105 protein-coding genes, 8 tRNA genes, 1 rRNA gene and 1 riboswitch (1 of these 115 running past the window's edge) are annotated in these 115,343 nt (G+C 46.7%); of the genes, 48 read left to right on the top strand and 66 right to left on the bottom strand.

The genetic code is table 11. The features are described 5' to 3' along the window. Nucleotides 1-747 carry the 5' portion of a hypothetical protein gene (locus tag ACTRXF_RS05485; RefSeq protein ID WP_474278229.1) on the bottom strand. Its footprint begins 249 nt before the window's first position, so 747 of the gene's 996 nt are visible here — the first part of the coding sequence; it begins with the start codon at nucleotides 745-747; the stop codon falls past the left edge of the window. Nucleotides 748-1,375: 628 nt separating this feature from the next. On the opposite strand from ACTRXF_RS05485, the gene cobA reads away from it, so the two are divergent. From cobA to ACTRXF_RS05465, 4 genes are all read left to right on the top strand, one after another. After that, nucleotides 1,376-2,551 (top strand): uroporphyrinogen-III C-methyltransferase, encoded by a 1,176-nt coding sequence (cobA, locus tag ACTRXF_RS05480; protein ID WP_474278227.1) that lies wholly within the window; start codon nucleotides 1,376-1,378, stop codon nucleotides 2,549-2,551. A gap of 49 nt (nucleotides 2,552-2,600) precedes the next feature. Next, nucleotides 2,601-5,030 (top strand): nitrite reductase large subunit NirB, encoded by a 2,430-nt coding sequence (nirB, locus tag ACTRXF_RS05475; RefSeq protein ID WP_474278225.1) that lies wholly within the window; start codon nucleotides 2,601-2,603, stop codon nucleotides 5,028-5,030. Nucleotides 5,031-5,048: 18 nt separating this feature from the next. Then, nucleotides 5,049-5,375, top strand: a complete 327-nt coding sequence (gene nirD / locus ACTRXF_RS05470; protein WP_474278223.1) for a nitrite reductase small subunit NirD — start codon at nucleotides 5,049-5,051, stop codon at nucleotides 5,373-5,375. 113 nt (nucleotides 5,376-5,488) lie between these two features. After that, complete coding sequence (locus ACTRXF_RS05465; RefSeq protein WP_474260939.1) at nucleotides 5,489-7,030, top strand: MFS transporter; 1,542 nt, start codon at nucleotides 5,489-5,491, stop codon at nucleotides 7,028-7,030. A gap of 227 nt (nucleotides 7,031-7,257) precedes the next feature. On the opposite strand, the gene nasC is transcribed toward ACTRXF_RS05465, so the two are convergent. Together nasC and nirB (ACTRXF_RS05455) are read right to left on the bottom strand one after the other, a co-directional pair. Continuing rightward, a complete protein-coding gene (gene nasC, locus ACTRXF_RS05460) occupies nucleotides 7,258-9,411 on the bottom strand; it encodes an assimilatory nitrate reductase catalytic subunit NasC (protein WP_474278221.1) in 2,154 nt (717 codons plus the stop codon). Continuing rightward, nucleotides 9,404-11,764 carry a nitrite reductase large subunit NirB gene (nirB, locus tag ACTRXF_RS05455; protein WP_474278219.1) on the bottom strand — a complete coding sequence of 787 codons (2,361 nt, stop codon included), beginning with the start codon at nucleotides 11,762-11,764 and terminating at the stop codon, nucleotides 9,404-9,406. The genes nasC and nirB (ACTRXF_RS05455) overlap by 8 nt, the downstream gene beginning before the upstream one ends. 239 nt (nucleotides 11,765-12,003) lie before the next feature. Between nirB (ACTRXF_RS05455) and ACTRXF_RS05450 the strand changes: the two genes are divergently transcribed. The 8 genes from ACTRXF_RS05450 to ACTRXF_RS05415 all read left to right on the top strand — a co-directional run bounded on the left by ACTRXF_RS05450 (nucleotide 12,004) and on the right by ACTRXF_RS05415 (nucleotide 19,460). Then, the gene (locus tag ACTRXF_RS05450; RefSeq protein WP_474278217.1) at nucleotides 12,004-12,879 is read left to right on the top strand and encodes a Cof-type HAD-IIB family hydrolase; all 876 of its coding nucleotides are present in this window, start codon (nucleotides 12,004-12,006) and stop codon (nucleotides 12,877-12,879) included. Nucleotides 12,880-13,178: 299 nt separating this feature from the next. Next, nucleotides 13,179-14,117, top strand: coding sequence for a heme o synthase (gene cyoE, locus ACTRXF_RS05445; RefSeq protein WP_474260935.1), 939 nt, complete (start codon nucleotides 13,179-13,181; stop codon nucleotides 14,115-14,117). A 163-nt stretch (nucleotides 14,118-14,280) separates the two neighbouring features. Next, entirely contained in the window at nucleotides 14,281-15,129 is an 849-nt protein-coding gene (locus ACTRXF_RS05440; protein WP_474278215.1) for a DegV family protein, read from the top strand. A gap of 77 nt (nucleotides 15,130-15,206) precedes the next feature. Then, nucleotides 15,207-16,043 carry an STAS domain-containing protein gene (locus ACTRXF_RS05435; RefSeq protein ID WP_474260933.1) on the top strand — a complete coding sequence of 279 codons (837 nt, stop codon included), beginning with the start codon at nucleotides 15,207-15,209 and terminating at the stop codon, nucleotides 16,041-16,043. 242 nt (nucleotides 16,044-16,285) lie between these two features. Next, nucleotides 16,286-17,335 carry a Delta(5) desaturase DesA gene (gene desA / locus ACTRXF_RS05430; protein ID WP_474278213.1) on the top strand — a complete coding sequence of 350 codons (1,050 nt, stop codon included), beginning with the start codon at nucleotides 16,286-16,288 and terminating at the stop codon, nucleotides 17,333-17,335. Between the two features lie 84 nt (nucleotides 17,336-17,419). Further along, nucleotides 17,420-18,541, top strand: coding sequence for a sensor histidine kinase (locus ACTRXF_RS05425; RefSeq protein WP_474278211.1), 1,122 nt, complete (start codon nucleotides 17,420-17,422; stop codon nucleotides 18,539-18,541). Between the two features lie 14 nt (nucleotides 18,542-18,555). Further along, nucleotides 18,556-19,149 carry a response regulator gene (locus ACTRXF_RS05420; RefSeq protein ID WP_474260930.1) on the top strand — a complete coding sequence of 198 codons (594 nt, stop codon included), beginning with the start codon at nucleotides 18,556-18,558 and terminating at the stop codon, nucleotides 19,147-19,149. Nucleotides 19,150-19,247: 98 nt separating this feature from the next. Then, a complete protein-coding gene (locus ACTRXF_RS05415) occupies nucleotides 19,248-19,460 on the top strand; it encodes a DUF896 domain-containing protein (RefSeq protein ID WP_322526655.1) in 213 nt (70 codons plus the stop codon). A 55-nt stretch (nucleotides 19,461-19,515) separates the two neighbouring features. On the opposite strand, the gene ACTRXF_RS05410 is transcribed toward ACTRXF_RS05415, so the two are convergent. Together ACTRXF_RS05410 and ACTRXF_RS05405 are read right to left on the bottom strand one after the other, a co-directional pair. Continuing rightward, nucleotides 19,516-20,718: a Bcr/CflA family efflux MFS transporter gene (locus tag ACTRXF_RS05410; RefSeq protein ID WP_474260929.1), complete on the bottom strand. Its 1,203-nt coding sequence runs from the start codon at nucleotides 20,716-20,718 to the stop codon at nucleotides 19,516-19,518. A 158-nt stretch (nucleotides 20,719-20,876) separates the two neighbouring features. Then, complete coding sequence (locus ACTRXF_RS05405) at nucleotides 20,877-21,257, bottom strand: DUF1516 family protein (protein ID WP_474260928.1); 381 nt, start codon at nucleotides 21,255-21,257, stop codon at nucleotides 20,877-20,879. A gap of 177 nt (nucleotides 21,258-21,434) precedes the next feature. Here ACTRXF_RS05405 and ACTRXF_RS05400 point away from each other — a divergent pair, with 177 nt between their 5' ends. Further along, the gene (locus tag ACTRXF_RS05400; RefSeq protein ID WP_474278209.1) at nucleotides 21,435-23,615 is read left to right on the top strand and encodes a malate synthase G; all 2,181 of its coding nucleotides are present in this window, start codon (nucleotides 21,435-21,437) and stop codon (nucleotides 23,613-23,615) included. A gap of 147 nt (nucleotides 23,616-23,762) precedes the next feature. On the opposite strand, the gene ACTRXF_RS05395 is transcribed toward ACTRXF_RS05400, so the two are convergent. Continuing rightward, nucleotides 23,763-23,897, bottom strand: a complete 135-nt coding sequence (locus ACTRXF_RS05395; protein ID WP_474260926.1) for a protein YhfH — start codon at nucleotides 23,895-23,897, stop codon at nucleotides 23,763-23,765. A 30-nt stretch (nucleotides 23,898-23,927) separates the two neighbouring features. Continuing rightward, nucleotides 23,928-25,211: an isocitrate lyase gene (gene aceA / locus ACTRXF_RS05390; RefSeq protein WP_298784703.1), complete on the bottom strand. Its 1,284-nt coding sequence runs from the start codon at nucleotides 25,209-25,211 to the stop codon at nucleotides 23,928-23,930. Between the two features lie 441 nt (nucleotides 25,212-25,652). Between aceA and ACTRXF_RS05385 the strand changes: the two genes are divergently transcribed. After that, nucleotides 25,653-27,227 carry a BCCT family transporter gene (locus ACTRXF_RS05385; RefSeq protein WP_474278207.1) on the top strand — a complete coding sequence of 525 codons (1,575 nt, stop codon included), beginning with the start codon at nucleotides 25,653-25,655 and terminating at the stop codon, nucleotides 27,225-27,227. A 134-nt stretch (nucleotides 27,228-27,361) separates the two neighbouring features. Further along, nucleotides 27,362-28,411 (top strand): EAL domain-containing protein, encoded by a 1,050-nt coding sequence (locus ACTRXF_RS05380; RefSeq protein ID WP_474278205.1) that lies wholly within the window; start codon nucleotides 27,362-27,364, stop codon nucleotides 28,409-28,411. Between the two features lie 94 nt (nucleotides 28,412-28,505). Here ACTRXF_RS05380 and ACTRXF_RS05375 read toward each other — a convergent pair whose 3' ends face one another. Then, nucleotides 28,506-30,110, bottom strand: coding sequence for an L-lactate permease (locus tag ACTRXF_RS05375; RefSeq protein ID WP_474278203.1), 1,605 nt, complete (start codon nucleotides 30,108-30,110; stop codon nucleotides 28,506-28,508). 330 nt (nucleotides 30,111-30,440) lie between these two features. Here ACTRXF_RS05375 and ACTRXF_RS05370 point away from each other — a divergent pair, with 330 nt between their 5' ends. The 3 genes from ACTRXF_RS05370 to ACTRXF_RS05360 all read left to right on the top strand — a co-directional run bounded on the left by ACTRXF_RS05370 (nucleotide 30,441) and on the right by ACTRXF_RS05360 (nucleotide 34,624). Next, entirely contained in the window at nucleotides 30,441-31,646 is a 1,206-nt protein-coding gene (locus ACTRXF_RS05370; RefSeq protein WP_474278201.1) for an ornithine--oxo-acid transaminase, read from the top strand. A 17-nt stretch (nucleotides 31,647-31,663) separates the two neighbouring features. Beyond that, a complete protein-coding gene (pruA, locus tag ACTRXF_RS05365; protein WP_474278199.1) occupies nucleotides 31,664-33,211 on the top strand; it encodes an L-glutamate gamma-semialdehyde dehydrogenase in 1,548 nt (515 codons plus the stop codon). 183 nt (nucleotides 33,212-33,394) lie between these two features. Beyond that, the gene (locus tag ACTRXF_RS05360) at nucleotides 33,395-34,624 is read left to right on the top strand and encodes a dicarboxylate/amino acid:cation symporter (RefSeq protein ID WP_474278197.1); all 1,230 of its coding nucleotides are present in this window, start codon (nucleotides 33,395-33,397) and stop codon (nucleotides 34,622-34,624) included. 39 nt (nucleotides 34,625-34,663) lie between these two features. Here the strand turns inward: ACTRXF_RS05360 and ACTRXF_RS05355 are convergent, their stop codons facing one another. Together ACTRXF_RS05355 and ACTRXF_RS05350 are read right to left on the bottom strand one after the other, a co-directional pair. Then, nucleotides 34,664-34,987 carry a 2Fe-2S iron-sulfur cluster-binding protein gene (locus ACTRXF_RS05355; protein WP_474260918.1) on the bottom strand — a complete coding sequence of 108 codons (324 nt, stop codon included), beginning with the start codon at nucleotides 34,985-34,987 and terminating at the stop codon, nucleotides 34,664-34,666. Nucleotides 34,988-35,094: 107 nt separating this feature from the next. Continuing rightward, complete coding sequence (locus tag ACTRXF_RS05350; RefSeq protein ID WP_474278195.1) at nucleotides 35,095-35,685, bottom strand: protein-L-isoaspartate(D-aspartate) O-methyltransferase; 591 nt, start codon at nucleotides 35,683-35,685, stop codon at nucleotides 35,095-35,097. 201 nt (nucleotides 35,686-35,886) lie between these two features. Between ACTRXF_RS05350 and trxA the strand changes: the two genes are divergently transcribed. After that, complete coding sequence (trxA, locus tag ACTRXF_RS05345; protein ID WP_322526643.1) at nucleotides 35,887-36,201, top strand: thioredoxin; 315 nt, start codon at nucleotides 35,887-35,889, stop codon at nucleotides 36,199-36,201. A 51-nt stretch (nucleotides 36,202-36,252) separates the two neighbouring features. Here trxA and ACTRXF_RS05340 read toward each other — a convergent pair whose 3' ends face one another. Continuing rightward, on the bottom strand, nucleotides 36,253-37,215 hold the full coding sequence (locus tag ACTRXF_RS05340) for a bile acid:sodium symporter family protein (RefSeq protein ID WP_474278193.1): 963 nt from the start codon (nucleotides 37,213-37,215) through the stop codon (nucleotides 36,253-36,255). Between the two features lie 237 nt (nucleotides 37,216-37,452). Between ACTRXF_RS05340 and ACTRXF_RS05335 the strand changes: the two genes are divergently transcribed. Next, nucleotides 37,453-38,181, top strand: coding sequence for a YwaF family protein (locus ACTRXF_RS05335; protein ID WP_474278191.1), 729 nt, complete (start codon nucleotides 37,453-37,455; stop codon nucleotides 38,179-38,181). 11 nt (nucleotides 38,182-38,192) lie between these two features. On the opposite strand, the gene ACTRXF_RS05330 is transcribed toward ACTRXF_RS05335, so the two are convergent. Then, nucleotides 38,193-39,665 carry a phospholipase D family protein gene (locus tag ACTRXF_RS05330; RefSeq protein WP_474278189.1) on the bottom strand — a complete coding sequence of 491 codons (1,473 nt, stop codon included), beginning with the start codon at nucleotides 39,663-39,665 and terminating at the stop codon, nucleotides 38,193-38,195. 719 nt (nucleotides 39,666-40,384) lie between these two features. Here ACTRXF_RS05330 and ACTRXF_RS05325 point away from each other — a divergent pair. Further along, nucleotides 40,385-41,377, top strand: a complete 993-nt coding sequence (locus ACTRXF_RS05325; RefSeq protein WP_474278187.1) for a C40 family peptidase — start codon at nucleotides 40,385-40,387, stop codon at nucleotides 41,375-41,377. 73 nt (nucleotides 41,378-41,450) lie between these two features. On the opposite strand, the gene ACTRXF_RS05320 is transcribed toward ACTRXF_RS05325, so the two are convergent. Then, nucleotides 41,451-42,299 (bottom strand): Cof-type HAD-IIB family hydrolase, encoded by an 849-nt coding sequence (locus ACTRXF_RS05320; protein ID WP_474278185.1) that lies wholly within the window; start codon nucleotides 42,297-42,299, stop codon nucleotides 41,451-41,453. 181 nt (nucleotides 42,300-42,480) lie between these two features. Here ACTRXF_RS05320 and ACTRXF_RS05315 point away from each other — a divergent pair, with 181 nt between their 5' ends. Continuing rightward, on the top strand, nucleotides 42,481-42,924 hold the full coding sequence (locus ACTRXF_RS05315; RefSeq protein WP_474261137.1) for an ASCH domain-containing protein: 444 nt from the start codon (nucleotides 42,481-42,483) through the stop codon (nucleotides 42,922-42,924). A 48-nt stretch (nucleotides 42,925-42,972) separates the two neighbouring features. On the opposite strand, the gene ACTRXF_RS05310 is transcribed toward ACTRXF_RS05315, so the two are convergent. Beyond that, on the bottom strand, nucleotides 42,973-43,260 hold the full coding sequence (locus ACTRXF_RS05310; RefSeq protein ID WP_474278183.1) for a putative quinol monooxygenase: 288 nt from the start codon (nucleotides 43,258-43,260) through the stop codon (nucleotides 42,973-42,975). Between the two features lie 173 nt (nucleotides 43,261-43,433). Here ACTRXF_RS05310 and ACTRXF_RS05305 point away from each other — a divergent pair, with 173 nt between their 5' ends. After that, the gene (locus ACTRXF_RS05305; RefSeq protein WP_474278181.1) at nucleotides 43,434-45,107 is read left to right on the top strand and encodes a M20/M25/M40 family metallo-hydrolase; all 1,674 of its coding nucleotides are present in this window, start codon (nucleotides 43,434-43,436) and stop codon (nucleotides 45,105-45,107) included. 42 nt (nucleotides 45,108-45,149) lie between these two features. Here ACTRXF_RS05305 and ACTRXF_RS05300 read toward each other — a convergent pair whose 3' ends face one another. Next, nucleotides 45,150-45,620, bottom strand: coding sequence for an N-acetyltransferase family protein (locus ACTRXF_RS05300; protein ID WP_474278179.1), 471 nt, complete (start codon nucleotides 45,618-45,620; stop codon nucleotides 45,150-45,152). Nucleotides 45,621-45,644: 24 nt separating this feature from the next. After that, complete coding sequence (gene ade / locus ACTRXF_RS05295; protein WP_474278177.1) at nucleotides 45,645-47,384, bottom strand: adenine deaminase; 1,740 nt, start codon at nucleotides 47,382-47,384, stop codon at nucleotides 45,645-45,647. Between the two features lie 74 nt (nucleotides 47,385-47,458). Further along, nucleotides 47,459-47,558, bottom strand: a riboswitch (purine riboswitch). A gap of 141 nt (nucleotides 47,559-47,699) precedes the next feature. Here ade and ACTRXF_RS05290 point away from each other — a divergent pair. Beyond that, complete coding sequence (locus tag ACTRXF_RS05290) at nucleotides 47,700-48,203, top strand: VOC family protein (protein WP_474278175.1); 504 nt, start codon at nucleotides 47,700-47,702, stop codon at nucleotides 48,201-48,203. A 42-nt stretch (nucleotides 48,204-48,245) separates the two neighbouring features. Here ACTRXF_RS05290 and ACTRXF_RS05285 read toward each other — a convergent pair whose 3' ends face one another. From ACTRXF_RS05285 to sigW, 11 genes are all read right to left on the bottom strand, one after another. Then, a complete protein-coding gene (locus tag ACTRXF_RS05285; protein ID WP_474278173.1) occupies nucleotides 48,246-49,949 on the bottom strand; it encodes a methyl-accepting chemotaxis protein in 1,704 nt (567 codons plus the stop codon). A 131-nt stretch (nucleotides 49,950-50,080) separates the two neighbouring features. Continuing rightward, nucleotides 50,081-50,608 carry a D-lyxose/D-mannose family sugar isomerase gene (locus tag ACTRXF_RS05280; protein ID WP_474278171.1) on the bottom strand — a complete coding sequence of 176 codons (528 nt, stop codon included), beginning with the start codon at nucleotides 50,606-50,608 and terminating at the stop codon, nucleotides 50,081-50,083. A 19-nt stretch (nucleotides 50,609-50,627) separates the two neighbouring features. Continuing rightward, entirely contained in the window at nucleotides 50,628-51,497 is an 870-nt protein-coding gene (locus ACTRXF_RS05275; RefSeq protein ID WP_474278169.1) for an SDR family oxidoreductase, read from the bottom strand. 145 nt (nucleotides 51,498-51,642) lie between these two features. Further along, on the bottom strand, nucleotides 51,643-52,599 hold the full coding sequence (locus tag ACTRXF_RS05270; protein ID WP_474278167.1) for a calcium/sodium antiporter: 957 nt from the start codon (nucleotides 52,597-52,599) through the stop codon (nucleotides 51,643-51,645). 79 nt (nucleotides 52,600-52,678) lie between these two features. Then, a complete protein-coding gene (locus ACTRXF_RS05265; protein ID WP_474278165.1) occupies nucleotides 52,679-53,431 on the bottom strand; it encodes a hypothetical protein in 753 nt (250 codons plus the stop codon). 277 nt (nucleotides 53,432-53,708) lie between these two features. Further along, nucleotides 53,709-55,511: a glutamine--fructose-6-phosphate transaminase (isomerizing) gene (gene glmS / locus ACTRXF_RS05260; protein ID WP_474278163.1), complete on the bottom strand. Its 1,803-nt coding sequence runs from the start codon at nucleotides 55,509-55,511 to the stop codon at nucleotides 53,709-53,711. A 542-nt stretch (nucleotides 55,512-56,053) separates the two neighbouring features. Next, a complete protein-coding gene (gene glmM / locus ACTRXF_RS05255) occupies nucleotides 56,054-57,400 on the bottom strand; it encodes a phosphoglucosamine mutase (protein WP_474278161.1) in 1,347 nt (448 codons plus the stop codon). A 43-nt stretch (nucleotides 57,401-57,443) separates the two neighbouring features. Beyond that, entirely contained in the window at nucleotides 57,444-58,994 is a 1,551-nt protein-coding gene (locus ACTRXF_RS05250) for a CdaR family protein (protein WP_474278159.1), read from the bottom strand. Then, a complete protein-coding gene (gene cdaA / locus ACTRXF_RS05245) occupies nucleotides 58,987-59,805 on the bottom strand; it encodes a diadenylate cyclase CdaA (protein ID WP_022794289.1) in 819 nt (272 codons plus the stop codon). Before cdaA ends, ACTRXF_RS05250 begins: the two co-directional genes overlap by 8 nt. A 187-nt stretch (nucleotides 59,806-59,992) precedes the next feature. After that, nucleotides 59,993-60,631 carry an anti-sigma factor gene (locus ACTRXF_RS05240; RefSeq protein ID WP_474278157.1) on the bottom strand — a complete coding sequence of 213 codons (639 nt, stop codon included), beginning with the start codon at nucleotides 60,629-60,631 and terminating at the stop codon, nucleotides 59,993-59,995. A gap of 16 nt (nucleotides 60,632-60,647) precedes the next feature. Beyond that, nucleotides 60,648-61,214, bottom strand: a complete 567-nt coding sequence (gene sigW / locus ACTRXF_RS05235) for an RNA polymerase sigma factor SigW (protein ID WP_474278155.1) — start codon at nucleotides 61,212-61,214, stop codon at nucleotides 60,648-60,650. A 233-nt stretch (nucleotides 61,215-61,447) separates the two neighbouring features. On the opposite strand from sigW, the gene ACTRXF_RS05230 reads away from it, so the two are divergent. After that, nucleotides 61,448-61,672 carry an aspartyl-phosphate phosphatase Spo0E family protein gene (locus ACTRXF_RS05230; protein WP_474260896.1) on the top strand — a complete coding sequence of 75 codons (225 nt, stop codon included), beginning with the start codon at nucleotides 61,448-61,450 and terminating at the stop codon, nucleotides 61,670-61,672. Nucleotides 61,673-61,801: 129 nt separating this feature from the next. Here ACTRXF_RS05230 and ACTRXF_RS05225 read toward each other — a convergent pair. From ACTRXF_RS05225 to ACTRXF_RS05180, 10 genes are all read right to left on the bottom strand, one after another. Beyond that, nucleotides 61,802-61,877, bottom strand: a tRNA-Ala gene (locus tag ACTRXF_RS05225). 25 nt (nucleotides 61,878-61,902) lie between these two features. Continuing rightward, nucleotides 61,903-61,976: transfer RNA gene (locus tag ACTRXF_RS05220), tRNA-Gly, on the bottom strand. 61 nt (nucleotides 61,977-62,037) lie between these two features. Continuing rightward, a tRNA-Gly gene (locus tag ACTRXF_RS05215) sits at nucleotides 62,038-62,112 on the bottom strand. 24 nt (nucleotides 62,113-62,136) lie between these two features. After that, nucleotides 62,137-62,212, bottom strand: a tRNA-Lys gene (locus tag ACTRXF_RS05210). Between the two features lie 7 nt (nucleotides 62,213-62,219). Further along, a tRNA-Tyr gene (locus ACTRXF_RS05205) sits at nucleotides 62,220-62,304 on the bottom strand. A 3-nt stretch (nucleotides 62,305-62,307) separates the two neighbouring features. Then, nucleotides 62,308-62,383 (bottom strand) — tRNA-Thr (locus ACTRXF_RS05200). A 47-nt stretch (nucleotides 62,384-62,430) separates the two neighbouring features. Continuing rightward, nucleotides 62,431-62,505, bottom strand: a tRNA-Glu gene (locus ACTRXF_RS05195). Nucleotides 62,506-62,668: 163 nt separating this feature from the next. After that, complete coding sequence (locus ACTRXF_RS05190; RefSeq protein ID WP_474278153.1) at nucleotides 62,669-63,880, bottom strand: D-alanine--D-alanine ligase family protein; 1,212 nt, start codon at nucleotides 63,878-63,880, stop codon at nucleotides 62,669-62,671. A gap of 21 nt (nucleotides 63,881-63,901) precedes the next feature. Further along, nucleotides 63,902-65,494 (bottom strand): UDP-N-acetylmuramoyl-tripeptide--D-alanyl-D-alanine ligase, encoded by a 1,593-nt coding sequence (locus tag ACTRXF_RS05185; RefSeq protein WP_474278151.1) that lies wholly within the window; start codon nucleotides 65,492-65,494, stop codon nucleotides 63,902-63,904. After that, nucleotides 65,487-66,272, bottom strand: a complete 786-nt coding sequence (locus tag ACTRXF_RS05180; protein WP_474260892.1) for an alpha/beta fold hydrolase — start codon at nucleotides 66,270-66,272, stop codon at nucleotides 65,487-65,489. The genes ACTRXF_RS05185 and ACTRXF_RS05180 overlap by 8 nt, the downstream gene beginning before the upstream one ends. 320 nt (nucleotides 66,273-66,592) lie before the next feature. Here ACTRXF_RS05180 and ACTRXF_RS05175 point away from each other — a divergent pair, with 320 nt between their 5' ends. From ACTRXF_RS05175 to prpB, 5 genes are all read left to right on the top strand, one after another. Then, nucleotides 66,593-67,984 (top strand): MFS transporter, encoded by a 1,392-nt coding sequence (locus tag ACTRXF_RS05175; RefSeq protein ID WP_474278149.1) that lies wholly within the window; start codon nucleotides 66,593-66,595, stop codon nucleotides 67,982-67,984. Nucleotides 67,985-68,054: 70 nt separating this feature from the next. Beyond that, nucleotides 68,055-68,711 carry a GntR family transcriptional regulator gene (locus tag ACTRXF_RS05170; RefSeq protein ID WP_474260890.1) on the top strand — a complete coding sequence of 219 codons (657 nt, stop codon included), beginning with the start codon at nucleotides 68,055-68,057 and terminating at the stop codon, nucleotides 68,709-68,711. A 116-nt stretch (nucleotides 68,712-68,827) separates the two neighbouring features. Further along, nucleotides 68,828-69,946: a citrate synthase gene (mmgD, locus tag ACTRXF_RS05165; RefSeq protein ID WP_474278147.1), complete on the top strand. Its 1,119-nt coding sequence runs from the start codon at nucleotides 68,828-68,830 to the stop codon at nucleotides 69,944-69,946. 14 nt (nucleotides 69,947-69,960) lie between these two features. After that, the gene (locus tag ACTRXF_RS05160) at nucleotides 69,961-71,388 is read left to right on the top strand and encodes a bifunctional 2-methylcitrate dehydratase/aconitate hydratase (protein WP_474260888.1); all 1,428 of its coding nucleotides are present in this window, start codon (nucleotides 69,961-69,963) and stop codon (nucleotides 71,386-71,388) included. Nucleotides 71,389-71,402: 14 nt separating this feature from the next. Then, nucleotides 71,403-72,320 (top strand): methylisocitrate lyase, encoded by a 918-nt coding sequence (prpB, locus tag ACTRXF_RS05155; RefSeq protein WP_474260887.1) that lies wholly within the window; start codon nucleotides 71,403-71,405, stop codon nucleotides 72,318-72,320. A gap of 29 nt (nucleotides 72,321-72,349) precedes the next feature. On the opposite strand, the gene ACTRXF_RS05150 is transcribed toward prpB, so the two are convergent. Continuing rightward, nucleotides 72,350-73,207, bottom strand: coding sequence for a M15 family metallopeptidase (locus ACTRXF_RS05150; RefSeq protein WP_474260886.1), 858 nt, complete (start codon nucleotides 73,205-73,207; stop codon nucleotides 72,350-72,352). Between the two features lie 172 nt (nucleotides 73,208-73,379). Here ACTRXF_RS05150 and motA point away from each other — a divergent pair, with 172 nt between their 5' ends. Together motA and motB are read left to right on the top strand one after the other, a co-directional pair. Then, complete coding sequence (gene motA, locus ACTRXF_RS05145; protein WP_022794276.1) at nucleotides 73,380-74,192, top strand: flagellar motor stator protein MotA; 813 nt, start codon at nucleotides 73,380-73,382, stop codon at nucleotides 74,190-74,192. Continuing rightward, complete coding sequence (gene motB / locus ACTRXF_RS05140) at nucleotides 74,185-74,943, top strand: flagellar motor protein MotB (protein WP_474278145.1); 759 nt, start codon at nucleotides 74,185-74,187, stop codon at nucleotides 74,941-74,943. Before motA ends, motB begins: the two co-directional genes overlap by 8 nt. Before the next feature lie 49 nt (nucleotides 74,944-74,992). On the opposite strand, the gene ACTRXF_RS05135 is transcribed toward motB, so the two are convergent. After that, a complete protein-coding gene (locus ACTRXF_RS05135) occupies nucleotides 74,993-75,808 on the bottom strand; it encodes an MBL fold metallo-hydrolase (protein WP_474260884.1) in 816 nt (271 codons plus the stop codon). A gap of 496 nt (nucleotides 75,809-76,304) precedes the next feature. Here ACTRXF_RS05135 and ACTRXF_RS05130 point away from each other — a divergent pair, with 496 nt between their 5' ends. The 7 genes from ACTRXF_RS05130 to ACTRXF_RS05100 all read left to right on the top strand — a co-directional run bounded on the left by ACTRXF_RS05130 (nucleotide 76,305) and on the right by ACTRXF_RS05100 (nucleotide 82,499). Beyond that, a complete protein-coding gene (locus ACTRXF_RS05130; RefSeq protein ID WP_322526611.1) occupies nucleotides 76,305-76,763 on the top strand; it encodes a MarR family winged helix-turn-helix transcriptional regulator in 459 nt (152 codons plus the stop codon). Between the two features lie 131 nt (nucleotides 76,764-76,894). After that, on the top strand, nucleotides 76,895-78,127 hold the full coding sequence (locus ACTRXF_RS05125; protein WP_474260883.1) for a DNA polymerase IV: 1,233 nt from the start codon (nucleotides 76,895-76,897) through the stop codon (nucleotides 78,125-78,127). 86 nt (nucleotides 78,128-78,213) lie between these two features. Further along, a complete protein-coding gene (locus ACTRXF_RS05120) occupies nucleotides 78,214-79,272 on the top strand; it encodes a M20/M25/M40 family metallo-hydrolase (protein ID WP_474260882.1) in 1,059 nt (352 codons plus the stop codon). 160 nt (nucleotides 79,273-79,432) lie between these two features. Continuing rightward, entirely contained in the window at nucleotides 79,433-79,795 is a 363-nt protein-coding gene (locus ACTRXF_RS05115) for a hypothetical protein (RefSeq protein WP_474260881.1), read from the top strand. 31 nt (nucleotides 79,796-79,826) lie between these two features. After that, on the top strand, nucleotides 79,827-80,804 hold the full coding sequence (locus ACTRXF_RS05110) for a Gfo/Idh/MocA family protein (protein WP_474260880.1): 978 nt from the start codon (nucleotides 79,827-79,829) through the stop codon (nucleotides 80,802-80,804). Nucleotides 80,805-80,813: 9 nt separating this feature from the next. Further along, nucleotides 80,814-81,119: a hypothetical protein gene (locus tag ACTRXF_RS05105; protein WP_474278143.1), complete on the top strand. Its 306-nt coding sequence runs from the start codon at nucleotides 80,814-80,816 to the stop codon at nucleotides 81,117-81,119. 108 nt (nucleotides 81,120-81,227) lie between these two features. Further along, a complete protein-coding gene (locus tag ACTRXF_RS05100; RefSeq protein WP_474260877.1) occupies nucleotides 81,228-82,499 on the top strand; it encodes a multidrug effflux MFS transporter in 1,272 nt (423 codons plus the stop codon). A gap of 107 nt (nucleotides 82,500-82,606) precedes the next feature. Here the strand turns inward: ACTRXF_RS05100 and dhaM are convergent, their stop codons facing one another. From dhaM to ACTRXF_RS05080, 4 genes are read right to left on the bottom strand one after another with little or no spacing between them, the layout of a single operon-like run. Next, entirely contained in the window at nucleotides 82,607-83,008 is a 402-nt protein-coding gene (gene dhaM, locus ACTRXF_RS05095; RefSeq protein ID WP_474278141.1) for a dihydroxyacetone kinase phosphoryl donor subunit DhaM, read from the bottom strand. Beyond that, a complete protein-coding gene (gene dhaL, locus ACTRXF_RS05090; protein ID WP_474260874.1) occupies nucleotides 83,008-83,628 on the bottom strand; it encodes a dihydroxyacetone kinase subunit DhaL in 621 nt (206 codons plus the stop codon). Before dhaL ends, dhaM begins: the two co-directional genes overlap by 1 nt. A 7-nt stretch (nucleotides 83,629-83,635) precedes the next feature. After that, nucleotides 83,636-84,604 (bottom strand): dihydroxyacetone kinase subunit DhaK, encoded by a 969-nt coding sequence (gene dhaK, locus ACTRXF_RS05085; RefSeq protein WP_474260873.1) that lies wholly within the window; start codon nucleotides 84,602-84,604, stop codon nucleotides 83,636-83,638. Between the two features lie 18 nt (nucleotides 84,605-84,622). After that, on the bottom strand, nucleotides 84,623-85,105 hold the full coding sequence (locus tag ACTRXF_RS05080; protein ID WP_474260872.1) for a DinB family protein: 483 nt from the start codon (nucleotides 85,103-85,105) through the stop codon (nucleotides 84,623-84,625). Nucleotides 85,106-85,285: 180 nt separating this feature from the next. Here ACTRXF_RS05080 and ACTRXF_RS05075 point away from each other — a divergent pair, with 180 nt between their 5' ends. Then, a complete protein-coding gene (locus ACTRXF_RS05075) occupies nucleotides 85,286-85,732 on the top strand; it encodes a DUF4385 domain-containing protein (protein WP_474260871.1) in 447 nt (148 codons plus the stop codon). 22 nt (nucleotides 85,733-85,754) lie between these two features. Here ACTRXF_RS05075 and ACTRXF_RS05070 read toward each other — a convergent pair whose 3' ends face one another. Further along, on the bottom strand, nucleotides 85,755-86,930 hold the full coding sequence (locus ACTRXF_RS05070) for an aminotransferase class I/II-fold pyridoxal phosphate-dependent enzyme (protein WP_474260870.1): 1,176 nt from the start codon (nucleotides 86,928-86,930) through the stop codon (nucleotides 85,755-85,757). 229 nt (nucleotides 86,931-87,159) lie between these two features. Between ACTRXF_RS05070 and ACTRXF_RS05065 the strand changes: the two genes are divergently transcribed. Beyond that, nucleotides 87,160-88,098, top strand: a complete 939-nt coding sequence (locus ACTRXF_RS05065) for an ABC transporter substrate-binding protein (RefSeq protein ID WP_474260869.1) — start codon at nucleotides 87,160-87,162, stop codon at nucleotides 88,096-88,098. A gap of 44 nt (nucleotides 88,099-88,142) precedes the next feature. On the opposite strand, the gene ACTRXF_RS05060 is transcribed toward ACTRXF_RS05065, so the two are convergent. The 7 genes from ACTRXF_RS05060 to ACTRXF_RS05030 all read right to left on the bottom strand — a co-directional run bounded on the left by ACTRXF_RS05060 (nucleotide 88,143) and on the right by ACTRXF_RS05030 (nucleotide 97,895). Next, on the bottom strand, nucleotides 88,143-89,321 hold the full coding sequence (locus tag ACTRXF_RS05060; protein ID WP_474260867.1) for an iron-containing alcohol dehydrogenase: 1,179 nt from the start codon (nucleotides 89,319-89,321) through the stop codon (nucleotides 88,143-88,145). After that, a complete protein-coding gene (locus tag ACTRXF_RS05055) occupies nucleotides 89,314-90,837 on the bottom strand; it encodes a sodium:solute symporter family protein (RefSeq protein ID WP_474260865.1) in 1,524 nt (507 codons plus the stop codon). Before ACTRXF_RS05055 ends, ACTRXF_RS05060 begins: the two co-directional genes overlap by 8 nt. Nucleotides 90,838-90,948: 111 nt before the next feature. Continuing rightward, on the bottom strand, nucleotides 90,949-91,431 hold the full coding sequence (locus ACTRXF_RS05050) for a hypothetical protein (protein WP_474260864.1): 483 nt from the start codon (nucleotides 91,429-91,431) through the stop codon (nucleotides 90,949-90,951). 12 nt (nucleotides 91,432-91,443) lie between these two features. Next, nucleotides 91,444-92,871, bottom strand: coding sequence for an aldehyde dehydrogenase family protein (locus ACTRXF_RS05045; protein WP_474260862.1), 1,428 nt, complete (start codon nucleotides 92,869-92,871; stop codon nucleotides 91,444-91,446). A 63-nt stretch (nucleotides 92,872-92,934) separates the two neighbouring features. Continuing rightward, on the bottom strand, nucleotides 92,935-93,948 hold the full coding sequence (locus tag ACTRXF_RS05040) for a LacI family DNA-binding transcriptional regulator (protein WP_474260861.1): 1,014 nt from the start codon (nucleotides 93,946-93,948) through the stop codon (nucleotides 92,935-92,937). A gap of 136 nt (nucleotides 93,949-94,084) precedes the next feature. Further along, complete coding sequence (locus ACTRXF_RS05035) at nucleotides 94,085-96,508, bottom strand: Lon protease family protein (protein ID WP_474278139.1); 2,424 nt, start codon at nucleotides 96,506-96,508, stop codon at nucleotides 94,085-94,087. A gap of 154 nt (nucleotides 96,509-96,662) precedes the next feature. After that, nucleotides 96,663-97,895, bottom strand: coding sequence for an Nramp family divalent metal transporter (locus tag ACTRXF_RS05030; RefSeq protein ID WP_474260859.1), 1,233 nt, complete (start codon nucleotides 97,893-97,895; stop codon nucleotides 96,663-96,665). Nucleotides 97,896-98,157: 262 nt separating this feature from the next. Here ACTRXF_RS05030 and ACTRXF_RS05025 point away from each other — a divergent pair, with 262 nt between their 5' ends. After that, nucleotides 98,158-99,048 carry a C40 family peptidase gene (locus ACTRXF_RS05025; protein ID WP_474260858.1) on the top strand — a complete coding sequence of 297 codons (891 nt, stop codon included), beginning with the start codon at nucleotides 98,158-98,160 and terminating at the stop codon, nucleotides 99,046-99,048. 84 nt (nucleotides 99,049-99,132) lie between these two features. Here the strand turns inward: ACTRXF_RS05025 and ACTRXF_RS05020 are convergent, their stop codons facing one another. The 4 genes from ACTRXF_RS05020 to ACTRXF_RS05005 form a co-directional block, all read right to left on the bottom strand. Next, entirely contained in the window at nucleotides 99,133-99,522 is a 390-nt protein-coding gene (locus ACTRXF_RS05020) for a DUF4181 domain-containing protein (protein WP_474260857.1), read from the bottom strand. Between the two features lie 21 nt (nucleotides 99,523-99,543). Further along, nucleotides 99,544-100,971, bottom strand: a complete 1,428-nt coding sequence (locus ACTRXF_RS05015) for an SLC13 family permease (protein ID WP_474260856.1) — start codon at nucleotides 100,969-100,971, stop codon at nucleotides 99,544-99,546. Nucleotides 100,972-101,152: 181 nt separating this feature from the next. Next, a complete protein-coding gene (locus ACTRXF_RS05010; RefSeq protein ID WP_474278137.1) occupies nucleotides 101,153-102,079 on the bottom strand; it encodes a peptidoglycan-binding protein in 927 nt (308 codons plus the stop codon). A gap of 90 nt (nucleotides 102,080-102,169) precedes the next feature. Next, the gene (locus tag ACTRXF_RS05005) at nucleotides 102,170-102,493 is read right to left on the bottom strand and encodes a winged helix-turn-helix transcriptional regulator (protein WP_474260854.1); all 324 of its coding nucleotides are present in this window, start codon (nucleotides 102,491-102,493) and stop codon (nucleotides 102,170-102,172) included. A 146-nt stretch (nucleotides 102,494-102,639) separates the two neighbouring features. Between ACTRXF_RS05005 and fdhA the strand changes: the two genes are divergently transcribed. Continuing rightward, a complete protein-coding gene (fdhA, locus tag ACTRXF_RS05000) occupies nucleotides 102,640-103,854 on the top strand; it encodes a formaldehyde dehydrogenase, glutathione-independent (protein WP_474260853.1) in 1,215 nt (404 codons plus the stop codon). Between the two features lie 37 nt (nucleotides 103,855-103,891). Here fdhA and ACTRXF_RS04995 read toward each other — a convergent pair whose 3' ends face one another. Together ACTRXF_RS04995 and ACTRXF_RS04990 are read right to left on the bottom strand one after the other, a co-directional pair. Further along, nucleotides 103,892-104,464, bottom strand: a complete 573-nt coding sequence (locus ACTRXF_RS04995; protein ID WP_474260852.1) for a YdcF family protein — start codon at nucleotides 104,462-104,464, stop codon at nucleotides 103,892-103,894. Nucleotides 104,465-104,661: 197 nt separating this feature from the next. Next, complete coding sequence (locus tag ACTRXF_RS04990; RefSeq protein WP_022794243.1) at nucleotides 104,662-104,916, bottom strand: hypothetical protein; 255 nt, start codon at nucleotides 104,914-104,916, stop codon at nucleotides 104,662-104,664. Nucleotides 104,917-105,218: 302 nt separating this feature from the next. Here ACTRXF_RS04990 and ACTRXF_RS04985 point away from each other — a divergent pair, with 302 nt between their 5' ends. The 3 genes from ACTRXF_RS04985 to ACTRXF_RS04975 all read left to right on the top strand — a co-directional run bounded on the left by ACTRXF_RS04985 (nucleotide 105,219) and on the right by ACTRXF_RS04975 (nucleotide 107,412). Beyond that, on the top strand, nucleotides 105,219-106,100 hold the full coding sequence (locus ACTRXF_RS04985; RefSeq protein ID WP_322526588.1) for a cation diffusion facilitator family transporter: 882 nt from the start codon (nucleotides 105,219-105,221) through the stop codon (nucleotides 106,098-106,100). 201 nt (nucleotides 106,101-106,301) lie between these two features. Then, a complete protein-coding gene (locus ACTRXF_RS04980) occupies nucleotides 106,302-106,712 on the top strand; it encodes an Rrf2 family transcriptional regulator (protein WP_474260851.1) in 411 nt (136 codons plus the stop codon). 58 nt (nucleotides 106,713-106,770) lie between these two features. Beyond that, the gene (locus ACTRXF_RS04975) at nucleotides 106,771-107,412 is read left to right on the top strand and encodes an NAD(P)-dependent oxidoreductase (RefSeq protein WP_474260849.1); all 642 of its coding nucleotides are present in this window, start codon (nucleotides 106,771-106,773) and stop codon (nucleotides 107,410-107,412) included. A gap of 34 nt (nucleotides 107,413-107,446) precedes the next feature. On the opposite strand, the gene ACTRXF_RS04970 is transcribed toward ACTRXF_RS04975, so the two are convergent. Both ACTRXF_RS04970 and ACTRXF_RS04965 read right to left on the bottom strand, forming a co-directional pair. Next, a complete protein-coding gene (locus ACTRXF_RS04970; protein WP_474260848.1) occupies nucleotides 107,447-108,307 on the bottom strand; it encodes an EamA family transporter in 861 nt (286 codons plus the stop codon). Between the two features lie 55 nt (nucleotides 108,308-108,362). After that, complete coding sequence (locus ACTRXF_RS04965; RefSeq protein WP_474260847.1) at nucleotides 108,363-108,596, bottom strand: hypothetical protein; 234 nt, start codon at nucleotides 108,594-108,596, stop codon at nucleotides 108,363-108,365. A gap of 144 nt (nucleotides 108,597-108,740) precedes the next feature. On the opposite strand from ACTRXF_RS04965, the gene ACTRXF_RS04960 reads away from it, so the two are divergent. After that, a complete protein-coding gene (locus ACTRXF_RS04960) occupies nucleotides 108,741-109,256 on the top strand; it encodes an N-acetyltransferase family protein (protein ID WP_474260846.1) in 516 nt (171 codons plus the stop codon). Between the two features lie 41 nt (nucleotides 109,257-109,297). On the opposite strand, the gene ACTRXF_RS04955 is transcribed toward ACTRXF_RS04960, so the two are convergent. Further along, nucleotides 109,298-110,203 (bottom strand): DMT family transporter, encoded by a 906-nt coding sequence (locus ACTRXF_RS04955; protein WP_474260845.1) that lies wholly within the window; start codon nucleotides 110,201-110,203, stop codon nucleotides 109,298-109,300. 211 nt (nucleotides 110,204-110,414) lie between these two features. On the opposite strand from ACTRXF_RS04955, the gene ACTRXF_RS04950 reads away from it, so the two are divergent. Beyond that, entirely contained in the window at nucleotides 110,415-111,278 is an 864-nt protein-coding gene (locus ACTRXF_RS04950; protein WP_474278135.1) for a SurA N-terminal domain-containing protein, read from the top strand. Between the two features lie 59 nt (nucleotides 111,279-111,337). Here the strand turns inward: ACTRXF_RS04950 and ACTRXF_RS04945 are convergent, their stop codons facing one another. The 6 genes from ACTRXF_RS04945 to rrf all read right to left on the bottom strand — a co-directional run. Further along, nucleotides 111,338-112,090 carry a peptidoglycan DD-metalloendopeptidase family protein gene (locus ACTRXF_RS04945; protein ID WP_474260843.1) on the bottom strand — a complete coding sequence of 251 codons (753 nt, stop codon included), beginning with the start codon at nucleotides 112,088-112,090 and terminating at the stop codon, nucleotides 111,338-111,340. Between the two features lie 341 nt (nucleotides 112,091-112,431). Beyond that, nucleotides 112,432-113,085, bottom strand: coding sequence for a deoxynucleoside kinase (locus tag ACTRXF_RS04940; protein WP_474260842.1), 654 nt, complete (start codon nucleotides 113,083-113,085; stop codon nucleotides 112,432-112,434). A gap of 80 nt (nucleotides 113,086-113,165) precedes the next feature. Next, nucleotides 113,166-113,708: a GNAT family N-acetyltransferase gene (locus ACTRXF_RS04935; protein ID WP_474260841.1), complete on the bottom strand. Its 543-nt coding sequence runs from the start codon at nucleotides 113,706-113,708 to the stop codon at nucleotides 113,166-113,168. 486 nt (nucleotides 113,709-114,194) lie between these two features. Next, the gene (locus tag ACTRXF_RS04930) at nucleotides 114,195-114,854 is read right to left on the bottom strand and encodes a poly-gamma-glutamate hydrolase family protein (protein WP_474260840.1); all 660 of its coding nucleotides are present in this window, start codon (nucleotides 114,852-114,854) and stop codon (nucleotides 114,195-114,197) included. A gap of 180 nt (nucleotides 114,855-115,034) precedes the next feature. Continuing rightward, nucleotides 115,035-115,110: transfer RNA gene (locus tag ACTRXF_RS04925), tRNA-Thr, on the bottom strand. Between the two features lie 156 nt (nucleotides 115,111-115,266). Next, nucleotides 115,267-115,343: ribosomal RNA gene (gene rrf, locus ACTRXF_RS04920) — 5S ribosomal RNA — on the bottom strand; the annotation flags it as partial.

Here is a 115,343-nt window from a genome sequence, read left to right as displayed (position 1 = left end):
GGATTGGTAAGCATCCACTTCAGCTTCGTTCATTTCTTCCGGGCGTCGCTCAAGCTCCTGCGTTAGCGTTGACTCTTCCGCATTTTCTGCACCCGGCTCTGCTGAAGCCGCGCTCTGTTCAAGGCCTGTCGCATCCGTCAGCCGGCGTGCGGCTTTTTTAGAAACTTTTTTTGCCTTTTTCGGAGTACTGCCCGCTTCCTGTCTTGGCTGCTCTGCTTCTTCAGCTTCATTGGCATTGCTTTGGGCGTTTTTTTGATCCTGTATTTTCATGCCGGTTTTTTCTACTTTTTCGCCGACAGTATTTTTAACTCCATTTATTCTGCCCTTAGTTTCTTTAACCTTTTTATTTCCTTTATAAACAACTTTGCTCGCGTCAGCCGCCTGTTTGGCTCCTTTAGCTTTTCCTGAAACGGCTTCTTTCGCCTGTTCACCCGCATTTTTTGCGGTATCTTCAGCGCTTTTCTTCTTATTTTCCACGGTGCCTTGCAGCTGTCTGCCCGATTCCTTTACGTTATCTTTCGCCTGCTTTGCTTTATTCGCAGGTTTTTTTGCTGTCTGCTTAAGCTGGGGAGCCTTTTTTTCTTTCTCCTGGTTTTCAGCTGGCTCATCAGTATTTTCTTCCTCAGAAGATTCCTCTGAGGATTGAAGTTTATTTTTCGTCCCTTTAGTGATTAGAGGAAGCGCTCCGCCAATAAGGCTGCCAGCGGCCATCAATCCGTACGTAACTTTATCTTTAGCGTCGGTCACTGTATCTCACCTTTCTTAACGTGAAAATTTAATTTATACGCAAAAACCCTCATCCGGCCAAAGGCTTCATGCTTTTCCAATGAATAGCTGGAAATAAACAGTCATGAATTCGCTGGGCTGGAGAGGGTCTTTAATGTAATCATTTGAGCAATTTCTTCTTAAATTAAGGAGAGAATTGCTCCAATCACAACAATAGCTCCAATAACCATTAAAATTGTACGAATCATGACTAACACTCACTTTCTCATCTGAATTGAATAACTTCTTTAGTTGAAATTACCTTTTACTTCATGGATCTAAACTTTTTAATGAATTTATTTTCAAAAAAAGTTCTAAATACCTATATTTCTGATTCATATTTTTAACGAGCGTCTAAATTTTTCTTTACTCTCCAGGTCTCAGGAAAGCCGTTGTTAGATTTAATCACAAGAATAATATGGTTTTCGCACTTATATTTATCGAATACTCGTCAGTGCACGTATGAAAAAGTTCAGAAGTACGAAAAAAGGAAAAAGTACGTTAAGTTTTCTTTCACATATGCTGAATTACCTTTTGGCTTTACCTAGAATAAAACTCGTAGTCGAAAAATAAATACTGCAGGTACATATTAAAAGGAAAGAGGTGCAGCATGGGCAGTAATCATACTGGAATCGTCTCATTTGTAGGTGCCGGACCGGGCGACCCTGAATTAATCACCGCTAAGGGGCTGCGCAAATTACAACAGGCCGACGTGGTCATTTATGACCGTCTGGCTCATCCCGGGCTCCTGCTGCAGGCTTCTCCTGATGCGAAATTTATATACTGCGGCAAGCAGCCGTGCCGGCATACGCTCCGGCAGCAGGACATTCACCATGAGCTCCGGGTCCATGCCCGGCGCGGCAGCCGGGTCGTCCGCTTAAAAGGAGGGGATCCGGGGGTTTTTGGAAGAGTTGGAGAAGAAGCCGAAGAGCTTCAAAAGCATCAGATCCGCTTTGAAATCATTCCGGGGGTCACTTCCGGGAGTGCCGCTCCAGCTTACGCCGGTGTTCCTTTGACCCACCGGGAACATTCACGCTCTTACACCGTGGTGACCGGCCACGGCAAACAGCAGGACGGAATGCCCGACATTCAATGGGGCGGCCTTGCTGCTGGTTCTGATACGATCGTCTTTTATATGGGCGTCAAACACGCCGGATGGATCGCAGAACAGCTCATCCAGCACGGCCGCTCACCCGAAGAATCGGTTCTTATTGTGCAGTGGGGCACCTACGGCAGGCAGCAGTCAACCGCCGCTTCGCTCGCCGGGCTTGAAGAAGCCGTTCACAGAAAACAGATTGCAAATCCGGCAATTATTGTAGTAGGCACTGTTACCGGAATGCACTCCAGAACGCAGTGGTTTGACCCGGGTAAAAAAACCGGGCGGAGCATTGCAGCCTTCACCGCCGGACGTCCCGGGCTTCAGAATTTTACAGATTATCTGCAGGACGAGCAGGCCGCCATTTGCCATACGAATCAGCCGATTGATGCCGGAGGCCTTTCATCAAACACCGAACATGCTCTTTCACGACTGCTTGAAGAGGAGCTGATCGATACTATTTTCGTCCCCGATTATGCCTCCTATCAACAGCTGAAGCCAGGCATCGACCGGATGATAAGCGAACAGCAAACCACTGCTTTTCCTGTGTACATTATTTTTGATAAGGAGGCCTTCCCTTCAGATGAAGCAGATGTGTTTTATATAGATCCTTCACTGCTGCCTGAACAAATGACAGACCAGTTAAACAGCCTTAATTCGTTTTCTGTGAAAACACCGGCCGGCATTTAAACCGGTGAAAATGTCAGAATTATTTAAATTATCTGAGGAGGATTCATTCATGAATAAAGAGCGTCTCGTCTTAATCGGCAACGGCATGGCCGGTATGTACACCATTGAAGAAATTTTAAAGCAGGAGCCGGACCGTTTTGAAATTACGGTTTTTGGCAAGGAACCGCACCCAAACTACAACCGCATCCTGCTGTCCTCTGTTCTTCAGGGTGACAGTGAATTAAAAGATATCGTTTTAAATGATTACAACTGGTATGAAGAACATAATATTACGCTTCATACAGGCGATGAGGTCAAACGTATTGATACGGAAAACAAACAGGTGGAAAGCGCCGGGGGGATTGTGTGTACTTACGACCATCTGATCGTAGCTACCGGCTCCAACCCTTTTATGCCCCCTATCCCCGGATCTGACAAAGAAGGAGTAATTTCCTTCAGGGACATAAAAGATACCGAAACGATGATTGAAGCCTCCAAAAAGTATGAAAAGGCAGCTGTAATTGGCGGAGGGCTGCTCGGTCTTGAGGCTGCCCGGGGCCTGCTGAACCTAAACATGGAAACAGAAGTAATCCACATTCAGGATCAGTTAATGGAGCGCCAGCTCGACCCGAACGCCTCCAAAATGCTGAAGCGTGAGCTCGAAGGCCAGGGCATGCGGTTCCACATGGAAAAGCAGACAGAACAGATTTTCGGACGCAAACGCGTTCAGGGACTTCATTTCAAAGACGGGGAATCACTTTACGCCGATCTCATTGTTATCGCTGTCGGCATCCGTCCTAATATTAGCCTTGCAGAGAATTCCGGTCTGGATACAAACCGCGCGATTGTTGTGAATGATTATCTTGAAACGAGCGCTCCCGATGTATACGCCGTTGGTGAATGTGCAGAGCATAACGGCATTGCCTACGGCCTGGTAGCTCCATTGTATGAACAGGGAAAAATTCTGGCTGAGCGGCTCGTCTCCAAGGAACCAACCGGGACCGGCTACCGGGGCTCTCTTACATCAACCAAATTAAAGGTTTCAGGTGTGGATGTCTTTTCGGCAGGTGAATTTGGAGAAGCGGACGATTTAAAATCTGTGCTTGTTCATGACGACTTTGATGGCGTTTATAAAAAAGTGAATATCCGCGATAACAAGGTGGTCGGAGCTGTTTTATTCGGAGATACCTCTGATTCGCCGAAGCTTTTGAACCTGATTAATAAAAAAGAAGACATCTCCGACGTTGGCAAAGGGCTTATCCTCCCTTCCGAAAGCAATGCGCCAATGGAGAGTCCAGTCGTAGACATGGCGGACGAAGAAACGGTCTGCGGATGTAACGGGGTCTGTAAAGGCGATATCGTTTCTGCCATTAATGACAAAGGACTGACTTCCGTCAACGAGATCAAACAGCATACGAACGCTTCACGCTCCTGCGGCGGCTGTAAACCGCTCGTTTCCGACCTGCTGAATGCCACGCTCGGCGACGAGGCTTCCGGTTCCGAAGTGGAGCCGCTGTGCGGTTGTACCGATCTCTCTCACGAGCAGGTCACTGAAGAAATAAAGACTAAGCAGCTCACCCATACCCGCGAAGTGATGAATGTGCTGGGATGGAAGGAGCCTGAAGGCTGCTCCAAGTGCCGCCCTGCCCTGAACTATTACCTGAGCGTTTCGAAACCAGAAGAGTATGAAGACGACTACTCCTCCCGTTTTATCAATGAACGTGTGCACGCCAATATTCAAAACGACGGCACCTATTCCGTTGTTCCAAGAATGTACGGAGGCGTCACTAATTCAGATCAGCTCCGAAGAATTGCCGATGTCGCAGAAAAGTATGAAGTGCCGCTGCTTAAGATGACAGGCGGCCAGCGTATCGACATGCTTGGTGTCAAAAAAGAAGACCTTCCGTCCATATGGGGAGAACTCGATATGCCTTCCGGCCATGCTTATGGAAAAAGTATACGCACCGTTAAAACATGCGTCGGTGAAGACTTCTGCCGTTTCGGCACCCAGGATTCCATCGGGATGGGTATGAGCATCGAACAAAAATATGAACGGCTCAACACTCCCCATAAAGTAAAAATGGCCGTCTCTGCCTGCCCGAGAAACTGCGCGGAGTCCGGCATCAAAGACATCGGTATTGTCGGTCTTGAAGGGCACTGGGAAATGTACGTCGGCGGAAATGGCGGCGTTGACCTCCGGGGCGGCGAACTGCTCGGAAAAATGAAGAGTGATGACGAGCTGTTGGATTCTATCAGTGCCTTTCTCCAGTATTACCGGGAGTCCGCCCACTACCTCGAGCGTACCTCCCACTGGATCGAACGCGTCGGCCTTGATCATGTAAAAGCGGTCGTTCTCGAAGATGAAGAGGGACGGGCAAACTTAATTGAGCGCATGGAAGTAGCCCTCGAGCATAAAGGGGAAGACCCATGGAAGGAACTTACGTATAACGAAAAGAAAAAGCAGGAGCTGTTTGAACAGCGTAAAGTGGAGCTCGTTTAATATGAGGGAGGAATAGTGATGAATAGCGTAGATAAACAAAAAGAAGTAGCTGTAGCAACTGTCGATGAAATTACGGTCGATATTCCTAAAGAAGTGATCATTGAAGAAACTTCAATAGCCATTTTTAAGACTAAAGAAAACACCATTTTCGCCCTGGAAAATAAATGCCCTCACAAAGGAGGGCCTCTTTCCCAGGGGATTGTCAGCGGAGAGCATGTCTTCTGCCCGCTTCACGACTGGAAAATCAGCCTAAACGACGGACAGGCCCAGGGAGCGGATGAAGGCTGTACCGCCTCCTATGATACAAGAATTGAAAACAACATGGTTTATCTGCTTTTAAAATAAATCTTCTTTGCCCGCATCGGCGAACTTCCTGAGAAATAAGTATGCGAGTGTCAGCTGTCAATTGTTTTTTGAATAAACCAAAAATAATTACCCCACCTTAGGAGGTTCTCCTTTTGACTATTAAAGACCTTTTCCGCTTTCAGGATGAACGTATTAAAATTCTTCATTTCTGCTGGTTTGCGTTCTTCATCTCATTTTTCGCCTGGTACAACATGGCTCCACTCGCGACCACTATGATGGCTGACCTTGGATGGCTCACAACTGAACATATCGCCGCCCTCGGAATTATGAACGTAGCCCTGACTATTCCGGCCCGGATCATTATCGGCTCACTCCTCGACCGATTTGGCCCGCGGGTCGTCTTTTCCACACTGTTGATTATTATGGCGGTGCCTACATTTATTTTTGCATTCGGCAGCACCTGGGCGCAGCTTGCCATCAGCCGGCTTGTACTAGGAAGTATTGGCGCAAGCTTTGTTGTCGGTATCCGAATGATCGCAGAATGGTTCCCGCCCAAGCACGTCGGATTTGCTGAAGGGATCTACGGCGGCTGGGGCAATTTTGGTTCAGCAGCAGGAGCTATTATTCTCCCGTGGCTCGCCATTACCCTTATCGGAGGCGATGACAGCTGGAGATACGCGGTCGCCTTTACCGGGGTTATCTGCTTTATTTATGGTATTGTTTTCTATTTAAATGTCCGCGACACGCCGGAAGGTCATACGCTTATTAAACCGAAGCGGTCCGGTGCCATGGAAGTGAGCTCCTGGAAAGACATGGCTCAACTGATGTTTTGGACGATACCTGTCGGCGGTGCCGTAGCCCTTAGCGCCTGGAGAGTCTTCGATATGGGCTTTATCTCCACATCTATTGTATACGGCATTTTCACGGCTGTAGGTATCGTATTAATTTATCAAATCTATATGATCGTCAAAGTAAACGTTCCTATTATTAAACAAGGCATAGCAAAAGACGATCAATACAACTTCAAAAACGTTGGAGCGCTGAACAGTACTTATTTCGCCAACTTCGGTGCAGAGCTCGCGATTGTATCGATGCTCCCTATGTTCTTCCAGCTCACCTTCTCCCTTACACCGTCCACAGCCGGTCTTATTGCAGCTTCATTTGCCTTCGTGAACCTGCTTGCCCGTCCGCTTGGCGGTGTACTATCCGACCGCCTTGGAAGCCGGCGCAAGGTGATGCTCGTTTACATGTTTGGCATCGTGATCGGCATGTGCGGCATGGGCATGATCAACTCCGGCTGGCCGGTAATACTCGCTGTCCTCATGACGGTCCTTACTTCGTTATTCGTGCAGGGAGGCGAAGGCGCCACCTTCGCAATGGTTCCAATGGTAAAAAAACGGGTCACCGGACAGGTGGCCGGCATGACCGGAGCATATGGAAGCATCGGTGCAAGCGTATATTTAACGCTTTATACGTTCGTCACCCCGAGCCAGTTTTTCTTCATTCTGGCCGGCGGGGCTTTCGTAAGCTTTATCATATGCTATTTTACACTCGAAGAACCGGAAAATTCCTTTGCCGACGACTACTACCTCTCGAAGGAGGATCAGCTGCTTAAAGAAAAAGCAAAAGGAGCGGCCCTCCGCTCGAAGGAAGCCGTTTCCTACGCCAGCCAGGTTTCTGATAAAGACCGCTGAGTGAGGGCCCGGTCCTGGTTTACCAGGCCGGCCCGCGGAGCGTTTCTCTATCAGGGATAAACGCTCCGCGGGCTGCAGAGGCCACTGCCTGCCATGTCAGCCACAAACCCCGACCAGCTCCCGTGCCGTTCACAACCGGTACGGGAGCTGGTTTTTTATTTATTAAATAGACACCATTCCGGCACAAAAAAGAACGCTGTCGATTCCGGCAGCGTTCGTTGTATCTATTATACTTTTTGTTTTTGCGCTTCTGCCGGCTTCATGGAGACTGCTGCCAGCTTAAACCCCGGCATCTGGCACACTGGATCCAGCGTACCTGCAATCAGCCGGTTCACGTTCTGTTTGCCTGCCCAGTGAAAAGGTACGAAGATCGTATCCTTCCGGATGTTTTCCGACCATTGATTTCTAACCACAATAGAGCCCTGCAGAGATTCCAGGGTGACAAGGTCGTTTTCCTTAATTCCGTACTTTTCTGCTGTTTCTGGATGAATTTCGACGAATGATTCAAAATAACGGGCATTTAATCTGGCGCTTTTTCCAGTCTGAACCCCGGTCAGGTAATGCGACATTACCCTGCCAGTCGTTAAATACAGCGGTCTCGCTTCCGACAGTCGTTCTTTAATAATTTCTTTACCGTTTTCCGGAGTAAAGCAGCGGGCTCTGCCGCCATCATGTACAAAAGAGTCATCAAACAGGCGCTGCCTTCCTTTTTCTTCCGGGGAAGGGCACGGCCAGAAAACGCCCTCTTCCTTTTTAATCCGTTCATACGTAATTCCGTAATAATCAGCCGGTCCTCCCTTTGAAGCAAGACGCAGTTCTTCGAAAACATCTTCTGCCGAGCAGTAGCTGAACCACTTTTCTTTACCAAGACGCGAAGCAATCAGCGATAAAATCTCCCAGTCGTGCTTTGCCTGGCCAGGAGCCGGGCGCATTCCCTGTCTCCAGGTCACCCGCCCTTCCATATTCGTAAGCGTTCCTTCATCTTCAATATAAGCGGTCGACGGGAGGACCAGGTCGGCGTATTCGGCCGTTTCTGAAATAAATAAATCGACGACCACTAAAAAATCAAGCGCCTCCAGCCCCTGCTTCACAATAGAGGCGTTCGGGTTGGAAGCGATAGGATTGGATCCTACTAAAAACATCCCTTTAATTTCCCCGTTCTGCGTTTTCTGCATCATTTCATAGGCGGAGACACCTTTTCCGGGCAAATCCTTCTCATTCACATTCCAAACCGCAGCTATATGCTCCCTGGCTTTTGGGTCTTCAATCGAGCGGTACCCTGGAAGCTGGTCAGATTTCTGGCCGTGTTCCCTCCCTCCCTGGCCGTTTGCCTGACCGGTAATCGCTCCGTATCCAGCACCTGGTTTACCGATGTGGCCGCAGATCAGCGCTAAATTAATAAAATGGCGGACAGCCTGGTGCCCGTCAATCTGCTGCTCCACTCCCCGCGCAGTAAATATCATGCCTGTACCAGCTTCGGCGAAGATCGTGGCCGCCTGCTCAATGTCGCCGCGGGGCACATCTGCCCGTCTTGCAAGCTCCTCTACGCTGTACTGGCGCACGTAAGCTTCAAGCTCTTCAGCACCTTCTGTGCGGTTCTGCAGAAACTCTTTATTCTGCAGGTTTTTATCAAAAATCACTTTTAAAAGCGCGGTCGTCAAAGACCAGTCCTCCCCGGGCTTCAGCTGCAGATGCAGGTCTGCCATTTTAGCTGTCTCTGTCACCCTCGGATCAATCACAATAATAAAGGATCCGTTCTGTTTCGCCTGTTCAAAATACGGCATAATGGTTGGCTGGCATTCCGCAATATTAGTACCGGCGAGTATAATGCATTTTGCGTTTGGAATTTCCTCAATGCCGTTGGTAAAACCGCGGTCGACTCCGAACGTCTTTGTCGCCGCCGAGGCAGCAGAAGACATACAGAACCGGCCGTTGTAATCAATGTATTTTGTCTGCAGCCCAACACGGGCAAATTTGCCGAGCAGATAGGATTCTTCATTCGTAAGCGAGCCTCCGCCGTATACCGATAAAGCATCTTTGCCGGAGGTGTTTTGAATTTCCTTCGTCCGCTGTTCAATAATATCCAGGGCTTCGTCCCATTCAATGGACTTAAACCGGCCGTTCACTTTTTTCATCGGCATCGTAATCCGGTCTTCATGAATAACGTGCTGGTAGGCGGAGTGACCTTTGACACATAATCGGCCGTGCGTGGTGGGGTTATCCACACCTACGGTTTTATATTTAATGCCTTTTGTAGTGATCTGCTCCACTACTTCCTTTTTACACTGCATACTGCAGAAAGGGCACTGAGCCTGATGCCGGTTTTCTTCGAGCACCGCCGGCTCTATTGTTTGTCCGTAATTGGATCCGAAATCATTCATGAACTGTACTCCCTTCTGGAATCGAAAAATGATACGGCAGCGGCTTCTTCAAACAAACACTTAACTGGTGGAGCAGCTGCTCTCTTGTCTCCGGATCAAAGAGTCCTTCCCGTATATGAATAACGGTCATACGTCCGCACCATCCGGCAAATGATTCCTTAAAAAACGCTGTTTCCCGGTAATATTGAAGCAGCGCCCAAATATACTCTTTTATTTCCATAAAGGTAGGGGCTGAGAACAGCAGCACGGACTTTTCCTCAAAATGAATATGAAACTCCCACTTGTCTTCCATTTTAAGCAGTCCGGCGTCAACGTGATTACCTTCAAGAATTGAAAAACCCTCCAGCATGACAAAACAGAGCGTATCGGGAAAAGGAACAGCTTCCACCGGTTCCTCGAGCTCCAGAGCGTACGGTACCATTCCGGGATTGTGACGCTCCCGGATCCGATCCTTGAATACACTCTGTACAGCCGTCATTTGAAAACCTGGAAAGTTAAGGAGGGGAATATCCAGGCTGTCACATACCTCCACCACATCTTCGTCCTCTACATAAGGGAGCTGTATGCGTCCGCCCGCTGTAATGTGAAAATAGCTCAACTGGTATTTTTCGATAACGGCATTTAAATTTTTGATCAGCTCAGGAGATATAATTCCTGCCTTCATGATCGGCTGCAGAGTATAGGTCCCATCCGCCTCCAGGGAAATGTACGGCGAATATGTAAATGGCAGCGTTTCATTGCTTGAAAGCTCTCCCTGCTTCATTTGAATCATATATAGATAGTACGCAATGGCAGGCCGGCACATTTCGCAGCCTTCAGGCGTTTTCCAGTTTAACGCCTCCATCGCTTCCTCCGGCGTCGACGGTTTTACTTCCATCAGCCGGTTAATCAACGTAGGGTGGTCAAGCCCCGTGCATACGCACAGCGCTTCTGCCTTGTTTTCCGCTTCCACCTTCCCTTCACAGGCAAGCTTCAGCAACCCCTCTGCCATGCTGCTGCAGCCCCCGCAGGAGGTGGAAGCTCCTGTACAGGTTTTCACTTCATCCAGCGTGGTCAGTTCTTTCTCCTGAACGACCTGGATAATGGTATTTTTATTTACATTATTACAGGCACACACCGTGTCAGATCCCGGCATTTCCAGTAGAAAACCGGCCGGCTCGCTGCTTGCTGACAGCAGCTGTTTTTTCTCCGAAGCATTGATGGGTTTGTCCGTCATCACCAGGCTCTTTAACAGATCGCTGTTAGTCGTATTTCCGTAAAGCACAGCTCCCTGGACCGTTTTATGACGAAAAACTATTTTTTTATAAAGCTCATTCTCCTCATCATGAAGCACCCATGATTTTGTAGCTTCATCCTCTATCAGAGAGCCGACAGAAAACAACTCCACCCCGGATATTTTCAGCTTTGCTGAAGTACTCGACCCTTTATAGTAGGCTTTATGCTCGCCGCTTAAACGCCGGGCCAGTACATCCGCCTGTTCGTTCACCGGCTGTACAAGACCATATGTCCGGCCGTCATGTTCTATACATTCGCCTATTGCATATATGTGCTTGTCACTTGTCTCCATTCGATCGTTCACGATTATTCCGCGGTTCGTTTCAATACCGGATGCCTCTGCAAGCTTCAGCTGTGGCCGGATCCCGATTGCAAATACCACCATGTCTGCTTCCATGTGTGTCCCGTCCCCAAAAGCAATTCCTGATACCTTCCGGAGCCCCAAAATAGAAGTAACGTCTTTACTTAGCAAAAATTTCACTCCGCGCCGTTCCAGTTTTCCCTGCAGCATGGCGGCAGACTGCCGGTCAAGCTGGCGGTCCATAATGTTATCCGCCCGCTGTATGACAGTCACTTCTGCATCGAAGCTGCTCAATCCATTAGCCGCTTCAAGCCCAAGCAGACCTCCGCCAATAACCAGAATCCGGCGTTTACGTTCTGCTGCTTCTACAAGCCTGCGGCAGTCTTCAAGCGTGCGAAAAGGAAATACTCCCTCTTTTTCTACACCTTCCACCGGGGGGATGAGCGGCGATGATCCTGTAGCGAAGACTAAATGATCGTATGAGTGTTCTCCGCCAGCCGTCACGATTTTCTTTTCCTCTTTTAACACATGCTCGACCGGCTCTCCCGGATGAAAAGATATATTATTCCGGCGGAACCATTTATTTGTATAGGTTGTTAAGTCGTCTTCTGTTATTTCTCCATTTAAATAGGATGAAAGCTGAATCCGGTTGTATGGGAGCGTTTTTTCTTTACTGAAAATAGAAATATGCACCCGGGCCGCCCGCTCACGCAGTTGTTCCATTAACCGGATCGCCGCAAGCCCTCCTCCTATAATGACTACATGCTGTTTTTTCATGTTAGAAACCGCCCTCCCGCAGAGCGAAATATGTTTTCCGAAATTTTCATAAGCTACTATCAGTCTGTAGAAACCTTACGAATTCTTCAATCACCTTGTAAGATAAGCTGTCGATGTTTTTATAGTCCCAGCGTTCCTGCTGAAAACAAAAAAGTTGATGACTTAGGTGAATTGTTCGATAATAGGAGGTAATAATTAAAACGGAGTCAACAGACCTGGAGCATATCGGAGGAGAAGAAATGAAACTAATTGCAACGGATATGGACGGAACATTGCTGGATCAGAACGGAGAAATCAGTAAAGAGAACGCCGAAGCGCTTCAGGCTGCTTCGGCACAAGGCATTGATATTGTGATCGCCACAGGGAGAACCTACGAAGCAGCACACAGGCCATTGGCGTCCGCCGGTCTGTCCTACCCAATTATCAGTATGAACGGGGCAGTCACTTACAAAAACCGGAAAGAAATACAGCGTTCTGCCCCAATATCAGAAAGCTCCTGCGAACGAATTTTAACCGTGCATCACGCTGCCGGTTCTTATATTGAACTGTTTACCAGCCAGGGAATTTTCGCCCCTTCAAGAGAAGCATATATGAGTATCGTTGTAGGAATGCTGCAGACCGCGCACCCCGAGCTGACAACAGCTGCAGCAGAACAGTATGCCGAGCGCCGGCTTGAGGATGAAAATTTCCAGTTCGCAGACGATTTCTTTTCAATACTCGATTACGAGGACCTCGATGTGTATAAAATGCTCGCCTTTTCTTCAGAGGCTTCCGTTCTCGAGCGGATGAAATACGAGCTCCGGGGTGATAACGAGCTCGCTCTGACTTCTTCGGGCATGGGAAACCTTGAATTAAATCATGTACGTGCCCAAAAAGGCTTTGCCCTTCAGGAGTTCGCGCTCGGACGCGGAATCTCCCTTGAAGACGTTATGGCTCTCGGGGATAACTTTAACGATTTGAATATGCTCCAAATGGCCGGCCGGAGCGTCGCCATGGGAAATGCCGTTCCGGAGGTTAAGGAGGCATCCGGCTTTTCTACAAAAACGAATACTGAACACGGCGTCGCTCACGCTGTGCATGAAATGCTCCATGAATTAAAAACAAAAAGCAGCTGATAATCATGCCGTCCCCCTGCCGGACGGCTTTTGTACGGCCGGCCGGGAATAAGCGCACACAAAAGCATTTTTATGGACTCCTGTGCCCGGAACACCCGGGAAGTAACACTTGCCAACACGCGGTTAATGTGAGAATATAATTTTGTTTGCTAAAAGTACGAAGTACATATATATATAATAATTTGTCATGAATCGTTCACAAACAATTGACAAGATAGCGAACTTTTTTGTCAATATCTCTAAATTTAACGACATATGTGATACATTAGTATCGGATGAACACGGTTGGGGGGAATAAAATGAAATCGGAAAATATCGAACGCACGGTTCAACAAGGATCCCTCGCTGCCCCGAAACAGGCACTTCGTAAAGTACTGGCGGAAACGATTAAAACCGGGATTATCAAATCCAATTTAATCGTTATGTTTGCAGGGATTACCCTTGCTTTATATATTCACAACATCGCTTTTTCTGAAAAAATCGGAGCGATAGTCCTTGCCACGCTTGGCTCAGGTCTTGTTATCGGCGCTGCCGGCACGTTTAACAACTTATACGACCGCGACATTGATAAGATCATGGACCGGACGAAGAACCGTCCTACGGCGACTGGCCGGATGCAGCTGAAAAATGCACTTATACTGGGAATTGTTATGACACTTGCAGGCTTAGGCTTCTTATATGCGGCTTCACCGCTCGCCGCCTTCTTCGGATTTACAGGCTTATTCTTTTATGTTGTTCCATATACAATGTGGAGCAAGCGGCGCACGATCTACAATACAGAGATCGGGAGTATTTCCGGAGCAGTGCCCCCGCTTATCGGCTGGGCAGCTATTTCCAATGACTTTTTCCACCCGGCAGCTCTCGGCCTTTTCGTTATTATGGTTTTATGGCAGATGCCGCACTTCTATGCCATCGCCATACGCAGACATGACGAGTACAAAGCAGCAAATATTCCTATGCTTCCAGTAATCAAAGGAAACCGGCGGACCTATATTCAGACAAACGTATACCTTGTTCTGTTAACGCTCTCGAGCTTTCTTTTCCTTCCTGTCAGCAGCTTTATCGTTGGCGTTTCCTTCGTATTAAGCGCGGCCTGGCTTGCTGCAAGCTTTATATGCTACCGGCGGATGGACAGTAAAAAATGGGCAACTACTATGTTTATTTTTTCGCTGAACCATATGACGATTTTGTTCACTGTCGTAATTGGATTTTCTCTAATCTCCCCGTTTTTTAATTAAAGCATGTTCTGGCACCCGCATGGGTCCCGGACATGTTTTTCTTTACCCTCGTTTTTATATGGATCCTGCGGGGGTTTCATTCGAATTCCCATACAGAAATATGTATAATATATTCAAGACCGGTGAAAACGTTGTCAAATTAACATAAAATAAGAGGTGGATGATGACACAGCGCATAGCCTGGATTACAGACAGTACCAGTTCTATCGATGCAGAAACAGCCGCAAAATATAATATTCATATTGTTCCCTTATCTGTTGTGTTTGAAAACGAAAGCTATAAAGAAAATATTGAAATTACAACGGATGAATTTTATGAGCGGCTGCCGCATGAAGAAGTTTTCCCTACGACCAGCCAGCCATCTGTAGGCAGTTTTTCCGAACTGTTTGAACAGCTGAAGGATTCTTATGATGCAGGAATTGCCATACATATCAGCAGTCATTTAAGCGGCACTCTTCAGACAGCCCAGCTCGCAGCAGATATGACCGGATTTCCGCTCTTCACTGTGGATTCGAAGATGGGCGCCGGCAGCATCCGCCCGCTGCTGACGAGAGGATCGCAATTAGCAGACGAAGGGCACACGCCGGAGAAAATACAGCAGCGGTTAACAGAGATGGCCGGGCACGCCAGAGGCTATCTGCTGCTCGGAAGCCTTGAACAGGCACACAAAGGAGGCAGAATCTCCCGCGGAAAGCTGATCCTTGGCACGCTTTTAAAGATCCATCCTCTTCTTACCTTTGATGGTGGACAGATTGTTCCTTTTGAAAAAATACGAACCCGGAAACGGGCGGAAAACCGGCTGCTGCAAATTGCTAAAGAAGCCATAGCCTCCTATCAGGTCGAGGACATGAGTATTATTTATACGACAACGAAGGAAAAAGCAGAGACATGGAAAACAGAGCTGCAGAACCTCTCCCCTGAGCTCACGATTCACCTTTGCCCTCTCAGCCCGGTAATCGGTGTTCACGGCGGGGCTGAAACGATGGGAATCATGTGGTATGAATACGGATAAAAAACTTGTGACTTTTCCTTCCAGGCTCTATAATTATACCAATCCGCACCATACTTTCATTTTGGAGGAAAACGACCGTGCAATTTAATCAGGAAAAAGCCGACGGCTCCTTATACGATTATTTGATTGAGCATATAGATACGATGCGTGGCACATCTTCTGCCGATTCTTTTCCCGACCCCCCTTCCGATGATTATACAAGTCAAAAGCTCGAAGAAATGAAAAAAGTCTTTGCCCAGGAGCTTATTCATGTGTTTCAGGAGGAAGAAACTCAGTTTTACGAGCACTTTGAAGAAAAAATCAGTGACATTGTGGAGGAAAATAAGGAAATGTGGCAGCCAATGCTGACCATTCAGGAAGAATTCACTTATTACCGCAACGCCATTTTAGAACAGATCCGCCTGTTTGTTCATCAGTATGAGGAATCAATTCCCATCGATCATGTGCTCGACTGGCAGCGCAAAGCACTCCAGGCTTTCGATTACGCCGGGCGGGCGTTCATGAAAGAAGCCATTTATCATATGAACGAACAGATGCAGCTGAAAGAGGCAATGATCATGGAGCTTTCCTCCCCGATCATTTTGATTCAAAAGAAAACCGGCCTCCTTCCGCTCATTGGCCATATCGATGAACAGCGGGGACAGGTTATTGTGGAGCATACGTTAAAGCAGTGCACCGAAAGCGAATTAACACGTCTGTATATTGACCTTTCCGGAGTTCGTGACATCACCACATTCGTTGCTCAGCGTATCATGCAGCTTGCCACCGCCTTAAAGCTGGTTGGGGTAAAGACTACGCTGTGCGGCATGCGTCCGGAAATGGCCCAGACGGCTGTCCAGCTTGGCATCAGCTTTAAAGATATCGATATCGTTTCAGAGCTGACCCATGCACTGCGCACAAACTACGCTTTATAAAACATAAGCCTCTGAGCTCCTAAAGTGTTCAGAGGCTTTGGTCTGCCAATTATTTAAGCAAGGCAAAACCATATATAATATACGATGGGCGATTTTATACATATTCCATTTCCTTCCGCTTCATTCAGCCCGTATATGACATTTGTCATTTTTTCTCCCTGACGTCTATGACTTACAGACGGAGTCAAAATTTTATATTCTATTAATAGAGATACACCCCATAAAGCAGGGAGCGATTAACCATGAGCAGACAAGAACAAATGCAATTGAAAAAAAGTGCTGCCCCTTACGCACATTCTGACCATAAAGCAAGTATTATTCAATTATTTAACTCCATTCTTCCTCTCCTGGCCCTCTGGGCGCTTGCATACGGAGCTTATTTCATATCTCCTTTTATCAGTGCAGCCATTGCGATCGTCGCCGGAGGCTTTATCGTCCGTACCTTTATCATCTTTCACGATTGCACACACGGTTCATTTTTCAAAAGCAGCAAAGCGAATGACCGGATTGGTACGTTAACCGGGATCATTACTCATTTCTCATACGCAAAATGGAAAAGAAGCCATATGATGCACCATTCCACCAGCGGCAACCTCGACAAACGGGGCACCGGAGATGTTTGGGTCATGACCGTCGAGGAATACCAAAACGCCAGCAAATGGCTCCGGCTCAGCTATCGCATGTACCGCAACCCATTCGTGCTTTTCTTTTTAGGGCCATTTTACCTGTTTCTCGTGGAGAACCGCTTCAACCGTAAAAATGCGAAAAGAAAAGAACGCCTGAACACGTATTTCACCAATATTTCTATTGTAGTTATTTACGCTTTGTTAATCTGGCTTGTCGGCTGGGCTGCTTTTTTCACTATTCAGATCCCTATGCTTTTCACAGCAGGATTTCTCGGCATCTGGTTGTTTTATGTCCAGCACACATTTGAAGACTCCTACTTTGAAAACGAAGACAAATGGGACTTTGTAAAAGCTGCCGTAGACGGAAGCTCTTACTACGAGCTTCCAAAGGTGCTTCAGTGGATTACCGGCAATATCGGCTACCATCACGTGCATCACCTCAGTCCACGTGTGCCAAACTATAATTTGCCAAAAACCCATGAAAACATTGAACCACTGCAGCAGGCTACAAAGATTACTCTTAGGACAAGCCTCACATCCATTCGGTTCCGGCTGTACGATGAAACAAATAAAACCTTTGTCAGCTTCAAGGAAGCAAATATCCGAAGCAAAAGACAGGCAGAGGCTTCCAGAACCTCTCCAGCACCAGCTGATAAAAAATCTTAAAAACAAACCCTTCTCTGTTACAGAGAGGGGTTTGTTATACTTAATATAAAGAAGTGCTACGCCTCATGAAAAAGGAGCCCGTTTATGCATCACTGGTTCGATATATTTCCAAAAAGTACGGGACTCAGCTTGTACGCCTGGATCATTTTCTGTTTACTGCCATTTTATTTTATTATCCGCTCCGCTACGTACTTTGAAATTACCCTCGGTGTCTTTATGATTCTTCTATTCTTTACAACCTATCGTTTATCTTTCATTAAAAAAGGCTGGACGGTTTATTTATCTGTGAGCATTGAAATGCTGATCAGCATCGGAATGACCCTTTATTTCGGTTATGTTTATTTTTCCCTGTTTTTGGCTTTCTTTATCGGTAATATCCAGCATAAAGCCGGTTTTATCACCTTATACGTTCTCCACCTTATCACTACCCTGACCGCTGTTATTATAGGTTTTTACGTCCAAAATGAACTGTTCATGATGCAGCTTCCCTTTATTGCGATCAGTGTTATCGGCGTCATTCTTCTTCCTTTTAACATCTACAACCGGAATAAGCGTGAAAAGCTTGAAACCGAGCTTCACCAGGCTAACCAACGCATTTCCCAGCTCGTGGTTCTTGAAGAGCGGCAGCGGATTGCCAGAGACCTGCATGATACTCTTGGGCAGAAGCTCTCTTTGATTGGTTTAAAAAGTGAACTCGCAGGAAAATTAATAGACACTAAACCTGAGCGGACTCAGGCAGAGTTAACAGACATTCACCAGACCGCCCGAACCGCGTTAAAGGAAGTTCGCGAGCTTGTATCAGATATGAAAGGGGCCAAGCTGAGCGACGAACTCCTCCGCGTAGAAGAGATTCTCCAGGCCGCCGGTATTACTCTTCATGTAACAGGGAGCGCCAGCTTTAACGAAGCCCCGCCTCTCATTGAAAACGTGCTCAGTATGTGTTTAAAGGAAGCTGTCACCAACGTTGTCAAACACAGCGAAGCCACAAACTGTTATATTACGATTGATCAATCAACCACCAGTCTTTCCCTTATAGTCGAAGACGACGGCAAAGGCATGTCCTCTGATCAGAAGTCGTGGTCCGAAAGCGGTCTGCAGGGTATTAAAGAACGCCTCGGTTTCATCAACGGCCAGTTGGATTATTATTCCTCCGGGGGCACAAAGCTTGCGATTCAAGCGCCCCTGGTCGTTCAGCAAATTAAATGAAGGAGCCGCCAGCTATGATAAGAATAGTGATCGTGGAGGATCAACAGATGCTTTTAGGAGCGCTCGGTTCTCTTCTTGATTTAGAAGAGGATATGGAAGTGGTCGGAAAGGCGGAAAATGGACAGGAAGCTTTGACTCTTATTGAAAATGAGCAGCCCGATGTTTGCATTATGGATATTGAAATGCCGGTAAAAAGCGGGTTAGAGGCTGCAGAGGAACTAAAGGAAAGCACGTGTAAAATTATTATTCTCACCACCTTCGCCCGCACCGGTTATTTTGAACGGGCCCGAAAAGCGGGAATCAGCGGCTACCTTTTGAAGGACAGCCCGAGTGAAGAACTGGCTCAGTCTATCCGCATTATTATGAGCGGGAGAAAAGTCTATTCCCCTGATTTAGTGGATCTTGCATATAACACTGCCGCTACACTTACTAAACGTGAAGAAGAAGTACTCGCTTTAATCGCAGAGGGGAAAAGCACTACAGCCATAGCCCGGCAGCTTTCCCTCACCAACGGCACTGTAAGAAACTATATTTCAGTTATTTTCGATAAGCTTGAAGTAAGCAACCGTGTGGAAGCCGTCACTAAATTTCAGGAATTAAAGCATTAAAGGGCGCCTGCTGCTCCGACTTGCATATGCAGCAGGCTTCTGCTATACTATTTTTATACCATGTACATGTATGGGTATAAAAAGAAAGGGGAATTCACATGATCGCAACGCTTCCTCGCATTAATGAACTGGCGAGAAAAAAGGTGAATCAGGGACTGACTGTACAAGAGCAGCAGGAGCAAAAGCAGCTTCGTGAAGAGTACCTTCAGATGATCCGCGGATCGATGGAGGCGACTCTGCTTACCACCACCGTGCAGGACCCGGAAGGTAACGATGTAACACCGGATAAATTAAAAAACATTCAATCCTAAAAGACGCCTGATATAAAAGCCGGCACGCTAAATAAAACAGCGTGCCGGCTTATTTTTATTCTTTTTGCGGGCGTTCACTGAGTGTACTGAAGGCTGTGAGTCCAAAAACAGTCGTAATAAACATAATAAACCCCATCGGGACAGCCGTTGTTTCATCAATACCGGCAAGCGGGGAAACTATCGAGCCAATCAAGAGCGGAAGCATACCGAGCAGCGCGCTTGCACTCCCTGCCCGGTGACCCTGTTTGGCAATTGCCAGTGTAAACGAGCTTGTCAGCACCATTCCCATCGCTGTCATATAAATGAAGATGGGAATGACAAGCAGCGCAAGCGGTCCTTCAATGATTGTCATCACGAGAAGAAAAGAACTTGCGCTTACCGCCGTGATTACGGCTGTGCGCAGCAGTTTGCGTTCAGCAATAATGCCTGCCAGCCGGCCTATTAAAAAGCTGCCGGTGATAATCGCGAGACCGTTGATGCCAAATAATACACTGAATACCTGGGCAGAAACCCCGTAGATCTCCTGATAAACAAACGGCGTGCCGGAAACGTAAGCAAAGCTTCCGCCATGCACGAAGCCAAGCGTTAAGGCATAGCCTATAAAAGAACGATCCTTCCACAGATCACCAATAGTGCGGATCGTATATTTGAGTGAACTCGGCGTCCTTCTTTCCTCCGGAAGAGTCTCCTCGAGCCGAAAACCAATCGTAACGACAATGGCAATCCCTACGGCCGCAAGAAAAAGAAAAATTGTCGACCAGTTTGAAAACGGAAGAAGCAAAATAGCTCCCCCGATCATCGGTGCTGCCATCGGGGCGATAGCATTAATAACCATCAATAAGGAAAAGAACTTTGTCAGCTCCCGGCCGCTGAAAATGTCCCTTACCACTGCCCGTGAAACGACAATACCGGCAGAAGCGGTTAAACCCTGCAGCAGCCGAGCAGCAATCAATATGTATATATTCGGCGCGATTGCACAAATAAACGAAGCAGCCGCAAACAACGTGATAGAAACCAGCAGCGGCTTTCTTCTTCCTTTCGCATCACTAATCGGCCCGACAATCACCTGACCAACTGCAAGCCCTACAAGACAGGCAGTTAAACTAAGCTGCACCATCGAAGCGCGGGCGTTCAAATCTTCCGCTATTCCCGGGAAGCTTGGCAGGTACATATCAATATTGAGCGGTCCAAGGATCGCAAGCATACTAAGAATCAACGCCAGCCCGATCCGCTCTTTTCCTTTTGGATTTTGAATCATATATAAGGAACACCTTTCTACTTGAGATAACCGTGCATTCGCATGCAATTTTACATTTTCTGCATACGTTAGTTATTCTATCCCGTTTCCCTGCTCATGTACACCTCATTTCGCCAGCAGCTCTTAAGTGTCAGCATAAGAGCTGCTCATTACTGGTTTTACTCCATAACGGATATACCAACGGGAAACACTATGCCTAATACGATCGTGAACACAATCATAGAATACGTTAGAAAAGCGAACCTGGGGCGGTGTTCACTGCCGATAATATGATTGAGATGAATTTCCATAAAAATAAGGGTTAACAGTCCTGAAGCAGCTTTTAAAAATATTGCCGGAAAATCCGGTGTCAGTCCTATAAGCAGCCCGCCAGAAATTAATCCAGGCAAATATGCACCCCGGAGTGTGTAATGCACTCCTAAAGCAAATTTGTTTCTTCCCGTCTGGTAAAAAATATTCGCAGAAACGAATAACACGAGCAGGAGGACTATCAATGAAAGGTGAGCCGTAACAAGGAATTGCACTATTTGCGGGGTCATTTTCTCTTCCTTTCTTAACTTTAATTCACAATGCCTCCACTATACTAAAGAAAAATTCGTTTGACGAAGTTTATAATTTTATATAACAGTATTGATATTTACATAACTGTTATAATACAATGATATTATATCCTGGGAGCAGCTTTTTCTGTTCCCTTACTTTGAAGGAGGAATAGTATGACGACGTATCGATCGGCAGGCAGCCTTCATGTACACCCTTCTTTATATCAATTTATTAATGAAGAAGTGCTTCCCGGCTCTGGATTGGAACAAAAACAATTTTGGCAGGACTTCGGACAGATTGTTCACGATTTGACTCCTGAAAACGAAGTGCTTCTGCACACGAGAGATAACCTGCAGAATCAGATTCACGAATGGCACCAGGCTCACTCACGGTGGGACCCGGATCAGTACCGGACGTTTCTCGAAAGTATCGGTTACCTTGAACAGGGGCCGGACGATTTTCAAATTGCAACTGAGCAAACGGACGAAGAAATATCTATGCAGGCTGGGCCGCAGCTTGTCGTTCCCATCAGTAACGAACGCTTCGCCATTAACGCTGCTAATGCCCGTTGGGGGAGTCTTTACGATTCTTTATATGGAAGCGATATCATCAATGACGAAGGCGGGGCAGAGCAGCAGAAAGCCTATAACCCCGTACGCGGAGAAAAAGTCGTTGCTTATACCAAACAATTTTTAGATGAATACTTTCCTTTGCGCAGCCATTCCCACAAGAGCGCCACCAGCTACTCGATCGAAAATGGCAGCCTCGAAGTTTCTTTTCAGGATGGCAGCAAGGATCAGCTTCAATATCCTGAACAATTTGCAGGTTATCAGGGCGCCAGTGCCCAGCCGGTAGCCGTTCTTTTAAAGCATCACCGGCTGCACATCGAAATTCAAATTGATTACGGCCACCCGGTTGGCAGGACCGATCCGGCCGGAGTAAAAGATCTGGCCATCGAGTCTGCGCTCACGACTATTATGGATTGCGAGGATTCTGTAGCCGCTGTAGATGCTGAAGATAAAACGCTCGTTTACCGCAACTGGCTCGGGCTCATTAAAGGAGATATTAAAGCCCAGTTCCAAAAAGGCGACAAAACAGTGACCCGTATTATGAACCCCGACCGCAGCTACACGTCTCCTGCAGGCGAAGAATTTACTCTTTCAGGCCGTTCTCTCATGCTGAACCGGAACGTTGGCCATTTGATGACGACCGACGCCATATTGAACGAAAAGGAAGAAGAAATTCCTGAGGGCATTATGGATGGGGTCATTACGAGCCTGATCGCCAAACACGACCTGCTTGGGAACGGAAAATACAAAAATTCCCGCGAAGGCTCCATCTATATTGTAAAACCAAAAATGCACGGTTCTAAAGAAGCTGCCTTTGCAGACAAACTGTTTGACCGTATTGAAGACATGCTCCACCTGGAACGCCATACCTTGAAAATAGGCGTTATGGACGAGGAACGGAGAACAACGATTAATTTGAAAGCATGCATTAAAGAAGTAAAAGACCGGGTAATGTTCATTAACACAGGATTTCTGGACCGGACCGGAGATGAAATTCACACCTCCATGGAGGCTGGACCGATGATCCGGAAAGGCGAAATGAAAACCTCTGCCTGGCTCGGAAGCTATGAAAAATCAAACGTACAGACTGGACTTGCTGCCGGCTTCGAACAGCGTGCTCAGATCGGTAAAGGTATGTGGGCAATGCCCGAGCAGCTGGCAGCGATGATGGATCAGAAAGACGGGCAGTTAAAAGCCGGGGCTTCCACCGCCTGGGTGCCGTCACCAACGGCCGCCACACTGCACGCTCTCCATTATCATCAGGTCGATGTCCCGGAGGTTCAAAAAGATTTAAAGCAGATCTCTGAATCCCATCTTGATTCTATTTTAACTATACCTGTTGCCGACAGGCCAGACTGGTCCCCGGCTGCAATCCAGGAAGAGCTTGATAACAACGCCCAGGGTATTCTTGGATATGTTGTACGCTGGGTTGAGCTTGGCATTGGTTGCTCTAAGGTGCCTGATATCAACGATGTTGCTCTTATGGAAGACCGGGCAACGCTTCGCATCTCCAGCCAGCATATTGCCAACTGGCTTCACCATCATATTTGCTCCAGGCAGCAGGTAATGGATACATTTAAACGAATGGCCGCTGTTGTAGATGAACAAAACGCCCATGACCCCGAATACCGTCCGATGAGCCCGGATTTTGAACAATCAACCGCCTTTCAGGCCGCATGCGATTTAGTATTCAAGGGGTACAATCAGCCAAACGGCTACACCGAGCCTATCCTGCATAGACGCCGTAGAGAAGCTAAGAATCGTTTAAAAGCAGAGACCAAATAACTGCTTTTCCTCCGCCTCGGGACTTCCACTGTATGGAAATCCTGAGGCTCTTTTTTGTTCCCCACTTCAGCTACTTCTTTTACATATGTATAAAGCAAAAAAGCCGGCGCCCTGCTGTAACGCGGGACACCGGCCTTATCTTTTCTGTTATTCTTCAGTTTTACTTAAGCAGTGATCGCACTGGATCATTGGTGTTTCCTGATGCTCTGTCATTTCGCCTCCGCAGTCGCTGCAAATCATTGTCGGTATTTCGCTTTGATACTCCATCGTCGTTTCTCTCATTGGAAAAACCTCCTTATGATTTTTTAATACTTACCGGCTGAACTGACTTGATTCTGTAGAGCCCTTCATCGCTGTTGTGGATGATTTTCCGCTTGAGATGGTAGTTGCTACCTGATCGAAGTATCCTGTACCAACCTCACGCTGGTGGCGCGTTGCCGTGTAGCCATGGTCTTCGTTGGCAAATTCCTTTTGCTGAAGCTCGGAATAAGCGCCCATGCCGCGCTCCTTATAGCCGCCAGCCAGTTCAAACATGCTGTTGTTAAGAGCGTGAAAGCCGGCCAGAGTAACAAACTGGAACTTATATCCCATCTCGCCCAGCCGCTCCTGGAAGGTTTCAATTTCCTCGTCACTCAGCTTTGCTTTCCAGTTAAAGGAAGGCGAGCAATTATAGGCAAGCATTTTCCCCGGGAATTTTTCGTGAATCGCGTCTGCAAATTTCTGTGCTTCCTCAAGGTTTGGTTCAGAGGTCTCGCACCAGACAAGGTCAGCATACGGTGCATAAGCAAGACCTCTTGCAATCGCCTGATCCAGTCCATTATTGGTACGGTAAAAGCCTTCCTCGGTCCGTTCGTTGCTTCGGATAAATGAGTGATCATAGGCATCAATGTCGCTTGTAAGCAAATCGGCCGCATTCGCATCGGTTCTGGCTACGATAATTGTCGGCACTCCCATTACGTCTGCTGCGAGTCTTGCAGAAATAAGATTCTGGATAGCGGTGCTCGTCGGTATCAATACCTTTCCGCCCAGGTGGCCGCATTTCTTTTCAGAGGCAAGCTGGTCTTCAAAATGAACACCGGCGGCTCCCGCTTCGATCATCGATTTGGTTAATTCGAACACGTTCAGACGGCCTCCAAATCCTGCTTCCCCGTCGGCTACGATTGGAGCAAAAAAGTTTGTTTCGTCATTTCCTTCAAGATGCTCAATCTGATCGGCACGCTGCAGTGCCTGGTTAATACGCTGTACAACGTGCGGAACGCTGTTGGCAGGGTACAGGCTCTGGTCCGGATACATATGGCCGGAAAGGTTGGCGTCAGCCGCAACCTGCCATCCGCTTAAATAAATCGCTTTCAATCCTGCTTTCACCTGCTGCACGGCCTGATTGCCGGTCAGTGCCCCAAGCGCCCGTACGAACGGATCCTCCTGCATTAAATTCCAAAGACGATTCGCCCCCATATCAGCGAGTGTATATTCTACTTTAATCGACCCACGAAGCTTCAATACATCCTCTGCTGAATATGGGCGTGTAATTCCTTTCCAGCGTTCCTCGTTCTCCCAGGCTTCTTCCATCTGTTTTACATCTTCCTGACGAATCATATGTCTCTCTCCTTTTTCTTCAGATTAAACAAATTTAAGATGCAGCTGCGTTTTCTGTTATAGTACAATTTGTTTTGTTGAGACTATATTATAACAGTATATAAATTTCGTCAACTGTTTTATAATAATTTTTTGAGATTTTTATTTCCTTTTATATCAAAGGTTCGCAGGTACCGATTAAAATGAGTTCTTCTTTTTTAATAATAGAGCACCTAAATACCTTCTGTATTAATACAGAAGAACACTTTTTCTCAAGAAAAATGCTTTTACCTTAAAACCTGCTGGTTTTGCAAAACTTACAGCCTTTTTCATTGACGAAACCAACTGGTTCTACTATGATATGTTCTTTGTGTCGGGGTGCTGAAAATCGATTTTTCAGTCCTGACTTTTCTCTGTCCGCATAAATCTTTACTCCATATATAAAAGAAAGTAGGAATATTTGTGTCTTCACAACCCCCGAATCATTGGAAAAACAATGACTGGCCGGTCACGCTTCTCAGCGGTGGACTGTTGATCTTATTTGTCGTTTTTTCTCTTATTAACGCAGGAGCTGTCGGCCAGTTTGTCACGACCACCTTTAACTGGGCTGTTGCCTTTTTCGGAGCTTTTTGGCAGATTCTTTTACTTGCCACTTTTTTCATCGGACTCTATATCGGCTTTTCGAAATACGGACGTGTACGCCTTGGCAATTTAGCAGAACCGGAATTCAGCTATTTTAAATGGCTTTCCATCATTATGTGTACCCTGCTGGCCGGCGGTGGGGTTTTCTGGGCTGCAGCCGAGCCTATTTATCATTTCATGGATCTGCCACCGGTATTTTCCGGGCTGGAAAGCAGTTCCTCCGAAGCAATACAGGCCGCCCTCGCCCAAAGCTTTCTACACTGGGGATTTCTCGCCTGGGCTATTCTCGGAACGCTTAGTACTATAGTGTTAATGCATGCACATTACGATAAAGGCATGCCTCTTCGTCCACGGACGCTTCTTTATCCGGTCTTCGGCGAAAAAATCGCTATTCACAGTCCGCTTGGCACGATCGTGGATGTGTGTTCGATCGTTTCGGTAGCTGCCGGCACTATCGGTCCTATTGGCTTTTTAGGTACCCAGGCTGGCTATGGCTTTGAGACCCTTATGGGGATCCCAAACAATTATCCGACACAGTTTATGATTATTGCCGGTCTTGTAGCCGTGGCTTCTATATCCGCCGTCACCGGTATTCATAAAGGAATTCAGCTTTTAAGCCGGTTCAATGTATGGTTTACGATTGTTCTGATTTTATTTATATTGCTTATTGGCCCGGGCGGCTTCATTTTAGACGCCTTTATCTCTTCGTTCGGGGTTTATACGCAGGAATTTGCACAAATGAGCAGCTTTCGCGGAAACAATGAGTGGCTCGGTTTATGGACGATCTTTTTCTGGGGATGGTTTTTAGGCTATGGGCCGATGATGGCCATTTTCATTACGAGAATTTCCCGCGGAAGAACGATCCGGCAGCTGATTCTAGCCGTGTCTATTATCGCTCCTCTTGTCACAAACTTCTGGTTTACCATTGTTGGCGGTACGGGCATCTTTTATGAATTAAACAACCCGGGCTCAGTTTCAGATGCCCTGTTTGAATCGGGCATGCCTGCTTCGATGATGGCAATCGTGCAGCAGCTGCCTCTCGGAACATTTATCGCTTTCTGTTTTCTATTAGTTACTATTCTTTTCGTTGTGACTACGACGGATTCTATGTCCTACACGATTTCAATTGTAGTCAGTGACAGCGAAGAGCCGCATTCTGCCATTCGTGTTTTCTGGGTGGTTATTATGGGAGCCGTGGCTGCCTGCCTGTTGTTTATCGGTGAAGGCAGCGTGGACGCCCTGCAGTCATTTATCGTAGTAACCGCCGTTCCCGTCTCCCTTATTCTGCTGCCAACGCTCTGGCTCGCGCCGAAAGCAGCCAAAGCAATGGCTCAAAAGCAGGGAATTACAGCATCCTCTTCCGTAAATAGTGAAATAAAAAAAGAAGCACAATAATATGCGCAGAGAAAGGGACATCGCCTTTTCTCTGCTTTTTTATGTTTTTTTCAACAATTTCTTTCGGAATCCGATAAAATAGAGAGAACATAAAGCTATATAAGCGTACGTTTTGAATAGGAGGACCTAAGATCATGAATCAATGCTCCAGCTGCACAGCACTGCCTGATTTGGAATCTTCCGGGTATCTGTTGTTCACCCATACAACCTTCAGTGTGCTCCGTGAGCTTCATTATCACATGCTCCAAAACGGTTACAATTCCTACACTCAGGATAATACGCTTCATTATTACTATTCTGCTGTTCAGACACTCGGCCCATTTCTGGATTTCATTGAACGCACCCTTCCCGGAGACCCGGCCGAGTTAAAGGGCACCTGGACAGGTAAAGATCAGCAGGCCCATGCGAACATGATTAATTTCCACCAACTGAAAGAGCGGATTTCCCGCCCCTCTTTTATGACTGTCATCAATAATGAGCAGTTCACTCATCACATGCAGCCGATTATTCAATTGAACACCGCTGAAGTAATGGGATACGAATTTCTCATGCGCCCGCAGGCAGATGCTGCCCAGTTCCGCCCGGATCAGCTGTTTTCATTTTCCCAGCAGAGCGGCCTGCAGTCGCTTTTAGACAACCGGGCACGCATTGCGTCTATTAAAACCAGTGCCAAATATCTAAAGCCTGGCATCAAACGGTTTATTAATTTTCTCCCCTCTTCGATCTATGATCCGGACCACTGTCTGCTCTCTACATTTGCAACAGCCAAAAGCTGCGGGATTTCTACAAAGGATCTTGTGTTTGAAGTGGTGGAGACAGAAAAGTTTGATGAACTCGAACACCTGCTCCGTATTTTTCAAGCCTTTCAATCGTACGGTGTACGTGTTGCTTTAGATGATCTTGGAGCCGGCTACTCGACGATTGATGTTATGGAGGAGCTGCAGCCGCATTACGTAAAAATCGACCGTTCACTAGTCGACCATTGCGATCAGGACATTAAAAAGCAGCAGCGGCTGGAAAAAATCGTTTCACGCGCAGGCAGCTACGGTATTATTACGCTGGCTGAGGGAATTGAGCGTTCTGAAGAATTGAACTGTGTGCGCGAAATTGGATTTGACCTGGCCCAGGGGTACCTGATCGGAAAACCAAGAGCAGTACCTGAATCCCCTTCGATTTCGGGCTAATCAGAATAAACCTGTTTATTTCCCGGGCAATAAAAAGGACCGACGCTGAAAAGCCGGTCCTTTTTGCTGTATTTTTTTGTCCCAACAATCCGCTTTAATGAATAAATAAACTCAGACCAAACGTCCACAGGCAGACAAATAATAGAAGGTACAGGCTGTATTTGAGCGTCATTTTCATTAGTTGTCCTTCCTTACCTGTCTGTCCGACAGCGGCAGTCGCAATAGCGATGGACTGCGGCGAGATCAGCTTCGCCATTACTCCTCCTGCTGTGTTGGCAGCTACCAACAGTGCCCCATCAACGCCAACTCCCGCAGCAGCTGTCGTTTGAATAGAAGCAAACAACGTATTATTATTTACGACCGATCCTGTCATAAATACTCCAATCCAGCCAAGTACAGGTGATAGGAAAGGAAAGATATTCCCTGTCATAGCTGCTGCTTCCCCCATAGCCATCGTTAGTCCGCCATAGGTGGCAAGCTTAGCTACTGCAAGAATGGCACAAATGGTGACAATCGGCAGCCACAGCTCTTTTAATGTCTGCATTAATTCTGCATGCGCCCTAGACCAGTTCATGTTTTTGGCAAATAACACTGTCACGAGCACCGCCAGCAGAATAGCTGTACCTGTAGCTCCGATAAAGTTCAGGTTAAATACAATTCCCTGGCCCGCCGAGCTGCTGTACGTTCCCGGCAGAATAAAACCAAGCACCGCAGGGGAAAGTATGCCGCTGTCTTCAAAAAGCGCTTTAAATCCCGGAAAGCTCCATATCATGATAAAGATCGTCAGCAGATAAAACGGTGACCAGGCAAATACTACCGTCCTCCAAGACCCTTTCGCTTTCGGTTCAGCTCGCACATATTCTTTACCATCAAGGCGGAAAATATTAACCGGCTGCCAGAACCGCTGGAGAATGGCAAGAGCTCCCATTGCTGCCAGGGAAGGAATAATATTGGCAAGCTCAGGACCAGCAGTAACCGTAATCACTGCCTGAAGTACCGTATATGTTACAGCTGTTACCAGGATTGCCGGAAGAGTTTCTTTAACCCCCTTTAACCCGTCCAGAAGAAATATCAGTAAAAACGGAATGCTGAAGTTAACGAGCGGAAGCGTGAGTGCAGTCATCTGTGACACATCCATTGCAGTGATTCCCAGCTGAAGTGTATCAATAATACCTACAGGCACTCCGATGGCCCCAAAAGCTCCGGCTGCGCCGTTGGCAATCAGACAAAGCATAGCTGCCTGAAGCGGCTGAAACCCGAGCTGAACGAGCAGCACTGCACAAATAGCTATCGGCACTCCAAACCCTGCAGCGCCTTCCAGAAAGGCATTAAAACAAAAACCTATTAATAATAATTGCACCCGCTGATCTGCGGAAATCGAAGCGATGCTGTTTTGGATCGTCTGAAATTTTCCTGATGCGACCGATACCTTGTACAGCCAGACAGCCATGATAATGATATAGCCGATCGGAAACAGCCCCTGCACAATTCCTTCTGTCACTGCCCCGCCGCTTTGAGCAAGCGGCAGGCCGAAAACTACCATTGCTATTACAAAAGTAACGCCGAGCGTAAGCAATGCGGCATAGATCCCTTTCATTTTGAACAGTGTCAGGCATACCAGAAACAATAAAATTGGCACTGCAGCTGCCAGAGCAGACAAAACAATATTTTGAAACGGATCGTACGTTTCCACAAACATGAAAATCCCTTCCTTCTCTCTATCTCTATATGTGAATCATTTCACATATAGAGCATAACCCGAAGAAGTCATCGGCACAATAAATTTGTGAATATATTCACATAAAGTTCTAAATTTAAAATTATTCTTTATTTCATCCAGCATTCGGTTTTTCCTGCTTGCAATTAAAACACTTTAATTTTCAAAAAAGTGCAAAAAAATTAATCACTGGATGCAAAATTTTTTTCCTTTCCTCTTTCTTTCACCAGCTGCTTCCTGCTGTAGGCGTCTTCTGAAGTTGGCACGGTTCTTGCAACTTTTACAGTAACCTTACTTTAGGAGTGGGTATGCATGGCAGAGACAATGTCTTCGAGTCAGATTATCGATCAAAACGATAAACACGGTGCCCGGAATTACACCCCGCTTCCCATTGTTATTACTGAAGCGGAGGGCATATGGGTGAAGGATCCGGAAGGCCGCTCCTATATTGACATGCTGAGTGCATACTCCGCGGTCAATCAGGGCCACCGCCACCCCAAAATTATACAGGCCCTGAAAGATCAAGCCGATCGGGTAACGCTTACCTCCCGGGCATTTCATAATGATCAGCTTGCTCCTTTTTATGACAAAGTGTCAGCCTTAACCAACAAGAACATGGTACTCCCCATGAATACCGGGGCAGAAGCAGTAGAAACAGCAGTCAAAGCGATTCGTCGCTGGGGCTACGAAAAGAAAGGTATTACGGAAGGGCGCGCGGAAATTATTGCATGCGCGGGAAACTTTCATGGTCGTACGATGAGCGCTGTCTCCCTTTCTTCGGAAGAGGAATACAAACGGGGCTTCGGCCCGATGCTCCCGGGTATTAAAATCGTACCGTACGGGGATCTCAAGGCGCTCGAAAAAGCTATTACTCCTCATACAGCTGGATTTTTAGTTGAGCCCATTCAGGGGGAAGCCGGAATTATAATACCCCCTGAAGGATTTCTACAGCAGGCGTCCGAGCTGTGCCAGGCCCATCAGGTGCTGTTTGCCGCTGATGAAATTCAATCCGGTCTCGGACGCGCCGGTAAAATGTTCGCCTGCGACTGGGACGGGGTTACTCCTGATATATACATTCTCGGAAAAGCACTGGGCGGCGGCGTTTTCCCTATATCATGCGTAGCTGCTAATGAGGATATCCTTGGCGTGTTCACCCCGGGATCCCACGGATCTACATTCGGCGGCAATCCCCTCGCCTGTGCAGTGGCGGCTGCTTCTCTTGACGTGATCGAAGAGCAGCAGCTTGCCGCCCGTTCACTTGAACTCGGAGAGCATTTTAAACGCAGGCTTGCCTCTATCATAAACCCTCATATTAAAGAGGTACGGGGCAGAGGGCTGTTTATCGGCATAGAACTCGATATTCCGGCGCGTGCCTGCTGCGAGCAGCTAAAAGACAAAGGAATTCTCTGTAAAGAAACACACGATACTGTTATCCGCTTCGCCCCGCCGCTCGTTATTTCACAGCAGGATCTGGACTGGGCGGCTGAACGAATTGAAGAAGTGCTTACTGAACTTTAATAATAGGAGGCTTTCAAATGTATACAGCGTACCGTCATGAACCCTTTACCGATTTTACGGATGAAAAGAACCGAAAGGAATTTGCAGAGGCAATAAAAGAAGTGGAAAAAAACCTCGGTCAGGACTATCCGCTGATTATTGGCGGTGAGCGGATTATCACTGGGGAAAAGCTTGTTTCCATCAACCCTGCCAATAAAAAGGAAGTCGTCGGAAGTGTTTCCAAAGCCAATCCCGCATTAATTAATCAGGCATTCGATGCCGCAAGCGAAGCGTTTCAGTCCTGGAGAACGACAAGTGCTGATGCACGTGCGGAGGTCATGTTCCGGGCAGCTGCAAAAATGCGCCGGCGGAAGCATGAATTGTCGGCTACGCTCGTGAAAGAAGGCGGCAAGCCCTGGAAGGAAGCAGATGCCGATGTGGCCGAAGCTATTGATTTCGTCGAATATTATGCCCGCCAAATGCTTGAGCTGAAAAACGGCAAAGCGATTAACAGCCGGGAAGGAGAGTACAATCAATATGTGTACCAGCCGCTCGGTGTGGCTGTTACGATTCCGCCATGGAATTTCGCCTGCGCGATCATGGTCGGGACAACGGTCGCCCCGTTGGTGACGGGCAACACCGTTTTGTTAAAGCCGGCCGAGCCGACCCCTGTCATTGCTGCGAAGTTTGTGGACATTCTGATTGAATCCGGCGTGCCGGACGGCGTCATTAACTTCGTACCCGGTGAACCCGAAGAAATCGGCGACCACCTCGTGGACCATCCGAAAACAGCACTCATCAGCTTCACCGGCTCTCGTGCCACCGGCACACGCATTTATAAAAAAGCCGCCGAGATTCAGGAAGGCCAGCAGCATTTAAAGCGGGTCATCGTTGAAATGGGCGGAAAAGATACAATCGTCGTCGACAGCGAAGCAGATCTCGACACCGCCGCTGAGGCCATCATTGCTTCCGCTTACGGATTTTCCGGCCAGAAATGCTCGGCAGGCTCCAGGGTCGTCGCTCACCAGGACGTGTACGACGAAGTCCTGAGCAAAGTGGAAAAGCAGGCCAAAGCTTTATCCGTCGGGGATCCAACTTCTTATGACAACTACATGGGCCCTGTCGTCAATCAGAAAGCATTTGATAAAATCACCGGCTATATTGATATCGGCAAGCAGGAAGGACGGCTTGTGGCTGGAGGAAAGAGTGACGACTCCAAAGGATACTTCATTGACCCAACCGTCTTTGCCGATCTGGACCCGAAAGCACGAATCATGCAAGAAGAAATTTTTGGCCCGGTCGTCGCTTTTACGAAAGCGTCCTCCTACGAAGAAGCCATTGATATTGCGAACAATACCGAATACGGCTTAACCGGGGCAGTCATCTCCAATAACATCGACCGTCTGGAATACGCCAAGCTGCATTTCCACGTCGGCAATCTTTATTTCAACCGTAACTGCACCGGTGCCATCGTCGGCTACCACCCATTTGGCGGCTTCAAAATGTCCGGCACGGATGCCAAAGCCGGCGGCCCGGATTACCTCATTCAGCACCTGCATCCAAAAACCATCAGCCAGATGCTTTAAAATGGCTAGTTGTGCTGTCTTATATCTTTTACAAAAGAGTTTTCTCCAAAGCGGGAAAACTCTTTTTTATCGTTAATCTCATCTCTCACCTGAGCGTTCATTTTGACAGAAGCATCTGTTTGCTTTAGTTTTTATAATGTTGATTAAACCGATAAGAATTTATTAATAAAGGAGGTTCAACTGGTGAAACACTTGATGAAGCGTTACTTTGATGTGTCACTGATTGCCAAAATCACAACTGCTCTTATTGCCGGTATCGCTGTAGGTTTTATTTTCGGTGAAGACGCCGCCGTGCTCGCCCCTATCGGCGACCTTATGCTTCGGCTGCTTCAATTTATTATAGTCCCGTTGATTTTATTTACACTGATTGTCGGGGTTAATCAGACTACTATTGGTGGTCTCGGCCGGATGGGAGGCAAAGTATTCATTTATTACCTTCTTACCTCTGCTTTAGCTATCGTGGTAGGCACCTCTGTCGCCAGTCTTTTCAACCCCGGCACCGGCACTACGCTGGATGGGAGCGAAAGCTTTGATACACCGGAAAACCCCGGAGTTACAGAGGTTATATTAAATATCGTTCCTGATAATATCGCCGTAGCCTTTACGGAGATGAATCTTCTGGGCATTATTTTTACCGCCTTTGCTTTTGGCATTGCTTTAACTTATCTGCGTTCATCCTCAAGCTATAAAGAAATGGGCGAGCGTCTGTACCGCGGGGCAGAAGCCTTAAACGAACTTACGCTCACCGTTATGAAAGGCATTTTACAGTTCATCCCCTTCGGCATTTTTGCTATTATCGCTGAAATTGTAGGCAGTCAGGGAGCAAATACGCTTCTCTCCCTCGGTAATTTTATACTCGTGCTGTACATTGCCCTTGCAGTACAGCTTGGCCTTTATATTGTCTTTCTTTTAGCTGCCAAAACTAACCTGGGCGCCTTTTTCCGGGAAGCACGCACCCCTATGCTCACGGCCTTCGTCACTCAAAGCAGCTCAGGCACCCTTCCTCTCACGTTAAACGCTGCACGTGATCTTAGATTAAAGCAGAGCCTTTACGGCTTCAGTCTGCCTCTTGGAGCGACGATTAACATGGACGGGGCCGCCATCCGGGTCGCTGTTTCCGCCGTTTTCGCAGCAAACGTCGTAGGCGAGCCGCTCAGCTTTGTGGCCATTCTCCAAATTGTAATTGTCGGCACACTGGCTACGGTTGGTACCGCCGGAGTTCCCGGGGCTGGCATTATTATGATTGCCACCGTTTTTGCCCAGGTCGGTCTCCCGATGGAAGCAGTAGCACTTTTAACCGCAGTTGATGTACTTGTCGGTATGGGAGCAACAGCTTTAAACGTTACCGGGGACCTCGTCGGAACGAAGCTGATCAACAAAACAGAAAAAACGGGCGATGCTGCCGGAAAATAGCATAAAGCCGCGGCCTCATGGAGGATCCGCGGCTTTATTTTAATCCACCGGGCGTCTTCCCGGCTCCATATCAGAATTGGAGGCCGTCATAACTGGTGTTACCGTCAAGTCGGAATACACCCGGTTTTGACAGGAGAGCCTGATATTTTCATCAGTAATGTCTTTGTTTTCGAGAATTGCGGCTTCTGGAGCTTCCTTCGGCCCGAGTTCTCCTTCATTTACTTCACATCTGCAGGTGGTGCACCTGGCGTTCCCGCCGCAGCGGTGCAGAATATCAACACCATTGTCTTCAAGCGCAAGCACTAATTTTTTTCCTTCTTCCACTTCAAATGTACCGTAGCCTTTTACATTAACCGTTGGCATAATAAACCTCCTCTTTGAAATAAAATGCACGTAAAGCGTAACACAATGAAAAACAGCAAGCCTAATCATCCTTTAATCAGCTGCCCCTTTATGCCTTCCGCATTTTATCACGTTTCTTCATCCTGCTTGAGCGGTACAAACGCTACATATTCGACTACAGAGGAGTTCACTTCTCCCTGACTGTTTTTTTCTATAAGCAGCAGTTCCTGCCCCATTCGGCCGCCTACCGGCACGATCATTTTCCCGGGAGCTGCCAGCTGCCCGACCAGGGACTCCGGCACAGTTTTAGCTGCTGCTGTTACCATAATACGATCGTACGGCGCATGCTCCGGCCAGCCTTTACTGCCGTCACCCAGGCGATACTTAATATTCGTAAACCCTGCTTCCTGCAGGCGCTCCCGGGCCCTTTCCTGCAGCGGTAAAATCCGTTCGACTGTATAGATCTGTTCAGCAAAAGCTGCTAATAGAGCCGTCTGGTAGCCGGAGCCCGTACCAATCTCGAGCACCCTGGAAACGGCATCAACGTCCAGCTCCAGCGTCATTTTCAATACAAGCGATGGCTGGGAGATGGTCTGTCCGTGCCCAATCGATAAAGCCTGATTCCAATTAGCAAGATTTTTGTCTGTATCCATATAAAAACTGCGGTCCATTGCCCGAAAGTAGCTTCGTATTTCTTTATCCCTTTCTTTTTTTGACATGGCGGCCTCCTTTCTTCTTATGTTCCCGAATACATACTCTTTGAGAGCTTTCTTACTTATATTCTTTTCCCGTACGCTTCATTTTCCATTCCTTCTCTTGAAAAAATTGAATGATCCAAGCATACTTTTAGACAAATAGGGTTATTCGTACTACGATTACTCTATACTCGCAATGAAGCGAAATGAAGGAGGTACTCATCAATGGCTATTGTACACGTATCAGACCAGGACTTTTCCGAACAGATTTCCGAAGGTGTCGTTCTAACTGACTTTTGGGCACCTTGGTGCGGACCCTGCAAGATGATTGCTCCGGTTCTCGAAGAAATTAACGAAGAAATCGGCGACAATGTCAAAATTGCTAAATTAAACGTTGACGAAAATCAGGAAACTGCCGGTAAATACGGCGTTATGAGCATTCCAACACTCATGATTTTCAAGGACGGCGAAATGGTAGAACAAATCGTCGGCTTCCAGCCGAAGGACCAGCTTCAGGGTCTGCTTGAAAAACACATGTAATTTTTCTTTATTAAAAATCCCGCGCTCGATATGAGCACGGGATTTTTTCTCTTACTTATAGTGCTTCCACTCTTTTTCCTTTACAGCCTCTTCCCTCTTCTGGCTTCTTCTCCCCCACCAGGACACGAGCAGCGGCCCGGAGATATTATGCCAGACGGAAAAAATAGCGCTTGGAAGCGCAGCAAGCGGCGTGAAGTGGACCGTGGCCAACTGGGTGCCAAGCCCGGAATTCTGCATTCCTACCTCAATAGATACCGCCCGCCGTTTTGTTTCGTCTAATCCCACCAGCTTCGCCGTTACATAGCCAAGGGCCAAACCAAAGCTGTTATGAAGCACAACCGCTGCAAAAACCAATAGTCCGGTTGCAGCAATGTTCTCCTGATTTGCTCCCACGACCCCGGCTACAATAGCAATAATTGCTGCCATAGATACAATTGGAAGCGCCTGAACGCTTTTTTCCACTGTTTTTGGAAACAGTTGTTTAATAATTAAGCCGAGCGCGATAGGTATAATAATGACCTGGAAAATGGACAAGAACATTGCCAGCGGGTCCACCGGCAGCCACTCATTTGCAAAAACCAATAGAGCAAACGGTGTCAGAAGAGGAGCGAGCAGCGTCGACACTGTCGTCATAGCAACCGATACCGGAAGGTCCCCTTTGGCCAGATAAACCATAACATTCGAGGCTGTTCCTCCCGGACACGCGCCTACAAGTACGAGACCTGCCGCTATTTCCGGCGGAAGCTGCAGAACCAGGGCAATGATAAAGGCCGCAAGCGGCATAATAACGAACTGTGCAATCACCCCGGTCAGCACCGGCAGCGGCTTTTTCGCCACAATACGGAAATCGGAAAGGTTTAGCGTGAGCCCCATGCCAAACATGATGATCCCGAGTAAAATAGTTATGTAGCCGGTAATTCCTACAAATGCATCCGGCAGCAGATAAGCAATAAACGCAACAACTAACACAAAAACAGCAAAATATTTATTTACAAATATATTCAGGCTGTTCATTCTCCCACCCCATTATTTTCTCTAAATTATGAAATATTTAGCATTTTAACGCTATTACACTAATATTTCAATACTTTAGTGTAAAAAAGGAAGAGGAATACTTTGTTTTTCCTTTACACTATTTATTATTGAAACCAGGCCTGCCCCTGGAGTCGTTTGTTTAAAGAAGAGTGGCTGAGGGAATCCTTCGGCAACGTGTTTACTGATAAAAGAAAAACAATTAGGAGGGGATGAAACGTGTGGTGGTGGAAATTTAATCATGACGGTCCAGCCTTTGAACCTTTTGGTACCGGGCAGCTTATGGTATGGCTTTTTCTCGCCCTCGCCTGTATTGGTCTTATACTTTTTCAAAGCTACCTTCGGCGCGAGCCCTTAGCAAGAAAGACGATAAAGTGGTTTATCATTTCCACCTTCCTCCTTGGACAGCTGGCCCTGCAGCTTTTTTATATTACAAACGGCATTTGGAACCCGCGGTTTTCACTTCCACTTAAAGTCAGCGATCTGGCCTGGATAGCAGTCGTTATTATGCTTATAACCGGCAGCCGCTTCTGGACGGCATTCGCGTTTTATGCCGGTACCTCAAGCGCCCTGCTTACTATAGTGTTTCCGGACATGGAACGCTACGGCTTCCCCCATTTCCGGTTTCTTCACTTTTTTATTACACATGCGCTGATTGTGGCAGGCGTTGTTTATCAGCTCGTTGTAAAGCGTACGTTTATTTCCTTTCGTTCCTTGTTTGTCGTTTGGGGAGCCTTGAACGCTGCTGCCGTGGTGGCATTTTTGGTAAACCTCTATTTCGACGCCAATTACATGTATTTAATGGAAAAACCAGCGTCTCCTTCCCCTTACGATTTCTTCGGCCCATGGCCCTATTATTTGCTCACGCTTCAAGCGATAGCATTAACTGCGTTTCTATGCCTGTACGCAGGGTATCGCTTCGTCCTGAAAAAGTTTCTGCTTTTTTAATTTTTCTGTGTTTAAAACGAAGACATTCCACTCCATTCCTGCAGCCGGTAACGCCAATAAAGCAAACGGGAATCATTTTTATATTTTGTGTAATCCAGCGTGTGCGTGCCATCAGAATTATTCCACAGCCGATGATAATAATCCCGTACGCCTTTCACGGCTTCCGACTCATTACTGCCGGTAACTACAACATCAGTTTCCAAATTGTAATTATTCAAATTTCTTTTTGTCAGGTTCGCTGATCCACCAATAACTACTGTCTCCTCAGCCTTTTCCATCATCATCATTTTGGCATGATACTGTACCCCATCGGCATGATACCAGCGTATGTTAATACGGCCATTTGATTTCTCCACGAGCTCATTAGCTGCCGGCTGATTGGGTATGCCTATTTTTTCGCTTCCAAAAGCCTCTTCGTTTATATCCATAATAATATCAATATCAGCGCCACGGTCAGCGGCCCCGATGAGCGCTTCGATGACGTCGCGGTCCGCTAAATAAAACATTCCCATACGTAATTTCCCGTCCATGGGTAATTCGCGTATTTCTCTCAGCACCCGCTCTTTAATTTTGCGCTCTGTTAACAGCTGAACCTCGTACTTCCCGTTTTCTTCCGGCACTTCCACTTTAGAGATGAACGAATCGAATTTTTCCCCTGAGCGGCCCGCCATTTCCACTACTTCTTTTTCTGTTTTCAATAAATCCTTCAGCACAGCTCCTCTGACTTCAAAGCCTGTATTTGCATGATATCCGCTGGCATCGTGAGGATTAGCTGAAGTAACCATTCCTGCCTTTTCTGTAACAAGCGTTTTCCGGTGATTGGCTTTAAAGTTTAAAATCTCCAGATAAGAATGAAGCGTTACATCGGGAGCGTTACTCGTGAAAAAGTTAGGCAGCCATCCCCTCCCCTGGTTTTCAAACCACTGAACAAAAGTCCGGTAAAACCATGAGTAAAACGGATTCGAATCCCTTAATGCGTCCAGCTCCGTAAAAATGACTTTAATGCCGCTCCTTTCGAGCCGCTGAAAATGTTCAGGCGTATAAGCCCCGTAAAAAGTGTTAACCGGGTCAGTTATAACCACTATTTCTATGTCCGGCTCCGCTTCTTTTTTGTCGATTAACGCCTCCGACAAACGCCTCGTTAAAGGGAGGAAATCCACTCCCGCTTCATGGTCGCTGTTAAAGTAGAACATGTCCATCACGATAAACTGGTCCGCTTCTTCAATGTTCCGGATCACTGTATCAAATATTTCTTGTTCTGCCACCTGTGACTCTGTGGAGGAAACGTAGGTATGATCCTCCAAAAAAAGAACATGGTCTGTACGATGCTTTCGCCCCTCATAGGAGACATTCGCAGGCAGGGGCTTATTGCTTCCATAAACAGCGGCCGCGACTACAGCTGAAATAGTGCTGAGTAAAGCCACCAGCATCCACTTCTTTCTAAGAGCGTCTCTCTGAAATATTTTCGGAATTTCTCTTTTCATAACAGTGCTCCTTTTATTGGTTTCGCTTCTCCAATCTTTCTTTAACTAAAATTTTCTGCCAACGAACATTACTGTCTGCCTTTCTCTCTGAACCTTCAATTAGTTTCTTATTCCCGACAGGTTAAATATCAAAATGTAGTTTCTGTATATTCTATTTATAAAAAAGATAATTGGATAGCTACTGGATTATTGCAAAAATAAAACATGCATATTTAACACTTATTATGATTATTCATTTTATATTACGAAAACATTACAAGTATATTACTGTTCACCTTCAAAGGTTTTACTCATTTCCCTTAATAATTGCATGAAAAACGTCATATTACAGTTCGCTTCCATTTTTATACATAGTCTTTTTTACCCAAATAACAGCCTTTAGATTCATTTATTAAAAATTCAAAATATTAATAAAGCAATTGAAATTTTTTGCTTTGATTATTTCAGAATTCCTTTTATAAAAGCCTTTTTATTAAAACTATATTACAAAACTTACACATTATTGAATTGTCTCTCACATTCTTATAGAATTGGGTTTATAGAAAAACACATACTAAAGACTCACAAAAATACATTTAGGAGGTGCAGCTTCACTTCGCTACATCCATTATCCTGTCTACTACTTATACTTATAAATTCCAGTATTCATATCGAAAAACTCATCATTATACTCCTACATATATTAAGACAGCGGATGACCAAGCAGGTGAACACACATAATGAAAAAATACTTATTCGGAACAGCAGTAACAGCAGGAGTACTATTCGCAGGCCCCCAGGCAGCGAATGCAGCAATTGATGATCATGGTTCTTTATCCTATGGTGATGTCAACTCCTCCGTAAATGACCTTCAGGAAGCGTTAAAAGAAGAAGGATACTTTGAAGGCTACACCGGCTCCCGTTTCGGCCCTAAAACACTTCAGGCCGTAAAGGACTTCCAGTCTGCAGAAGGAATTTCCTCTCCTGCCGGCAGCTATTATGGCGTAGCGGGACCTTCGACCCAGGGCGCATTAATGGACGTAATTGGTTCCAGCTCTTCATCGAACACATCGAGCAGCTCGAACTCCACTTCCATTGGAAGCCACGGGTCTTTATCCTACGGCGATCGTAATTCTTCCGTAAACGCTCTTCAAAAGAAATTAAAGGAGCACGGCTTTTTCGAGGGCTACACCGGCTCCCGTTTCGGTCCTAAAACACTTCAGGCCGTGAAGGATTTCCAGTCCGCCACAGGTCTTTCGTCTCCTTCCGGCAGCTACTACGGTGTAGCAGGGCCATCTACGCAGAGCGCTCTGATGGATTACGACGGTTCCTCTGCGAGCAGCTCGAGCAGCAATGAACAGGTAGCCGGCGTCTCAACTGGCACTGGTTCAGACATTGTAAGCACAGCGAAGCAGTACATGGGCACTCCTTATGTTTGGGGCGGAGAATCACCTAGCGGTTTTGACTGCAGCGGTTTTATTAACTACGTATATGATAAGCACGGCAAAAGCATGCCGCGTACAGTTGCATCCATTTACAGTGCAAGCACAAAGGTTTCCAGCCCGTCTGTTGGCGACATCGTTTTCTTTGATACACGAGGCGGCGCATCACACGCAGGTATTTATGTTGGAAACAACGAATTTATCCACGCAGGTGCTTCCACCGGCGTTACTGTTTCAAGCATGAATAGTTCCTACTGGGGCCCGCGTTACATGGGCGCTGGCCAAATTTAAACAGTACCAGCACCAAGAGCCAGAAGATCCCTATAGAAGGGTTCTCCTGGCTTTTTATTTTTTTGCTGGATATTTAAAAATAATTTTCAAGAGCGTACGCCACTCCATTTTCCATATAGCTTTTAGTCACGTAATCCCCGGCCACAATCACTTCTTCCACCGCATTTCCCATCGCAACACTGGTACCGGCAACTTCAAACATCGGCAGATCATTTAAGTTGTCCCCGATAGCTGCTGTGTTTTCGAGCGGCACTCCCATTTCTTCTGCCATACGGCGCAAAGCGTACCCTTTGCTTACGCTTGGGTGGGCGATTTCAAGCTTTGTAATTCCCGAAGACGTCAGAGAAACGTCTGTGCGCGGGGCCAGCCGATCCCTCAGTTTTTTTAATCTTTTCCGGTCAAAGGACAATACAAATATTTTGTATATTTCTGCCGTTGCCGGGTTCACGTCCCGGTAGTCTTTCATATAGCCCGTGCCGTGCTGGGCATACTGGATGCCCATCTCCTCTTCCGACCAGGCTTCTGTTACCTCTTCGTCCTCTTCCTGTATGTTTCGCACTTCTGCTCTCAGCCGCTCCTTCCCCTCTTTCAGCAGTATTACTCCCTGGTTCGTATATATCTCGTAGTACCATTTTTCATTTTCAAGCTCGGGGAGCAGCTCTTCCGTAATCCCTTCAGGCATGACCAGCTGATCAATGCTCTCCCCGTCCTGGTACGTCCACGCTCCGTTTCCGACCATCATCGGACAGTCCAGTCCGGCGCGCTTCAAAATATCCTCAGTGTCCTGCAGCGACCTTCCTGAGCATACAGCTACTGTATCTCCGTTTTCCTGTGCGGCCTTTATCGCCTTCACATTTTCTGCACTGATGGAACGATCTTTTTTAATGAGTGTCCCGTCCAAATCAACAGCGATTAGCTTCATTTCTGTTTTCCTCCAATGTAAGAACGATATAAATCTTTCTTATTTACTTTTATCATAAACTTTTAACGGTGTCGCGAATAAATTTACAGGAGGATTCGATTAATATGCTCTTCAAAGTTATATATTCCTGCAGAAGTATGTTTTAATGAAAGAAAGACCATCACAGAAACGGGGAGTTGCAATGAACCAGGCAGCAGATACTTATTGGAAGAATTTTTGGCAGCAGCGAAACGAGGCCCCTCCCGAACAGGTAACAGCCTGGTCCTTTGGCGTGGATCCCGATGAGCTCGCAGAGCTTGTCGTCTCCGGGATCAAAACGGCTACATGTTCTGCTTACATGTTTTATGAGATAGAAAATGAACCTCTTCCTTCGATAGGGGACTACAGCATCGTTTTAAACAGAGCCGGCGATCCGGTATGTATTATACAAACCACCAGTGTCAAAATTATGCCGATGAACGAGGTGCCCAAAGAATTTGCTGAGGCTGAAGGGGAAGGAGATCGTTCATACGAGTATTGGTGGAATGCACATGAACAATTTTTTACCGAAGCGCTCGAAGAGGTTGGAGAAATATTCCGGGAGGATATGACGGTCGTATGTGAACGGTTCGAAGTAGTGAAATAAGGAAAAACCAGTAAAAAAGAAGCTGTCAGCAAACAGCTTCTTTTTCGTTTATTCTACAGGTTTTAATTTATACACTTCTCTTGATACGACGAGATTTTCTGTGTTTTCCCGATAGGCCTGATAATGCTCGGTCTGAATATGCTGCTGCACGGCTTCTTCATCCTTCCACTGCTCTGAAAAGATAAATACCCCGTCCTGTGCTTCTGATTCATAAAGAACATATTCTATGCAGCCCGCTTCTGCCCGCGAAGGAGCCAGCACCTTTTTCAGCTCTGTTTTCAATGCTTCCTCTTTTCCCGGATCTGCCTGCAGAAATGCTTTAATGGTTACTGTCATACTTTCTCCTCCTTTATATAGTTATTATACGGCTCTCTTGCCTGTTTCTGCACGATTCAGGACTTGAGGCACAAAATAATCTTTCGCAGGAAAATTCACTTCTTTGCTTACTTTGGAAGATTCATACAGTAGAATAAGAAACAACAGCAATTATTGCGGCGAGGTGATCAGCAGTGTACGAAAATTTAAAATCTCTTACCATAGCAAAACAGGCGGAATATCTTACAGAATATCTGGTGGAGTGGAACAGTGTGAACGCTTCAGATGGAGAAGTATCCATCGCCCGGGAGCTCTACCGCATCCTGCGTACGTTTCCTTATTTTCAACAGTTCCCCGAACGCGTCTGGCTGGAGCCGGTTCACGGGGACCCTCACGGACGCCAGAATGTGTTTGCCTTTATTAAAGGACTGCCTTCTTCAGCCCAGACAATTCTTTATCATTCCCACATCGATACTGTAGGCATCGAAGATTACGGAAACATTAAACACCAGGCCTGTTCGCCGAAAGAACTGCTTCCTTACTTTCAAGGCTATACAAATGATCCTGAAGTGCATGCAGACGCCCTAAGCGGGGACTGGATGTTTGGCCGGGGATCTGTTGATATGAAAAGCGGCATCGCCGTGCATATTGTAAATCTGCTTTATTTCTCGGAGCAACCGGAAGAGCTCGAAGGTAATATTCTGCTTTTACTGAATCCCGATGAAGAAAGCGAGCACTGCGGCCTCATCGGCGCGCTCCCTGTTCTTCGTGATTTAAAGCGTTCTCACGGCCTTCAGTACCTGCTCGCAATTAATAACGACTTTATCGCCCCTCTGTATGAAGGGGATACTACAAAATATATCTATACAGGAACCGCCGGAAAACTGCTGCCTGCCTTTTTCGTTTTTGGGCGCGAAGTGCACGTCGGTGATACGCTTGCCGGCGTAGACCCCAATTTCGTTGCCGCTAAACTGACGGAGCGCATTCACAACAATTATGATTTAACCGAGCATATTCCCGGGGAACTGATTCTGCCTCCGACATGTCTTTATCAGCGTGATACGAAGGAAAGCTACACTGTTCAGACTGCTTCAGGCAGCCGTGTGTATTTTAATTATTTTTTATACGAAACCACCGCAGAGCAGGTGACCGAACAAATGCTGCAGGCAGCCAGAAGGGCAGCGGAAGAATCGGAGCAGTACTTTGCTTCTCAATACGATAGATACATCGAGGTGACCGGCATGCCTCCGAAAAATATTTCCTGGGAAATAGACGTTAAGACGTATGAAAACTACCGCCTTGAGCTAGAACAAAAGGGACTCGACACGCAGGCAGCCATTCAAAAACGGCTGTCTGAAACAGCAGGCATGGACCTCCGGCTGCGAAGCTTTGAACTAGTGCACGCTCTGCGTGAGCTTGACCCGGATAAAACACCGCAGATCATTTTCTTCTACGCTCCGCCGTTTCTGCCGCACAATTATTTAACAGACACCAATAGCCGGCACCGGGAAATGAAGACATTCCTCTCCTTTATTCTGCAGAACAACTCGGCCAGTACCGGAGAAATATTTGAGATGCGCAATTTCTTTCCCTATTTATCCGATGGCAGCTTTTTATCCATTCAGGAGTCGGATGCGGAGCTGGAGCCGCTGCTGAAAAACTTGCCGGAGGGAGACACTCTTTATCCGGTGCCGGTCAATGATATAAAACAGCTGAATATCTCCTCCATCAACATGGGTGTTTACGGAAAAGATGGGCATAAATGGACCGAGAGAGTCTACAAGCCATACTCCTTTCACGTTCTCCCCGGCTTGATCCGGGAGACCACTACCCGGATTCTGCGCGAATTTGCCGCTGTAAAAGAATAAATAGCGAAAGCCGGCTCTCCGTAAAAAGAGAGGCCGGCTGTTTTACAGCTGTTTTTCAAAAAGAATGCGATCCTGCTCTTCTCCGTCGTAGTCAGTATGTACCGGAAGCCCGTTCTCCACTTTATCACCCGTCACCAGGTTAAATCCCATCGCCTGATGAAAAGCCACTGAGCCTTCATTATCAGGAGACGTCACCGCCCGGACGATGCGGCGGCCTTCATCAAGTGCGCAGTCAAAAAAAGCTTCGTACAAGCCTTCCGCGATACCTTCTCCCCGGTTATGCGGATGAACACCGGCGAAATGTATATATGCCTCTTTATCTCTTGTCTGAGATAAAAACCCGACAAGAAAACCTGTCATCCGGCCGTTCACTTCTGCAATAAAGCTTGTTTCCTGAAAATGGTCAAACAGAAACTTCGGCAGCTTATCGGCCATATCTCTTCCGCCCCACCATTCGTTAATAACCTGTTTAACCTTATAGTAATCCCTGGTCTGGGCTCTGCGTATGTGCATGTATGCCTCCTCCTCCGTTTCAGTTTATGAATACTCAGCCTCCACCCTCACGTGTGAAAATGAGCGGAAATCAAACAATCCTTTTGCCGTCATTTTCAGCTCCGGAATCACCGGGAGAGCTAAAAAGGAGAGAGTCAGAAATGGATCGAAATCCTGCGGCGCCCCGAGAGAATCAAGAGCCTGATTCAACAGGTTCAGCCGTTCATATACCTCCTCCCACGGTTCTTCCGCCATTAAGCCCGCGACAGAAAGCGGGAGCGAAGCTGATACTTGTTCTTCCTGCACTACAGCCATTCCTCCATTTGACTGTATCACATGTCTGACAGCCGCCAAAATGTCTTTATCTGACGTGCCGGCGGCAATAATATTGTGAGAATCATGGGAAATGGTGGTCGCAATCGCTCCGGATTTAAGATCGAGCCCTTTAACAATGCCAACACCGATATTTTCGCTGGCAGTGTGTCTTTCTATGACTGCTATTTTTAACTGGTCTGCCTCAGTAGAAATACAAAAATGATCGTCTTCCACAGTTACTTGTTCCTTACGCTCTTTAGTCACTATACTGTTTGGTACAATTTCGATTAAACGACAAAAATCCGAAGCAAGCGGCAGAGCGAGATGATTAGCTTTTACTTCACCTGTATTTATTCCCGGAAGCGATGCTGCAGAAGCCCCTCGCTCCGTTTCTTCCAGTGGCCGGACGTTCGCACTAACCACACGCCCTTTTTTGTATACATTATGGATATTGAATCCTTCAAGATCATCCAGCAGCACAAAGTCAGCCTGATACCCCGGTGCTACCGCTCCGAGGTGTTGGAGACCGAAGCATTCAGCGGCGTTTAATGTCACCATCTGCACAGCCGTCACAGGATCAAGCCCTTTACGGATTGCACGCCACACAATATGGTCCACACTCCCCTCCTCCACTAAATCATCCACCAGCTTATCGTCGGTAACAAACAGGCACCTTCTCGCATTCCTTTCCGTAATGACTGGAAACAGCGCGTCTAAATCTTTAGCGACGGTCCCCTCCCGGATCATTAGATACATTCCAAGATCGAGACGCTTTTTTGCTTCTGCAGCTGTAACACTTTCATGGTCTGTGCGAATGCCTGCAGCCATAAAAACATTGAGGCCTTCGGCTGTAAGTCCGGCGGCGTGACCATCTATGGCCTTTCCTTCTGCAGCACCAATAAGCAGCTTCTCCATCATTGCATCCTTTCCTTCTGCCACAGCCGGGAAGTCCATAACCTCGGCCAGACCCAGCACCTCGGGGTTGTTGATAAATGGCAGGAGGTGCTCTGCTTCCAGGATCGCTCCGTTGCTTTCAAACGGTGCTGCCGGGACACATGAAGGAAGCATCACAAACATATCAAGCTCCGTGCGCGCAGCGTCTTCTATCATGTACTCAATGCCACTAGCACCAGCCACATTGGCAATTTCGTGCGGGTCGGTCACTACCGCAGTCACACCGTGGGAGAGCACGACATTTCCAAATTCCCGGGGGGTCAGAAGGGAGCTTTCAATGTGGACATGACCATCAATCATACCAGGAATCATTATTTTCCCCTTCGCATCAATTACTTCCTGTCCATCATAGGAACCGATGCCTGCAAAGTACCCGTCAACGATGGCCACGTCTCCCTCCATCATTTCACCTGTAAACACATTCACGATCAATGCGTTTCTGACGACTGTGTCTGCAGGCTTTTGTCCTCCGGCTACTGCTATACGGTTTTTCAGCATTTCTTTTGTAGTTTTCATTTTTGCTCCTCTCCATTTTGTTTTTTGAAAAAAAGTCCCGGATCCGGCAATAAAAAAATCCTGATCACAAAGACATGCCGGAGCATTTTCTTTGTAATCAGGATTTTACGGTTCCTGGTAGAGACCCCCGTACCATATTAACAGGGTTATACAGTGACTAATTATTACTTATTTTATCCAAAAGGACAGCCGCCTTCAACTCCCCTGCTATATTTTCTGACACCCCTCTTTCTGTACTGCTTTTAACAAAGCAATCGAGAAGAAATACTCCCTCGAGGGGTACGGTATGATTTATGTATAAGGAGGCGAAAGCTGATGACTCAAATCCAAAAAATCACGCCCAATCTTTGGTTCAGCAATAATGCTGAGGAAGCGGTGGACTTCTACACCGGTATTTTTCCTGATTCCAGAATAAAAAGGGTGGCGCGTTATGGAAAGGAAGGATATGACATTCACGGTATGCCCGAAGGCACCGTTCTGACAATTGAATTCGCTCTGGCAGACCAGGAATTCATTGCTTTAAACGGCGGGGACCAGCCATTTACATTTGATGAATCAATTTCTTTTATCGTCAACTGCAGCAACCAGGAAGAAGTGGATTATTACTGGGAGCACCTTTCCGCCGGAGGTGATGAAAAGGCGCAGGTGTGCGGCTGGCTGAAAGATAAATACGGCGTTTCCTGGCAGGTTATTCCTGAAATACTAAGCAAATATTTAACCGACACTGACCCTGCCAAAGCAGCGAACGTCATGAAGGTAATGCTCCGGATGAAAAAGTTAAATATTCGCTCTCTTGAAAGGGCTTATGAGAATGCGTAAAAGCACCGGAGCCCTGGGCTTCCGGTGCTTCTTTTGCTGATCTTAAACCTTGAATGAGCGTACGGACTGCCCAAGCTCTTCTGCCATGTGTGCAAGGGTGCTTGATGCAGATGATATCTCCTGCATGGAAGCGTTCTGCTCTTCAGAGGAGGCAGCAACATTCTGCGTGTGCTCCATGGACTGATCGGCGATATCAGCGACAGCCTGGACAGAATGCATCAATGCTTCTGCCCGGGCCGTCATCTGCTCTACAGCTGCTGAGGATTCCTCGAGCTGAACCGCGATGTCTTTAGTTGACACTGAAATCGACTGGAAGGCACTCTCCGCCTCTTTGACCTGACGGATTCCTCCTTCTACGGCTTCTTTCCCATCCTCCATCGATGTGACCGACTCCTGGATGTCTGCCTGGATATCTTTAATAAGCGAGCCAATCTGGCTCGCGGAACTGCCGGACTGCTCCGCAAGCTTCCGCACTTCTTCAGCTACTACTGCAAATCCCTGGCCGCTTTCCCCGGCGCGTGCAGCTTCAATAGCTGCGTTTAACGCAAGGAGGTTGGTCTGATTGGAGATATTGGTGATCAGCGAAATAATATCATTTATCTGACCGGACTTGTTTTCCAATTGATGAATAAACGTCGCAGTATAGTTTGTTTTGTCCTGAATCAATGACATCTGCCCGAGCGTCTGTTGTATAACCCGCGAGCCGTTCTCCGCCGTTTCAACATTTATCGACGATGATTCATTAATTGCATGGATATTTCCTGATATACGATCCATGCCGCCGGAAATTTCGGCGACCAGTGATTTTGTTTCTCCCATGCTCCGGGCCTGGTTTTCTGCCCCGCTGGATACTTCCTGGACCGCACGGGACACTTCGTCCGTGGCCGAGCTTGTTTCCTCCGCACTCGCGCTAAACTGCTCAGAGGAAGCCGCTACCTGCTCAGAAGTATCTAAAATTTGTTTTACAAGCGCGCTTAAATTTTTCCGCATTTGATTGTATCCTGCTGTAAGCCGGCCTATTTCATCATCTGAAGGATCCGAAAGCTCTGTGGTGAAATCTCCTTGCCCCGCTGCTGTCAGGGCACCGGTCACGCGTCCAAGTCTTTTGGATACCCTGCGTGAAAATAAAAATACGCCCCCCATCGCTGCGATGCCGGTGATCATTAAAGCAATTAAAAAGGTGATGAGGGCGTTGCCGGTAATTTCATCAAGTATTTCCTGCGAAGCACCTACATACCACATGCCGATAGGCTTTCCCGCTTCATTGTAAATGGGCTCATACGCTGTTTGATAGCTCGTGCCCACTACGTCTGCTTCTCCTGTATACATTGCTTCATCCTGCAGCACCGTTTCCACCACTTCATCTGAAGCCTGCGTTCCGACAGCACGCTCTCCGTCAAGCATCACGTTTGTCGTTACACGTGTGTCATTCATGAAAATAGTTACGGTCCCCCCGGTCATTTCCCCGATGAAATCAACAATATCGGTGTTTCCGCTGATGGTCGTTTCCCCTTTCATTAAATTTCCATCTTCAATACGCCACTCGCCGGGATATTCACTGTTTATGTATTCATAGCCTAAATTTAAATCGGAAACCGCTTTTTCTACAGCTGTTTCTTCCACACCCTTTTTTATCTGATCAAACGTAATAAAACCAATCACAATAGAAAAACCAATCAGAACTGCAGCCATAATTATGTTCAGCTTCGTGCCAAGCTTAAGCTTTTGTATTAATCTTTTCACCATTTTCCTCCTTAAACTAATGTCTTACTATTATTATCGTAATAACCACCGCATAGTTTATAGAGGGAATGGATTTTTATGGATAATTAAAAACCTCCAGCCAATACGGCTGAAGGGATGAATGAGGCATTCGATTAAATATCTTTATGCGTGAAAATATCATGCTCATCAGTGCTCGTCGAGGAGTACTCCGCGGTTACGGCTCCCTCTTCTCCTGCCTGGAACCAATGCTTTGTATTTGGAGGGATCGTGTATTGATCCCCTGCTGTTAGTATTACTTCGCGGGCTGCTGTAAACTGATCTCTGTCCTGTTCCGGGGGCTTCGCCTTTGGATTTGGAGTCGCTTCTCCTTCTACATACAAATAAACGGTGCCAAATTTACAGCGAAATGTTTCCTGCTTTCCCGGATCTCCTGATTCTACTGGCGGATGAAGATGCTCCGGACACGTCTGGCGCGGAAAGAGCACCCATTCTTTAGCGCAGTACCGGTCCGTATTAATATACACGAACAGCTGCAGACCCAGTTCGTCCAGGCGCCCGAGACCGAAATCATTAATCTGAATCTTCCCTATTTCTTCATCTTTCAGCTTAATATCTGCCAACCGGAAGTAGTCATTTACTTTTCTCTGAACTTCAATTTCTGTTAAATCACTCAGCTTCATGCGGTTCCTCCTGATTCTCTTAAGATGATGTGTACATTCCGCCGTTCACATGAATGCACTGGCCGGTCATATAGGAGCCTTCATCCGACGCAAGCAGCACATAAGGACCCATCAGTTCCGACGGCTGGCCCGGACGTCCCATCGGGGCTGAGGTTCCGAATTCCGCCACCGAATCTTCGTCGAACGTAGACGGGATCAGCGGCGTCCAGATTGGTCCCGGCGCTACCATATTCACCCGGATACCTTTACCGACAAGGTTGGCTGCCATACTTCGGGTAAAGCCATTAATGGCACCTTTGGTGGAGGTGTAATCAATCAGGTTCGGGTTGCCCGTGTATGGATTAATGGAGGTAGTGTTAATGATAGAGCTTCCTTCTTTTAAATGAGGAATAGCAAATTTAGTCATATGAAAGACTGAATATACATTGGTTTTGAACGTTTTATCCCATTGTTCCAGCGAAATGTCCTGCAAATCGCTCGTTGGAAATTGAATCGCAGAATTATTTACAAGAATATCGAGTTTGCCGAATTTATCCAATGTCTTTTCAATCAACGATTTGCACGTCTCTTCCTCCGAAACATCGCCGGGCAGAAGCAAGGCCTGCACGCCTTCGTTCTCAATCAGTTTTTTCGTTTCATCAGCGTCATTCTGCTCTTCCTCCAGATAATTAATCACTACATGGGCGCCTTCCTTTGCATAGGCAATCGCCACTGCGCGGCCGATACCGCTGTCACCACCGGTGATCAATGCCACCCGGTCTGTAAGCTTTCCGCTCCCTTTGTAATCGAGCGGCTGGATTGGCAATGGGGTCATCTCTGATTCAGTGCCCGGCTGTTCCGGCTGGCTCTGCTTCGGCTGTCCACCCAGCTGCTGTTTATTAATATCCATCTATATCAGTGCTCCTTTTCATTGTTAAGGTAATACTTCTTTTAGTTACCTGCTAACAGGAAATAGTAAACATGTGTAACCAGATGCACCTGGAAATGACATCAAAAAACTGCCCGGAACTTCCCAGGCAGTTCAACAATTATATTTAGTTTCGAAGAATAATATAAATCAGGTAAATAATATACGCAGCCGCAAGCACCGCTCCCTCCCGGCGGCCAATCCTGAAATTGGTTCTCGAAAAAACGAGCAGCAGCACTGTCAGGATAATCATAAGCGAAATGTCCATAAAAATTTTGCTTTCTACAGCAAGTGGAGAGATCACGGAGGCCGCGCCAAGTACAAAGAAAATATTAAAAATATTGCTTCCGACAATATTACCGATCGCTATGTCTGTTTCTTTTTTAAACGCCGCTGTAATCGATGTAATCAACTCCGGCAAAGAAGTCCCAATGGCAACGATCGTCAGACCGACCAGTGTTTCGCTCATACCAAACGCAAGCGCAATTTCAGTCGCGCTGTCGACCACCAGGTCCCCGCCAAAAATGATGGCTGCAAGTCCGCCCACCGTCAGTAGTATATTTTTTGTCCACGGGGCAATTGAGGCGCTCGTTTGGTCAACTGTCTGAGCAGCCCGGTTTCTTCTGGCCACTTCAAATATATAATATAAAAACACGGTAAAAAACAGCAGGAACACAAAACCATCACTGCGTGTAATAACATTTTCACTAAGTGCCTGAAGGGCAGTGTCACTCATTAGAATAAGAAGCGCGACCCCCGCAAGCAGTGTGAAAGGAATTTCTTTTCTCACTGTTTCATTTTCGACAGCGAGCGGGGCGATTAAAGCAGTAACGCCAATCACCAGCGTAATGTTGAAGATATTGCTTCCAATTACGTTACCAAGGGCGACGCCGGCGTTTCCGTCCAAAGCAGCAAGTACACTCACCGTCGCTTCCGGAGAGCTTGTGCCAAAGGCAACAATCGTCAGCCCGATTAAAAGCGGGGACACTTTTAAATTACCGGCAATTTTCGAGGCACCGTCCACAAAAAAGTCGGCTCCTTTAATCAATAGCGCAAAACCAATAAGTAAAAACAAATACGACAACCGCTTCACCCTCATCTCGATGTACTTAATAAAAATTTACTATATCGCCCGCAGAGACTTTTAGTTTCACCAGCCGCTATTATCTTTCGGGAAAAAGAATGTCTATTTCTTCATTCAAATTCTCATGCTGAAAAACCTCTTCTTCGTCCTCTATTATATCAAATGCCTCTTTCACATTGTCGGGAAACTCCCGGTTTAACATGTAGTACTCAAGCAAATCTGCATCCTGGTCGTAATAATACTCTTCAGCTGCAAAACTCAGCTGATCTGAATAGTCCAACAGCTCTGTCAACGTATACTGATAGGCCGACTGAAATTTTTCATAGCCCTGAGGCTCGTAAACGATTTCTTGTGCTTTGTTTAAAGCTCCGTCGAGAGATAATAATTCTTCATTCGCCCGGTGCCAATAGTCTGAATTTTTATTTTGATTCAACGCTTTCAGCGCTTCTGTAGTTGAAGAAAGCTGAATGCTGATGTATTCCATTTCTTTTAAGATTTCCTGTTCGTAGGCTTCATTCACCTCGGAGCTATTCAAAGCCCCTGATTCTACAGCAGCAGTTTTAACGTTTTCTTTTTCACTTCTTATTTGACGAAGATCTGCCGCCCCTGACTCAGCCGTTTCTTCTGCAGAGCCCAATGAGACCTCTTCGAGATAAACCTTACTGTCCTGCTGAATTAAGTAGTACATACTGGATCCGCCTATAAGGAGGCCGGCTGCCATCAAAGAAACGACGATTTTTCTTTGTACTGCGATCAGTAAAATAATGCAGGAGGCAACTAATATAAAACCAAAAGCGGTACCAACAACCGGCAGTATCGAAGCTATTTCCACAGTCTTTCCCCCTGAATATGATATTTTCACAGCAGTATATTGTTTTCCCATTTTTGTACATCACTTCAATAGCAGCGGTTAAGTACAATATATCTTCCTTATTATACCTAATACCAGTAAAATTTCCTATAAATTATAGTTATTTCAGCCTAGGTTGATTTAGACTCACATTACCGTTTGTTTTTCTGTGTTATTCAGCATTTCCTTTAAAAAAAGGCCCATTGGATGTCGTCCAATGGGCGCTTAGTGTATATTTGCTATCCTGCCAAACTTTTAGCTATTCGACAGTTACGCTTTTTGCCAGGTTGCGCGGTTTGTCTACATCGCAGCCGCGGTGCATCGCTGCGTAGTAAGAAATAAGCTGCATTGGAATGACCGAAACGATCGGAGTCATCACTTCATGCATATCCGGAAGCACAATATTATCGCCTTCCTGCTGATTGGTTTCCGAAGCAATAACGCACGGTTTCGCGCCGCGGGCCACCACTTCCTGCAGGTTGCCACGCGTGTTTAGGTTCACGTGGTTCTGCGTCGTTACGGCAATGACCGGAGTGCCTTCTTCAATTAACGCAATTGTGCCGTGCTTCAGCTCGCCGCCGGCAAACCCTTCAGCCTGAATATACGAAATTTCTTTCAGCTTTAATGCACCTTCAAGCACAACGTGATAGTCGAGCGCGCGGCCGATGAAGAAGCAGTTGCGGGTTTCACTCAAGTATTCTTTCGCAATGCCTTCCATAACATCTTTTTGGTCACAAAGAGTCTCCATGGCGTTGGCCGCGAGCCCCAGCTGCTGAATAGCATTGAAGTCAGATTCAATACCGCGGGCACGGGCAATGTCCATAGCAAGGATCGACATTACAGCCATTTGTGCAGTGTATGCTTTCGTTGAAGCAACTGCAATTTCAGGACCGGCATACGTATGAAGCGTAAAGTCTGCCTCGCGGGAAAGCGTCGATCCCGGAACGTTCGTAATTGTGATTGACGGGTACCCCTGTTTTTTCACGTTTACAAGCACACCACGGCTGTCTGCGGTTTCTCCGCTTTGGGAAATAAAGATAAACAACGGCTTTTCAGAAAGAAGCGGCTGGTTATACAAAAACTCGCTCGCAATGTGTACTTCCACCGGCTTCTGCCCAATTTTCTCGATCATTTCCTTACCTACAAGCCCGGCATGATAGCTTGTACCTGCTGCCAGAATATAAATACGGTCCGAATGATTGATCGCCGCACGAATATCTTCTTCAAGCTTAATGTCTCCATCTTCATCCTGGTATTTCTGGATGATGTTGCGAATAACAAACGGCTGCTCATCAATTTCTTTTAACATAAAATGGTCGTACGTGCCCTTTTCTGTATCGGACTCATCAATGTCTGTCACAAAAGGCTCGCGAGTCTGAACGGTTCCTTCCAGGTCTTTTACCTGAACAGAGTCACGCGTCACAATAACGACTTCTTCATCCATAATTTCAATGAACTGCTTCGTCTTATGAAGCATTGCCATCGCATCCGAAGCAATAACGTTTTTCCCTTCTCCTAAACCAACGAGGAGCGGGCTCTTATTTTTTCCGACATAGATGGTTTCTTCATCATCGTTGTCGATTAATGCCAAAGCGTAGGATCCTTTTAGAAGAGCCAGAGTACGCCGGAAGGCTGCTTCTGTTTTGAGCCCTTCCTGGCTGAACTTCTCTACAAGCTGCACGATAATTTCCGTATCAGTCTGGCTGCGAAGAGACACTCTGTCAAGGTAATGCTGCTGAAGCTGCTGATAGTTCTCAATGACACCGTTGTGTACAAGCGTAAAGCGGCCGCTGATGCTTTGATGCGGGTGCGCATTGTCCCGGCTCGGTGCTCCGTGTGTCGCCCAGCGCGTGTGGCCGATGCCTATCGTTCCGGAAGCCTGGCCGTTTACCGTTTCTTCAAGAGCGGCAATACGCCCTTTTTCCTTGTATACACTAACTCCGTCGTTGTCCACTACCGCTATACCTGCAGAATCATACCCCCGGTACTCGAGTTTATGAAGTCCCTTTAACAAAATGTCCGACGCCTGCTCATTTCCAATATACCCTACAATTCCACACATACGTGGATACCCTCCTAATAATCGGCGGGGCATAAGCATATGTCGCGGGACATTTACTGATGCCCCACTCGTCTCGTTTGATTTTTTATTGATGTTATCTTCACGGGTGCTCATTCACAATTCTATTTACCAGTTTTATGCCTGTGTCCTGGCCTTTAGCCACGAAGTCGCCTTCATGATTTGAGCCAGTACTTTCAGCTGAGACATGCAGCCGGGAGGCATCCGCCGATTACTCGATAAACCTCCACCTCGTCAACTGTTTTGTTATTCGTTCCAAAACAGTCCAAGCGCTTTCAATAATGAAACTTTACTCCTGCTCCTTTCTTCACTAGATTTATACATAATAATACGCTATCTGCTTGCTGTAATCAATTGTGAAATTGTGAAATTTTTTCATGCAAATATGTATATTTCCTATTTTTAAGAAACACTTAACATTAGTCGCAATCTGCATAAAAAAGTTACGCCCCCGTATCAACGTTGCCGGAATTAATACATTTTAAACGTAAAAAAACACCGGGGGCGGCCCCGGCGCATTATAATTATTTATCCAAGCCCATTTCTGTCTGGACTACGTCAGCAATTTCTTTTACGTAATTGTTGCACAGCTCTTCTGTTTCAGCCTCCGCCATCACCCGGACGAGTGGCTCGGTGCCGGAAGGACGCACAAGAATTCTTCCTTTGTCCCCGGTTTCAGCTTCAATCCGGTCTATCACTTCTTTAACCTTTGGATTATTTTCCACCTCGTATTTATCCGTTACGCGGACATTAACCAGCTTTTGTGGAAACCTCGGCATTTCAGCGGCAAGCTCCGATAATTTTTTGCCTGATTTCTTCACCATATCCACGAGCTGCAATGCGCTCAGCATTCCATCTCCTGTGGTGGTTAAATCAAGGAAAATCAGGTGCCCGGATTGTTCTCCGCCCAGGCTGTATCCGTTTGCCCGCATTTCTTCCATGACGTGACGGTCACCCACCTTTGTCTGCACCGTTTCAACATCAACCTCCCGAAGAGCTTTATGCAGGCCGATGTTGCTCATAATCGTCGTTACTACCGTGTTTTTATTCAGCATCAGCTCCTGCTTCAGATGCTTGCCGCAAATATACATAATCTGGTCCCCATCAACAATATCGCCATTCTCATCTACAGCAATCAGCCGGTCCGCGTCGCCGTCAAAGGCAAGACCGAGGTCCGCGCCTTTTTCAACAACGAAAGCAGCCAGAGCTTCCGGATGTGTGGAGCCGACACCCTCGTTAATATTAATTCCGTCCGGGTTGTTTCCAATGGTAGAAATATCAGCCTCAAGGTCTGCCATTAAATGCGGAGCTAAAGAAGAGGCTGCCCCGTTTGCACAGTCGAGAGCAATATGCAGACTCGAGAAGTCCTCACTGACTGTATTTTTCAAAAACTGGAGATACTTCTGACGGCCTTCAAAATAATCATTGACGCTTCCAAGCTGTCCTCCAACCGGGCGAGGCATCTGGTCGTCTCCTTCAAGATAGCGCTCGATTTCCGCTTCCTGCTCGTCATTCAGCTTGAACCCATCTGCTCCGAAAAATTTGATGCCGTTATCTGCAACCGGATTATGCGAAGCAGAAATCATAATCCCTGCCTGAGCACTGACTGCCTTGGTTAAATAAGCTACTCCGGGAGTGGTAATGGTTCCCAGGCGCATCACTTCCACCCCAATGGAAAGAAGCCCGGCCACCATTGCGCCTTCAAGCATTTCCCCGCTGATCCGTGTATCCTTGCCTATTAACACTTTTGGTTGTTCATGATCTTTCGTTAACAAATAGCCGCCCGCACGCCCAAGCCGGAAAGCAAACTCCGGTGTAAGCTCTGTATTGGCAACACCCCTGACTCCATCTGTACCAAAATATTTCCCCATGGTTAAATCTCTCCTTTATTCTTACACAATTCCCTGATGGTGTTTACTGCTGTTCTTCGTCTGTTTCATTATTTTCGTCCGCAGGAGCTTCCTCTTCATCTTCTGCAGGAGGTTCTTCTGTGTCTCCGGTTCCGTCTTCTTCTGTGTCCCCAGTATCTGTTTGCGGATCTGTTTCTGTATCCTGTTCGTTTGATCCGTTTCCGTTTTCTGCACCTTCTGTCGAATCATCCTGACCGGAAGAGCCGCCGTCCCCTTCATTTTGACCAGACTCTCCGGGGTCATCTGTATTTTCGTTTTGCTGCTCTTCCGGCGCCTCATTTTCCGGCTCTGTTTCTTCTTCCGTTTCGTCTCCGCTTTCTTCCTGCTGAAGGGTTACTTCCACATTCTCCCTCGCTGGAGAAATCTGCACTCCTTGCGGTCCGCCCGCTTCCACAGGAAGAATATAGGACTCTTCATTCGAAGAGCCGCTGCCGCTCCAAAGAGCCTCCAGTGTAATATCTTCAGCGCTTACACCTTCAAGTGCCCCCGCATCTCCATATATTTGTACATCCATTTGCCCTGACGAAGGGTTTACCCAGCTCGTCGATGCCCCTGAAGGCAAATTCACAATAGAAATAGGCACATCTTCAAGCGTAGCCTGTTCTTCCCCCTCTATCGTCACAGATGCACTTAAATTTTCAGGATTTGTCCGCTGGATGCCATCCGGAAGCTGTACATCCAGTTCATACGTTCCGCTTTCACTGATTTCATTCAAGTCGAGAGCCGCATTAATGCTTTCTGTATTCTGCACTGCTTCCTCGCTGCCGTAAATAGTTACTGCTTCATCGGAAACCGTGACTTCACTAATTGCTGTATCTGCACTCAAACTTCCCGTTCGTTCGACGTTCACAGGCACCTCTTTTGAAGGAGCATCAGCAGACAACTCCACTGATGCTTCCTGCGGTTCTATATTGACGTCCAGTTCATTGCCTTCCGTATCGAGCGCCACTATCGGGAAGTTTCCATTGATGTCCCCATCTGCTTCAGATACATCCACCTGGGCAACCACCCGGTCAATTTGTTCGATAATTGTTCCGGCCCCGCTCACCGTCACTTCCTCGGGGCTGACGGTCGGGTTCCCAAAAGAAAACTCTTGATTCTGCTCTTCATTCAAAATTTGTGTTTCAAGCGGAAAGGTCGTTTCCTGCTTTTCCTCAAGCGTCACCGTCGCGTACTCCGGTGACGGAGTCACTTCCAGGTCTGTCGGAAAATCCCGGTGGCTTACCTGAACGTTGTGTGTTCCGGCGCCCAGATTCTGCATATCTAAATATAATTCATAACTGTCCGACCGGGAGAGACGAAACAGCATAATAGCCGTCTGTGAACCGGCGAGCGTAACATCTGCGTTCTCAGTCATATTTGTAACAGCATATTCTTCTTCATTGTACTCCGGGGTAATGTTCACATCTTCGATTGTATATGTTTGATCTTCCCCGTCCGGCACGACCCCGGCATTATTTACCGTAGGATCCATATTCACAATTAAGTAAAGCATCACGGCAAAAGCAAGAGAGATAAAGCGGACAAACCACTTGTTTGCAAAAAGCTTATCCATCTTTTTTCCCTCCCCACTGCCAGATACTCGATGAATTGTTTTCTGCCATCAAATCCTTTTCAAGCATTTTACGGAGTGTTTCCTCATCAACATCACGGTGAAGATCTCCGTTTTTAGTAATGGATATGCTGCCGGTTTCTTCCGACACAGCCAGCGTAAGTGCGTCCGTTACTTCACTCACCCCGAGAGCGGCACGGTGCCTTGTGCCCAGCTCTTTTGAAATAAAGGGGTTTTCTGACAAAGGAAGGTAGCAGGCAGCGGCGGCTATTTTGTTCTCTCTCATCACTACCGCCCCGTCATGAAGCGGAGTATTCGGAATAAAAGTATTAATCAGCAGCTCTGATGTAATGTTTGCATCCATGGAAATGCCGGTTTCAATATAATCATTCATTCCTGTTTCGCGTTCGATGGAAATCAGCGCCCCGATACGCCTTTTCGCCATATACTTTGTTGATTTCATAATGGCATCAATAGTTTTTAACGTTTCGTCTTCTTCTACATAAGAAGCTCTCCCGAAGAGCCTTCCCCTGCCGAGCTGTTCAAGGGCACGCCGGAGCTCCGGCTGAAATATGATAATAATTGCAAGCAGTCCGTATGTAACCGAGTTCCCCATAATCCATTGAAGCGTCCGCAGACCAAAAAAACTGCTTATAAACCAAACAGCTAAAATAACAGCAATGCCTTTTACTAGCTGGACGGCCCGAGTGCCCCGGATAATCGTGATCGCTTTGTAAATGACATACGCCACCAGCGATATGTCTACGACAATTCGTATGATGTTAAGTAAATCGAAATCTTGTCCAGCAAACATGGCACTTCCTCCAATTGATTCTATCGCGTAAGCAAAGTAACGGTTATATTATATCACAATCACTTCTATTCTCTGCGTGCTTTATTTGGATTTTCGGCAAATTTTATTATACAGTTTGTCTCCGGAATAATATGCAAACAGCAGCACGCTCTGCCGAAAGCCTGCTGCTGTTTTATAAACGCCTGTATTATGACGCTTCTTCGTCGTCCATATGCCAGGCTTCCTGACTTATTCGTTTCGTATGGTACCAGATCCACTCAAGCACCTGGTCCACTTCCTCAATATTGCCGGAAACGCTGCCCGCCGAAGCCATGTACGGCTCCCCATTAATCACCGTAAGGTCCCCATTTACGTTCCCGTGCACATCAACCTCTCCGTTTCGAACGGTTAAATCTCCCTGCACTGTTTCATCCTCCGGTATGATTACTGCGTTGTTATCGTAATCAATATTTACGTTCGCCCGGTCGCCAGTGACCGTCATTTCAGCTCCCGCCTGATCATTCCAGGCAAAAAGCACACTTGAAGCCATCAGCACAATAAACATGGAAACTGCAACCAGCACAGGATGCTGCCTGGACCATGTTTTCCAGGCTGTCCGTTTTCTTTTCTTAGGCAGTTCTTTCATGACGCTGTCAGTAAAAGTCTCCGGAGCCCAAACGTGCGAAGCTCCCTGCACTATTGTCACTGTGCGCTTCAACTCCTGGAGACGGTGCGCGCATTCCGGATTTTCTTTGATGTACGTATGGAACTTTTCTTTTTCACGTTCATCCATATCGCCGTCAATGTAGCGCTGGATATACTCTTCCTCCCGCTCGTTTAAAGCCATGGTCCCACCCCCTCATTCACGTGTTTCCCAAATGTTTTCTTAAAGCTTCGCGCCCCCTGTGCACATGCGTTTTCACCGTATTTTCGGGAAGATCCAGTATGTCACTGATTTCCTGAATGGAAAGATCTTCAATGTAGCGAAGGACGATAGCTGTCCGGTATTTCGGCGGCAGCTTCACTATCCCTTCCTGCACCCACTCCTGCATTTCCATTGTCACAACCTGTTCATCCGGCAGCTTGTCCGGCGAAGAAAGCTGCGAATATCCATCGAGCCCTTCCGCTCCAGGTATTTCTGCGTCCAGGGAATAGTCCGGCTTTTTCTTACGGAGACGATCGATGCAAAGATTTGTCGTAATACGGAAAAGCCAAGTGGAGAATTTTCTTTTTTCGTCATAGCTCTCAATGTTGGCATATGCTCTCAAAAATGCTTCCTGAGCCATATCCTGAGCTTCGTAGGCATTGCCCACCATCCGATAGGCGATTTGATAAACCTTGTCCTTATACAAATCAACCAATTCCCGAAAAGCTTCCTGATCTCCGTCTTTTTTCACTTCTTTCACTAGCCGTTTCACTGTTGCATCCATTTGGCGACCTCCACCTCGTGGGACTATACATACGTTCAATAAGTCTATCCGTTTCATTTATTCAACAGCCTTCGGCTGCTTAAGACATATTTACTATGGTAATTTTTTCAATTCATCCAATTGTAACACGGTTTTCATCCCCTATCTTTATCCATATTACTATTTATGCACCCTCTAGAACCATAGTCACATTTTGGAAAATATGGCATAAATACCTTTGAAAATGAGTTAAAATGGGTAATAATGTAAACATGAACAAAATAGGAGGTGAAGAACGTTTGTCTCAACAATATTTACGGCAGGAAATAGAACAAACAAGAGACAGACTCCATCAACTGACTTCCACTCATACGGCTTCTCTGGTTTCGGACGATGTCCTGGCTTTAAGTAAGGAACTGGATGTTCTTTTAAATAAATATGAGCTTATATCCCGTAAAACTCTTATGCACTCTTCGTAAATGCATAAGAGTTTTTCTATGCCCGCGTATTCTACCATGATTCTTTCAGACATTCACCCCCGAAGGGTTAAAAGCCTTAAAATTGACATAAAAAAAACAGCCCTTCAGGCTGAATGCGTTCATGTTGTTTGGTGGAGCCTAGCGGGATCGAACCGCTGACCTCCTGCGTGCAAGGCAGGCGCTCTCCCAGCTGAGCTAAGGCCCCATGAGTATATTTGATTTAACAAAAATGGAGCGGGTGATGGGAATCGAACCCACGACATCAGCTTGGAAGGCTGAGGTTTTACCACTAAACTACACCCGCATAATCTATATATAAATCAATACTGTTCATACTATCACTGCTTATCCTACTCGTCAAATAATGGAGCGGAAGACGGGATTCGAACCCGCGACCCCCACCTTGGCAAGGTGGTGTTCTACCACTGAACTACTTCCGCAGTTCAAAGCATGGATAATTACAATGGTGAGCCATGGAGGATTCGAACCTCCGACCCTCTGATTAAAAGTCAGATGCTCTACCAACTGAGCTAATGGCTCGTATTAATGGTGGAGGGGGACGGATTCGAACCGCCGAACCCGAAGGAGCGGATTTACAGTCCGCCGCGTTTGGCCAACTTCGCTACCCCTCCACGTGGTGCCGGCCAGAGGACTTGAACCCCCAACCTACTGATTACAAGTCAGTTGCTCTACCAATTGAGCTAGACCGGCGCGTGGAAAACTCACTACATGCCTTTCGGCAAAAGCAGCTTTATGTATGGTGACCCGTACGGGATTCGAACCCGTGTTACCGCCGTGAAAGGGCGGTGTCTTAACCACTTGACCAACGGGCCGTAAGCTGAATTAAAGTTTTCTTTCATTGCTACAATAAAGTATTCTAAAGCATTTTTTCCTCTCTTGCAACCAAATTACTATATTCAAAAAAGTTTGATATTTTTATATTTTGCTTTGTCAGTATATAAAAAGCCGGCCTGTCGTCACAGGCCGGCTGAACAATTATTGTCGATTGGATGCAGAGCCTGTTTTTGTGCCGCCTTTACTTCCCTGGCCGCTTTGAAGAGAAAACAGGTTGGAATCGATTGAAAACGTCAGTCTTTCTCTTTCCCGTTTCCGCTTTAATGCCAGTTGAATTAACTGGTGAATCAATTCGCTGTAGCTTTTCCCAGCCGGATCCCATAGATAGAAGGAAAGCGAGCCCGGGATCGTATTGATTTCATTTACAAATACTGTTTCGGTGCTGTCCTCAATCAGGAAATCGATTCTGGAGACGCCGCTGCAGCCGAGAATTTGGAACGTATCCTTAGCCAATTCCCGTACTTCGCCTGCTTTTTCCTCTGTGATGGGCGCCGGGATTTCCCGGTCTGTCGCTTCCATCCCCTTGGATGAACTACCGTTTTTACCGCCCTGATATTTGTCTTTATAGCTCAATATTTCATCTGTTTTGAGCACCTTTTCAATCACTGATGCTTCTACGTCTTCATAGTCGCCAACAACAGAGCAGTTCACCTCTGTCATACCTTCAAGCATTTTTTCCACGAGAATTTTCCCTGCGAATTCAGTGGCTTCTTCCACCGCCTGCTCCAGTTCTTCCCGATTTTTTGCTGTGCCGATACCGACGCTTGAACCAAGGTTAGCCGGTTTTACAATTACCGGATAATGCACACTTTCTTCAATCATAGCAATGACACTTTCGGTATCCTCTGCCCAGTGGTTGCTGTAGAACCAGACATCATTTAGTACTGGAAGACGGGAATCTCTTAAAATCTGTTTCATCATCACCTTATCCATGCCTACGGCCGAAGAGGCTACGTCGCAGCCGACGTAAGGCAGGCCGTAAAGCTCAAACAGCCCCTGAAGCGCTCCGTCTTCGCCGAACGTTCCGTGAACAATTGGAAAAGCAACATCAATGGCTGCCACTTCTTTTTTACCAAATTTAGGTGCGGGCTTTTTCTGAAGGACAACATTGTCTTCTTCTCCGTACGTAATCAGCACCTGCTGAGCCTCGTTCAATAATTTCGGCATGTCTTTGTAGGCTTCAATGTCCCTTAAAATATCGCCGGTATACCATTTTCGTTCTTTATTGATATAAATCGGAACAATTTCGTACCGGTCTTCATCCATGGATTCCATAGCCTGTACAGCTGAAATGACAGAAACCTCGTGTTCGACAGAAATGCCGCCGAAAAATACTCCTATTCTCGTTTTCATATTATTCCACTCCCCATGTCTTTACTCGTTGAATGAATCCGGAAGGTCATTTTCAAGCAGTACCACAGATGGCCGGGTGGCAATTTCGTTCATTTTTGCCAAAGCATCCTGAAGATCTGAGGCAACGTACAGCTGCTCTTCCGGATAATTTTTTTCTTTTAATCCGTCCTGAAGCGGTACAGTCTGTTTCTTACCGACCAAAATAATGAAATCACACGCATCTGCCATGTAAGTACCGAGCGCTTTATTTAATTCGTATTCTTTTTCCCCAAGCTCAACCATACCCGGTGTTATGGCAATTTTGTATTCCGGCATATGACTCAATACTTCCATAGCCATCTTAGAGCCAACCGGATTGGAGTTAAAGCTGTCATCAACAATCGTAATGTTCCCGTTCGTTTTCTTAAGCTCCAGACGGTGTTCCACCGGCTGTGCCTTCCGCAGCGCTCTCGCTATTTTTTCAAACGAGATGCCCTTCTCGGCCCCAATAGCCACAGCAGCTAAAATATTATAAATGTTATGGCGGCCGAGCAGTTTAGTCTGAATCTCTGCAGTGGTGCCGTCGTATTTTACCACGGTAAACGACGTCCCTTTGGAAGAGTATCCAATATTTTTGGCCCGGTAGTGCAGATCTTCAGCATCGATGCCGTAGTAAATCGTACGGCATTGATTCTGCTGCTCGTAGCTCATAATGTTTTCATCGTCTTTATTTACAAAGGCAGTACCTTCCTGCGGAAGCGTTTCGACAATTTCAAATTTGGTTTTTTTGATATTATCGAGCGTTTTGAATGTTTCGAGGTGCTGCTCGCCTACCGCCGTTAAAACGCCGTACCGCTGGTGCACAATGTCACAGATTTCTTCGATGTCTCCCGGCCTTTTCGCGCCCATTTCAGCAATAAAGATTTCATGGTAGGGCTTCAGCATCGTACGGATCGTTTTCGTCACACCCATCGGTGTATTGTAGCTTTCCGGTGTCATGAGCGTATTAAATTCAGAGGAAAGAACTGTTTCAAGCATATGCTTCGTGCTTGTTTTCCCGTAGCTTCCCGTGATGCCTATAACTTCAAGATCCGGCATCGATTTAATAATTCGTTCTGCATCATTGACGTAGTGCTGACTGATTTTCCGTTCCATTGGATAATTAATATAGTTTGCGCCCATTGTAATAAAATACGTAAGAATCGTCGCAATGACTGTTAAAAACACGAGCCACCCAAACGTATAAAATAAAGCCGTGTTACCCAGCAGAAGCCCTGCTGCAGTAAACAGCGCAAAAAGAACACTGATGGTGATAAACAACCGCTTCACCCGCGCCGTGATTACCAGTGCCTTTTTCTCCTGCAGCTGCGGCATGGTCAGGGCCATAAAAAGAAAATAAAGGAAGCCAATAATCAGCCCTAATGCTTCTGCTCCGAAAAGAAACGGCACGACAGCTACAAGGCCGATCGTGTTCCGGATCGGAAATGCTCTCGAAGCGTGCCCTTTAATCCATCCCCAGAAGCGCTCGTTCTTGTAGGAATTCTGCTGAAGCATATGTGTGCTCCGTTTCGTAAAGCGCACCGTGTAAAAAGCCCAAGCCGCAAGGTATAGAATTGCTAATATAGTGTTAATCATGCTGTGCGGCCTCCTGATTTTCGTTTCTTAAAAAGTGATCAATGATGATTAAAAACTCATTTAAATTGTCAATGTACGAATAATGTCCGGCCCCGCGCAGCACGACAAGGCCCGCATTTGGCATTTTCTGCTCCATGATCCTGGCGTCCGATACAGGAGTGGCCTCGTCATTTTCTCCCCATACGAGCAGTACTGGAGACGTAACATGCTCAAAATGGTGCTGCAGGTCTTCATTGACGACCTTCACCATAGTCTGCTGCATCACCCCGGAAACATTTTGGTAATCTGCCGATCCGACCCGGCCTTTGACCTTGTTTAGAATTTCCTGCTCACGATTTTTTAATCCCGGCAGCTTCAGCAGCTTTTTAAAGGTTTTATACGTATATACTTTTACGTAATATTTCAGCTTTCGTTTTGGCTTAACACCCGCGCTGTCCACCAAAATAATTTTTTTCACCGGATTGCCCGCCGCTGCGTACTTAATCGAAACCCGGCCTCCGAAGGAGTGGCCGATGAGAATCGGGTTCTCTATACCGGTTTTCTGCAGCCATTTTTTCAGCATTTCAGTGTAGTCACCGACCGTCCAGGATTCGGGCGGCTCTCCGCTTTGACCAAAGCCTGGAAAATCAATAGACCAGACCCGGAAGTTCTTTTCCAGCGATTGATGCACCGGGGCAAATGCTTGAATGTTTGCGCCCCATCCATGTAATAAGACGACATCCTCCCCTTCGCCGGAAACATGGTAGTTCACGTTAATCCCATCTATATCTATATACACAGTGAGACTCTCCTATTCTAATTTTTCTATATTCTGCTCGGTGCAGACCTGCCATTTATAGCCGTACTCTATGTAATAAGTCTTTAAAACACAGTAAAAGTCAGCTGAGATACACTTCCCAGTAATTTTTCATATACACAAATCCACCACTTTATATTATCACATAATCTTAAAGACGAGAATGACGACTTTGTGATTCGTCGAAGTGTCTGGACATCCTCGTTCATTATATTTGTTTCCAGGTTTTGTTTCAGTTAATATATGATAGTTCCATACAAAAACAACTTCCCTGAAACTAATAATAGAAAGCGTGAAATTTTATGACGAATGAGTCTTTACACGTCGGCCCGGCTCAGAAAAAGAAGCTTATTTTTCTGGTAGCTTTGATTTTAACCATCGCAGTTATGAACGGCACCATGTTTAACGTAGCTATTCCGGATATCCAGTCGTATTTCGGCATTCCTTCCTCCCAGGTCAGCTGGGTGCTTACCTCGTACATTATGGTCTACGCTATCGGGGCCTTGATGTATGGAAAATTAGCAGACTTTTATTCCATTAAAGCTCTGCTTACCTTTGGCATCATCCTTTTTGCCGCCGGTGCAACGCTCGGCCTTTTTTCTCAAAGCTTTGCCATGCTTCTCGTCGCCCGGGTGCTTCAGGCGGCAGGCGGAGCAACCATTCCCGCACTCGGGTTTGTGATACCTGCCCGCTTTTTCCCGGAGGATAAAGGCCGCGTCTTTGGTCTGATTTCTTCTACAGTAGCCTTCGCTTCCGGCGTGGGGCCAATTGTTGGCGGGCTGCTCGGAGGATGGCTCAGCTGGCGTTATTTGTTTTTATTCTCTATTCTATCGCTTTTAGCCCTGCCTTTTCTCAGAAAATGGCTGCCGGATGAAGAAAAACGCTCCGGGTTTATCGATTATTTAGGAGCCGCGCTTTTCGGAGCAGCCATCGCCGGAATTTTACTGTTTGTGACTACTCTTCAATGGATCTTTCTATTTATGTTTATTGTCTTTATGGCTGTTTTCTCTGTTCGGACGGCGAAAGCGGATGATCCTTTCATCCGCCCGTCCCTGTTGAAAAACAAATATTATACCGTCACCATTTTGACGAGCTTTCTCGGAGTGTGCAGCATGTTCGGACTTTTGTTTATCATTCCGCTTATGACCAGAGAGCTGTATGAACTTTCCACTACGCAGATCGGCCTTGTTATCTTTCCGGGAGCAATACTTGCCGGCTTTCTCGGACGCACCGGGGGCGACCTTGCAGACCGTCACGGCCCAAAAGTAGTCGTTATCGCCGCCCTGATTTTCATTGCTTTTGGAACAATACTGCTTTCCGGGTTTGCCGGCGTTTCCGCGGTCGCTGTCTCTGTTGTTCTAATCATCGCCTATATAGGCTTTCCTCTTATCCAGAGCTCGACCGCCAATATTTTGTCTTCTGTTCTTAAAGAAAATGAAACAGGCGTCGGCATTGGCATGTTCAACCTGATGAACTTTATGGCTGGAGCCTTCAGCAGCGCAATCTTTGGAGCTGTGCTGGAAATTCAGGGCGTAACCACTTCGTTGAACCCGTTTGCTTCCGGAGGCAGCAGTGCCATTTATTCTAACGTTTATCTCGCCCTGACCCTGATTTCTCTGTTCGCCCTTGCCATGTTTACGTACACCTTCCGTGCCTTCCGGGTCGCACCACAGTCGGAGAAGAATACTGAATAAAGAGATCGGCCCAGTGCCGGTCTCTTTTTTGCTATAATAGACAAAATCAAACCGAAGGGAGCGGTGACTTGTGCAGAGACGCCGTGTATCCGTAAGCGATTTAGCTTACGAGGCTTTAAAGCAAAACATTATTGAATTTCATTATTCTCCAGGGCAGGCGCTTCGCGAGGAACAGTTAACTGAAGAAATCGCAGTAAGCCGTACGCCGCTCCGTCAGGCGCTCTACCGTCTCGAGCTCGAAGGATTAATTGTAAAAAAAGCGAATGGACGTATGGAAGTCCAGGCGCTCAGCATTGAAGAAGCCGTCGATATTTTTGCCGTCCGGGAAGCGCTCGAAGGACTTGTGGCTAAAGAAGCTGCCATGCGGGCATCCTCTGAGGCTGTAGCAGCTATGAAAGAAGCACTTCTGCATATGGCTGAAGCAGATGAACGATTCACTTCCATTACGTATGGCAGCCGCTTCCATCATTTATTATATGAACACGCTTCGCCTACGGCGGTTCAGTTTTTAAACCAGCTGAACAGCCGCCTTGAAAGATACCGGCGACTCAGCGGATACCGGCACCCTGATTATACAATCGACACTCCAGTATCTGAACACGAAAAAATCCTCTCTGCTATCGAACAAAAAGATGGCCCGGCGGCCGAGCATTACATGCGTGCCCATATTCGCAGAAGCTTAGCCTCTACGAAAGAAACGCTTGAATTTCATATTTCTTCTTTCTAGCAGCACGTCGAAAAGGGCTTTGCCTTTTTCCAAATAATTGTATACAATTATACAAAGAAACAGCTTATATTTTTAACCGTTTTTGAAAACGCTTTAAAAATAAAGGAGGCACCACTATGTCTGCAGAGAACGAGTACAGTCCCGGACTCGAAGGTATTATTGCCGCCGAAACGTCGATTTCCTATCTTGATGTCGATCAGGAACAAATTGTTATACGCGGATACGACCTGATTGAATTAGCAGAAAACCGTCATTTTTTGGATGTTGCTTATTTGCTGCTTTACGGCTCTCTTCCAAACGCAGCAGAGAAGGAGTCTTTCCAGGACCGCCTTTATCAACAGCTCGAACTGCCCGAATCTCTGACTTCTTCCTTTTCATTATTTCCTGCTTCGATGAGCGCCATGGATATGCTCCGTACCGGCATTTCCCTGCTTGCCGGCTTCGAGAAGCATATGCATGACCATTCCCCAGAAGCAAACCAGGAAAAAGCGGTTAAACTGCTCGGTGCTATACCTGCCATTATGGCGGGCAGCTATCGTACACAGCAGCATGAACCGCTAATTTCTCCAGACCCTTCAATGTCTTTTAGTGCCAATATGCTTCACATGCTCACCGGGAAAACGCCTACAGCATTGGAAACCGAAGTGTTTGATCAGTCTCTTGTGGCTTACATTGAGCATGAAATGCCGAACTCTACCTTTGCAGCCCGGGTGATTGCTTCCACCCAGGCCGATATGTATGGTGCCTTCACGGGGGCGGTAGCTTCTCTGAAAGGTCCTTTGCATGGGGGAGCCAACGAAGCCGTTATGCATCTATTGCTGGAAGCCGGCACCCCGGACGGAGTCGAGCGGCTCTTCCGGGAAAAACTGGCCAACAAAGAACGGATCATGGGATTTGGCCACAGGGTATATATGAAAAAAATGGACCCGCGCGCCCAGTTGATGAAAAAATCGCTGCACCGACTCGCGGAAAAGCAGGATCGCATGGACCTGTATGATATGTGCGTACGCGGCGAAGAGCTTATTGCAGAAGAAAAAGGCCTGCATCCAAACCTGGACTATTATGCAGCGCCGGTGTATTATCTGCTCGGCATCCCCATTGACCTGTATACGCCTATCTTTTTTGCATCGCGGGCAGCCGGACTCGGGGCCCACGTGATCGAGCAGCACAGCAATAACCGTTTGTTCCGTCCGAGAGTCAATTACACCGGGCCGCGGGACATTACGTTAACCTAAAGGAGGAAATGAGGATGAACCAGACGATGCAGCAGACAGATGCTTTACTGACCGATATTGCCGACTATGTATACGATCAGGAAATCTCAAGCGGCGAGGCGTATGACACTGCCCGCTATGTATTAATGGATACGTTAGGGGCAGGGATTCTGGCATTAAGATATCCAGAGTGCACTAAGCATCTGGGTCCTATTGTTCCAGGCACAATCGTCCCAAACGGTGCCCGCATGCCAGGCACCCAGTTTGAACTCGACCCGGTACATGCTGCCTTTAATATTGGCTGCGCGATCCGCTGGCTCGATTATAACGATACCTGGCTTGCCAAAGAATGGGGTCACCCTTCAGATAATCTCGGGGGCATCCTTGCCACCGCAGACTATCTAAGCCGGCAGCGCGTGGCAGAAGGCAGGGAGCCTCTGACGATGAACGACGTTTTAACCGCCATGGTGAAAGCCCATGAAATTCAAGGATGCATCGCTTTAAATCACAGCTTTAACCGGGTCGGGCTCGACCACGTGCTTCTCGTTAAAGTAGCTACGACAGCAGTGGTCACCCATATGCTTGGCGGCAGTAAACAGGAGATGATCAACGCGGTTTCCAACGCCTGGGTGGATAACTCCAGTCTTCGTACGTACCGCCATTATCCTAACGCCGGCTCCCGTAAATCCTGGGCCGCCGGTGATGCCACGAGCCGCGGAGTCCGCCTCGCTTTAATGGCTGTCAAAGGCGAAATGGGATATGCTACAGCTCTTTCTGCCAAAGGCTGGGGCTTTCAGGATGTAATGATGAATGGAGAAGAGCTGTCTGTGCCAAAAATGGATGCCTACGTGATGGAGCACGTCCTGTTCAAAGTCTCCTTCCCGGCTGAATTCCACGCCCAAACCGCTGTGGAAGCCGCTATTGAACTGCACCGGGATGTAAAAGAACGGCTGCAGGATATTGAACGCATCGACATTGTTACTCACGAAGCTGCTATCCGTATTATCGATAAAACCGGCCCGCTGCAAAATCCAGCGGACCGGGATCACTGCCTGCAGTATATGACAGCCGTCGGCTTGATCTTCGGCCGGCTTGACGCTGATCACTATGAGGATTCCGCTGCTGCAAATCCGGTAATTGATCAGCTCCGGAACAAAATGATCGTGAAAGAAAACAAACAGTACACTGAAGATTATCTGGATCCGTCTAAGCGTTCAATTCCCAATCAGGTGCAGGTTCATTTTATGGACGGCACGAGCACCGCTCCAGCAGAAGTGGAATACCCGCTTGGCCACCAGCGCCGCCGGGAAGAGGCCAAGCCGCAGATTATCGAAAAATGCCGACAGAATCTGAATGCTCACTACCCTCCGAAACAGGCCTCCCTGCTTCTGGAACAAATGCTCGACCATGACCGGCTGGCGGAAACTCCTGTTCATCACTTTATGTCAGACTGGGTTTACTAAAAGGAGGAAATACATTGAGTTGGTTAACCGAAGAACCTGTTTCCCAAAAAGAACTCGCCCAATTATTTCGTGACCGTATTAATCAGAAGCCGGCGGTGAAGATTCCCGGTGTTCATGATAGCATGTCTGCACTGATCGCCAGAAACACCGGCTTTGACATTTTATATCTATCCGGCGCTGCCTATACAGCGAGCCGGGGCCTGCCGGATCTTGGCATCATTCATTCCCATGAGGTTGCTGAACGGGCCCGGGATATTGTCCGCGCAGCAAAGCTCCCGATGCTCGTTGATATTGATACCGGCTTTGGGGGAGTGCTTGATGTGGCACGCACCGCCCGGGAAATGACCGAAGCCGGTGTGGCCGCCGTCCAGATTGAAGATCAGGACCTCCCGAAAAAATGCGGGCATTTAAACGGCAAAAAACTGGTATCGGCTGAAGAAATGGTTCAAAAGATTAAAGTTATTAAAGAAGTAGCTCCGACGCTAGCCGTTATTGCCCGTACCGACGCCAAAGGTGTGGAGGGAATGGAAGCAGCTATGGAGCGGGCAGCCCTGTACCGGGAAGCGGGCGCAGACGGTATTTTTCCGGAAGCTCTCTCCGCAGAGGAGGATTTCCGACTGGCCGGAAAAAGCCTCTCCAGCACGCCGCTGCTTGCTAACATGACCGAGTTTGGCCGCACCCCGTATTATCATGCTGATCAGTTTGAATCCTGGGGATTTAATATGATCATCTATCCGGTTACTTCCCTGCGGGCCGCTGCCAAGGCAGTCGAACGGGTTTTTCAGGAAATTCATGACAAAGGCACCCAAAAGGATATGCTTGAGGATATGCAGACACGCGAAGAGTTGTACCGTACTATTTCGTACTACGATTACGAAGCGTTGGATGAAAAAATCGCAAAAACCGAGCTGCCGACAATTGATGAAGATTAAAAAATAAAGCCTGGGGGCACACCCCGGCTTTATTTTTCTTCTTCGCTGTTTGATGACTCTTCTTCAAGCTCTTCTCCGTAATACTCTTCCAGCACCCAGTCATTTTCGTGAAGCGTTCCGGCCAAATCCTCTCCTACATATCGCACGTGCCAGGGTTCATACTGATAGCCGGTAATATCCGTTTTATCTTCCGGATAGCGTATTACAAAGCCATACTCATGCGCATTTTCTTCAAGCCACTCCCCTTCTTTTGTGTCACCTAGATCTGTCGTTAACGAATAGCCGACAGATGAAGTGCTCACGTCCATAGCCAGCCCGCTTTGATGCTCACTTTCTCCGGCCCTTGCGCTATATTTGTTCGCTTCCTCCTCCCCGTCTTCTTCCGCGTTGGCCGCAAATATACTTTCCTGGCGGTCATACGAACGGTATCCCGACACAGCCGAAAGCTCAATTTCCTCTTCTTCAGCCTCCGCGAACATGCTTTCAAGCTGCGCTGCGGCTTCCTCTCTCATATACTTTTTCTGGGGTTCTCCCTCAAATGGAAAAGCCACATCCGGTATTACTAAGTTTTCCGGCTCATAATCTGACGGCAGGTGGTATTCCCGGTTAATTAATGCGTCTGTAGCCGAGGGATTCTCCAAATCCCCCTCTTCTCCTCTCTCAGGTGGCTCCTCTCCTGCATCTGACTGTTCGTCATTCTCTGCCTGCTCTGTCTCCTCTTCTGCATCGCTCTCTGTTTCTTCCTGACTCTCTTCGTTACTTTCCTCAGGAGCGTCCGAAGAATTTTCTTCAGCTTCGTCACTCCCGCTGTCTCCGTTCCCGTTATTTGCACAGCCAGCGCTGAGCAAAAGCCCTGACATTCCTGCAACGATCATCCATTTTTTCATCATGCGCATCCTTTCTCTGCCATTCAAGGCGGTCTTCATGCTTTCGTATTTACGAGACCGTCTGCCTAGTTAATTATTCCTTACTTCCTTAAGAATTTTTCCATCCTTCTTTATGTTAGCATCCCAAGCGCCGATATAAACAATAGAATCAAACATAAAAGGATTGATACGTATGGATAAGGCATCAATCATCGGTATTATAATAGCATTCGCAGCTATCATGAGCGGTATCGCCATAAAAGGGATGGAGCTTATCTCTTTGCTGAACCCGGCCGCTCTATTAATTATTTTTGGAGGCACGATTGCCACTGTAGTAATTGCTTTCCCTGGTAACGAATTAAAAAACGTCCCGAAGCTTTTCGGTGTTTTATTTAAAAACCAAAATGAATGGAGCGTCGCGCAGCTTGTTCCCATGTTCTCCAGCTGGGCACAGACGGCAAGAAAGGAAGGCCTTCTGGCTCTTGAAGGCGACGTACAGGACATTCAGGATCCCTTTCTCCGCAATGGTATGACAATGGCGGTGGACGGACAAAATTCGGACTTTATCCGTGACATTATGAGCGAAGAGCTCGAAGCCATTGAATCCCGTCATCAAACAGGCGTTTCTATTTTTACCCAGGCAGGAACCTACGCCCCTACACTCGGTGTCCTGGGCGCTGTGGTCGGTCTCATTGCGGCGCTTGCCGACATGTCTGACATTGATAAACTCGGAGAAGCAATCAGTGCTGCCTTCGTAGCCACCCTTCTGGGTATTTTCACCGGTTACGTACTCTGGCATCCTTTTGCCAATAAACTCAAGCGCAAATCCAAGCACGAAATCCATGTCCGCAGTGTCATGATTGAAGGTGTATTATCGGTTCAGGAGGGCCAGCCCCCAAAAACGATTGAACAAAAGCTTCTAATGTACGTTCCGGCGAAGGATCGCGAAAAGATTATGGAGGCAGCCCAGGAAACCGAATGGAAAGAAGGTACCGAAAATGGCTAGGCGGCGGCAGCGGAAAAAAGAAGAGGAAGAGCACGTCAGTGAAGCGTGGCTACTCCCATACGCAGACCTCTTAACCCTGCTGCTTGCGCTGTTTATTGTGTTGTTTGCATCAAGTGAAGTGGATGCCCGGAAATTTGATCAGATCTCCGATTCCTTTAACTCGGTTTTCACTGGCGGAAGCGGCATTAATGAATCCGGAAACTCTGTCGAAGAGCTGAATGCCGAAGATAATATCGATGAAAGCCCTCCAACAGCAATCGAAGAGGCTGAAGACCAAAACGAACTTGCCGAGCTTCAGGAAAGAGTGGAAGGCTTTATTGATGAACGGGGGCTTGAAGGCCAGTTTACGACCCGCCTCTCCGATGATGGCCTGCTCCTTTCCATCAAAGACAATATTTTATTCAATGTTGGTGAAGCTGAAATACGCGAAGAAGCTCTTGAAACGGCTGAGGATATGTCCGAGCTGCTTGTATTAAACCCCCCTCGCAACATTATTATCAGCGGCCATACGGATGACACCCCTATCGCGAATGCGGACTTCAGCACAAACTGGGAGCTCAGTGTCATGCGGGCGGTCCATTTCATGGAAATTGTGCTCGAAAATCCTGACCTCGATCCAAGAGATTTCAGCGCCAAAGGGTTCGGCGAGTTTGAGCCGGTTGCTTCGAATGATACCGAAGAGGGCCGTGCCCAGAACAGACGCGTGGAGGTTTTGATTCTTCCGCGTAACCAAACCGAATCCTCCGAATGAGAAATATGAAATCAAAAACTGGCTGCCCTTCTACAGAGCAGCCAGTTTTCTATCTTTCCGTTTTTAATTGTTCTTTATTCTCTTCGTGGACATGCTTTAACGGTTCTTCAAATTTATGACGGTCAATAAATGCAAAAATGGCGCTCTCCACATATGGATCTTCCAACGATTTTTTCGTATTTTCAATATACCATTCTGAATCCCGGAGACGCTTCTCTATTTCTTCCGGCTTCGAAGCAACCAGGCCATGTCCCGGGACCACGGTATTGTATTTGCCGTCTTTCCATAGCTCATTCAGCTTCTTTAACGTAAACTGGTAGGACTCGCTGTTATATTCAATAATCGGGATCTCTACATTGCTTAAATAGTCTCCGGCGATACAAAGACCGAGCGGCTCTACGACCGCCGCCAATCCATCCACGGTATGACCCGGCGCCAGGTAGAACGTAATTTTAGTTTCTCCTTCTGTAAGCACCTGCTCATCCGAGTCAACAATGATATCCGGTTTCGGATACATGGCTTCATAGCTGCGTTGAATATAGTATGCACTGTCAAACTCTTTCATTTCCTGCACAATTTCTTCTTTATCCGACCTGGCATTAAATCCACGGGAAGCAATGATGGTTGCTTCCGGGAAAGCACCGGCTCCGATAATGTGATCGAAATCCGAATGAGTCAGCAGCAGATATACCGGCTGGCCCTTTTTTCGTTCTTCGACAAAATTCCTTATTTCCTCAATTTCGGCTGGAAGCCATGTAGGATCTGTGATTAATATTAAATCATCTGTCACTACGACAGTCGTATTCGTCTGATAGAGCTCGCTTTGAAATACGCTCCATTGTTCACGGTCTAATCTTTTTGCCACACTGATCACCTTCTTATTAGTCTTCATTTACAGTTTCTTTCCCGAAAATGAAAGTTTTCATTCATAAATTAAAGTATTATTTTATTGAATAATTATATAAATTCATATAAAAGCAGAGTGGCCGCTTTTTGCTTTTTATAAGCAAATCGTTCGCATTCACCCTCCCTTTCTCTTATCGTAAACATACATCCTAATACAAAAGGAGGGAATTTTATTGCTGAAGCAATGGATAAAAAGCCTCTCTTTCTCAAAACGCTGCTACTACTGCAGATCAAAAACTTCTTACATGCGCCCGTACTTCACAAAACAGGATGAAAAAGTCTTTGTCTGCGAAAAATGCCTCGAATACGCTGAAAGAAGGGCTATGCAGCGAGCGGACTAGGAAAAAACGTACGTCATTTTCGTTTTATATATATCGTTTTACGCTTATCTCTTTTTTCGGTCCTGATCTATATTACAATAGAGAAAAAGAACGATTGGAATTGGAGGGGCCCCGATGAACGAACATGATAAGGAAATGCTCGAACTAATTGAAACTGGCGTGGTAACGTTAATGCGCCGGGCGGATTTTAAACGGACGCTTGACAGTCAGGCAAGCAGCCTGGACCGTTCCGCATATTTGATCCTTCAGGTACTGCACCAGCAGAGCCCCCGTTCTGCACGTGAGCTAGCTGATCACTTTCTCCTCGATATTTCGACGCTCAGTCGTCAGATTCACTCGCTGGAGAAAAAAGGTTTTGTCTCCCGCCGCCCGGATCATCACGACAAACGGGTCAACCAGATTTTTATTACGAACGAAGGGATTGAGGCAATCAATACGCTGAAGCAGGAACGGATTCATATGTATGACAGCCTGTTGGCTGACTGGGACAAGGAAGAGCGCGACCAATTTGCCCAGCTGCTCGAGCGATTTAATAACACCCTCGTACAAAAAAGGGGGCTTCCTTCTTCGTAATGCATATGCCGGGCCCTGGACCAGGGCCTGATTTTTTTATCAAAAACAAGAACATTTGTTCGTTTAAAATATTTATTTTGAGGTATACCCTATAGAAAGAAACAATTGTTTCACCAAAGGAGGGCTGGGCCGTGGAGCGTGTTATTTTCCTTATCGACATGCAGTCGTTCTACGCCAACGTTGAAAAGCTGTATTATTCCAGCCTTCAGCATAAACCAACAGCTGTAGCCGGAGATCCGTCCATCCGGAGCGGGGTGATTCTGGCTGCCTGCCCTATTGCTAAACGCGAAGGAGTGAAAACAGCCGAAACACTTGGAGAAGCACAGCAAAAATGCCCAGGGCTTGTTGTTATCCCTCCGCGTATGGAGCTTTATTTAAGAATTTCTGTACAAATTGCCATAGCGCTTGAAGCTTACACTGATAAAATAGAACCCTACAGCGTGGACGAGCTGTTTGCAGATATGACGCATACATACAAACATACGGCTTCCACGCCGGAGCAGGCGGCTCTGTTCATCAACAGGCATCTTCTTCGGGCGTTCGGCGTCTATCCCCGGACCGGCATTGGAGCAACCAAGGTTCTCGCCAAAATGGCCTGTGACCATTTTGCCAAAAAATCGGCCGATGGGATTTTCACCCTGAAGCAGGAACAGCTGGCTTCCACACTTTGGCCTCTGCCTGTAAATCATCTGTTCGGAGTCGGGCGCCGGATGGAAAAGCACCTGCGGCAGATGGGGATTCGAAAAGCCGGCCACCTCGCTGCCTACCCTGTGGAAGAGCTGCGGCACCGCTTTGGGCTGAACGGAGAGCTTCTATGGCAGACAGCGCACGGCATTGACCCTTCCCCTGTCTCTCCCGGCACTCATACGCATCGAAAGGCTGTCGGCCACCATATGACCCTCCCCCGTGATTATTCGAGCTGGGATGATATCAGCGTCGTGCTTCGCGAATTGAGCGAAGAGGTCGGACGCCGGGCCCGGGCGGAGAGCTGCAGCGGCTGGACAGTCACCGTAGGAGCCGAAGGGCATGATAACGGGAATTCTGTTCATTTTCAGCGGCAGGCCTCCCAGGCCGAGCCGATTAATGACGGCAAAGCCATCTACGAAGCCGCCGCCTCCCTGTTTCGTAAACATTGGACACACTACCCGGTCCGGGGACTGAGCGTCAGCCTGCAGCAGCTTGAAAGCAATCAATTTATGCAGTTAGATTTATTTTCCGAAAAAGAGCACCGGGAAGACTTAAACAAAACGATCGATACCCTCAAAGACCGGTACGGACCGGCAGCTGTGCTCCAGGCCTCATCGCTTCTTCCCGGCGGCCAGGCCCTTGCCCGCGCAGAAAAAATCGGTGGTCACTACAAGTAGTTCCCGACTCCTTCAGGAACAGGAGTTGACGGCAAAGCCGAAAAACGGGATGCTGTAATAAATTGTACTTTCAAGGAGGAGAACTTATGAAGGAAACATCTGAACAGTTTTTATACGACCTGCTCCAAACTCCCTCTCCATCCGGCCACGAAATGGCTATTCAGCGTAAATGGCTTCAGTACGTCTCTCCGTATGCTGATGAAGTTCACACAGACACGATAGGCAATGCCTGGGGCACCATCAATCCGGAAGCCCCGTTTCACGTGCTTTTAGCCGGTCACTGTGACGAAATCGGCTTTCTTGTAAAGTCGATCGACAGCAGCGGCTTCGTAAGGGTGGAAAAGCTCGGCGGCATCAGCCAGGTACCTGCACTGGGAATGAAAGTGACCTTTCAGGGCAGGCAGGGACCTATCACCGGCGTTACGGGCGTCAATGCGGAACACAAGGGCGGCAGTAAAAAAGATTTCGCCTTTTCCGATTTGTACATAGACTTTGGAGCTAATAGTAAAGAAGAAATGGAAAAGTATCTTTCCATCGGCGATGCCGGCGTTTATGAGCGCACGCCCGAAAAGCTGTTAAACAACCGTTTCAGCGGACGGGGACTCGACAACCGGACAGGTGCCTTTATTACTGCAGAAGTTCTGCGCCGGCTGCAGAACAAACGCCCGGCGGTGGGCGTCTATGGCGTGAGCACGGTGAACGAAGAAACAAACATGGGCGGGGCTCATTTTGCCGGCGCCGGCCTCCGTCCAGATTTAGCAATTGCCCTCGACGTTACATTTGCTTATGATTACCCCGGGTCCAATCCGAATCAGGAAACAGAAGTAACACTCGGCGGCGGACCCGTCCTTGCCAAAGGGGCTCCGATTCACCCGACAGCTAATGAAGGACTGGAGCAGGCGGCCAAAAAAGCCGGCCTCTCCGTGCAATACGAGCTCACTCCACGGGTGACCGGTACTGACGCTGACCGGCTTCGTCTCGCTGGCGACGGTATTCCAAGCGTTAATGTATCTCTTCCACTACGGTACATGCACGCCCCTGTGGAGACAGCCAGCATGGACGATATCGAAAATGTTATCGAGCTGTTGGTCGAATACATTTGTTCCCTGCAGGAAAATGAAGACCTGAGGCCTATCCGTCCGTAATTTACTTTTATGTATCTTTGATTTCACGCTCTCTTCTTTTTCAGGAAGAGAGCTTTTATCATTTGTATTTTTTTGATTCAAGGCTGTTCATTTGAAGCTAAAACCGCTACGATACAGTTATGAATATTTGTATCTACATCACTTAAAGGAGCTGCAGCCAATGGAAGAACGCTTAGCAGAATTCGGACAAATCATCGATCAAATCATATCCCGGGTGCCGGGTACCTTCGGCGAAAATATCGCTGTATTTGTTCTCGCTATTTTATTGTATCTTTTACTGCGTCCTATATTTTTTTTATGGAAACCGGCAGCGGCCCGGCTGTTAAAAATGCTGTGGTACGCAGCCCTCGGTTATGTTCTGCTGCAGGAAGCCGGATCTATTTTCTTCATTCTTGGCTTTGCAGCTGCTGTGGAGGCATACGACCAGTTTTTTCTCTTTTTTGAGGAACGAAAACGGCGGGCTTCCATCCCAAAGACGGAAGCAAAAACACGGACGAACCGGAAAAGAAAAGGAAGCTCTTAGGATCAGCTGACATTTAAGGAGGTTTAACATAATGAATTTTGCCACCGTGGGAACAAACTGGATCACCGAAGCGTTCATTCAGGCCGGCAGTTCGCTTGAAGACTTTCAGCTGCAGGCGGTATATTCGCGGAATATGGAGCGTGCCCAAACGCTTGCGGATCAGTACGATGCGTCTTCGGCTTACGATGATTTAGAACAGCTTTGCCAGGACACAAACGTTGAAGCGCTGTATATTGCAAGCCCTACGAGATATCACTTTTCCATAGCTATGGCTGGTATCCAGCACGGCAAGCACATCATCTGTGAAAAGCCGATGTGCTCTAATGCGGAAGAGGCAAAGCGGCTTCTTGCCGCTGCTTCAGAATACGGTGTCACTATTATGGAAGCGATCAAAAACATGTATTTCCCGGCCTGGGAGACTGTTTTGAACCACCTTGACGAAATCGGAAAACTCCGCCGGGCATCGATTTCCTATTGTCAGTATTCAAGCCGTTACGACGCTTACCGCGAGGGGACTGTGCTCAACGCTTTTAAGCCTGAGCTTTCCAACGGGGCCTCAATGGATATTGGCACCTACTGCCTCCACCCCGCCCTTGAACTCCTAGGCATGCCGCATACAGTACAGGCGCACGGCTATCTGCTTGAAACCGGAGCCGACGGTCAGGCTGCCGCTCTTTTAGGCTATCCCGAAGCCCAGGCTGTTGTCAGCTATTCAAAAATTTCTGCTTCCACCCAGCCGGTGGAGCTGCAGGGCGAAGACGGCACGATCACCATCGACCATATTAACCATATGCACCGGGTGACCCTTACAAAAAAAGATGAAACGACTATCCTCTGGGAAAACAATCAGGAGGACTCCATGGTTCACGAAATACAGGCCTTTATTCAGCTGTGCGCCGATGAAGATGTGCGGCACATTCCTATCGAACGCTCCATTCAAGTACTGCAGGTGCTTGATGAAATACGTGCACAGATCGGCGTCCGATTTCCTGCAGATACTGAGGAGTAGCGGAAGGTGATGAATCTTTCCTTTTTTTCCTTAATAAATGAAGGGTTAAGTGCTGTATTCGCCGTAGACTTGACTCAGGAATATGTATTTTTCCTGTTCAGCTTTGCATTTTTTCTTCTCTTCCGGCCGCTGTGCTTTTTATGGATGCCTCCGCTTCAGCACCTGCTTCGATGCTCGTGGTACGTAATTATTGCTGTAGCCTTTTTTCAGGAATGGGCCGGAGCGCTTATTATTATTTTTTTCGCTCTTGCTGCAGAATGCTGGCATCTGCTGTTTGCGGCTATGGAAACAAAATCCGGGAAAAGTCCGTCTTAAAAACGGGCTTTTCTTTTTATATGCCCTATGTTAGAATCCTCTCTTGTGTGCAAAAAACAGACGTGTCCTATAATACATAAATCATTTAACAAGGGAGTAGATTTTATCATGAGTTCCACACAGGCGGTATCGTCTAAAAAACGGCTCGGCCTGGCTATTCTGCTGGGCTCACTGGCTGCATTTGGTGCTTTGACTATTGACATGTATTTACCCAGCTTCCCTTCTATAGCACAGGATCTTGATACAAGTGCGTCACTTGTGCAGCTTAGTTTAACAGCCTGCCTGCTCGGCCTCGCCTTTGGCCAATTAATCGTCGGTCCTATGAGCGACGTGAATGGAAGAAAAAAACCGCTATCCGTTTTCTTATTTATTTATATTGCCGCTTCTATTTTATGTATATTTGCCCCGACCATCTGGATTCTGATTGCCTGCCGTTTTCTGCAGGGATTTTCAGCTTCGGCCGGCATCGTTATTTCCCGGGCAATTGTCCGGGACATGTATTCCGGGAAAGAAATGACAAAATTCTTTTCCCTGTTGATGCTTGTAAACGGCCTTGCGCCAATACTTGCTCCAGTGCTTGGCGGAGCCATTCTTAACTTTACGACATGGAACGGCGTCTTTGCCGTACTAAGCGGGATAGGGATTATTATCTTTATTATTGTTTTATCCCTGCTTCCGGAAACCCTCCCGGAAACTAATCGTTCCGACAGCGATATAAAAGAAACCGTACGTACCTTTGGGAGCTTATTAAAGGACCGTTCGTTTATGGGCTTCGCCCTTGCCCAGGGATTGAAAATGGCCGGCATCTTTGCATATGTTTCCGGCACGCCGTTTGTTTATCAAGGCATTTACGGAGCTTCGCCGCAAACATTCGGCTTTTTATTCGCGCTTAACGGAATCGGCATTATTATCGGATCGCAGACTACCGGCCGGCTCGCCGGCATTGTACCGGAACGAAAAATACTCACATTCGGACTCGGGCTGACCCTCATTTCAAGCTCCGTCCTATTAACAATGACTGTGATTCAGGCACCGCTTGCTGCTATCGTCATTCCAATGTTTTTCGTCGTTTCAAGCCTCGGGCTTGTAAATACAGCTTCGTTCTCTCTTGCGATGGAAGAACAGGGCCACCGGGCCGGCAGCGCTGCTGCATTAATCGGGCTGCTTCCATTTTTATTCGGAGCGGCTTCGGCCCCGCTGGTTGGCATCGCCGGAGAGCATACAGCGGTCCCAATGGGAATTGTGATTTTTGGAGCAGACGCTGCAGCAGTACTCAGCTACGTGTTACTAGCTCGCGCGTCGAAAACACCTTCTGCCGAAAAAGAAAAAACCTCGCAGAGCTCCTATTATAAAAATGCAAGACCAAAAACAAGCTCATAAATGGAAATGCCCGGAGTCCTGGAGCCTCCGGGCATTTCAAATTTTTGTATAAAACTCTATATCAACGAAAACCCTGCAGCCGTAAGCCTGGCTGCAGGGTTTATTCATTAATTCTCGATTTTTTTCCATTCCTTTGCCGATTCTGCTGCTTTTTTTACTTCTTCAAGCGTTTTTCCCATCCCTGCTTCGACCGCAGCGATGTACGCTCCTTCCACAAGCGGGGCATCAGCTATTGTAATACGGCCTTCGAGCTCCGGCAGCATTTCAAGAGCCATTTCCGCATTCATTAGTGCACTGCCAATGTCAAACAAAAGCAGCACGCCCTCTTCTGTCGTAACCGATTCCACAGCGCCGGTGATCCGGTCTACACTTGTGCCGATTTCTCCGTCTTCAGTTCCTCCGGCTGCAGCGATTGCAACATCCTCCTGCTTCGTCTGAGATACGAGCTCCACGATGCCGTCGGCGAGCTCTTTACTGTGCGAAATAACAATGATGCTGACTTTAGCCATTAAGAGGCCCCCTCTTTATACACTTCTGCCAACGCTTCAAAAACGAGCTGCGATGAAAAGGCTCCAGGGTCCATATGGCCCTTCGAACGCTCGCCTAAATAGGAAGCCCTTCCTTTTTTAGCAATTCGGTCGATGGTAGCTTCTGCTTCGTTTGCAGCCGTTTTGGCAGCCTTCTCTGCGTCTGCGCCGTGCTCCTTCATTTCATCCCGCACAGGAATCCATACGTCGAGCATTGTCTTGTCCCCGAGGGAAGCCTTGCCTCTCGTTTCGATACCGCCGACGGCGGCCTCGATGCCTTCGACCAACGCTGCGCTGTCAAGCACGTCTTTACCCTTCCATGCATTGGCGGCTTTAAGAAATGCCGTACCATATAATGGCCCCGACGCTCCTCCCACCTTCGAAATGAGTGTAGAAGCCACATCTTTATACAATGCGCCAATGTCCTCGTAGGAAGCGTCTTCCACTTTCTTGGCTACTTCCTGAAAGCCGCGGGCCATATTATGCCCGTGATCTCCGTCTCCGATGGCCTGATCCAGCTCGGAAAGCTTGTCCTTATGCTCCTGCATTTTTGCATTGATTCTTAGTGCCCATTGCTTCATTACTGCTGCGCTTAGTTCCATGAAAGCTTCACTCCCTGCCGGATAGTAACAGTTGTTTCCGTTCTTCATCCAGGTTTAAAATCGTTACCGAGCATCCTGTCATTTCAAGCGACGTCATATATTCTCCTACAAAGGTTTTCTTTACGTGAATACCACGGTCTTTCAACAGCTGAATAGCCTTTCTTGCCACAATATAAAGCTCCATTAAAGGCGTCGCTCCCTGGCCGTTGATCATTAACGCTACTTCGCTGCCATCATTTAGGTGCATATCATCGAGCACGTGCTGAACCAGTTCTTCCGTCACGGCGTCTGCCTGCATCAGTTCGCGCCGCTCTACGCCCTGCTCGCCGTGAATACCGGTCCCGATTTCCATCTCGTTCTCATCGAGGGTGAATCCGGGTTTGCCGGAAGCTGGAACGGTACACGGAGAAAGGGAGACTCCCATCGAACGCACGTTGTCAGCCACGCCCTGGGCAATTGCTTTCACCTCGTCCAGGCTCTTTCCCTCAGCCGCTGCTGCCCCTGCAATCATATGCACAAGGGTCGTTCCTGCTACACCGCGGCGGTCCTCCGGATTGGCAATCGCTACGTCGTCCCGTATAACGACCTGTTTGACCGTAATATCTTCTGCTTCTGCGAGATCGGCCGCCATATCAAAGTTCATGACATCCCCGCTGTAGTTCTTGACGATCAAAAGAACTCCGGAGCCGCTGTCGACAGCTTTAATCGCTTCAAGCACCTGGTCAGGTGTCGGAGAGGTGAATACTTCCCCGCTCACTGCCGCATCGAGGAGCCCTTCCCCGACGTATCCGGCATGAGCAGGCTCGTGTCCGCTGCCCCCGCCGCTGATCAGCGCCACCTTGCCCTTGACTGGAGCGTCTGCCCGCACAATGACATTTGTGTTTTCAATCGCCCGGAGCTTATCAGGATGAGCGGCCACCAATCCTTCCACCATTTCAGAAACAATCTGATCCACACCATTAATGAGCTTCTTCATTTCTTTTCCTCCCTCAGTCTATAATCTTGCTTTTATATCTTGGATTTGAGCAATATGACGCTCTTCGTGGAGACCGATCATTTCCAGCCACTGATGAAGAGGCATGGGCCCAAAATTGGGATGCGAAATGGAACGTGCTGCTAATTCCTCACTGGTATGTTTTTCCTCCAGGTGACGGATATAGTCTCTTGTTTCCTTCAATTCCTCCAGCAGGCTCTGCTTGCCATATTCCATGTCCTCCGGCTGGAGCTCCTTCGGGGCTTCTGCCGGACGGCGCCGGTATTTCATCATTTGAATCGGCTTTTCTTCCGCCCTAGTGGTAGGTTCTGTTTCCAGGGCACTTTTCATACTTCTTCCTACAAAGGCTTCAAACAGCCGTAGGTGTTCGACCACCTGGGCCACGCTCCAGTCAGTGGCGTCTGTTTTTATGTTCCAATCTGCTTCCGGCACTGGTTCGATTTCTTCCAGAAGCTGGCTGCGTACATTTTCAATATATTCCATCTTAAAACCTCCATCTAACACAAGGATTCGATGTGTATGTTCAATAATCCTTCTTTCTTCCATGCATACTGTTTATTCCCCTTTTCAAGAAAAATAAATCCTGAACAAAGGTGCAGTTTCACACATAATTATCATCATTTTCGGGCAAAGAAAACAAAGGCAAAAAAGGAGAGAATGCTTATGAGTTTTAACTATGAAGAAGATTTTGACCGTATTAATTTTCGTGAAAAGCCAGAAAAGTACCGTGTAGGACGCGGGGAACAGGGCGTTTTAATGGTGGAACCGTACAAAAGCGAAATTCTGCCGTACTGGAGGTTTAAGACCCCGGACATTGCCGAGGAATCTTCCCGGCAGATTTACGAATTATTTCTGGAGTATAAAAAGCAAAAGGATTTCGTCGGAATGGATATGGCAAGAAAATTTCTGCAGATGGGCTACACGCGCTCACGCCGGTACGCCAATTATAAAGGTGGCAAAAAATACGACAAAGACGGTAACGTGAATGAACGTCAGATCAATGAAGAAAAAGCTGAATCCGCCCGGATTTTTGAAGAAAAATGGATCAAAGCCCGGGAGGACGAAACCTATTTATCATGGAAAAAAGACCATCAGCAAAAGTATGGATAAATAAAAAAGTTAAACTGCTTCTTTATTTCACCTTTGCGGCCACACCCGCGATCCGCTCAGCTGCTTCTTTTAATCGCTCTTCCTCTTCGAGCAGACCAATGCGGACGTATCCTTCTCCCATGCTTCCAAAGCCATGGCCCGGAGCGACTACTACACCCGCTTCTTCGAGCAGCTCTTCGGTAAACGAAGCGGAGGTATAGCCTCCTGGCACTTCCATCCATACAAAAAAAGAACCCCCTGGTGTCTGCACCGCTACGCCGTGATCATGAAGCGCCTGAATAAATACATTTCTTCTGTTTTCATAAACAGCCAGTATATCTTCAGCCATCTTTGCCCCGTGATCAAACGCATACGCTGCTGTTTCCTGAACCGCGCCAAACAAACTTACATACAAATGATCCTGAATTTTATTGATCATCTCTATAACTGAAGCATTTCCCACTGCCACAGCTGCACGCCATCCGGCCATGTTAAACGTTTTTGAAAGGGTGTACATTTCCACACCGACTTCCTTGGCCCCGGGGGTCTGAAGAAAGCTGGGCGGTTTTTCGCTGTCGTAGCCAAGCGACCCATAGGCAAAATCGTGAACGACACAAATGTGGTGCTGTACAGCAGTCCGGACCGTTTCTTCAAAAAATTCTGCCGTAGCGGTACCGGCAGTCGGGTTGTTAGGATAATTTAAAAACATCATTTTTGCCCGGTTCAGCACATCTGCTTCAATCTGCCGAAAATCAGGGCGAAAACTATTTTCTTTTTTAAGCGGCATAAAAGCCGTTTCTGCATTGGCCAGAGCTGTTCCCGAAAGGTAGTCAGGATAACCCGGGTCCGGCAGTAAAGCAGTATCCCCCGGGTTGAGGAGACACTGGCTGATCTCCACAAGCCCTGTTTTTGCACCGAATAAAACCGCCACTTCCGTTTTTGGATCCAACGTCACACCGTATTCCCGCTGATAAAAATCAGCCGCGGACTGCTTCAAAAAATCGTAGCCCCGAAATGGGGAATATTTATGATATTCCGGCTTTTCAGCAGCACTCCTCATTTTTTCCACAATAGGTGCCGGAGTCGGCTGATCAGGGTTTCCCTGTCCCAGATTGATTAAATCTCTGCCTTCTTCTTTCAGTGTCTGGACTTTTCTTGAAAGCGAAGCAAAAAACTGTTCCGGCAGTCGTTCGATTTGTTCAGACGGTTCAAATCGCATAAAATTTCCTCCTGTACGCAGAGTTTCCCTCGTATGTTTTACAATCGTAAAAACAAAGTACCCTCAGTTTAACGTTAAATAAATAAAAGCACATCCCTTCCATTTTTATAAAAAAATATATGAACAACATTTTTTGCTTAGTTCCAAAGGTTTACATTGTAATTATAAAATGAATACCATATAATAGTGATGCAAATGATTATTATTATCAACTGGGAGGATTTACATATTGGTTAAAAAGTGGATTTCTTTATTTGCAGTAGGTTTCGCCTTTTTGTTTGTGCTTGCTGCCTGCGGCAACGGTTCATCCGGAGGTTCCGGAGAAAGTGAAGACAGCGGAGAAAATGCAGAAGCAGAAACAAGAACAGTCACTGACCCGACCGGCCGGGAAGTGGAGATTCCGGCAGACCCGCAGAACGTCGTAGCCTTGCAGAATGTCGCAGACATGCTGATTCTTGATAAACAGCCGATAGGCACCTCTGAGTATTATCTCGATACGTACGGCGATCAGCTTGAAGGAGTGGAAAGCGTTGGCGGCGATACGCCAAACGTAGAGCAGATCAACGAGCTTGACCCGGACATGATTCTTTTGTCGGATTATCAGTCTGACTCTCTGGACCAGCTCGAACAAATTGCTCCGGTATATATGACTTCTTTTGATGATACACCGGAAGAACAGCTTCAGAATACTGCTGATGCATTAAATGAAGAAGACGCAAGCGAAGAATGGCTGACCCAATATGAACAACAGGCCGAGGAAGCCAAACAGACACTCGCAGACAATGACGTGCCGGAAGATGCAACTGCAGCTGTCGTCCAATTTATCGGTAAGGAAGTGTACGTGCACGACCAATCCGTCTTCGCCGGTTTGTATGAAGGCGCCGGGCTTGAACCAACAGAAGGTGTCGAAGAAAATACAGAAACCCAGGCCATTTCTCTTGAAACTGTGCCTGATTACGTAGAAGGGGCAGACTATCTGTTTGTGCTGACCGATCAGGGGGAGCCGACAGAACAGTCCCAGGAGCTTGTGGATGATCTGCTTGCTGATACACAAGCCGTTCAAAACGAACAATTTTATTACGTAAATAATACAAAATGGAGTGACTTCACACTGCTTGGCCGTGAGTACCAGCTCAACGATTCAGTAGAAAAAATCACCGGCGAATAAAACAGAGGCCCGTTCTTTTATAAGAACAGGGCCTTTTTTGTGACTTACTTGTTAATTTCTAAAGTACCTGCGTAAGCTGCTTCATACCTTTCTAAAATATCCTGATAAGAATACGGCTTCGGACTTCTTGCTAAAAGTCTTGTCTGTTTTTCTCCACTTTCAGCCAGCTTTACGAGATCACTTTCTTTAATCCCGAATTTGTCCAATGTAGAAGGAATTCCTACATCTTCAACAATACTTTTCAGCTCCCGAACACCCGCTATTGCGGCTTCCCTTTTTGATAATCCTTCAGTATTCGCCCCTATCCGCTCTGCTATTACTCCCATTTTTTCCATGCAGGAAGGCCAGATGTAATCAAAGATGTAGGGAAGAAGTACAGCATTCGATTCACCGTGAGGGATTTTAAATAACCCCCCTAACGGATAAGCTAAAGCATGTACACCAGCAACACCTGCGTTATAAAAGCTTAATCCTGCAGTCATACTCCCCCAGCTCATTTGTGCACGCGCCTCTTCATTACTGCCGTTCCATACAGCTGTACGAATGTTTTTCGCTATTCTTTCCATTGCATCCAAAGCGAGAGCATCTGTCAGCGGAGTGCTGTTAACAGAAATATATGCTTCCACCGCATGAGTAAGAGCATCTACTCCTGTAGCAGCAGTAATCTTAGGCGGCACCGTCATCGTTAGATCCGGATCTACCACAGCAACATCTGCTAGTAAAAATTCATGGGTGATAACGTCTTTAGTACCTTCGAGCGAAAATACGCTTATATCTGTTACTTCTGCCCCCGTACCGGCAGTTGTTGGTATTAAAAGCTTTGGCAGCCCTCGGCTTGTAAGAGTTTTATCTCCTGAAAGGTTTAAATAATTCTCAATGGACCCTTCGTTACCATGCAGTACAGAAACTGCCTTTGCGATATCAAGGGAGCTTCCTCCTCCGATTCCGATAACAAAATCTGCATCAAATGATTTTAATGCCTGCAGGGCATTCTTCCCAATTTCTACAGGTGGCTCCGGCTTTAGATCGGAATATATTTCATATATCACCCCAGCCTCTTTTAACTGGTCTTCCAGAGGGGCTGCGATGCCGGCATCCAGGACCCCCGGGTCGGCAAATACCATCACCCGCTCTGCCTGGTGGGACTTCAGTAAAGCTGGTATTTCATTTACTGCTCCTTTACCTGAAACAATTCTGATTGGTGAAACAAACGATTTATACATTTTTTCCACTCCTTGTATTTGGTTTTTGTTTTATATCTAAACCACTTTCCTTCGGGGATTCGGTAGTTGCTATAGTTACAATAAACATCGTGAGCATGCCGACGATAACTCCAATACCAGCAGCCCCAAACGGATTAGAGAAGTTAAGGCCAATTGGCAGATACACAAACCAGTATACAACTGTTGCTGCTATTAAAGATGAAATAGCCGCTGTTTTATTTGCGCGGTCCCATATACCGCCAACGACGATAGGTCCCGCCGTAGCTGCCATGATTCCGCCGATACCGATCCACATGAAGACTGCGAGGAACTCCGGTGGAGACCAGGCGAAAAAGATAGCTGCAATTATCACTAAAAATGTACTGTAGCGACTGATGATTAATTCATACCGTTCCGCTTTTGCTTTTGAAATATTAATTTTGGGTACAATCGTTTTACGATACAAGTCGTTAGCGAGCAGCTGGGTCAGTGATACTATCAGACCGTCCGAAGTCGACATTACAGCAGACAGCACAGCAATTGCCAGAAATGCTGCAATTACTGGCGGAAATATTTCACTGAAAAGGACCGGGATTATCTGGTCGGGACTAATACCTGCGTCTGCACCGACTACGGCCACTCCAAGCATTCCGCCCAACGCCATTAAAGGCAGGATTGTAGCAAAAATAGTACAATACATAATCAGCTTTCTAATATCTTTACTGCCTTTGACAGCCATAAACTTGTTACCAAGGTGCGGCTGCACGGAAAAAGGCAAGTGAGCTACAAATAGTAAGGCTACCAGCCAAAAGGCTCCGTACGTATTATCCCCGGGAAGAAACAATTGATTAAAGCCGCCCTGGGGATTTTCATTACTCACTGTGTTCAGCATATCAGTAAAGCCACCATTAACTCCTACGCTCGTCATAAAGCAAACAAATACTGTAATGGCTACTATCAGCATCAGGAATCCCTGTACAGCATCGGTAATAATATCTGAGTGCGATCCTCCCATAAATACATACACAGCAAGTACTGCTGCTGTGATAATTAAACCAACCCCGTAATCAACACCCATCATAGTTTGAAACATTGTCGCAGCAGCAACAAATTGAGAAACGACGTAAAAAATAAGCAGAATGGAAATAATCGTCAATGCAATGCGCAGAAAATCACTTTTGTATCTTTCGCCAATAAATTCCGGAATCGTTCTTGTACCGAATTCATCTCCATATTTCTTTATAACCTTAGCTACAAAAAGCATGCCAATGACGGTAGCTATAGGATAAAGAAGCGGATACCAGAGACTCGGGGTTCCGATACTGTAAGCAAGTCCCGGCATCCCCATAAATGTGGAGCCGCTGGATATGCCCGCTGCAATTACTAAGGCGATTACTAATGGACTATAGCTTGACCTTGCGGTAGCAAAATCCTCTGACGTTTTCGTTCTTTTCATTCCAACCCAGCCGAAATAAAGCATCATTAGTATAAATAAGGCCATAAAAATCCAGGAATAGGTTACAATTTGTGTATTCATAGAATCCCCCCCTATTCTTTTTCTTTTAGAATATTTGTTTTCCAAAGTGTCAGGGCCATTCCGACCCAGGTGCCAACTATACAAACGGCCATAATTATCAGGAAGTTCATTTTATTCTCTCCTTTCTTGATAAAATTGCTGAATAATAGGAAATTTTTCTAATTTATCGTACGATTCTGAACTTACCTCGTATAACATTACTTTCACTTTATCGCTGTTAAGTTTTTTTGCACTTTCAACCTGGTAAGGGGCATAAAAAGTATACGTCTTCTCCCGCTTTACCACAGGAACTTTCCAGGAACGGCGTTGATATAAAAAGTATTTTCTTAATGTCTCTTCTCCCTGCTCCTGAAATTTTTGCTTTTCGATTTCATATGGAATAATTTCTTCGTTCTGCACCTCGATGGTTTCACAGACCGGCAGGCCGTCTATAATTCCCTGCTGATTTGTTATCCCGTCTCCCGCGGTAACAATTTTTTCTGTTCGTTCGCCGAACAGGGTCTGAAACGTCACAATCCATTCGGCTGCGTATTTAGGATAATAACAAGTAAACAAATACTCTTTTTTCTTTCCTTTCATTGTCTGTATTTGCATACTACTCTCTCCTTAACGGTATTTTATACTTATCATTTTTAGTTCCGTCATTTCTTCGACAGCATATTTTACCCCTTCCCTTCCATAGCCGGAATCCTTCACTCCCCCGTAAGGCATATGGTCGAAACGGAGAGTGGGTACATCGTTAATGAGAACCTGCCCGGCTTCTATGCGATGCGCCATATCAACAGCCTGTTTCAGATCATTTGTAAACACCCCCGCATTCAAGCCGAACCGGCTGTTATTCATTTGCTCCAGAGCATCTTCAGAGTTTTTCACTTTGTTGATGATCACCACCGGCCCAAAGGCTTCTTTGCAGGATATAGAGGATGCAGAAGAAACATTGAATAAAATCGTTGGCTCTAAGCCATTACCAATTTTCTCTCCTCCTGTCAGAACCTCCGCTCCCTCTGCTTCCGCTTCTTTAATCCATTCATACAGACGCTGCTGTGATTTTTTATTAATCAGGCTTGAGACCTCCGTACTTTCTTCCAAAGGGTCTCCGAATTGAAGCAGAGCAGTTTTTGCTGAGCATTCCTGTATAAAATCATCAAAAATTTCTTCATGAACATAAATACGCTGAGTACTTAAACAAACCTGTCCATTATAAGCGAATGCTCCCTTTACTGATTTCTCAGCCACTTCACTGATTTCCCCGCGGCATGATTGATCCACATACATCGGCGAATTACTTCCTAATTCAAGAGTCATTTTTTTCAGGCCGGCTTCTGCTTTCAACAGCTTTCCTATTTCCGGGCTGCCGGTAAAAGATATTTTTTTAATCCGTTCATCCTTAAGCATTACCTCTCCTAATGTTTTTCCATCTCCAGGAACTACGGCTATTGCTCCTGCAGGAAGACCTGCTTCACTTAATATCTCTGCCAGCAGCAGGCTTGAAAATGGCGTCTGCTCCGCTGGTTTAACCACTATAGTGTTCCCTGCCGCTATTGCCGGTCCGACCTTGTGAGTAACAAGATTTAATGGAAAATTAAAAGGGGTAATTGCTCCTACCACTCCGATTGATTCATGAAGTGTATAGGCATCCCGTCCTTCGCCGCCTTCTGCAGCGTCTAATTGTAAGTATTCTCCGTTCATTCTTTTTGTTTCTTCACCCGAGAACTGCAGTGTCTGAATCGTCCGTTGGACTTCTGTGCGGGCAGCGGTGACCGGTTTACAGGCTTCCTGAGAGATAATCCTCGCAGCTTCTTCCTTTCTACCCTGCAGGATCGTTGCAGCACGGAATAAAATCCCAGCTTTTTCGTTTGATGTTAACGCTTTCATTTTTTTGTAAGCTTCATCTGCTTTTTCTATTGCTTCGCTCATCTCGGAGGGCATGCCGTCAGCTGCTTCTCCAATCAAATCTTCCGTATGGGGATTAAAAACTGGATAGTAATTTGCAGCCGCCTTATCCTGTGCTAATAAAAATAAACCTTTTTTCATCCTTCATCCTCCTAACAATATTTGTGAATACGTATTCTCGGAAGCGGAATTAAACCGCTCAGTTTATACTGAGCCTGGTTTAAGAGGTCCCGTCGTCTTTCTTTGATACAGAGCAGGCTCCAGGGTAACCTGGATTGGGGACATATTTTCTTTTCCGGCTTCAATGGAATTAATAAGGTGTTCAATTCCAAGCCTTCCTAAATTTTTATTGGACTGGGCACCGATAGTGGTTAATTCAAATCCGTGATGCCGGGCCATGCGTACATTATCCACCCCGCAAATACTAATATCTTCAGGGATCCGGTAGCCGAGCTCCATGAGTGTATCCATGGCAGTAATAGCTATAGCATCAGTAGCAGCAAATATTGCTGTAGGACGTTCTTTTCGCCCCATCATTTTAAAAATGGCATCTGCTATTGCTTCCTCACTGGTGTCAGTTTCGTTTAAAAATACTTTACCAGTCTTCATGGTTTGTTCTGCTATGCCCTCTGTAAACCCTAAATACCTGCCGTAAAAAGTGGATGTATACATCGGCCCTCCAATAAAGCCGATATACTCGTGCCCGAGCTGATACAAATGATCCGCAGCCATCTTTCCAGCCTGATAATTATTTAATTCAACAAAATTCCCACCTTCATTATGCTTACGGTTAAACATTACATAAGGTATTTGAGACGCCTGCAGTTCTTGAAGGATAGGGTCATTCATGAACACTGAAGACAAAATAATACCGTCCACCTGCATGGAGAGCACCGTTTCATATACAGCCATATTGTCTCCGTTATTTTCAAAAAAAACGTTTGTGTTGTACCCCTTCTCTTTCGCGTAGTTCACAATGGACGAAGTTGTTTCTACAAAGAAGGGATTATGCAATGGGCCCGATATAAGCGCTATTGTTTTGGAACGCTTACTAACCAGAGATCTGGCTATAGCGTTCGGCCTGTAGTTTAACTTTCTCATTGCTTCTGTAACTTTCTCTACGTTTTCCTTGCTTACCTTGTTTGAATTATTCAGCACCCTGGACACTGTCGATTGGGATACTCCTGCTTCTCTGGCAACTTCTTTGGAAGAAATCATTTTTTAACTCCTGGTGAATACGTATTCATGGACAACTTGTTTTTTATTATGAAATCGCATACATAAAAAGTCAAGAATAATTTCCCTCATTTCTATAAAAAACACAGCCATGCTTCCAGGCTGTGCTCTCCGCTTATTATTCCATGCCCTGCTGCCTGAACTCCATCTCATACATCCGGTTAAAACGGGCTTCTGTGCGGGCAAATACCGATCCTTCCGGATAGGTTCCATCCTCGCGGCGTACGGCACCCGCCCGTTCACCGGTCAGGATTTCCATACCTTCAGAAATATGGCCGACTGCCCATACATGGAAGCTTCCTGCTTCCGCCGCTTCCACAACCTCTGGATCGAGCATCAAATTGCGGGCATTCTGCTTCGGGATAATTACACCCTGCCTGCCGTTCAGCCCTTTTTCCCGGCAAATTTGAAAAAATCCTTCGATCTTTTCATTCACACCTCCGATCGGCTGAATCTCTCCCCACTGATTGACCGAGCCGGTTACTGCTATGCCCTGGTAAATAGGCACTTCTGCCAAAGAGGAAAGCAGTACGTACAACTCTGTGCTTGAAGCGCTGTCGCCGTCGATCAAACTATAGGTCTGCTCGAAAGTAATACTCGCTGATAAAGGAATAGGACGGTTTTTAGCAAACTGGCCGGAAAGAAACCCGGTCAAAATCATCATGCCCTTGTGATGAATCTGACCGCTGAGAGACGTTTCCCGTTCAATGTTCATCAACCCGCTTTTTCCGACGTACGTCTGAGCCGTAATTTTCGTTGGAATGCCAAACATGGAGTCTCTTGTGCCCATAACGGCCAGTCCGTTAATTTGCCCGACCCGGTAGCCTTCCGTTTGAATCATAATCGTTTCATCGTGAATTTTCTCCCGGTACTGTTCAGGGATGTGACTTGAACGCCTGTATTTTTCTTCGAGTGCCCGGAAAATGTGCTCCGATCTGACATAAGCGTTTCCCTCCTGCAGCGCGTAATGGCTGGATTCTACGAGCAGCTTTGTAATATCCTGAAACCTGGTGGTCATCTTCCCCTGTTCATCTATTAACCGGGAGCTGTAATCAATCACTCTGGCTACAGCTTCCCGGTGAAACGGCAGCAGGCCCTCTTCCTGAACGTAGTTTTTCACGAACTTGGCCATTTTCCAGCTGTTTTCATCGTTTTTAGCCATGACTGTGTCGAATTCTACTTTGACTTTAAACAGCTTATCAAACTCCTCATCAAGTCTCGAGAGCAGGTCGTAAACATAATAGGAACCGATGATGATAACCTTTGTCTGGAAGGGAATAGGTTCCGGCTTAAGTGCACTAGTTGGCAGCAGTCCCCGCTCTTCATAGGAATTTTCGATATGCACGTGTCCGGTCTGAAGCATCCGTTTTAACCCTGGCCATGCGCCTGGGTGCTGCAGCAAATCTGCGGCCTGAAGAATCAAGTAGCCGCCGTTCGCCAGATGCACCGCTCCTGGTTTAATGAAAGTAAAATTTGTCACCAGGCTGCCAATCTGTCCCTGGTATTCCACCTTGCCAAACAGATTGTGATACGTCGGATTGGATTCGTAAATTACCGGGGCCCCGTTTAAATGTTTGTTGTTGACGAGCAGATTCACCACGTACCGCTGATACTGTTTTTCCTTCATTCCTTCAAGCGCCCCTGCTGAACCCTCCTGCCCCTGGCCTTCGGCAAAAAAGTAAAAATGCTCCACAACGTCCCGTTCGTATGCGGTTAAATACGCCTCAACCTTTGGCAAATGCCCATACTGCCTGCGGAGCGGCTCAAATAATTTTTGTACCGCGGCTGAAGCTGTATTTGTCATAAATAATTGCACATCTTTGCGGAAGGTTTCCTCCATTTTGGCGATACGCCGGAGAGCATCCTGCACTTTTTCTTCTACGATTTTTTCGTTCGCCCTCAGCTGTTCCTTTTCTGCTTCAAGCAGGTGCTGATACGTCTCCCGGTTCATTGGCTGACCTCGTTGAAGGGGAATTTTATTAATGCCATTCTGCATACGCTCGAGTTTAAAATGGTGCTGTACCGCAAACTGGTCGGTTTCTTTCCATAGCTCGTCCATCTCTGTGCGCAGCCGTTCAAACATTTCCCGCTTCTGTCTTTCATGACTGTCGCTTGAGAAGGCTGTCTTTAGTTCCCGCTCGATGTTTATCAAAAGCTGTTCGATCCCGCGCCGGAAGCGCTGGCCTTCGCCGGCCGGAAACGAAAGCATTTCCGGACGGTCCGGATTATCAAAATTGTGCACGTAGCACCAATCATCCGGCTGCTTCTGTTTGCGGGCCAGATTTTCCACACTGTGCTGGGTGTAAGTCATTCTCCCTGTCCCCGTCGGACCGACTACAAACAAATTATACCCCGCCTGGCTTACTGAAAGACCAAACTCCATGGCCCGCTCGGCCCGTTCCTGGCCAATCATTTCATATGGAAAGTCCCTCATGTCCTCTGTCGTTTCAAATGAAAAGATTTCAGCATTGAATTCCAGGCGGAGCTCTGCTGGAGAAAGTTTATGCAGAGCAAGCCTTTTTTCATAATCATGATGGTTCATAAAACGCCCCTCCCTTCACGGTTATCCCGTCTTCTGCTACATTTTTGGCGCTTTCGTTCAGATCAGAGCTACGTATCGATTAGTACTATCTATTCCCGTTCTCGTCACTCCTATGCTGTATTCTTTATATTTTCCTGAGAGAAGAACAGTCGGTTTACGAGGTGATGCTCACAATCGCATCTACAATGCTGTAGATACCAAGAAATATGCAGACTAAAACGATAACTCCGCCTGCCAAATTCATCTTCCAATGGTTCACATAATGGCCAAGCCGGTTTTTGTTATTCATAATAACTAAAAGCATAATGGAGACAAAGGGAAGAATAAGGCCATTCAATGCCTGAGCAAAAAGTAAAACATCGAGCGGCTCGAAGCCAAGTCCGGAGGAAATAATTCCAATGGCCATCACGGACAAAAAGACCAGTTTAAAGCGAATGTTCTTCATCCCGCGCTCCCACTTCAATACGCTGCTGATGGTAACCGCTGCTCCGAGCGGTGATGCAAGCGCGGAAGAAAAACCGGCGGCGAATAAGCCTATACTGATAAAAGCGGTAGCCCAGCTTCCGAGCAGCGGTTCAAGCTGTAAAGCAAGGTCTGCCACGGACTCCACTTCCAGTCCGCGGATTGTAGCACCGGATGTGATTAGAATCGCAGCTGTAATTAAACCACCCAAACCAATTGACAAAAACACGTCCAGACGCGCTTCCTTTAAATGTCGCGGCTCACTCCAGCGTTCCTTCACGTTCTCTGAATGAAGGAATAAATTATAAGGAACAACTGTGGTGCCGACAATGGCAATCACTGTAATAACGGCTCCCGTTGGAATAGAGGGAACAAAGGCTCCCTGAAACAGCTCTCCCGGATCAGGCTGGGCCGTGACCATTGTGGTCACAAACGTTATACTCATGACCGCAATTAATACTATCATGACCCGTTCAATCAACTTGTAGCTGCCACTCAGGCCGATCAACAAAATAACGATTCCTACGATCGGTCCGATCGTATTTTCAGAAACGCCTGTCAGTGTCGTTAACCCTAACGAAGTACCAAGTAAGTCACCAGCTATATAGGCAGCACAGCCGAATACAATGGCAATAATCATGAGCCACATAGATCCGTATTTCAGCAGCGGGTTTGTGAACTGGTCTCTTATCGCCGCTCCCAGACCTTTTCCTGTAATAATTCCCAGCCGCGAGCACATCTCCTGAAGTATGATGGTTGTGACAATCGAAAAAACTACTGCCCATAGCAGGGCAAAGCCAAAAGAAGCTCCAGCACCTGTAGCCGTCGTTACCGTTCCCGGGCCTATAAACGACGCTGCTACAATTACTCCCGGGCCAAGCACCCTCACTCTTTCTCTCAACGGCCTCTTTTCTGCTTTTTCCATTGTTCGACCTCCCTTTTTAAAATTGTAGCCATATGAATAATCGCAATATTCATTTTATTAAAAATATTACAGAGACTGAAAATGACCCTCTCTTTCCTCCCGCCGTTTTCACCTACATTAACGAGGAAGTAATCATTAATTATGTCCTATTTTATAATTAACGTTATTAAAACGTAATCTGGATGAAACCTCCCGTATTTTTCTGTTTGTTACACTTACTCGTGGTTCGATAAATTGATTTACACCACGAGGAGGAACCTGAATGTTTAAATCCAACAGACAAGCACCAAAATATATATTATCCTCTGCCGTCGTAACGGCTTTAGCTCTAACACCGGCTTTAAGCGGAAACGCTGATGCCTTCGCTGACCCTGAGTCAGACGAAAGCAGCACTTCCAGCCAAAGCGACTCTTCTGATACAGCAAACGAAACTGAATCTAATGAGGACACTCTGCTTTATCTTGGCGATACCGGCAACAGTGTAGAATCTCTTCAGTCGGCTTTAAGCGATCTTGATTACTATACCTCCGAAGCTGACGGTACTTATGATGATGAAACTGTACAGGCTGTAGAAGCATTTCAAACAGAAAATAATTTAAGCATAGATGGCATCGCAGGCCCTGAAACAATGGGAGCATTGGATGAAGCAGAAGACTCCTCCGGGGCAAGCAGTGACACAGAAGAAAGCAGCAGCGGGAACAGTGAAAATAATGATGAAAGCGAAGAAGTTGCTTCCGCGTCTTCAGAAGAATCTTCGGAGCCTTCCACTGAAAGCACATCAGCCAATGCCTCTGATTCCGGCCTTGTCGATTCCGCGGAAAGCGTACTAGGCACTCCTTATGAATGGGGCGGAACTACAGCAAGCGGCCTGGACAGCAGCGGCTTTATCAATTACGTGTTTGAAGAAAACGGCACAGACGTTTCAAGAACCCATGAAGGCATCTGGCAGAACAACGGGGAATTCGTAGAAGAGCCAAACGTTGGCGACGTTGTCTTTTATGAAGGCACGTATGACACAGAAGGCGCTTCGCACAGCGGCATATACATTGGAGACGACCAAATGATCCATTCCGGCTCAGGCGGGGTGGAAACAGCCGATACCACCAGTGACTACTGGGAAGAGCATTACATCGGTGCAAAATCAATCGATTAATACCCTCATATTTTAAGTAACCGCCTTTCTGCATGCTTGCAGAGGGCGGTTTTTTATTTGAACTGGATATTGACCTTTTAGAAGTTAGTAAAGGAACACAAGCGCCCGGGAAATCAGAGCTGCAGTAAATACTGCCCCTAAAAACGAATGCCAGTGGGCTTTCGATTCCGGTACATTTTCCCGCTGCTCCGTTCCCTGAATTAGTTGCACTAAAGCCAAAGGCATCCCGAGAAAAATCAAATGCCATATTAAAAAGTCTCCTGAGCTAATGGTAAAAAATAATACAAACGCCGTCCCTGTCCATTCCAAAAGCTTCTCTGCTATAATTACTGATTTACTTCTTCGACGCTTCAGTTTATTTTTATAGGGCAATTTGGTTTTCCGCCGCAGCAGCCCGTCGAATATGAACCAAACAATCAATATAAGCACAAATGGAAAAAGAAATTCTACGATACTCTTATCATATGTGTACATAAAATAACCCTTCCCAGCCGATTAATAATTCAATACGACCGGCTGCCAGAAATAAACAAATGCCACGATAACAAAAATAGCGACAATGTTCATCCAAAATCCGGCCTTGACCATATCATCGATGGTTAAATAATCTGAACTGAAAACCGCAGCGTTAGGTGGAGTCGATATGGGAAGCATGAAGGCACAGCTGGCAGTGAGAGCCACGATCCCCATAATGGCGTAAGGGTCTACCCCAATTCCCATCGCAAGGCCGATGCTGATCGGCATCAGCATGTTCGATACGGCCGTATTGGACATGATTTCTGTCATAAATAATACAATGGCAGCAAGAACTATTAAAATTAATACAAAAGGAAGCACTTCAAGTCCCCCCAACAGCTCCCCAAACCATCCTGTTAAATTCGAAGATTCAAACGCAGCCGCGAGAGACAAGCCGCCTCCGAAAAGCAGAAGCAGGCCCCACGGAAGCTCTTTCATATCCTGCCATACCATGAGCCCGCCTCTCTCCTGTTTAGCCGGAAGCAAAAACATCGACGTGGCTCCAATAATTGAGATGGAAGTATCAGACAGACGATAGGCTTCGGGAATAAATCCGCTTGTAATCCAAAGAAAACCGACAATTGTAAAGATTGTCAGCACCGATTTTTCTTCAAACGACATCGGTCCCAGATCTTTTAGCTGGTTCCTGGCAAAATCTGTTGAAATGTCCTTTTGCGCTTTCACACGGAACTGAATTTTCGTTAAATAAAAATAAAGACCGGTCAACAAAATAACCGTTAAAGGAAAACCAAACAAAAACCATTCGGCAAAGGTAACCGTACGATCCAGATTGGAAGAAGCTACGGCTGCAAAAGCAGCATTGGGCACTGACCCTATTAATGTCGCCAGCCCGCCGATAGAAGCCGCATACGCTACTGAAAGAAGCAGTCCCTTAGCAAAACGGTTCAAGGATACTTCATCAAAGAAATCTTTATCCTTCACCTCTTTAATCAGCGCCAGTGCAATCGGCAGCATCATTAACGCCGTCGCAGCATTTGAAATCCACATGGAAAGCAAAGCAGTCGCCAATATAACGCCCAGCACGATGCGCTGACTTCCAGTACCGACAAACGAAATGATTGTCATCGCGATCCGTTTATGTAAGTTCCATTTTTCAATCGCAAGAGCAATGGTAAAACCACCCATATACATAAAAACAATAGGGTCGGCATACGCCATGGTTGCTGTCTCTTCATCCGCCCCTCCTGTGATTGGCAGCAGAAAGATAGGCAGCAGAGAGGTAGCCGGTATCGGCAGGGCTTCTGTAATCCACCAGGAAGCTACCCAGGCTGTAACGGCAAGTACTGCTCTCGGTTCGCTTTCAAGACCGGTAAGTGGTGGGATGAAAAAAAGTAAAGCAAATAAGCCCGGTCCCAGAATCAGCCCGATTTTTTTCCTTCTTGGCATAGTTGCACTCCTTTCAATTCAAAATGCATGCGGTGTCAAAATCTGATCGGAATATTCTGTTTTTTACCGCCGCATAATGCCCATTATATAGATAAAAGCTATTTGTTTGGATATATATTATAAAAAAGAAAAAAATAGGAAAAAAGGTGGGTGCTCTATGGCACCCACCTCCCAAACATTTTTACTTCACCTGTACATAGCTTGGATGAGCAGTGATATATAAACCTGATTTTAACCGGAACATTTCAGTACTGCTTCCGTCCACCTTCACTTTTTCCGTGATGGTGAATGCTTCTCCCTGACTGACCGTTCCCGCTACGGCGTCAGCATCAAAGGATGGACGGGAGCGTACATTCAGCACCTCGGCAAGGACTACCGCAAGTTTTCCTTTCACTGCAAAGTTTTCGAGAGCTTCCCATGTGTTCGGGCCAACAATGCCGTCTATGGTTAAATTTTGCGAATCCTGGAAGGAACGGACTGCGTTTTCTGTTTCGTCTCCAAAATCTCCGTCTGTGCCGTACAGCGGCAGTTTTTCCCCTGCATCAAGCAGCATCTGCTGCATCCGGGCGACTGCCGGACCGTTGTCACCGGGACGAAGCGTCGGAGTCAAGTCTTCCCCTACTGGATGGCCCTCACGCACCGCCTCCCTTACACTATCCATATCGATGCCCGGGCACGTGTTTGAGGAGTGGCCGCGATATTCCCGGTGTCCTTTCATATTACTGATGGAAACACCAACTCCTTCTGTCCCCCGAAGTGCTGCCTGAAGATCAAAAAACGAACGTTCCTGTGCTTCGGTAAACGAACCGCTTCCCACCAGGCAGATACCTATTAATGGCGTATTGTTGTTTCCCACATGATATGAAATCCGGTCGATTCCATTGGCCCATTGAATCGTCCCGTCTCTCGTAATTACAAAATGATAACCAACGCTTGGCCAGCCGAGGGAATCCACATGATAATTGGCAAAGGAAAAAGCATCACCACTTGTGGTTGCTGAATGGTGTCTTGCGATTCCTGTAATCTGTGATAGCGACCGCTTCTGGTAAGAACCATTTCTTTTCACGCTTCCCCTGACGTCGACGAGCTGAGGCAGTTCTTGAAACATTAAAACATCCCCTTTTTCATATAGTCAGCCGGTATATTGCGGCTTCTATATATAAAAGGGGATGCTAAGCTGTATTTTACAACCAATTCACTAAATTTTTTTCGTATAGCTTTGAGCCCATCTTTCCATCGCTTCTAAAATCGGGAGAAGACCCATTCCGGCTTCCGTAAGCTGGTACTCTACCCGGACCGGCACCTCTGGATAAATGGCACGTGTCAAAATACCCGCATTTTCGAGTTCACGCAGCTGATTAGTCAATATCTTCGGGGTAACTTCAGGGAGGTTTTTCTGAAAAAAGCCGTATCTGCGTGGAGTACCATCGGAGAGTATCCGAACAATGTCTGCTTTCCATTTGCCACTAATTACAGCCAGCGTCACTTCCATCTCGCAATGTGCCTGGAATGGATCCATCATATGAAAGCTCTCCCTTTTTTATACATAGTATCATAGCGGAAAGCAACAAACAAGAAAGTGCCTACTTTCTTGAAAACGTTTTATCAAATAAACTGGGGATAGGGCGTAAGCGCTCCTACTTCACTACTATGAGGAGGAATCAAAGGATGAGCAACAAAGCAGTGGTTTATCAAGGTGCTGGTAACGTTGAAATTCAAGACATTGGCTATCCTGATTTAGTACTTCACGAAGGCCCCGGAGTCCCGCCGTCTAACGCAGGACGGAAATGTGAACACGGTGTTATTCTTAAGATTGTGACGACAAATATTTGCGGAAGCGACCAGCATATGGTGCGCGGCCGTACAACTGCACCTAAAGGACTGGCTCTTGGACATGAGATTACAGGGGAAGTAGTGGAAGTGGGACGCGACGTAGAGTTTATTAAAAAAGGCGATCTTGTTTCTGTACCATTTAACGTAGCGTGCGGCAGATGTAAATTATGTAAGGAACAAAAAACTCATATATGTTTGAACGTAAACCCTGAGCGACCGGGCGGCGCTTATGGTTATGTAGACATGGGCGGCTGGGTAGGCGGTCAATCTGAATATGTTATGGTTCCTTATGCAGACTTTCAGCTGCTCGCCTTCCCGGATAAAGAACAGGCGATGGAAAAAATCATGGACCTGACCATGCTTTCAGATATTTTCCCAACCGGCTTCCACGGAGCCGCTTCTGCAGGTGTACGTCCCGGTTCGACTGTGTATGTCGCCGGTGCAGGACCTGTAGGACTTGCAGCCGCTCACTCAGCACAGCTTCTCGGTGCCTCCGTTGTTATTGTCGGTGACCTTAATGAACAGCGCCTGAAGCAGGCAGAAAGCTTCGGCTGCGAAACTGTAAACTTAACAAAGCATGACAGTCTTGGCGAGCAGATTGAGCAGATCCTCGGTATACCGGAAGTAGACTGCGCCGTTGATGCCGTTGGCTTTGAAGCATCCGGCCACGGGCCCGACGCGAAGGAAGCCCCGGCGACCGTGCTGAACTCGATCATGTCGGTCACCGAAGCCGGCGGGCAGTTGGGTATCCCGGGGCTGTACGTGACAGAGGATCCAGGTGCTTCTGACGATGACGCCAAGCAGGGCTCCCTGAAAATCCGTATCGGCTTAGGCTGGGCAAAGGCCCATACGTTCGTTACCGGACAAACTCCGGTCATGAAATACCACCGCAATTTGCTGAAATTGATTCTAAGCGATAAAGCGCAGATTGCCAAAGCAGTAAATGCCACGCTGATCTCGCTGGATGACGCACCTAAAGGCTACCAGGACTTTGATAAAGGGGCGGCGAAGAAATTCGTTATTGACCCTCACGGCTCTGTCCGGTCTTAAGCAAATAAAAACGAGCAGAAAGTATCTGCTCGTTTTTTTATGACATACGGTCCCACGATTCGATCCCTATAGTACCCGTCAGTTTATAAAATTCCTTCCAAAGCTGTACGTGCTTGGGCCCCCAGGCTTCCTCCGCATGCACATGAGGGACGTAATCCAGAGTAATACCCGTATTTGCCATCACATCATCAAATTGAATTTTGGTCCGTTTCATATGGTAGTCACTCGTTACTACCAGGGCAGAATCAAAATTCCGATCCTGCATAAGTTCTTTTGAATAAACAGCATTTTCATGAGTGCTGACTGCCTGATTTTCCATAATAATTGCTTCTTCAGGTATTCCTGCCCGCACAGCCAGATTTTCATTAAAGCTGCCATCTTCTCCATTGGTTAAGATCACTTTATCCGCATAGCCTTTTTCTATTAAATCAGCTACTGTGTATAAACGTTCAAAATCACCGCTGAGAGCAATAATAACGTCTGCATTCTTCGGTTCATCCTGGTGAGTCAAAAGGGATGCTACGGTTTTTTGCGGAAGTGCAAAAAATGATGCATTAATTAGTAAAGCTGCCCCTATAACAAAAAGCAGACTGCAAAAGATCGTTTTCATGCCTTGTTCCTCCGCCTCTAATGAAAGCTACGGGTATATTGTATCAGAAAGATTGCTCTTCTTAACAGCTATTTCTGAACGACGGACCTATCAGTACAGAGAATTATTTAAGCAAAACCAGTCTTTTTCCAGCTTCTCTACACAAAAAACCTGCTGAGCCAGCAGGTTTTTTTCGTCGTTGGTCTTTTAGAGTTTTTTTACGAAGAACGCAGAGCTTCAAAAGCATTAATACGCGATTCTACCGTCGCGTAAATGTTGCCAGCTTCTAAAGGAGAGACGTCGAATTTTTTACTGGCCAGAATTTCTACATGTTCGTCATTCTTAGCTTCGTCGAACCGCTCCCCCCGCTCTGCCAATGCTTCATACTCATCTCGCATGTAGCGGAATATCGAACTCTGCTGTTCCGGGAGCGAATTTAAAAATTCTTCTACGTCTGCATTTCTTTCAACCATTCTATTGGCCTCCTTGATAGCTGATGCCACCCGTTACTGCTAATAGGTTCTTCCCACGGTTCACCCAAGCATAACGAATGGTTCATTGTTATATAACTGGTTGATGGGTTTAGTATAACAAATATTACAGACTATTGGGAACAAAAAGCTTATACTTTATACATTATTACGTATTTTGCGATCAAGCAACTTTCTTTCCCTTTAGTCATTTTTATACCTTTGTAGAAAAACGTTGCTGTAGACTCAATGGCAGCTTTCCTGCTACTCTATAGATCGATCAATTGCGCAAGGAGACCGGTCATATGAATGATGAACGTATTCGTAATTTAAAACGCGGAGAGCGGGGAGCTATCATCAGCATCTTCGCTTATTTATTTCTCTCTGCTTTAAAGCTCACTGTCGGCCAGCTGGCTAATTCTGCGGCCCTGCGCGCCGACGGTTTAAATAATTTAACAGACACTATCGCTTCGATCGCTGTTTTGTTCGGCCTCCGCTATTCCCAGAAGCCGCCGGACGCTGACCATCCTTACGGCCACTGGAAAGCAGAAATGGTGGCTTCTTTGTTTACTTCTTTTATTATGCTTGCTGTCGGTCTTCAGGTATTTGTGAGCGCGGTGCAGTCTATTCTCGCCGGACCGTCCGAGCCGCCCGGCTTAATTTCTGCATTTGTCGGCGCTTTTGCCGCCGTCTGTATGTTTGGTGTGTACACCTACAACAAAAATTTATCCAAAAAAATTAACAGTCCCTCTATTATGGCTGCAGCTAAGGATAATTGGAGCGATGCCATGGTGAGTATCGGCACAGTTATTGGCATTATTGGTGCTCAGTTTCAGCTGTATTGGCTCGATCCACTGACAGCTGCTCTTGTGGGCTTATTAATTATTAAAACAGGCTGGGATGTTTTCCGTGGCGCAGCCCTGCAGCTCACCGACGGGTTCGATGAAAATAAAATTGAAGATTACCGGGAAACAATTTCCAAGCTGTACGACGTGCAGAAAGTCCGGAATATTAAAGCAAGAAATTACGGGAACAACACCGTGGTGGATATTACCATTCTTGTGGATCCTTCACTCGATATCCAGGAAGCACACAACACAGCTACAAAAGTCGAATACGCTCTAATCGAGCAGCACGGTGTACATGACGTCCACGTGCACGTAGAACCGGAAAACGCCGAGCACTGAACACTGCTCCTTTCAGGAGATCCGGCCCATCTCGATTTCTGGTTCTATTATTGATGAAAATGGGTATAGTTAAAAGCACTTGGCTAACATCGTTCAATTTTGAAGCCAGGAAGCCGAAATAAGAAATGGTACTGAACTTTTATAAGCTGCTATTTTATGATCGTTTTGAAACCATTAAGTTACAGGTGGTGATCAACAACAATGATAAATACACGATTCTCTGTCGCTGTTCATATTCTTTCGCTGCTTGCAAGTGAGCCGGAGCGAAGACTAAGCTCCAGTTACATGGCAGCGAGTGTCAATACAAACCCTGTCGTTATCCGCAGGATCTCAGGTATGCTAAAGCAGGCAGGCCTGCTGCAGACGAAGGCCGGCATCTCCGGTGCTTTAATCACCAAAGCGCCGGAAGATATTACGCTCCTTGATATTTACCGGGCGGTTCAGCAGGAGGACCTGCTGTTTTCCACCCACAGCAGCCCAAACCCTGACTGTCCTGTCGGTCGAAATATTCAAAGCACTCTCAACGAATCCTTTAAGCGGGCACAGAATGCTATGGAAGCCGAGCTGGAAAAGCAGAGCCTGGCGGACGTAACTGCCCATCTCTTTGTATAAAGCTTTTCTACTCGTATATGCCAGCTGTAAAAACTATAAACAAAGGTGTGATAAAGGTATGAAAGCAGGCATTATCGGAGCGTCCGGAAAAGCGGGCAGACATATTTTAAAAGAAGCAGAAGCCCGGGGCATAGAGACGACAGCCATCGTCCGGGACGCTTCGAAGCTTCCTGAGAGCAGCATGCATATAAAAGAAAAAGACCTTTTTTCTTTAACTGCTTCAGATGTATCAGACTTTGACGTGGTGGTGAATGCGTTTGGAGCCGGACTGGGGGAAGAAGAAGCACATGTAGAAGCCGGGCGGCACCTGATTTCTATTATTCAGGAAGTTGCAGCTCCCCGTCTCATCGTTGTGGGCGGCGCCGGCAGCCTGTTTACCGATAACGGAAAAACCACCCGCGTCGTGGAAACGCCGGAATTTCCCGAAGCGGTAAAGCCCACCGCTAACGGGCAGAGCCGGAATTTACAGGACCTTCAGCAGACAACCGGCATACGGTGGACATTTATCAGTCCGGCTGTAAATTTTGATGCAGAGGGCAAACGCACCGGATCTTATTCCACCTCCCATGACGTACTGCCGCTTAACAGCAATCAGGAAAGCTATATCAGCTATGCGGATTACGCGGTGGCAGTTGTCGATGAAATGGAAACAGCGGCTCATGAACACCAGCGCTTCGCTGTCGTTGGCGAACGCGCATAAAGCCCAAATCCGCCTTTTTTGGCGGATTTTTGTATTACAGTCGCAGAAAAACAATCCCTATAAGAACCACTGCAAGGATTACTGCCTGATACCTGGTAATGCGCTCCTGCAGATAAAGCATGGAAAGCACCGCTACTAAAAGCGCGTGAGCTGCAAACAGAGGAGAAATAATACTTGCCGGTCCTTCCCGAAGAGCGGCAGCATATAGCTGCATCCCTCCGAACGAAAAGACCCCCGTAACCAGCCCCCACCTAAAGGCCTTTTTCCTATGTATATGAGCAGTGGCACGGGCTTGCTGCTTCTTTTCCCGGCGCCATCCGTATAACGAATACAGCATGCCAAACAGATAGCCTGTAAACAATACCGGCGTATTCTCAAGTCCGGCCTCTTCTGTTATTTTCAGCCCTCCATTCCGGAAAAACATAAATAATGTGGCTGTTAAAATAAAGCCATACCATATGCCGCTTTTTATCGAGAAGTCCTCCTTCGGATCCAACGGAAGCACAGCAATAGCTGCCATAATTAAACCAATGCCCGCATACTGCACTGCTCCAATCTGCTCCCCGTATACCAGCACACCCAGGAGAACAATCAGCAGAATGTTTGTATTTACCAGCGGAGAGGAAAGACTCGCTGGCCCAACGTTTAAAGCTTTCATGTATAGAAGGTTTCCGAACGTGGACCCCGCCCCCACCATTATCCCGCTAAAAAGCACTGCGAGGTTCATATGCAAGGATTCCTCCATTAAAGCATATACCAGAAAACCGAAGCTCCCGCTAGCGTAGAGCCCTGTCAAAAAAGGCGTTAACGGCAGCTGCCAAAAAGAATTAACCTTCATGAAAAAAGAAGAAAAACCAAACACCACGGCGCTTAACAGCGCTAAAATAAACCACATGGCCCGCACTCCCACTTGTTCTTATGTACTAAGAAGCCGCACAGGCAGCTTCTTTTTATAAAAGATAAAACACATGACCGTACTTATCCACTCTGGAATTTGTACCATCAAAATAGACAGTCCCCTTCTCCGGTTCGAAAGGGTCCTTTGTTTCAAAATTCACTTTAAAATATGGAGAGCCGTCTATTGGTTCATAATGCTCACACGTATACGTCAGCGTAATTTCATCATTCACCTGAATGCGGTCACTACCGGCGATCCCGGAATCAAAAACTACTTTTAGTGTCATATCTTGCTCTCCCTCCTATTTAGCCTCTTCGGCTATTCTCTTTACGGTCCTTCAAATATATTCCCTGCTCTTCCTTTCTTTATACATAATGATTGCTAAAAGCAAGGAATTGTATTATTTTTAAGCGGAGAAAGGGGAATTCCTATGAGCATCCGTCAGGCTGAAGAAGCAGATATTCACGCAATTACCGAGATATATAATGACGCAATCATAAACACGACCGCTGTCTACGATTACCATCCCTATTCGGCAGAAAACCGGCTGGAATGGCTACGGTCAAAAAAGCAAAACGGCCTTCCTGTTTTTGTTTATGAGCAGAATGGAAAGGTCCAGGGGTATGCTGCTTACGGGCCGTTCCGTCCCTGGGCAGCTTTCAAATACTCCATTGAGCATTCAGTGTATGTTCACCCCGGCGCCCGCGGTGCCGGGATCGGCCGTGCCCTGCTCCGTGCCTTAATCGACCAGGCGGAACGGGAAGGCTTCGCCACTATGATCGCCGGCATAGACTCTTCCAACCCGGGAAGCATCTATCTGCACGAAACGGAGGATTTTGAATACGTGGGCACGGTAAAAAAAGCCGGGTACAAGTTTGAACGATGGCTTGATCTTGTTTTTTACCAGCGAGCCCTCTCCGGCCCAGAGACGCCCGAAGAACACTAACAGCTGCCTCTCCCTATCCGGGAGAAGCAGCTTTTTACGGACTATTTTTTCGTTTGTTCTGCAGGAAACCGTTTTGGTTTTCCCTGTGTGGTAAGCAGCACCCCGGCTATCACAATCAGGGCCCCAATCATCTTAGCCGGTGTTAATGTTTCTCCAAGCCAGAGCACCGCCCCCGCCATCGTAACGACGGGAAGAAAATTCAGGAAAACTGAAGCTTTTGAGGCACCAAGCTGGTCTACTGCCCGGTTATAAAACAATAGAGCGATGAAACCTGGAAAAAGCCCCAGATAAGCAAGGCTTGGCAGTTGTTCGCTTAAGGTGAAGGAAGGCACACCGAGAAGGAGCCACTCTGCCGTAATAAAAGGAAGTAATAATATAATGGAGGCTCCTGTCATTACGAGCAGTACACCGTAGGGAGGAAACAGATGCATATAACGTTTAACAGCGATGGAATAAATGGACCAGCAGGCCACCGCCCCTACCATAATACCGTCGCCGGCATTCCAGTTCATTTCTGCTACGGCAAACAGTTTCCCATTCATTACTACCCACAGCGCCCCCACGATGGATAGTACGACACCAATCCATTGAATATAGCGCAGCCTCTCTTTTAAAATATATGTACTTAATAAAACGGTTACTGCTGGAATTACTGTTTCCAGTACAGAAACATTAGTCGATGAAGTAAATTGGAGTGCCCCATAAATGAATGTATTAAAAAACGTGACTCCTGTAGCTGTTAAAATAATAAGAGGCAGCCTATGCTTCCAAAATAAGTTCCTTGCCTTCCAGGCGCTTTTCCATCCCAGGGGTATGATGCACAAAAAAGCAATAATCAGCCTGAAAAAAGCTATCGTAAAAGGAGGAAGATCATTGATAGCCTTTCCTACCAAAATATTTCCAGAATAAAAAAACACTACCATAATAAGCATAATATACGCAGCCATACTGACCGTCCACCTCTTTCTCCTGGAATATTACGGTCATTTCCCGGGAAATTTTGAGATTTCCATACAATCTCCCGCAACTTCCAACACTTTTTTCTTCTTTTACAAGTTTTCATAATAATTATACATTTTTATAGACTATTAAAGCATACAGGAGTAACGACGTGTGTTACAATGCCCGAAGAGCATACAATGGAGAGGAGAAATCAGAGTGAGCAAAAAATGGATTCTGAGTACAGGCCTCGCCCTGTCGGTAGCAATTGTTGGTGCCTGCAGTAACGGCGACGGCGGGGAGAATTCCTCTGATAACAATAACGGAAACGAAGAACAGCAGTCAGAGGAAAACTCCAATAACAACGAAGAAAATAACCAGCAGGAAGAATCAGATGAAGGATCCTCTGAAGAACAGGCCTCCGGTGAAGAACAAGCAGAAGATTTACCTGAACCGGATTTAAGCGATGTACCTGACACAGTCGCTACCGTGAATGGAGAAGAAATTACCAAAGACGAATTTGAACCAATTTTCACTACTAACTATGAGCAGTATGCTCCTCAAGCTGCCGCCTCTGGTGACCAGAGTAATGAAGAACTTCAGGCAAATCTAAAAGAACAAACGGCTGAATCCCTTATTAACCAGGAGCTTTTAGTACAGGAAGCTGAAGAAGGGGATTATGAGGTTAATGAAGAAGACGTAGATGAGCAGGTAAGCTCTCTCAGAGAACAGTTTGAATCTGATGAAGAATACCAGCAGGCTCTTGAAGAACAGGGCTACACAGAAGAAGAACTGCGCGAGGAAGCACGAACTTCCCTGCAGATACAGGCTCTCCTGGACGAAGAGCTTGAAGATGTAGAAGTCTCTGACGAAGAAGTCGAAGAATTATACGATCAGGTTTCGCAAGGCCAGGGAGAAGAAGCAGGCTCTCTTGAGGACCTTCGTCCACAGCTTGAACAACAGCTTGAATCACAGAAACAGCAGCAGCAGCAGCAGGAATATACTGAGCAGCTGCGTGAAGATGCAGACATCGAAAATAACGTAGCTTCTGAATCAGAAGGAAACAGCGATTCTGAAGAATAACTTGTATAAAAAAACGGCGCAGCCTCTGATTAAGAGGCTGCGCTGTTTTTAATATTTGTTTAGAAAGAAACGTAGGAACGCGGGTTAGCAGCGTTTGATTTTGCCCCGTTCCAGGCACCTTCATGTACTTCAAAATGCAGGTGTCTGCCCGTACTCCGGCCGGTGTTACCCATCACACCGATACTTTCTCCCTGAGATACTGCTTCCCCGTTTGATACGTTAATGGACCTTAAATGAGCGTACAGGGTATTGTACGTTTGTCCGTTAACAGTGTGCTCTAGAATAATTGTATTACCGTAGCCATTCATAGTGCCGGCATAGGTTACTGTTCCGGAAGCAGAAGCAGAAATGCTTGAACTGCCGCCGTACCCAATATCGATTCCATTATGGGATCCGCTTCCACGCTGGCCGTATTCAGACGTTACTGGCCCGGAAGCCGGAAGGGCAAATCCAGAGCTGCTATATGTAGACTCTGCGGCTACTGCTGTATCCTCTGAGGAATCTGAGCTGCTTTTCGAGGAGACCGAATCTCCTAAGTTCATTTCCCCAAACGTTTCCGGCCCGGCAACTCCATCTACGGAGATGCTTTGCGCTGCCTGAAAAGATTCAACACCCTGCTTTGTCAGTGGACCAAAAACACCGTCTACAGGGCCTGCTTCGTAGCCTTTATCATTCAACCATTGCTGCAGGTCCGAAACATCTGAATCCTTCATTCCTGATTTAAGGTTCTGATCCCCGATGGAAGCATCCGCTACTGAAGGCGCGAATAAAATAGCTGCCGCTACTGCCGAGCTCATTACAAATTTTTTCATAAATAGTGCACGTTATGTTTATTAACAGTGTTACTTTCAGGCACGGTTGTGTTTCCTATATGTATAAATTCTGCCCGTTAATAAATTAACGCTGTCACCTCCTAATTTTTTATTTGATATGTTTGCTTACGGCTTAGTATACGTAGCGACTCTCAGCACTACAAGGTCTCACACATTGTTGTTAGAAGACTGTAAACTATTACAATTTTTTGAAATATTACTGCAATGATTGTCATGCAATAATATTCAATATTTTTCCTTTCCCATACTTTTCCTGCATAATTTTCTAGTTATATAAGAAATAGCTCCCGGAGACTTTATTCCCGGGAGCTTTATTCTGGCTATATCTTATTTTTCGCATGCAGGAGATCTTTCACCTGTTCCACCAGGTCTTCAGCATCCTGGGGGTTGTGAACGACATCCGTCTTATCCATATCTACAATTAGTGTATCGCTCGCGCTATAGTAATTTTCCAGCCAGTCGTCGTAGCCTTCCCAGAGCTTCCGGTAGTATTCCACCAGTTCCTCGTCCTGTTCGAAATCCCGCCCGCGTTCGAAAATCCGGTCCATTACTGTTTCGAAGGAGCCACGCAGATAAACGTTAAGATCCGGTGCCTTTTTGTAAGGAAGCCCTTCAATTTCTTTCATCATTTCTTCGAGCAGGCCTTCGTAAATGGAAAACTCCATATCGTTAATATTTCCGAGATCACGATTAATTTTTGTGAAATACCAATCTTCATAAATGCTCCGATCTAAAATAGCATCGTCATCCTTGTAAGCCTGTTTGATCGATTGGAACCTTGTCCGGAGAAAATAGAGCTGAAGCAAAAATGGATACCTTTTTTCATTAATTTCTTTTTGATCTGCCTGATAAAACAAGGGAAGAATCGGGTTTTCTGATACATGCTCATAGTACACTTTCGAATCCAAGCCTTCCCCAAGTATTTGCGCGACGCTCGTTTTGCCAATTCCAATCATTCCACTTACTACAATCACCAAAAATAACCCCTCAATCTAATTATGGATTTGCACACATTGCATTATTATAATATATTTCCCTGCACAGTTGCGACCATTTAAATTTTCCATTCTTCATTCAGAAGACTGTAAACTACAATATCCACGTATTGATCATGCAGCCAGTGTTCCTGCCGCAGTATCCCTTCCTGCTTAAAACCCAGTCTCTCTGGCACCGCCTTGCTTTTTTCGTTAGCCGCGGCAACTTTAATAACGATTTTATTTAAGCCAAGCTGTTCAAAGCCATAAGAAATAAATGCTTTCGCAGCGTCAGTCATAATGCCTTTCCCCTGATAATCCTCTCCCAGCCAGTAGCCAATTTCCCCAAGGCTGTTTTGATGATCCAGACGGTTGAAGCCGGCTACGCCTGCAAGGCTTCCCTGAAAAACGATACCAGCTGAAAAAAGCTTTTGATCCGCCCACCCCTGGCGCACACTATGGATGAACGCTTTTGTGTCCTCTTCTTCATTGGTATGATCGACCCATGGCAGCCACTGTCTTAGATGAGTCCGTGAATTGTCTGTCAGCGCAAAAACAGCCTGCGCATCTGATGGCTCCAGCAGCTTTAAATAGAGATCTTCACGAATACGGTACGTAAACATAAAATGCTCCTCTCTTTTCCCAATATTATTATTACGGATCATTCCCATGCGTTATACTTATAAGGGGGGCGGAAGAGAGCCGGAAGCAATCTCGAAGCCGGGGGCCGCTCTGGTTCGTTTTCAAGCATACTTAAATACATATAACTGATAAATAATGGAGGTGCTTCACCTGTCTGTTCTGCGACGCGCTGGCGTCATTTTCTTTACAGTAATGCTTATATTCGGAATGGGAATGATCTATCAGGCACTGACATGGGAATTGGGGGACAGCGCTCATGAAATACTCCGACTCGGATTTTATCTTTCAGCGCTCATCACCTTAACCCTGGCTGTAGCTCTTACTATCCGTGACCCGCGGATACGGGTTAATACAGTATCTTTACTGGGAGGGTTTCTTATTGGTCTTCTTTTTGCTGTAAACGCGGTGATCGCATTTTATCAGCTTTTTATGTAATAGCCAGGCTTTTAAATCAGCCTGGTCGTTGTTTATTCAGACATCTGCATTTCTTTCACGCGAGCGGTGGTTTCCGCCCGTATTACAGCTCTCCCAATCGCCTCAGCATACGTATAAAAAGAAGAAAGACGGTTGCCTCTATTTGCACTGCGCAAGTCTTCATTAGCGAAAAAAGCACGTCGCTGGGCTGAACTGATCTCAAGCTGTACTCCCTGCATTCTTGCATTTTTATTACATATATTGTTTTCGTACTTTCCTTCTATAGCAGATGGGGGGTCAAAATCCACATTAAAACCGGCAGCAGCCAGCTCTGTACCTATAAGGTCTGCCGTAGACGTATCCAGTCCTCCTATATAGGTTTTTTTCTCCTCTCCCCGGTATCCATGAAGAGTAACTGTAAATAAAGCTTCAGCAGCTAATAAGAGGGCTCTTGGTTCATCAAAACGTGTGGATCTGATATGCAGACTTCTGTTACCGGTACGTTTTTTGGCACGAAAATCATAAGCGGAAAAGTGACAGCTGTGGTGAAGTTCTTCGACCAGTTCACTTGTTCCTGCTTCAATAGCTCCCCCATGCGGAGCCAGAGCTGCCAGGGCTTTACGGCGACCCTGAAGTACACGTATTTCATAATCACGACCTTCTAATTCTACAGCGTTTAATTCAGCATAATCAGCGTACTTCTTTTTCCTCACTTAAACCTCACCACCGCTTCTTTAACAGTAACCGTTCTTTTGCCGGAACGAGTATAGTTTACCCTATTCCGCCAATTTTTAAAATAAGGAGTAGCTTTATCCAGCACGTCTTTTGTTAAAAGCCGCCTGAATACAAAAAGCCAGCCCGGCATTTCGGACTGGCGTTGTCATTTAATTAAATGGAGCTTCCTACCGGATTCGAACCGGTGACCTCATCCTTACCATGGATGCGCTCTACCTGCTGAGCTAAGGAAGCAGATAAAATAAAACGTTTCAGCTATGTAAGCTTATGTATGACTTATTTAGACACAAATACTATTGTAAAGGGCTTTGAAGACATAGTCAACCTCAATTATTAAATCATTTCATATAATAAAAGCCTTCCTCTCAAGTAAGAGAAAAAGGCTTTAGTGCCCGGCAGCGATCTACTTTCACGGGGGGAGAACCCCCGGCTATCATCAACGCTGAAGAGCTTAACTTCCGTGTTCG

This window comes from Marinococcus sp. LNHM3E3-2.2 (assembly GCF_056034385.1).
The sequence above is the reverse complement of the archived record's forward strand: the minus strand, read 5'-3'. Positions and strand labels throughout refer to the sequence as shown.

Excerpts from the sequence above, each read along its gene's own strand:
- cobA (WP_474278227.1), top strand. The coding sequence starts at position 1,376 with ATGGGCAGTAATCATACTGGAATCGTCTCATTTGTAGGTGCCGGACCG.
- nirB (WP_474278225.1), top strand. The coding sequence starts at position 2,601 with ATGAATAAAGAGCGTCTCGTCTTAATCGGCAACGGCATGGCCGGTATG.
- nirD (WP_474278223.1), top strand. The coding sequence starts at position 5,049 with ATGAATAGCGTAGATAAACAAAAAGAAGTAGCTGTAGCAACTGTCGAT.
- nasC (WP_474278221.1), bottom strand. The coding sequence starts at position 9,411 with ATGAATGATTTCGGATCCAATTACGGACAAACAATAGAGCCGGCGGTG.
- nirB (WP_474278219.1), bottom strand. The coding sequence starts at position 11,764 with ATGAAAAAACAGCATGTAGTCATTATAGGAGGAGGGCTTGCGGCGATC.
- ACTRXF_RS05450 (WP_474278217.1), top strand. The coding sequence starts at position 12,004 with ATGAAACTAATTGCAACGGATATGGACGGAACATTGCTGGATCAGAAC.
- cyoE (WP_474260935.1), top strand. The coding sequence starts at position 13,179 with ATGAAATCGGAAAATATCGAACGCACGGTTCAACAAGGATCCCTCGCT.
- ACTRXF_RS05440 (WP_474278215.1), top strand. The coding sequence starts at position 14,281 with ATGACACAGCGCATAGCCTGGATTACAGACAGTACCAGTTCTATCGAT.
- desA (WP_474278213.1), top strand. The coding sequence starts at position 16,286 with ATGAGCAGACAAGAACAAATGCAATTGAAAAAAAGTGCTGCCCCTTAC.
- ACTRXF_RS05425 (WP_474278211.1), top strand. The coding sequence starts at position 17,420 with ATGCATCACTGGTTCGATATATTTCCAAAAAGTACGGGACTCAGCTTG.
- ACTRXF_RS05420 (WP_474260930.1), top strand. The coding sequence starts at position 18,556 with ATGATAAGAATAGTGATCGTGGAGGATCAACAGATGCTTTTAGGAGCG.
- ACTRXF_RS05415 (WP_322526655.1), top strand. The coding sequence starts at position 19,248 with ATGATCGCAACGCTTCCTCGCATTAATGAACTGGCGAGAAAAAAGGTG.
- ACTRXF_RS05410 (WP_474260929.1), bottom strand. The coding sequence starts at position 20,718 with ATGATTCAAAATCCAAAAGGAAAAGAGCGGATCGGGCTGGCGTTGATT.
- ACTRXF_RS05405 (WP_474260928.1), bottom strand. The coding sequence starts at position 21,257 with ATGACCCCGCAAATAGTGCAATTCCTTGTTACGGCTCACCTTTCATTG.
- ACTRXF_RS05400 (WP_474278209.1), top strand. The coding sequence starts at position 21,435 with ATGACGACGTATCGATCGGCAGGCAGCCTTCATGTACACCCTTCTTTA.
- ACTRXF_RS05395 (WP_474260926.1), bottom strand. The coding sequence starts at position 23,897 with ATGAGAGAAACGACGATGGAGTATCAAAGCGAAATACCGACAATGATT.
- aceA (WP_298784703.1), bottom strand. The coding sequence starts at position 25,211 with ATGATTCGTCAGGAAGATGTAAAACAGATGGAAGAAGCCTGGGAGAAC.
- ACTRXF_RS05380 (WP_474278205.1), top strand. The coding sequence starts at position 27,362 with ATGAATCAATGCTCCAGCTGCACAGCACTGCCTGATTTGGAATCTTCC.
- ACTRXF_RS05375 (WP_474278203.1), bottom strand. The coding sequence starts at position 30,110 with ATGTTTGTGGAAACGTACGATCCGTTTCAAAATATTGTTTTGTCTGCT.
- ACTRXF_RS05370 (WP_474278201.1), top strand. The coding sequence starts at position 30,441 with ATGGCAGAGACAATGTCTTCGAGTCAGATTATCGATCAAAACGATAAA.
- pruA (WP_474278199.1), top strand. The coding sequence starts at position 31,664 with ATGTATACAGCGTACCGTCATGAACCCTTTACCGATTTTACGGATGAA.
- ACTRXF_RS05355 (WP_474260918.1), bottom strand. The coding sequence starts at position 34,987 with ATGCCAACGGTTAATGTAAAAGGCTACGGTACATTTGAAGTGGAAGAA.
- ACTRXF_RS05350 (WP_474278195.1), bottom strand. The coding sequence starts at position 35,685 with ATGTCAAAAAAAGAAAGGGATAAAGAAATACGAAGCTACTTTCGGGCA.
- trxA (WP_322526643.1), top strand. The coding sequence starts at position 35,887 with ATGGCTATTGTACACGTATCAGACCAGGACTTTTCCGAACAGATTTCC.
- ACTRXF_RS05340 (WP_474278193.1), bottom strand. The coding sequence starts at position 37,215 with ATGAACAGCCTGAATATATTTGTAAATAAATATTTTGCTGTTTTTGTG.
- ACTRXF_RS05330 (WP_474278189.1), bottom strand. The coding sequence starts at position 39,665 with ATGAAAAGAGAAATTCCGAAAATATTTCAGAGAGACGCTCTTAGAAAG.
- ACTRXF_RS05325 (WP_474278187.1), top strand. The coding sequence starts at position 40,385 with ATGAAAAAATACTTATTCGGAACAGCAGTAACAGCAGGAGTACTATTC.
- ACTRXF_RS05320 (WP_474278185.1), bottom strand. The coding sequence starts at position 42,299 with ATGAAGCTAATCGCTGTTGATTTGGACGGGACACTCATTAAAAAAGAT.
- ACTRXF_RS05315 (WP_474261137.1), top strand. The coding sequence starts at position 42,481 with ATGAACCAGGCAGCAGATACTTATTGGAAGAATTTTTGGCAGCAGCGA.
- ACTRXF_RS05310 (WP_474278183.1), bottom strand. The coding sequence starts at position 43,260 with ATGACAGTAACCATTAAAGCATTTCTGCAGGCAGATCCGGGAAAAGAG.
- ACTRXF_RS05300 (WP_474278179.1), bottom strand. The coding sequence starts at position 45,620 with ATGCACATACGCAGAGCCCAGACCAGGGATTACTATAAGGTTAAACAG.
- ade (WP_474278177.1), bottom strand. The coding sequence starts at position 47,384 with ATGAAAACTACAAAAGAAATGCTGAAAAACCGTATAGCAGTAGCCGGA.
- ACTRXF_RS05290 (WP_474278175.1), top strand. The coding sequence starts at position 47,700 with ATGACTCAAATCCAAAAAATCACGCCCAATCTTTGGTTCAGCAATAAT.
- ACTRXF_RS05285 (WP_474278173.1), bottom strand. The coding sequence starts at position 49,949 with ATGGTGAAAAGATTAATACAAAAGCTTAAGCTTGGCACGAAGCTGAAC.
- ACTRXF_RS05280 (WP_474278171.1), bottom strand. The coding sequence starts at position 50,608 with ATGAAGCTGAGTGATTTAACAGAAATTGAAGTTCAGAGAAAAGTAAAT.
- ACTRXF_RS05275 (WP_474278169.1), bottom strand. The coding sequence starts at position 51,497 with ATGGATATTAATAAACAGCAGCTGGGTGGACAGCCGAAGCAGAGCCAG.
- glmS (WP_474278163.1), bottom strand. The coding sequence starts at position 55,511 with ATGTGTGGAATTGTAGGGTATATTGGAAATGAGCAGGCGTCGGACATT.
- glmM (WP_474278161.1), bottom strand. The coding sequence starts at position 57,400 with ATGGGGAAATATTTTGGTACAGATGGAGTCAGGGGTGTTGCCAATACA.
- ACTRXF_RS05250 (WP_474278159.1), bottom strand. The coding sequence starts at position 58,994 with ATGGATAAGCTTTTTGCAAACAAGTGGTTTGTCCGCTTTATCTCTCTT.
- cdaA (WP_022794289.1), bottom strand. The coding sequence starts at position 59,805 with ATGTTTGCTGGACAAGATTTCGATTTACTTAACATCATACGAATTGTC.
- ACTRXF_RS05240 (WP_474278157.1), bottom strand. The coding sequence starts at position 60,631 with ATGGCTTTAAACGAGCGGGAGGAAGAGTATATCCAGCGCTACATTGAC.
- sigW (WP_474278155.1), bottom strand. The coding sequence starts at position 61,214 with ATGGATGCAACAGTGAAACGGCTAGTGAAAGAAGTGAAAAAAGACGGA.
- ACTRXF_RS05230 (WP_474260896.1), top strand. The coding sequence starts at position 61,448 with ATGGGTAATAATGTAAACATGAACAAAATAGGAGGTGAAGAACGTTTG.
- ACTRXF_RS05190 (WP_474278153.1), bottom strand. The coding sequence starts at position 63,880 with ATGAAAACGAGAATAGGAGTATTTTTCGGCGGCATTTCTGTCGAACAC.
- ACTRXF_RS05185 (WP_474278151.1), bottom strand. The coding sequence starts at position 65,494 with ATGATTAACACTATATTAGCAATTCTATACCTTGCGGCTTGGGCTTTT.
- ACTRXF_RS05175 (WP_474278149.1), top strand. The coding sequence starts at position 66,593 with ATGACGAATGAGTCTTTACACGTCGGCCCGGCTCAGAAAAAGAAGCTT.
- mmgD (WP_474278147.1), top strand. The coding sequence starts at position 68,828 with ATGTCTGCAGAGAACGAGTACAGTCCCGGACTCGAAGGTATTATTGCC.
- ACTRXF_RS05160 (WP_474260888.1), top strand. The coding sequence starts at position 69,961 with ATGAACCAGACGATGCAGCAGACAGATGCTTTACTGACCGATATTGCC.
- ACTRXF_RS05150 (WP_474260886.1), bottom strand. The coding sequence starts at position 73,207 with ATGAAAAAATGGATGATCGTTGCAGGAATGTCAGGGCTTTTGCTCAGC.
- motA (WP_022794276.1), top strand. The coding sequence starts at position 73,380 with ATGGATAAGGCATCAATCATCGGTATTATAATAGCATTCGCAGCTATC.
- motB (WP_474278145.1), top strand. The coding sequence starts at position 74,185 with ATGGCTAGGCGGCGGCAGCGGAAAAAAGAAGAGGAAGAGCACGTCAGT.
- ACTRXF_RS05130 (WP_322526611.1), top strand. The coding sequence starts at position 76,305 with ATGAACGAACATGATAAGGAAATGCTCGAACTAATTGAAACTGGCGTG.
- ACTRXF_RS05120 (WP_474260882.1), top strand. The coding sequence starts at position 78,214 with ATGAAGGAAACATCTGAACAGTTTTTATACGACCTGCTCCAAACTCCC.
- ACTRXF_RS05115 (WP_474260881.1), top strand. The coding sequence starts at position 79,433 with ATGGAAGAACGCTTAGCAGAATTCGGACAAATCATCGATCAAATCATA.
- ACTRXF_RS05110 (WP_474260880.1), top strand. The coding sequence starts at position 79,827 with ATGAATTTTGCCACCGTGGGAACAAACTGGATCACCGAAGCGTTCATT.
- ACTRXF_RS05105 (WP_474278143.1), top strand. The coding sequence starts at position 80,814 with ATGAATCTTTCCTTTTTTTCCTTAATAAATGAAGGGTTAAGTGCTGTA.
- ACTRXF_RS05100 (WP_474260877.1), top strand. The coding sequence starts at position 81,228 with ATGAGTTCCACACAGGCGGTATCGTCTAAAAAACGGCTCGGCCTGGCT.
- dhaM (WP_474278141.1), bottom strand. The coding sequence starts at position 83,008 with ATGGCTAAAGTCAGCATCATTGTTATTTCGCACAGTAAAGAGCTCGCC.
- dhaL (WP_474260874.1), bottom strand. The coding sequence starts at position 83,628 with ATGGAACTAAGCGCAGCAGTAATGAAGCAATGGGCACTAAGAATCAAT.
- dhaK (WP_474260873.1), bottom strand. The coding sequence starts at position 84,604 with ATGAAGAAGCTCATTAATGGTGTGGATCAGATTGTTTCTGAAATGGTG.
- ACTRXF_RS05080 (WP_474260872.1), bottom strand. The coding sequence starts at position 85,105 with ATGGAATATATTGAAAATGTACGCAGCCAGCTTCTGGAAGAAATCGAA.
- ACTRXF_RS05075 (WP_474260871.1), top strand. The coding sequence starts at position 85,286 with ATGAGTTTTAACTATGAAGAAGATTTTGACCGTATTAATTTTCGTGAA.
- ACTRXF_RS05070 (WP_474260870.1), bottom strand. The coding sequence starts at position 86,930 with ATGCGATTTGAACCGTCTGAACAAATCGAACGACTGCCGGAACAGTTT.
- ACTRXF_RS05060 (WP_474260867.1), bottom strand. The coding sequence starts at position 89,321 with ATGTATAAATCGTTTGTTTCACCAATCAGAATTGTTTCAGGTAAAGGA.
- ACTRXF_RS05055 (WP_474260865.1), bottom strand. The coding sequence starts at position 90,837 with ATGAATACACAAATTGTAACCTATTCCTGGATTTTTATGGCCTTATTT.
- ACTRXF_RS05050 (WP_474260864.1), bottom strand. The coding sequence starts at position 91,431 with ATGCAAATACAGACAATGAAAGGAAAGAAAAAAGAGTATTTGTTTACT.
- ACTRXF_RS05045 (WP_474260862.1), bottom strand. The coding sequence starts at position 92,871 with ATGAAAAAAGGTTTATTTTTATTAGCACAGGATAAGGCGGCTGCAAAT.
- ACTRXF_RS05040 (WP_474260861.1), bottom strand. The coding sequence starts at position 93,948 with ATGATTTCTTCCAAAGAAGTTGCCAGAGAAGCAGGAGTATCCCAATCG.
- ACTRXF_RS05035 (WP_474278139.1), bottom strand. The coding sequence starts at position 96,508 with ATGAACCATCATGATTATGAAAAAAGGCTTGCTCTGCATAAACTTTCT.
- ACTRXF_RS05030 (WP_474260859.1), bottom strand. The coding sequence starts at position 97,895 with ATGGAAAAAGCAGAAAAGAGGCCGTTGAGAGAAAGAGTGAGGGTGCTT.
- ACTRXF_RS05025 (WP_474260858.1), top strand. The coding sequence starts at position 98,158 with ATGTTTAAATCCAACAGACAAGCACCAAAATATATATTATCCTCTGCC.
- ACTRXF_RS05020 (WP_474260857.1), bottom strand. The coding sequence starts at position 99,522 with ATGTACACATATGATAAGAGTATCGTAGAATTTCTTTTTCCATTTGTG.
- ACTRXF_RS05015 (WP_474260856.1), bottom strand. The coding sequence starts at position 100,971 with ATGCCAAGAAGGAAAAAAATCGGGCTGATTCTGGGACCGGGCTTATTT.
- ACTRXF_RS05010 (WP_474278137.1), bottom strand. The coding sequence starts at position 102,079 with ATGTTTCAAGAACTGCCTCAGCTCGTCGACGTCAGGGGAAGCGTGAAA.
- ACTRXF_RS05005 (WP_474260854.1), bottom strand. The coding sequence starts at position 102,493 with ATGATGGATCCATTCCAGGCACATTGCGAGATGGAAGTGACGCTGGCT.
- fdhA (WP_474260853.1), top strand. The coding sequence starts at position 102,640 with ATGAGCAACAAAGCAGTGGTTTATCAAGGTGCTGGTAACGTTGAAATT.
- ACTRXF_RS04995 (WP_474260852.1), bottom strand. The coding sequence starts at position 104,464 with ATGAAAACGATCTTTTGCAGTCTGCTTTTTGTTATAGGGGCAGCTTTA.
- ACTRXF_RS04990 (WP_022794243.1), bottom strand. The coding sequence starts at position 104,916 with ATGGTTGAAAGAAATGCAGACGTAGAAGAATTTTTAAATTCGCTCCCG.
- ACTRXF_RS04985 (WP_322526588.1), top strand. The coding sequence starts at position 105,219 with ATGAATGATGAACGTATTCGTAATTTAAAACGCGGAGAGCGGGGAGCT.
- ACTRXF_RS04980 (WP_474260851.1), top strand. The coding sequence starts at position 106,302 with ATGATAAATACACGATTCTCTGTCGCTGTTCATATTCTTTCGCTGCTT.
- ACTRXF_RS04975 (WP_474260849.1), top strand. The coding sequence starts at position 106,771 with ATGAAAGCAGGCATTATCGGAGCGTCCGGAAAAGCGGGCAGACATATT.
- ACTRXF_RS04970 (WP_474260848.1), bottom strand. The coding sequence starts at position 108,307 with ATGTGGTTTATTTTAGCGCTGTTAAGCGCCGTGGTGTTTGGTTTTTCT.
- ACTRXF_RS04965 (WP_474260847.1), bottom strand. The coding sequence starts at position 108,596 with ATGACACTAAAAGTAGTTTTTGATTCCGGGATCGCCGGTAGTGACCGC.
- ACTRXF_RS04960 (WP_474260846.1), top strand. The coding sequence starts at position 108,741 with ATGAGCATCCGTCAGGCTGAAGAAGCAGATATTCACGCAATTACCGAG.
- ACTRXF_RS04955 (WP_474260845.1), bottom strand. The coding sequence starts at position 110,203 with ATGGCTGCGTATATTATGCTTATTATGGTAGTGTTTTTTTATTCTGGA.
- ACTRXF_RS04945 (WP_474260843.1), bottom strand. The coding sequence starts at position 112,090 with ATGAAAAAATTTGTAATGAGCTCGGCAGTAGCGGCAGCTATTTTATTC.
- ACTRXF_RS04935 (WP_474260841.1), bottom strand. The coding sequence starts at position 113,708 with ATGTTTACGTACCGTATTCGTGAAGATCTCTATTTAAAGCTGCTGGAG.